The following is a 109,028-nucleotide window of genomic DNA, read 5'->3' as shown; positions in this document are numbered from 1 at the left end:
CTTTGCTACGCGCTTCTTTCAGACCCCGCCTCACGACGACGCCCTTGCGCTTCGCTAATCCTTCACCACCATCAGGCTGGATAGGGGACTTTCACCCCCGAGCTGTTGAGCATGCTCGGCACACAACGAAAAAGCCCGTCGATGACGGGCTTTTTCATTCATTTCGTAGATTGCTCGATTGAAGGCCGGGCAGGCGGGCCGATCAGAGTCCCGAATAAGCTGGAACTCGTCCATCCGGCCCGTACAGATTCGTCTTGCGCGGCACGTTGACTTGCAGCGCCTTTAGCGCGCGCTCGTTGTAGTCCATCCGCACGCGGATCAGCTCGCCGTTGTTGGTGTTGACGCGCCGCGCGCGATCCGCGGCTTTCTGCAGCAGCTTCCACTGCGTCGCGACGCGCGCGTCGGTGCTGGCCGCGAGCTCCATGCCGGACCAGCCGGTCGGAAAGCCGAGTTCGGCCAGATGCGAGTCGCGCGCGGCTTCGAGCCTCGCGAGCACGCCGATCAGCTCGGTTTTTTTCTCGACGATCGCCGGCAACTGCTCCAGCGGCGAGACCGCCGTCAGCGCTTTGGTTTCGAGAGTGAGGATCGAGGCGAATGCCTCGACGGTCGAATATTCTTCGATCAGGGTAGCAACGAGGACGTCTTTCATATCAACAACTCGCTACGCACACTGGCTCGCGAACGGCGCGCGAACCGGGTTGGTCGGACGCCGCCCGGCAGATCACCGCGCGGCGAAATGCCGATCAGTTGCCGGTCGACGAGGTTTTGTTCTGCAACAGGTCGCGCGCCGTCTGCAGCACGCCGTCGGCGATCTTGCCGGAGTCGATCTGCAGCTTGCCGTCCTTGATCGCCTGTTTGATCGACTCGACGTGCGCGGTGTCGATGTCGGCCGAGCCGGAGGCCGCGAGGCTGCGCAGATGCTGCGACAGACCCGACAGGCTCACGCTCGTTTCGCCCGACGCGCTGCTCGCGGCCGGCGCGGCGGTGCTCGTCGCGCCCTGGGTGGTGCTGGCTGCCGGCGTGGCTTCGTCGCCCTGCTGCGAACGGGACAAAGCGTCTTTCAACGACGGCAGATTTGAAGAGGTGGTGGGATCGACTTTCACGATTGGCTTCCCTAACGATTTGATCCTGATAACGGCAACCGCTGATCAAAACTTTAGCGCAATCGCTCCACACCCGGCTCGCCGCCAGGTGGCCATCTACCCCATTCAATCCCCGTCCGTCTGCCCTGGCCACCGGGGCGCCGACCGTTTCGACGGTGCTCGTTGCCGCCAGCCCGCTCACATCTGGATCTCCACCGTGCCGCCGTCCTTGACGATGCCGGAGATGATCTGGCCGTTGGCGGTCTTCACGCGCACCTGCTGGCCCGGCGACGCGTTGTTCATCGCGCTGCCCTCGGACGAGATCGAGAAACCGTCGCCGGCCGCGATGACCCGCACGGTCTGGCCGAACACCACCGCCGACGCGCTCTTGAGCATGTCGCGGCGCAGCGGCATGCCGCCCGCGATCCGCACGAGCGAGACCGAGCCGACCGCCTGCGACGGGTCGGTGACGATCGCCTGCGGCAGGCCGGTCAGGTCGCCTTCGCGCGCGACGAGGTCGGCGGCCGTGAGCACTTCGCCCGGCGCCATCGCGCGGGCGGCGAGGTAGTAGGTCGCATGCAGCGAGATGCGCGCCTGCAGATAGATGGTCCACGGCCGCTCGCCCGCGCAGCGCACGCCGACCGTCAGCCGGCCCCACAGGCGCGCGCCGGTCGGCATGAACGGTTCGAGCGACGTGCACGCGGCGAGGCCGCGCGGAAACGCGGACGCGACAGTGATGTCGGCCTTGCCGGGCAGGCCGACGGCCTGCTGTTGCAGGAACGCGAGCGCGCTCGCGTGAATCGCTTCCGGGTCCTGCTGGCCTGGCAGCGGCGCGGCTTGCGCAGCCGTCGCGGCGGTAGCGGTCTGCGGCGTTCTCTGTGCAATGACGGCCGCCGCTTGGCGCGAGCCAGGCGGCGTCGCGGGTGTTCTCGCGATCCCGGGATGCGCCGGCTGCGCCGCAGCGGCCGCGATCGGCTTGCCATTCGCGCCGAACTCGGGTGGCTCGCCGCGCGCGGCGAGACTGTCGAAACCGTCGCCTTGCGGCGCATTGGCCGCGACCACGCGCTGATTCGCGACGCCGGCGGCCGGGCCCGCTTCGACATTGACGCGCGCGACGCCCGACGCCCCAGTGCTGGCCGCCGGCGGAATCGTCACGACGCCGTTGGCGTCCGGTTTGAAGTTGGTGCGGATGATGGCCGGCGCGGCGGCAGCGGGCTCGCCCGCGCCCGGAATGACGATCGCGCCGCTTGCGCTCGCGGCGCGCCCGAACGTATCGGTGTCGCGCGACCCGCTCGCGCGGCCGAGCGACTGTGCGGTCGCCGCCGCGAGCGACGCCGCCGACGCGCTGCGCTGCGCCGGCGTCTGAATCCGTTGCGCGAGATCGTTCAGCGCGGCGGGATTTTTCTCGGCGGGCCCGGCAATCACGATCGGGCCGCCCGCATCCTGCGCCTGGGTCGTAGCCGGCAGCAACACGATGCCGCCCGCAACCCATACCGCGACGTTGACGGCCGCCCGCGTCAGGCAATGCGCAAGGCAACGCGAGAAAGAGCGCGGCACCGGCTGGGCGAGCGCGCCCTCCGAACCATCGCCCCGTTCATCGACCCGGCCACCCCACACGCGACGCATCGTCGTGCCGCTCGCCGGCTGCGGCAAGGTGTTGGTGGGCTGGTCCATCGCGGGTCTCCATCGAATGCATCGGTACGCCTTGCATTCTAGTGAGCCCCGCTTTCGCGCAAACGTTGAATAGAAGCCCCCTTTCCCGGTTATTCGTCCGATTGCCGCTTGCGCGCGGCCCATAAGATGCATCACATGCAAAAAGGCCTTCGCGCCCGCCGCGTGTCACTCACGATGCGCACACGGGACGGCCTTGGAAACGTTCTCGGGAGATTCCGATGCTGGACAAGCTCGATGCCGAATTCGCATTCGGCCGGCAGGCGATGGATGTGCGCGCATACCGGCAGGAACTGCTGTCGTCGAATATCGCGAACGCCGACACGCCCGGCTACAAGGCGCGCGATATCGACTTCGCGTCGTCGCTCGCCGGCGCGCTGAAGAAGACGGGCGGCAGCACCGCCGGCCAAGGCGCATCGAACAGCTCCACGCTCGCGATGACGCAACCCGCGGGCGTGACGAGCGGCATGTCGATGAACACGACCGAGGCCGGCCACATGAGCGGCAAGGCCACGCTGACGGCGACGGGCGGCAGCCCCGACGATTACGGCAACCTGCAATACCGGATTCCGCTGCAGCCGGCGCTCGACGGCAACACGGTCGACGTCGACACCGAGCGCGTGCAGTTCGCCGACAACACGGTGCACTTCGAGTCGGGTATGACGGTGGTGTCGAACCAGATCAAGACGATGCTGTCGGCGATCACGTCGGGCTCGTCGTAAGCCGGGCAAGAGCACGGCACCCAGGCAGGGCGCATAGCAGCTGAACACAGGCAGCATGCACGCACGAACAGAAACGCTACGGGACTTAACGTAAAGCCGGTGCGAACCGGCAGGAGAGGTCAGGAAACATGCCATCCCTGATGAACATTTTTGGTGTCGCGGGTTCCGCGATGTCGGCGCAGTCGGAGCGGCTCAACGTGACGGCGTCGAACCTGGCCAACGCGGACAGCACGACGGGCCCCGACGGTCAGCCGTACAAGGCCAAGCAGGTCGTGTTCGCGGTGAGCCCGCTCGGCGGCGCGCGCACACGCTCCGGCCAGCAGGTCGGCGGCGTGCAGGTGACGGGCGTGGTCGACGATCCGTCGCCGATGAAGACCGCGTACGAGCCCGGCAATCCGGCCGCCGACGCGAACGGCTACGTGACGCTGCCCAACGTCGACCCGGTGCAGGAGATGGTCAACATGATCTCGGCCTCGCGCTCGTACCAGGCCAACGTCGAAACACTGAACACCGCCAAAACCCTGATGCTGAAAACGCTCACGATCGGAACCTGAGGAGAGAGCCTTGACCACCAACACCACGATCGGCGGCAGCGGCACGACCGTTTCGCCGACGCTGCTCGACACGATGAACGGCACGAGCAGCAGCTCGAGCGCGACCAGCTCGACGAGCAGCACGTCGAGCAGCACGTCGGGCACGTCGGCGGCGGACCTGCAGACCACCTTTCTGCAGCTGCTCGTCGCGCAAATGCAGAACCAGGACCCGACCAATCCGATGGACAGCTCGCAGATGACCTCGCAGCTCGCCCAGATCAGCACGGTGCAGGGCATCAGCCAGCTCAATACGTCGCTCTCCTCGCTGTCGACGCAGCTGTCGGCGGGCCAGCAGTCGCAGGCCGCGTTGCTGATCGGTTCGACCGTGCTCGCACCGGGCAACTCGATCACCGTGTCGAGCGGCCAGACGAACGAGTTCGGCGTCACGCTCGCGAACTCCGTCAGCGACCTGCAGATCGTCGTGAAGAACTCGGCCGGCACGATCGTCAACACGCTCGATCTCGGCAAGCAGTCGGCCGGCACGATTCCGGTTGGCTGGACGCCGACCGATTCGGCGGGCAACACGCTCGCCGACGGCACCTACACGATCACCGCGACAGGCACGATCAACGGCCAGCAGGCGACGGCTACCACGCTCACCGGCGCGACGGTGGAAAGCGTCGTCCAGCAGAGCAGCGGCACGCCGGGCCTCGTGCTGTCGAACGGCTCGACGGTCGACCTGACCGGCGTCGCAGCGATCCTGTAGTCCGGATCCATTCAGTTACGACTTTACAGATACGGAGTACGTCATGAGTTACCAAACAGGTTTGAGCGGTCTGTCGGCGTCGTCGAGCGATCTCGACGTGATCGGCAACAACATCGCCAACGCCAACACCGTCGGCTTCAAGAGCGGCACCGCGGAATTCGCCGACATGTACGCCAATTCGGTCGCGACCGCGACGAGCCAGCAGATCGGTATCGGTACGCAACTCTCCGAAGTGCAGCAGCAATTCTCGCAAGGCACGCTCACGACGACGAACCAGGCGCTGAACGTCGCGATCAACGGCAACGGCTTCTTCCAGATGTCGAACAACGGCACGCTGACCTATTCGCGCAACGGCGTGTTTCAGCTCGACAAGAACGGCTTCATCACGAACGCGCAGGGCCTCGATCTGATGGGCTACGCGGCCAATAGCTCGGGCATCGTCAACACCGCGCAGACCGTGCCGCTGACGGTGCCGACCGCAAACATCGCGCCGCAGGCGACCACCTCGATCACCGCGGGCCTGAACCTGAACGCGCAGGACAACATCATGCTCGGCGCACCGACCGCGACGCCGGGCGGCACCAACGCCGGCACGCTGAACACGACCGGCGCGACGATCACCAACGCGGCAGCGGGCACCAACACCGACCAGTACACGATCAACTTCACGAGCCCGACCACCTACACGGTCACGGACAACACGCTCGGCACGACCACGGCGTCGCAGCCCTACACGGCCGGCACCGCGATCACGCTCGGCAACGGCGAGAGCATCACGTTCAGCGGCACGCCGGTGGCCAACGACAGCTACACGATCACGCAGAACCCGACCACGTTCAACCAGAGCAGCTCGTCGACCTACAACTACTCGACGAGCACGACCGTCTACGACACGCTCGGCGGCTCGCAGACCGTCAATATGTACTTCGCGAAGACGGGCTCGGGCACGTGGAACGTGTACGCGGGCCCGTCGACCGGCACCGCTTCCCTGATCGGCACGGCGAACTTCAATTCATCGGGCACGCTGGTCAGCACGACCGACGCGACGACCGGCCTCGCGACCGCGACGCTCGGCGCGTTCACGATGTCGATCCCGACCACCGACGGTTCGGGCACGCCGCAGAACGTCACGCTGAACATGGCCGGCACCACGCAGTACGGCGGCAAGGACGGCGTGAACAGCCTGTCGACCGACGGCTACGCGGCGGGCCAGCTGACGAGCTTCACGGTCGGCTCCGACGGCACCCTGACGGGCAACTACTCGAACGGGCAGACCGCGGCGCTCGGCCAGATCGTGCTCGCGAACTTCTCGAACCAGAACGGCCTCGTCGACCTCGGCAACAACGAGTACGGCCAGACGGCTGCCTCGGGCGTCGCGCAGATCTCGACGCCGGGCTCGACCAATCACGGCGTGCTGCAAGGCGGCGCGGTCGAGAACTCGAACGTCGATCTGACGAGCGAGCTGGTCAACCTGATCACCGCGCAACGCAACTATCAGGCGAACGCGCAGACGATCAAGACCCAGCAGGCCGTCGACCAGACCCTGATCAACCTGTAAGCGAACGGGACCTCTTCATGGATCGGCTGATCTACACCGCGATGTCGGGCAGCGCGCAGGCGCTCGAACAGCAGGCGATCGTCGCGAACAACCTCGCGAACGCGTCGACCACGGGCTTTCGCGCGCAGCTCGAAACCTACCGCGCCGTGCCGATGTCGTTCGGCGACGGCAGCGCGATCAACGACGACACGACCCGTACCTTCGTGCTGTCGTCGACACCGGGCGCCGACTACACGCCGGGGCCGATCCAGCAGACGGGCAATCCGCTCGACGTCGCGATTCAGGGGCCGGGCTGGCTGTCGGTGCAGACCGCCGACGGCAACGAGGCCTACACGCGCGCGGGCAATCTGCACATCGACGAAAACGGCCAGCTCGTGAACGCGACCAATCAGGTCGTGCTCGGCAACGGCGGGCCGGTATCGGTGCCGCCGGGCGCGCAGATCACGATCGGCAAGGACGGCACGGTGTCGGCATTGACGCCGGGCGATCCGCCCACCGCTGTGGTCACCGTCGATCAGCTGAAGCTGGTCAATCCCGATCCGCAGTCGCTCACGCGCGGCGATGACGGTCTGTTTCGCACCGCCGACGGCAATCCCGCCGACGCCGATCCGACCGTGACGCTCGCGCCGGCGTCGCTCGAAGGCAGCAACGTGAATCCGGTCAGCGCGATGGTCTCGATGATCACCAACGCGCGCCAGTTCCAGATGCAGACGCAGTTGTTGGAAAACGCCGACAAGAACGATCAGTCCGCCAACCAGCTGCTCAGCTTCAGCTAACGGATTGCCGCGGGGCGCCCTACGAGGCGCGCTCCGAGACCGCTTTGCATGGGCCCGGAGCAAGCGCTAAAGCGCCAACTCCGCCCGACATTGGAGAACCATAAGTGAACCGCTCACTGTATATCGCCGCCACCGGCATGAATGCGCAGCAGGCGCAGATGGACGTGATCTCGAACAACCTCGCGAACGTCAGCACCAACGGCTTCAAGGGCTCGCGCGCGGTGTTCGAGGATCTGCTGTACCAGACCATCCGCCAGCCGGGCGCGAACTCGACGCAGCAAACCGAACTGCCGTCCGGCATCCAGCTCGGCACCGGCGTGCAACAGGTCGCGACCGAGCGTCTGTACACGCAGGGCAACCTGCAGCAGACCGGCAACTCGAAGGACGTCGCGATCAACGGCGGGGGCTTCTTCCAGGTGCAGATGCCCGACGGCACGACCGCCTACACGCGCGACGGCTCGTTCCAGACCAACGCGCAGGGTCAGCTCGTCACGTCGAGCGGCTACCAGGTGATTCCGGCGATCACGATCCCGACCAATGCCACCTCGCTGACGATCGGCAGCGACGGCGCGGTGTCGATCACCGTGGCCAACTCGAGCAATACGCAGCAGCTCGGCACGATGCAGCTCGCGACCTTCATCAACCCGGCCGGCCTCGACGCCAAGGGCGAGAACCTGTTCTCGGAGACGGCGTCGTCGGGTGCGCCGAACGTGTCGCAGCCGGGTCTGAACGGCGCGGGCACGCTCAACCAGGGTTACGTGGAAGCGTCGAACGTGAACGTCGTGCAGGAACTGGTGAACATGATCCAGACGCAGCGCGCGTACGAAATCAACAGCAAGGCCGTGACGACCTCCGACCAGATGCTGCAGACCTTGAGCCAGATGCAGGTTTGAGGACTGGAAATTTAAGGCGGTAAACGATGATGTCGCACTCCACTCGCACTCCGGTTCATTCGCGCACGGCCGAGGCGCTCGTGCAGCTCGCGCTGCTCGCCGCGCTCGGCGGCTGCGCCCAACTGCCGAGGGAACCTATCACCCAGCAGCCGATGAACGCGGTGCCGCCGCTGCCGCCGCAGGCGCAGGCGCCGGGCTCGATCTACAACCCGGGCTACGCGGGTCGGCCGCTGTTCGAAGACCAGCGGCCACGCAACGTAGGCGACATCATCACGATCGTGATCGCCGAGAACATCAACGCGACGAAGAACTCGGGCGCGAATGCGAGCCGCAACGGCAGCACGAACTTCAGCGTGCCGACCGCGGGCTTTCTCGGCGGCCTGTTCGCCAAGACCAACCTGAACGCGACCGGCGCCAACGGCTTTGCCGGCACCGGCGGCGCGAACGCGTCGAATACGTTCAACGGCACGATCACCGTGACCGTGACCGGCGTGCAGGCGAACGGCAACCTGATCGTGAGCGGTGAGAAACAGATGCTGATCAATCAGGGCAATGAATTCGTGCGCTTTTCCGGTGTCGTGAATCCCAACACGATTTCGAGTCTGAACGCCGTGTACTCAACCCAGGTCGCCGACGCGAAAATCGAATACTCCGCGAAGGGTTACATCAACGAAGCGGAGAGCATGGGCTGGCTGCAGCGGTTCTTCCTCAACGTGGCGCCGTGGTGATCATGGGTACCGTCTTCAACACGCTGTCGCGCGCGGGCCGCGCACTGATGTTCGTCGCGCTCGCCTGCGCGGCGCTGCCGGCCGCGACGCCGGCGCACGCGGAGCGCCTGAAGGACCTCGTGCAGATCCAGGGCGTGCGCGACAACCCGCTGATCGGCTACGGCCTCGTGGTCGGCCTCGACGGCACCGGCGACCAGACCACGCAGACACCGTTCACGACGCAGACGCTCGCGAACATGCTCGCGAACCTCGGCATCTCGATCAACAACCAGGCGGCGGGCTCCAGCAACTCGCAGTCGTCGCTGTCGAACATCCAGTTGAAGAACGTCGCCGCGGTGATGGTGACCGCGGTGCTGCCGCCGTTCGCGCGGCCGGGCGAAGCGATCGACATCACGGTGTCGTCGCTCGGCAATGCGAAAAGCCTGCGCGGCGGCACGCTGCTGCTCACGCCGCTGAAGGGCGCCGACGGCCAGGTGTATGCGCTCGGCCAGGGCAACGTCGCCGTGGGCGGCGCGGGCGCGAGCGCGAACGGCAGCAGGGTGCAGGTCAACCAGCTCGCCGCAGGGCGCATCACCAGCGGCGCGATCGTCGAGCGCTCGGTGCCGACGGCGGTGTCGCAGGCGGGCACCATGCAGCTCGACCTGAACGACATGGACTACGACACCACGCAGCGCGTCGTCGCGGCGATCGACAACGCGTTCGGCAGCGGCACCGCGACCGCGCTCGACGGCCGCACGATCCAGCTGCGCGCGCCGGCCGATCCGCAGCAGCAGGTCTCGTTCATGGCGCAATTGCAGAACCTCGAAGTGCGGCCCGGGCAGGCCGCCGCGAAGGTCATCCTGAACGCCCGCACCGGCTCGATCGTGATGAACCAGATGGTCACGCTGCAGAACTGCGCGGTCGCGCACGGCAATCTGTCGGTCGTGATCAATACGCAGCCGGTGGTGAGTCAGCCGGGCGCGTTCTCGAACGGCCGCACGGTGGTCGCGCAGCAGTCGCAGATCCAGATGAAGCAGGACAACGGCTCGCTGAAACTCGTGAACGCCGGTGCGAACCTCGCCGAAGTGGTGAAGGCGCTCAACGCGCTCGGCGCGACGCCCGCGGATCTGATGTCGATCCTGCAGGCCATGAAAGCAGCCGGCGCATTGCGCGCCGACCTTGAAATCATCTAAGGAGCACGCGAGATGAATTCCGATACGACCAATAGCGCCAACTCCGCCAACGATCTGACCAGCCGGTTCGCGCTCGACGTGCAGGGCTTCGGCGCACTCAGCGCGCAGGCGAAGGCCTCGCCGCAAGCCGGCATGAAGATGGCCGCGCAGCAGTTCGACGCCGTGTTCACGCAGATGATGTTGAAGAGCATGCGCGATGCAACGCCGCAGGACGGTCCGTTCGATTCGCACGACACGGCGACGTTCACGTCGATGATGGATCAGCAGATGGCGCAGCAGCTGTCGAAGAAGGGCATCGGCGTCGCCGACGCGATGCTCAAGCAGCTGATGCGCAACCAGGGCATGCAGGTGGGTGGCGCGAACGGCGCGGGCGCGGCGGGTGGTCTCGCCGGCATGGCCAACGCGCTCGGCGGCGGTAGCGGCGGCGGTAGCGACGGCGATGAAGGCCAGAGCGCGGCGCTCAACGCGCTCGCGCGTGCCTACGGCAACGCCCAGGCCAACGGTCAGCTCGGGCTCGGCCGCGCCTACTCGGCCAATAGCGCGCTGACGCCGCCGGTGCGCGGCGACGGCAGCTCGTCGAAGGTCGACGCCTTCGTCGACAAGCTCGCCACGCCGGCGCAGGCCGCGAGCGCGGCGACCGGCATTCCGGCGCGCTTCATCATCGGTCAGGCCGCGCTCGAATCGGGCTGGGGCAAGAGCGAGATCAAGAAGGCCGACGGCTCGACGAGCCACAACGTGTTCGGCATCAAGGCGGGCAACGACTGGACCGGCAAGACCGTGTCGACGGTCACGACCGAGTACGTGAACGGCAAGCCGCAGCGCACGGTCGAGAAATTCCGCGCGTACGACTCGTACCAGGAGGCGATGGCCGATTACGCGGGCATGTTGAAGAGCAATCCGCGTTACGCGCAGGTGATCAATTCGTCGCGCGACGTGAACGGTTTTGCGAACGGCATGCAGCGCGCCGGTTATGCAACCGATCCGCATTACGCGAAAAAGCTGCTGTCGATCATGCAGAAAATGGGCTGATTAAAAATAACGCACGCGACGGGCATTAAAGCGGTTTTAAAGGTGTCGGTAAAAGCGGCGATAAAGGCAGCAGCAAAACCGGCATCGGTAAAAAGCTCCGCAGGGTCCGGGGCGAGCAAGGTCGCGGAAAATAGGGCAGATACGCTTTTAACGTTTGCGCGAAATTTTCCGGCGAATATTTAAATTGAGCCCCTAAATTTTGGCTCGATGCTGCCGCTAACGAGTTAGACCCGATACCGGAATAGCGCTGTAAGGTCCGGTCGAACGCGTGTGTTGCGGCTTTGCATGAAGACCCTCAGAGTCCATGGCTAGGCCCTGGCACGTGCCCGCAAGAACATGCTTACCGGCAAGCCCATGGATATGAACCAGTCGAACGGCCTGACTGACACGAACGGTCAGCCGCACGTCCCGCAAAACGAGAGCGCTTCCGATTTCGGCCGCCGCAATCCGCTGGAAATCGGCGTGCAGCTGCGCAACATCGTCAATCGCGGCGATTTCCTCACCGTCGAATATGCGGGCGGGCAGATCGTCACGCGCCTGCTCGACGTCGACGTGCGCGAGCGCACCTTCACCTTCGATTGGGGCGCGCTTGCCGATCAGAACAAGGGGCTGCTCAACGCACCGCGCTGCCAGTTCCACGCGTCGCCCGACGGCGTGCGCGTCGAGTTCACGACCCCGACGCCACGCGAGACGCGCTTCGAGGGAATGCCGGCGTTCGAGGCCGACTTCCCCGAGGTGCTGTTCTACGTGCAGCGCCGCGAGTACTTCCGCGTCGCCGCGCCGATTCTCGACCCGTTCATGTGTACGGGCCGCCTGCCCGAGGGCGACACGTTCCGCTTCGAGGTGCACGACCTGTCGCTCGGCGGCGTCGGGATGCGCACGACCGACCTGCGCGTCGCCGCGCTGCCGATGGGCGCGCGCCTGATGGACTGCGAGCTCACGCTCGGCGCGCTCGGCCGTCTGTCGCTCGATCTGCAGCTCGTGTCGCATCGCTCGCTCGCGCTGCCGAACGGCACACAGCGCTATCAGCTCGGCTTCCGTTTCCTGTCGCTGCCGGGCAGCGCGGAAAACACGCTGCAGCGGCTGATCACGCAGCTCGAAATGAAGCGCCGCTCGCTGGCGCGCTGAGCGGCGAGCCAACGCGCGGTGCCGTGCGCGCGACGCCCGGCACCGCGCGAACGTTTTGGCCGACGAAGCAAACGCTGCACTCGCGTCGGAGGCAACAGCGCGGCAACGTCGCGCAAACATCGCGGCGAGCGCAAACGAAGTGGAATGGCCCTCAATTTTTCGCACGTCGGGCCGTTAAAGAGGATGTTCCACTAACGCGGTGGCATGTCTGCGATGCCGCCCTTCAGGATGACGCATGTCCAGCAATCTGTTGAATATCGGCCTTAGCGGACTCAACGCGGCCCAATGGGGTTTGACGACGACTGGTGAGAACATCAGCAACGCGTCGACACCCGGCTATACGATGGAAACCCCGGTGTATTCGGAGACGGGCGGCACGTATACCGGCTCCGGCTACCTGCCGATGGGCGTCTCCACCGACACCGTGACGCGCGCGTACAGCCAGTACCTGACGACCCAGCTGAACAACGCGCAGTCGTCGAGCAGCGCGCTCACCGCGTACAACACGATGATCACCCAGCTCAACAACCTCGTCGGCAGTCCGACCGCCGGGATTGCGAGCGCGATCAGCGGTTACTTCACGGGGCTGCAGAACGTCGCCAACAACGCGTCGAGCGTGTCGGCGCGGCAGACCGCGGTCAGCGACGCGCAGACGCTCGCGAACCAGATCAACGCGGCGGGCCAGCAGTACGACCAGTTGCGCTCGAGCGTCAACACGCAGCTGAGCAACTCTGTTGCGCAGATCAACACCTACACCGCGCAGATCGCGTCGCTGAATACGCAGATCACGCAGGCGAGCAACCAGGGCCAGCCGCCGAACCAGCTGCTCGACGAACGCGACCAGGCGGTGTCGAACCTGTCCCAGCTGATCGGCGTGTCGGTCGTGCAGGACAACGGCAGCTATAGCCTGTTCATGTCGAGCGGACAGCCGCTCGTGCTGGCCGGCAACAGCTTCAATCTCGGCACGGCGACTTCGTCGGGTGATCCGAGCGAGCTGTCGGTCCAGTATCTCGGCCAGGCCGGGGCAAAGCCGACACCGACGCCGCAGACGCTGTCCGACACGAGCGTGTCCGGCGGCACGCTGGGCGGACTGCTGCAATTCCGCTCGCAAACGCTCGATCCGGCCGAGGCGCAACTCGGCGCGATCGCGACCAGCTTCGCCGCGCAGGTCAATGCGCAGAACGAACTCGGCCTGACGCTGAACGGCACCGCGGGCGGCGCGCTGTTCACGGTCGGCTCGCCGACCGTGTACGCGAACTCGCAGAACACCGGCAACGCTACGCTCGGTGTCTCGTTCGCCGACGCGACCCAGCCGACCACGGGCGACTACACGCTGTCGTACGACGGCAGCACCTACACGCTGACCGACAACCAGACCGGCAGCATAGTCGGTTCGGCGGCGAACCTGACCAACCCGATCGGCGGCCTGCAGTTCTCGGTCGCGAGCGGCACGATGAAGGCCGGCGACTCGTTCTCGGTCGAACCGACCCGCGGCGCGCTCGACGGCTTCGCGCTGACCACCACGTCGGCGTCGGCAATCGCGGCCGCGGCGCCGGTGCTCGCGTCGGCGTCGACGTCGAACACCGGCACCGGGACGATCACGCAAGGCACGGTATCTGCCGGCTACAGCGCGCCGACCAGCACCTCGACGATCACTTACACCGCGGGCACCGGCCTGACCGGCTTCCCGGTCGGCACGGTGGTGACAGTCGCCGGCTCGCCGTCCACGCAGTACACGATCAGCTCGGCGACGACCGCGGTGCCATACTCGCCGAGCTCGGGCGCGACGCTGACGATCACCAACCCGAGCAATTCGGCGAGCGCGGGCGTGATGAACAACGTGACGGTCACGATCAGCGGCACGCCCGCCAACGGCGACTCGTTCACGATCGGACCGAACACCGGCGCGACCAACGACGGCCGCAACGCGCAACTGCTGTCGAACCTGACTTCGGCGCAGGCGCTCGACGGCGGCACCTCGACGCTGACGGGCGCGTACGCGAGCTACGTCAACAACATCGGCAACCAGACCACGCAGATCCAGACCTCGGCGACCGCGCAAAGCACGCTCGTCACGCAGATCACGTCGGCGCAGCAGTCGGTGTCGGGCGTCAATATCAATGAGGAAGCGGCCAACCTGCTTCAGTACCAGCAGCTCTATCAGGCCAACAGCAAGGTCATCCAGACGGCGCAGACGCTGTTCCAGACTTTGCTTGGCATCTTCTCGTAAGGCGGAACCATGCGAATTTCGACCCAGCAGTACTTCAGCATGAACGTCGCGAACATGAGCAATCAGCAGGCTCAGTTGTCGCAGATCTATCAGGAAATCTCGAGCGGCCAGAGCCTGACCACGCCCGCCGACAATCCGCTCGGCGCCGCGCAGGCCGTGCAGCTCAGCTCGACGGCGTCCGCGCTGTCGCAGTACGCGACGAACCAGAACGCGGCGCTCACGTCGTTGCAGGCCGAGGACTCGACGCTCTCCACCGTCATCACGACGTTGCAAAGCGCGAACACGTTAGGCCTGCGCGCCGGCGACGGCAGTTTGAACGACGCCGACCGCACGGCGATCGCCGCGCAGCTGACCGCCCTGCGCGACCAGCTCGTCACCTCCGCGAATGCGAGCGACAGCTCGGGCAATGCGCTGTTCGCCGGTTTCCAGAATTCGACCCAGGCCTTCACGACCGATGCGGCCGGCAACGTCACCTATACGGGCGACACGGGCACGCGCACCGTGCAGGTCACCGGCAGCAACGCGGTCTCGACCGGTGACAATGGGCTGTCGGTGTTCATGAGCGTCGGCGCGACCAACGCGCAGCCGATCGCCTCGGGCGACCCGGCCAATACCGGCAGCGGCGTGATCGGCGCGGTGTCGGTCAAGGATCCGACCAACGCGGGGAACGCGGACTCGTACCAGATCCAGTTCAGCGGCAGCGGCAGCTCGCTCACCTACACGGTCACTGACACGACGACCGGCGTCGCGGGCACGGCGCAGCCGTACACGGCGGGCTCGGACATCACGATCGCGGGCCAGACCGTCGAAATCACAGGCACGCCGGCGGCCAACGACAAATTCACGGTGCAGCCGGCCAACCAGGCGGGCACCAACGTGTTCGCGAACCTGAACGCGATGATCGCCGCGCTCCAGCAGCCGGTGAGCGGCAACCCCGCGGCCTCGGCGAACCTGCAGAACGCGTTGAATACGGGCCTGTCGCAGCTTGGCAACACGCTGAACAACGTCACCGCGGTGCAGGCATCGGTCGGCGGCCGCGAGCAGGAAGTCAAGGCGCTGCAAACGGTTACGGAGACCAACTCACTGCAAACGCAAAGCGATCTCGCGGACCTGACCCAGACCGACATGGTCTCGACGATCAGCAAGTACTCGATGGAGCAGGCGGCCTTGCAGGCTTCGCAGCAAGCGTTCGTGCAGATCCAGAACATGTCGCTGTTCCAGTACATCAACAGCTGATGCCGCTCCCGGCGGCGCAATAAAGAAACCGGCGCGAGCCGGTTTTTTTATGTCCGCGATTTTCGGCGTTATCCCAGCGCCGCCGCGACCCGTCCCATCTCATCGATGCCGTTATCGAACAAGCGCACGAAGAACGGGATCATGTTCGGCAGCATCAGCTGCACGAGCAGCAGGCCGACCAGCATCGTCAGCGGAAAGCCGATCTGGAACACGCCGATCTGCGGCGCCGCGCGATTGAGAATGCCGAGCGCGAGGTTCGCGATCAGCAGTGCGACGACGACCGGCAACGCGAGCAGCAGCCCCGCCGAGAAGATCGAGCCGCCCCAGTTCGCGAGCGTTTGCCAACCGTGCGGCGCGAGCAGGTTAGCCGACACCGGCACCGACTGGAACGTCGTCACGAGCGCGGCGATCATCTGCAGATGACCGTCGACGGCGAGAAACACCAGCGTCGCGATCGTCGTCATGTAGCGTGAGATCACGACGCCCGAGCCGGTCGCCTGCTGGTCGAAGAAGGTCGCGAAGCCAAGGCCCATGCCGAGGCCGATGAAGTAGCCGGTCGCGTCGATCGCCTGGAACACGACCTGCATCGTCACGCCGAGCGCGATGCCGATCAGGAACTGGTTGACGAGAATCCACACGCCCGCCGCGGAAAACACGGTGACCTGCGGCAGCGCGCCGATCGTCGGGGCGACGATGATCGTCGCGAACGCGGCGAGACCGATTTTCACGCGCGAGGGCAGCGACATGTTGCCGAGCACCGGCGCGGTCGCGATCAGCGCGGCGATGCGCGCGAACGGCCACAGGAACGCGGTCAGCCAGACGTTCAGTTGCGCGTAGGTGACCGTGAACATGGAGTGGGGAGGGCAGGCGTGCCAGCGGCGCTCAGTTGACGAGCGTCGGAATGCTGGTGATCGTGTGGCGCAGATAGTCGAGCATCGTGGTCAGCATCCATGGTCCGGCGATCACCAGCGTGAGCGCGATCGCGAGCAGCTTCGGGATGAACGACAGCGTGCTTTCGTTGATCTGCGTGGCCGCCTGGAACAGGCTCACGACCAGACCGACGACGAGCGCGACGAGCAGCAGCGGGGCGGCCAGCACGAGGCCGACGTACATGGCCTGGTGGGCCAGCGTCATGACTGCTTCGGGTGTCATCGTGAGTGCCTGAGGAACAAGGAGTCAAAAAATATCAGACGAAGCTCTGCGCGAGCGAGCCGAGCAGCAACTGCCAGCCGTCGACGAGCACGAACAGCATCAGTTTGAACGGCAGCGAAATCGTCGCCGGCGACACCATCATCATGCCCATCGACATCAGCACGCTCGCGACCACCATGTCGATGATCAGGAACGGAATGAAGATCGTGAAGCCGATCGTGAAGCCGGTCTTCAACTCGCTCGTCACGAACGACGGCACCAGCAGCGACAGCGGCACGTCTTCGGGCCCCTGCATCGGCGCCGCGTGCGAGATGCGCGCGAACAGCGCAAGGTCGCTTTCGCGGGTCTGACGCAGCATGAAGGTCTTGAACGGCGCGACGCCGCGCGCCACCGCCTGATCCATCGACATCGTGCCTTCGGAGAACGGCTTGTAACCTTCGTTATAGGCTTTATCGAGCACCGGCGACATCACGAACAGCGTCAGAAACAGCGCGAGACCGACGACCACCTGGTTCGGCGGCGTCGTGGTCGTGCCGAGCGCCTGGCGCAGCAGCGACAACACGATCACGATGCGCGTGAAGCTCGTCATCATCAGCACCATCGCGGGCAGGAACGACAGCATCGTGAGCAGCAGCATCGTCTGCACGCTCAGCGAGTAGGTGGTGCCGCCGTTGGGGCCGGGGCTCGTCGTGAACGCCGGCAGGCCGGCGGTTTGCGCGAAAGACAGCGTCGGCAGCGCGAACAGCAGTGCCGGCAGCGCGAGTTGAAGCGCTGCGGGGAGCGCCCGCCCCGCACGGCGCGTAAGCGCGAAGAACCAGGCTGACTGCCTGAAACTGACCTGCATTACCGATCCCCGCCGCGGTGCGCGTTGAAACGTTTGCCCACTTCGCCCTTCAGGGCGTCGCGAAAGCGTTGACCAAAAGTGCCGGAAAGCGGTGCTGGCGAAGCGGCAACCGTATCGGCCGCGACGGAACCCGCCGGCATCGTATGCAGCAGCCGCACGTTGCCGGGCGCGGCGCCGAGCACGAGCCACGTATCGCCGATCTCGACGACCGCGACGCGTTCCTTGCCACCGAGCGAAGCGCCGCCGACCGTCTTCACAAGACCGCCGCGCTGGCCCGGTTGCAGGCCGAAGCGTCGGGCGAGCCATGCGCAGCCGAACACGAGGCCGATCACGACCGCGAGCCCGACGAAGGTTTGCAGGACCGCGCCGACGCCGAGCGCCGGCACCGCGCTACCCGCGCCGACACCGGAGGCGATCTTCGCGGCGTTGTTGACCGCGTTCATGTCGGCGGCGTGCGCGACGGTGGACGCGACGGTGGACGCGAAAAGCGACGCGAGCAGCACGCCGCGACCTGCCAAACGTTTCATCGATTGAGTTTCCGGATGCGTTCGGACGGCGTGATGATGTCGGTCAGCCGGATACCGAACTTGTCGTTGACGACCACCACCTCGCCCTGCGCGATCAGGCAGCCGTTGACGAGCACGTCCATCGGCTCGCCGGCCATGCCGTCGAGTTCGACGACCGAGCCCTGCGCGAGCTGCAGCAGATTACGGATCGCGATCTTGGTGCGGCCGAGTTCGACCGTCATCTGGACGGGAATGTCCAGGATCATGTCGATATCGTTGTGCGTCGAGGTCGGCGCGGCCTTCGACAGCGGCTGGAACACGGCGCCCGCGGCCGGGTTGATTTCGTCGTTGCCGTTCTGCTCGGCGAGCGCGCTTGCCCAGTCGGCCATCGCCGCGTCGTCTTCCACGGCGGACAGCTCGCCGGCGGCGAGTTGCTCGGCTGCCGCGAGATCGGTCTCGGGCTTTGCGTTCAGGTCACTCATATCCACCTTCCTTCATCGTGTCGGCTGCGCTGATCATCTTCTGGACCCGCAACGCGTACTGACCATTGAAAATTCCGTAGCCGCATTCCATCACCGGCACGCCGTCTACTTTCGCGGTGATGTGCTCGGGGATGTTGATCGGCAGAACATCGCCTTTGCGCATGTTCAGGATCTGTTCGAACGTGACCGGCACCTGCGCGAGATCGGCGCTCAGTTGCACTTCGGCGGCCTGCACCTGCTGCGACAGCACGCGTACCCAGCGTCGGTCGACGTCCACCGCCTCGCCCTGGATCGGCGACGAGAGAATGTCGCGGATCGGCTCGATCATCGAGTAGGGCATGCAGATGTGCAGCGTGCCGCCCGTCGAGCCGAACTCGATCGAGAACTGCGTGACGATGACGATTTCGTTCGGCGTCGCGACGTTGGCGAACTGCGTGTGCATTTCCGAGCGCACGTATTCGAACTGCAGCGGACGCACGCTCTTCCACGACGCCGCGTAGTGCTCGAACGTCAGATTGAGCAGCTTCGTGATGATGCGCTGCTCGGTCTGCGTGAAATCGCGTCCTTCGACGCGCGTATGGAAACGGCCGTCGCCGCCGAACAGGTTGTCGACCACGAAGAACACGAGGTTCGGATCGAACACGAACAGCGACGTGCCGCGCAGCGGCTTCACGTGGACCAGGTTCAGGTTGGTCGGGATCGGCAGGTTGCGCGTGAACTCGCTGTACTTCTGCACCTTCACCGGGCCGACGGAAATTTCCGCCGAGCGCCGCATGAAGTTGAAAATGCCGACGCGCAACAGGCGCGCGAAGCGGTCGTTGATGATTTCGAGGCCCGGCATCCGGCCACGGACGATACGTTCCTGCGTCGCGATGTTGTACGGCCGCACGCCCGTGCGGTCGTTTTGCTCGGATTCCGTGTCGGATTCGCCGGTGACGCCCTTCAGAAGGGCATCGACCTCCTCCTGGGACATGAACTCTTCGTGGCCCATTGCTTATTCCTCGTGCGTCCCTTGGCGATTGATGATGGCAGCGCTTGACAACGTCACGTCACTGCACGACGAATTCGGTGAACAGCACGTCCTGCACGCGGATCGGTGCGGCGCCCTTGTCAATCGGCTCGGTGATCAGCGTCTTCAGCTCTTCGGCGAGCGCGCGCTTGCCTTCGAGCGGCGCGAGTTCTTCGGGGTGCTTGTTCGACAGGGCGAGCAGGATGCGGCTGCGCACTTCCGGCATGTGATCGGTGAGCGCCTGCTGGGTGGCGGCATCGCCGAGCTTGAGCGTGAGGCCGATGCGCAGGAAGTGTTGCTGGCCGTCGTCCGATTGCAGGTTGACGGTCATCGATTCGAGCGGGAAGAACAGCGGCACGGCGGATTGCGCCGGCGCGGCTTCGGCCGATACGGCGACGGGTGCGCGCTTCGACATGAAGAACCACACGCCGGCACCGGCAGCGCCCGCGGCGATCAGCGCAATGAGGACGATCAGGATGATGCGCTTCATGGGGCCCGGCGAGGCGGGCGCGGCTTGTTGCGGGGCGGTCGTGGTTGCCATTTGGTTTGCCAGCTTGTTGCTGGCCTAGTAAGGGTTAGGGTGATTGTTGTTGATTTGCCTGCGGCGCTATGGGTCGAAAAGAAGGGCTATTTCTGGCTATTTCTGGCTGTTTCTGGTTTTTGGGGTTTTTTTTGTCGTTGTTCTGGCTTTGTTGGCCTTTCCTTGCTGACTTATCGGTCTATTAGCGTTGCCCCTGTGCGGGGCGGCACCTACTTTCTTTGCTGCTGCAAAGAAAGTAGGCAAAGAAGACAGCTAAAACCGCCAACTCTTAAGCGGGTTCCTCGGTCCGCGTGAGGTAGTGGTGCATCTGGAATCCGTGCTCCCGCACATTCCGCGCTAGTGACAAGGCAGTCATTCTTCCGGCGGCGCTACGCGCGCCGAAACCCCGCTCAAAAACCACTGGTTGTTTCGGCGCGTCGCCGAGGCGCAGCCGACGGCCCCCGCTGCGCGGGCCAAACCATTGGTTTCCCTGGCAGACCCGTCCGCGACGCACGCAGTGCGGAGTGGGAGGGATGATGGCTTTGTCACGAACGGGGGAATGTGCGGGGGCCCGGATTCCAGATGCACCACTACCCCCTCCAAGCCAGGGGACCCGCTTAAGAGTTTGCGGTTTTAGCTGTCTTCTTTGCCTACTTTCTTTGCAGCAGCAAAGAAAGTAGGTGCCGCCCCGCACAGGGGCAACGCTAATAGACCGATAAGTCAGCAAGGAAAGGCCAACAAAGCCAGAACAACGACAAAAAAGCGCCCCGCCTCGCTTCAGGCAAACGTATCGACCAATCCAACCTGCTGCCGCACGGCAACATTCCCGATGGCATCGCTGGAACTGTCCCCTGCAAGGGCGCCCCCACCACCACTGCCCCTCTTCCCATTCCCCCCACCCGCGCCAGCGCTCTGCTGTTGTTGCCCGCTCTGCCGCGCAAACCCATCACTCACACTCGCGCTGCCGAGCCCAATCCCATTCGACTCCATCGCCTCGCGAAGCTTCGGCAACGCCGCCTCGACCGCCTCCCGCACCGACTGGTGCTGCGAAACGAACAGCGCATGCGCATGGTTATCCGCCACCTGCAACACGACCTGCAACGGCCCCAGATCCTTCGGATTGAGCGTCAGCTCAGCACTCTGCGAATGCGCATTCGACAAAAACACCACCTTCTGGCTCAGCGCGTCTTCCCAGTCGCTCGTGCCGACCTGCGGCGTCAACGCATTCGCGGCGGCGGCCGCGCTCGCATTGCCCGTACTCTGCGCTGCCGCCGTCGTGCTCGCGGCGTTCGCTGCCGCCTGCGTCGCGGCCAGCGCGGCGTTCGCCGCCTCGGACGCGCTGCGCGCCGATGCGAGGTTGTCCGCCTGGCCGCTCGTCGCGGCCGCGGCGCTCAACGCGTCGGCGGCCGACTTCGCTGCCGGCGGATCGGCCAGCGCGGTCGCGGCGGCCGTCGCCGTCGACGTCGTGTGGGTCGTCGAGGCGCCCTTGCCGTTGCCGAACAGGCCGCCCGCGAGCGTCTTGTCGTCCGACGTGCCGTTCAGGCCGTTTTTCGTGCTGCCCAAGCCGCCCGCCGCGCTCGACACGCTCGCGGCTTTTGCGGCCGCGCCGGCAGCGAGCGCGGCCGCGGGCACCGCGCCCTGGCCGCTCGACAGCGCGGACAGCGCACGCTGCAACGCATCCTGCAGCGACTTCGGATCGACCGCGCCTTTCCTGCTTGCCGCGGTGGCCGCGAGCGCGCTCGTGGCCGTGCCGGCCAGCGCGCTCGCCGCATCGGCGGCGGAGCTCGCGGCATCGGTCGTGGTGGTGGCGTTCGAGTCGGCGTTGTTGGCGACGACCTGTGCCTGCGCTTGCGCCTGAGCCTGGGCGGCAGCCGCAGCGGCGGCGAGCGCGCCAGCGTCGGTTTGCGCCTTGGTGTCTTTCTGCCTGGCTTGCGTCGCGGTCGTCTGGCTGTTCGATGCCTGCTGCGTCGGTGTCGTCGACGGCGTGGACGACGGCGATGACGCGCTGCTGCTCGCTGTGCCGTTGCCGTTCTGGCTGCCGCTCGCGCTCTGCTGCGAGGAAGCGGGAGCGGACGTGGAAGCGGAAGCGGGCGGCGGCGCACTGGGCGCGCTCGGCGCCGAGGCTTGCGACGCCGTCGCTGAACTGGTCTGCTGTTGATTCGCGCTGTTCTGCTGGTCGATGCTTTGCTGCAAGGTCTGCGCGAACGGGCTCGAGCCCGCGGCGTTCGCGGACGCGCTGCTCGACCCATTGCCGCTCGTGTCGAGCAGCGTGCTCAGTTGGGAGCCGATCTGTGAAAGAAGCGACATAAAGAATCCTGTGAATCGGTCGAACGGGTGTGCCGTAGGGCGTTAGCCGCGAGGCAAGGCCTCATGCGCCGTCGGCTCGCATGCGCAGACTCCGCGCCGCAAATTCGTCGGCGTCGCGCTGTTCGCGCCGCGCCGTAACCTTCGCCTCGGCCGCCTCGCCGCGCGCCTGCAGCACTTCGTACGAGCCGAGCTTCTGCTTGTGGCGCTGCCAGTCGGGCTTCGCCGCCTCGAGGCGCGCGCTCGCCGCCGCCAGCAGGCTGCGCTGCTGCTCGATCGCGGCATCGAGCGTGTCGATGAACGCCTGGAAGTTGCGCATGTTGCCGGCCGGCATGCCCGACTGCGCGCTCTCCATGAAGCGTGCGTAGTATTCGTCGCGGTACTGCACGAGCGCATCGAGTTGCGCCTGTACGTCGTTGCGCTCGCGCTGCGCGCGGCCGAGCCGCTGCGCGGCGGTGTCCACGTCGTCCTGCGCGAGACCGATCAGCGTCTTGATCGGAAAATGTTTCGACATCGTCAGCCTCCTCGGCCCTAGGCAAACAGCGCGTTCAGCATGTCGATGCTCGGCTGGAAGTTCGCGCACTCGCGAAAGCCTTGCTGCAGGAACGCTTCCATCCGCGGATACAGCGCGATCGAGCGATCGAGCACCGCGTCGCGCCCGCTCGAATACGCGCCGACGTTGATCAGATCGCGGTTGCGCTGATAGCGCGACAGCATCTGCTTGAACATACGCGTTTTATTCAGATGGTTATCGTCGATCAGCGCGGTCATTGCCCGGCTAATCGACGCTTCGATATCGATCGCAGGGTAGTGGCCGGCTTCGGCGAGCGAGCGCGACAGCACGATGTGGCCGTCGAGAATCGCGCGCGCCGAGTCGGCGATCGGGTCCTGCTGGTCGTCGCCTTCGGTGAGCACCGTGTAGAACGCGGTGATCGAGCCGCCGCCCGCCGGTCCGTTGCCGGTGCGCTCGACGAGCGCCGGCAGCTTCGCGAACACCGACGGCGGATACCCCTTGGTCGCGGGCGGCTCGCCGATCGCGAGCGCGATCTCGCGCTGCGCCATCGCGTAACGGGTCAGCGAATCCATTAGCAGCAGCACGTGCTTGCCCTGGTCGCGGAAGTATTCGGCGAGCGAGGTCGAGTACGCGGCGGCCTGCATCCGCAACAGCGGCGACACGTCGGCCGGCGCGGCGATCACGACCGAGCGCGCCAACCCTTCCTCGCCGAGAATCTGTTCGATGAACTCCTTCACTTCGCGGCCACGTTCGCCGATCAGGCCGATCACGATCACCTCGGCGCTGGTGTAGCGCGCCATCGTGCCGAGCAGCACCGATTTACCGACGCCCGAACCCGCGAACAGCCCCATCCGTTGACCACGACCGACGGTCAACAGCGAGTTGATCGCGCGCACGCCGACGTCGAGCACCTTGTGAATCGGCTCGCGATTGAGCGGATTGATGACCGGCGCGGACAGCGGCGCGTCCCTTTGCGTGCCGAGCGGTCCGAGCCCGTCGAGCGGACGGCCGGATGCGTCGAGCACGCGGCCGAGCAATTCCCAGCCGACCGGTAGACGCTTCGCGCCCGCGAGCGGGTCGGCGATCGGCGCGCTTTCGAGCGGAAAGACCCGCGCGCCGGGCAACAGGCCGATCACTTCGGTGGTCGGCATCAGGAACAGCTTGTCGCCGGAGAAGCCGACCACTTCGGCTTCGGCCATCGGCAGCGAACTGCCGGGCGGCAACTCGATCATCACTTCGGCGCCGACCGACAGACGCAGGCCGACCGCTTCGAGCACGAGACCGGCCGCGCGTGTGAGACGCCCGCACGCGCGCAGCGGCTTCGCGATGGCGTTGCGCGCGCGCAGCGCGTCGAGCTGGCCGCGCCATGCCTGCATGTGGGGATTGATGTCGAGCGCGGGATCGTAGGACGGCGCGTGCGCAGCGTGAGCGGCGCAAGCACTGCGCGCGACGTGGTCCGTCGCGGCGGACTCGCGGCTCGCCGCCGCGCCTGTCGCCGGATGTGCGCTCGCAGGAGCGTGCCATGCCGCATCCGGGGGCTCCGGAATACCGGCCGACTCGACATCGGCCAGCGCCTCGGCGCCGAACGACGCCAACGCGAGCTCGCGTTCGAGCGGCGTCAGATCGCTCGCGCGGATCTCGTCGAGCGTCGGCTTCACCACGTGCTCACCTTGCCGAGCGCGGCTGCGACGCGCTGCCAGCGCGTGTCGATGCCCGCGTCGACCTCGCCGGTGCCGGCCTGCGCGCGGCAACCGCCACGCTCCACCGATGCATCGGTGCGCACGGTCCAGCCGCGCGTTTGCAATTCATCGAGCAGATACGCCTCGACGACCGGCAGATCGGCGGGACTCACGATCAGCGCCGGTGCGCCGGCAAGCGCGGGCTCGGCCGCGAGGACCTCGCGCGCGGCCGCGATCAGTGCGGTCGGGTCGTGCTGCACGTGCTGGCGCACGACCTGCTGCGCGATGTCGAGCGCGAGTGCGATCAGCGTTTCGGAGATCGCGTGCTGCGCGCCATCGAGCGCGCTCTTGAAGGTTTCGGCGAGCGCGGCGAGCCGCATCGCTTCCTCGCGCGCCTCGGTCTGGCCTTGCGCGAAACCCTGCGCGTGCCCCTGGTCATAGCCCGCCTGATAGCCGAGCGCCTGGCCGGCCACATGACCGGACGCGACGCCCTGTGCATGCGCGGCTTCGCGGCGGTGCTCGAGTTCGGCTTCGAACGCGCGCTCGTCGAACTCGGGTTCGGCCGGCGGCGGCGCCGGCGGAGCCGGGTCGAACGACGCCATCTCCCAGCGCTGGTAGGCCGAGAGGCTTTCCTTTGCCGGGGCGTTCGGATCAGACATAGGCATCTTCCGCCTTGCCGCCTAGAACGATCTGCCCGCTCTCGGCCAGGTTGCGCACGATCTGCAGGATGCGGCGCTGCTGCGTCTCGACTTCGGACACGCGTACCGGGCCGCGCGCGTCGAGGTCTTCGGCGAGCAACTCGGCCGCGCGCTGCGACATGTTCGACAGGAACTTCTGACGCAGCGCGGGCGCCGCGCCCTTCAGCGAGATGATCAGCGCTTCGGATTCGACTTCCTTCAGCAGCAGCTGGATCGCGCGGTCTTCGAGCTCGAGCAGGTTCTCGAACACGAACATCTGGTCGATGATCTTCTGCGCGAGCTCGGCGTCGTACTGGCGCACGTTTTCGATGACGCCTTCCTCGTGGTTGCTCGACATGAAGTTCAGAATCTCGGCGGCCGTGCGGATACCGCCCATCGGGCTGCGCTTCAGGTTGTCGCTGCCGGACAAGAGGCCGGTCAGCACGTCGTCGAGCTCGCGCAGCGCGGCCGGCTGGATGCCGTCGAGCGTCGCGATCCGCAGCAGCACGTCGTTGCGCAGCCGGTCCGTGAAACAGCCGACGATCTCCGAAGCCTGATCGCGGTCCAGATGCACGAGGATCGTCGCAATGATCTGCGGATGCTCGTTCTTGATCAGTTCCGCGACCGCCGCCGAGTCCATCCACTTCAGGCCTTCGATGCCGCTCGTGTCGCTGCCCTGCAGGATCCGGTCGATGATCGCGCCGGCCTTGTCGTCGCCGAGCGCCTTGGTCAGCACCGAGCGGATGTAATCGCTCGAATCGAGCGACATGCCCGTGTGCTGCTCGGCCTCGCGCACGAACTCCTGCAGCACCTCGTCGACCTGTTCGCGGGTGACGTTCTTCAGCGCCGCCATCGCGACGCCGATTTTCTGAACCTCACGGGGGCCCAGAAACTTGAACACCTGCGCCGCCTCTTCCTCGCCGATCGACATCAGCAGCAGCGCGCTCTTCACTACGCCTTCAGCGCTCATCGGACACCCAGTTCTTGACGACGGTTGCTACGATCTTCGGATCCTGACGCGCGATGCTGCGCGCGAACTCCAGGTTCCGCTCGTATTTGTGCTTCGCGTTTTCGAGCGCGAGCTGCTCGCTATCCGCTTCGATTTCGACCACCGCGCCATCGCGCTCCTCGGCCGGGATGCCGTCGAGCAGCACCGGTTCGTCGGGCGCCATCAGCGCGGCAACCGGCTCGGGCGGCGGCGGGAAGGCGCGGCGCAGCGCCGGCTTCACCATCACGAAGTAGAGGAACAGGGCCACCGCGCCGATGCCGAGGTACGTCGCGATCTGCTTGTACAGCGCGAGCATGTCGGGCGTGCGCCACCACGGCAGGTCGGCGTTCGGGTCGAGCTCGGTGGTAAACGCGCTGTTGACCACGTTGACCGAGTCGCCGCGCGACGCGTCGAAGCCCATCGCGTCCTTCACGAGCTGGGTGATCTGCGCGAGCTTGTCGGCGCTGACCGGCTGCATCGTCACGTGACCCTTCGGATCGACGACCCGCAGATAATTGACGACCACCGCGACCGACAGCCGGCGGATGCCGCCCATCGGCTGGTCGACGTGGCGCACGGTCTTGTCGAGCTCGTAGTTGGTGGTCGAATCCTTGCGGTCGCTGACCGGCGTCGTGGTGACCGAGCTCGCGCCGTTGCCGGCCACGATCGGCGCGGAGGCCGGTTGCGGCGGCTGGTTCGACAGCGCGCCCGGCACGCCCGAGGCGCCGCCCTGCGACATTTCGGTGGCGCTGCTCTGCTGCCGGCTGCGGATCGCGGCCTGCTGCGGATTGCCGTTCGGGCCGTAGTTCTCGGAGGTCTGCTCGCTGTGCGAGAAGTCGATGTCGGCGCTGACCTGCGAGCGCGCGTTGCCGGCGCCGAACAGCGGCGCGAGGATCGTGTCGATGCGCTGCTGGGTGTTGCGCTCGATCTGCTGGCGGAACTTCAGCTGGGTCGCGTCGAGTCCGCTGCCATTGGTGGGCTGCGTGAGCAGGTTGCCGTCCTGGTCGAGGATCGTCACGCCGCGCACCGGCATTTCCGGCACCGCCGAGGCCACCATGTGCGTAATCGCGACGACCTGCCCTTCGTCGAGCACGCGGCCCGGGTACAGGTTCACGAGCACCGCCGCCGACGGCGCTTCCTTGTCGCGCACGAACACGCTCGGCTTCGGAATCGCGAGATGCACGCGCGCCGATTTGACGCTCGAGATCGCTTCGATCGTGCGTTCGAGTTCGCCTTCGAGCGCGCGCTGATAGTTGATCTGCTCGTCGAACTGGCTGATGCCGAATTTCTGGTTGTCCATCAGCTCGAAGCCGACCGAGCCACTCTTCGGCAGCCCCTGCGATGCGAGGCGCAGGCGCATCTCGTGGACCTGCTCGGCCGGCACGAGGATCGCGCTGCCGCTTTCGGACAGCTTGTACGGAATATTGGCCTGCTGCAGCGCGGTGATGATCGAGCCGCCGTCGCGGTCGGACAGATTGCTGTAGAGCACCTTGTAGCTGGGCGCGCGCGACCACAGGAACAGGCCGGCGACGACCGCCACCAGCAGCGCGACCGCGAACACGAGCGGCGCGCGCGGGTTGCCGCGCATCTGCGCGAGTCCGGACAGACGCTGGCCGAAATTGCCGCCGATACCTCCCAGGCCGCCGAGGCCACCGAGGTCGGCCATGCCGCCGGCCTGGCCGCTACCGGCCTGACCGGCAGCGGGCTGCGCGCCGGCGAGCCCCATACGGGCGTCGGGGTTGATCAACGAGTTGGCTGACGAATCCATGCGTCGGGTTTCTCCGGGAAATGCCTTGGCGTTCTGCCGTGATGCCGCGCCGGGGCTCGGCGGACGGACAGAGACTTTCACCTTTGAAATTATCCGCAGCGCCGCTCAACCCGATTGCTTGAATAGAGCCGGGTTTCCCCTCTAGTTTCGGGACTTTCCGCGAGGAGCCGCTGCTATGCTTTCGTCCAGATCGGTACACCGTCCGGCGGTCCGATCGCACATCCAACGGAGAAAACATGACCATGCCCGTGAACGCGCTATCGTCGGCGCTGCAACAGATGCAGGCGATGGCGGCGCAGGCGGCCGGCGACGCGACCCCGGCGGCGGAGCAATCCGGCGCGGCGACGCCCACCAACTTCGCGGCGGCGCTGAAGGCTTCGCTCGACAAGATCAGCGGCGACCAGCAGAAGGCGGTCGGCGAGTCGCAGGCGTTCGAGCTCAGTGCGTCGAACGTCTCGCTGAACGACGTGATGGTGGACATGCAGAAGGCCAACATCGGCTTCCAGTTCGGCCTGCAGGTGCGCAACAAGCTGGTCGCCGCGTACAACGACATCGCGCAGATGTCGATCTGAGCGGGATCGCGCGTGTCTGCCTGAAGGTCCACACGAGTCCCGTCCGACGATCCGGCACGCCGCTGCCGGCGCTTGCGCCGGCGGCTTCGTGCCGTGTTTCCCGGGCCCGCCCAGCGGCGCTTTCGATCCTCCTTACACCGGACTAAAGCTTTGTCGTCGCGCATCCGATAACCCAATTACAGGTCAGCGACCGGCGCGTCGACGCGCCGCGCGGCCACGCCACGACTTAACCGCAGCCAGTATCAGAGGAGGAGCGCCGATGTTTTCCCAAGGGCACGCTGGAGCCAACGCGTATGCGCGTGTCGGTATCGAGACATCCGTGATGGGCGCAAGTCCGCATCGTCTGATCGTGTTGCTGTACCAGGGCGCACGCCAGGCGATCGCGCAAAGCCGCATGCATTTGCAGCAGGGCAACGTGGCCGAGCGTGGCATGGCGATCAGCAAGGCGATCCGGATCATCGAAAGCGGGCTGCAGCAGTCGCTCAACCTCGAGGTGGGCGGCGAAATCGCCGAACGGCTCAATGCCTTGTACGACTATATGGCGCGTCGACTGTTGCAAGCCAATATCAATCAGAGCGAGGCGATGCTCGTGGAGGTGGACCGTCTGCTCGCGACGCTCGAAGAGGCATGGATCGGGATAGCCCCGGAGATCGCGCGGATGGCAGCACAGCCAGCCGCGGAAAGCCTGAGATGACATCGAACGCAGAATATTTTGCCCGCTACGAGGCGATCGCGGCGCTGTCCTGCCGCATGCTGATGGCGGCCCGTCGTGCACTGTGGAACGACCTGGTGCACTTGCAGGAAGAGTATCGGCAGCTGGTCGAAGCGCTGCGCGAAGCCGACGTGGGCGTCAAGCTCGACGAGGCCGAACGCCTGCGCAAGTACGCGCTGATCCGCCAGATCCTCGCCGACGACGCCGCGATCCGCGACCTCGCGAATCCGCGCATGGCGCATCTGTCGGCGCTGTTCGCCGGCCGGTCGACGCGCGTGCTGAAGGAGTTGTACGGGGCGCGCTGAGCGCGAGCGGGCGCGCGCGTGAGCTGGCGCTACGCCGCACGCGTCTGAAGGATCGGAGCAATCAGAGCATCGCGCGCGTTGCCGCCGATGCGACCAAGGAACCGGCATGAACGGAATCGATTCGGCCCTCGCTTCGGTGCTGTCGAGCCGGATCGACAGCCTGCTCAGCATCGCGCCGGGAACCGCGACCACCTCGCAGACCGGCGCGGCCGGCGTCGATACCGCGGTTCCCGCGGCGCCTGCGAACGTGACGCCCGCGCCCCAGCCGTCCGCGCAAACCGCGCTGTCGGCCGTCGCGCTGACGCTGAATGCGATTGCGCACTCAGGCGGCGAGGCCACACCGGCGGTGCTCGGCCGCGCGCCGATCTGGGCGGCCGCGCCGGCGCTCGACGTCGCCATCGAAAGCTTGCCGCTGACCGATGCGGCGGGCGCCGCGACAGTCAATTTCGCTGCCGGCGATTCCGCCGCTGCTGCCAGCACCAATACCAATCCCAACGCTGCCGCCAGCGCAACCGCGACCGCCACCGCGAGCGTGGCGGCGACCGAAGTGCCGGTCGCGGCGCTCGCGGCCGCGCTGCAACAGACGGTCGCCGACAGCGGCCTGTTCTACGAGGCGCATCTCGCGGCGTGGCTGGTCGGCCAGCGTTCGCCGGCCCAACTGGCGAACGAGGCGCAGAACCAGCTCGTCGCAGATTCTCAATTGCCTCCCGACTGGAGCGCCGACGCTGGCGACGCGAGCGCGCGGTCCGCTGCGGCGAACGGAGCCCCCGAGGCAACGCCACGCGGCACGCCGAACGTTGCCGAGAACAACCCTGCCATGCACGCGATGCCGTCGATCCTGACCGCGCAGGCCGCGCGACTCGTCGCGGGCGAGCTGCTGGCCAGCTCGGTGTCCGACCTGAATGGCCAGTCCACACACGCGGGGCTGCACAGCGCGGTGTCCCAGGCGGCCGATGCCGGCTCGTCGCAGAGCGCGCAGGCGATGGCGGCGGCGGTGCATCCGGCGACGGTGCCGCTCGTGCGCCAGCAGCTCGATCTGCTTGCGACCGGGCAGTTCCGCTGGACCGGCGAGGCGTGGCCCGGCGCGCGTCTGGACTGGACGATCGAGCAGGATGGCGACGAATGGGACCGCAGCGGCGGCGGCCTCGCGAGCGAGGACGACCAGCCGTGGCGCACGCGCCTGACGCTATCGCTGCCGACGCTCGGCACCGTCGATGCCGAACTGACGCTGACCGGCACGCGGCTGACCGCGCGCGTGCAGGCGAGCCCGCGGGGCGCCGCGCGGCTCGCGATGCAGGGGGACGGTTTCCGTCAGCGGCTCGCGGCGACGGGGCTCGAGCTGCAGGGATTGACGATTCGTGAGATCGGCGGCGGTGTGCCTGGTACTACCGCGGCGGGCACCTCGGCGGCGGGTGCGCAGGCCGCGGGCGCGTATGCACGGTCGGCGTCGGCGGCTGTGGCCACGTCGACGGCGTCGGCGTCGGGCGCCGCATCGCGCGACGACCTCGATTGGGATATCTGATGAGCCGCACCCAACGTCGCAGCGCGGCTGCGCTTGTTTATGACGCTCATGGCGGCGAGCCCGCCCCGCGTCTGGTCGCCAAGGGGTATGGGCTGCTCGCTGAGATGATCGTGCAGCGCGCGAAGGAGGCAGGGCTGTATGTGCATGAGGCGCCCGAGATGGTGTCGCTGCTGATGCAGGTCGATCTGGATGCGCGGATTCCACCGCAGCTTTATCAGGCTGTCGCCGAGTTGCTGGCCTGGTTGCATCGGCTCGAGAGTGGGGCTGATGCTGAGACGGGCAATGGCGCTGGCGCGCCGGATGTGGTTGATGTTGTTGCTACTGATGTGCCTGGCGGTGCTAGTACTGCGGATCACTGAAGGTGTGTGTTTGCCCTTTGGCAGGGCGGGGCGCTTTTTTGTCGTTGTTCTGGTGGTGTTGGCCTTTCCTTGCTTTGTTATCGGTCTATTAGCGTTGCCCCTGTGCGGGGCGGCACCTACTTTCTTTGCTGCTGCAAAGAAAGTAGGCAAAGAAGACAGCTCAAACCGCAAGCTCATAAGCGGGTCCCCTGGCTTGGAAGGGGTAGTGGTGCATCTGGAATCCGGGCCCCCGCACATTCCCCGTTCGTGACAAAGCCATCATCCCTCCCACTCCGCACTACGTGCGTCGCGGACGGGTCTGCCAGGGAAACCAATGGTTTGGCCCGCGCAGCGGGGGCCGTCGGCTGCGCCTCGGCGATGCGCCGAAACCACCAGTGGGTTTTGAACGGGGTTTCGGCGCGCGCAGCGCCGCCGGAAGAATGACAGCCTTGTCACTAGCGCGGAATGTGCGAGGGCACGGATTCCAGATGCACCACTACCTTATGCAGACCGAGGGACCCGCTTAAGAGTTGGCGGTTTTAGCTGTCTTCTTTGCCTACTTTCTTTGCAGCAGCAAAGAAAGTAGGTGCCGCCCCGCACAGGGGCAACGCTAATAGACCGACAAGAAAGCAAGGAAAGGCCAACACCGCAAAGAACAAAGACAAAAAAAGGCCTCACCCCGCCCAGGGGCAAAATCAAAACCTCATCATCAACTTCAACACCGCGTTCACGCGTCTCCCGTATGGCGGCGAAATCAACCCGCGCGCATTCAAGCGCGCCTGCACGAGCACGGGCTTCATCTTGGAAAAAGTAACGAACCCCTCGTACCCGTGGTACGCCCCCATCCCACTCGCCCCGACCCCGCCGAACGGCAAACTCTCACATGCCAGATGCATCAGCGTCTCGTTAACGGCCATGCCGCCGGCGATCGTTTCATGCGTGACACGCTCAACCGTCCGCGCATCGTCGGCATAGAGATAAAGCGCCAGCGGCCGCGGCCGCGCATTGATCCATGCGATCGCGTCGTCGAGCGTGTCGTACGGCACGAGCGGCAACAGCGGCCCGAAAATCTCCTCCTGCATCAGCGCGCATTCGTCCGGCGCGCCAGTCACGGCGATCAGCGGAAAGCGCCGGCTCCCGGCATCGGGCGTCGCGTTGGTCAGCGCATGCAATTGCGCGCCCGCAGCCCGCGCTTCGTCGGCGAGACGTTCGAGCCGCTCGAAGTGCCGCGAAGAAATGATCGACGTGTAATCCGGGTTCTGCGCGAAGTCCGGATACATCCTCGCCATCCGCACGCGCGCCCGTTCGATGAACGCCTCCTCCCTGCCGCGCGGCACCAGCACGTAATCGGGCGCCACACAGGTCTGCCCCGCGTTCAGCGTCTTGCCGGCGATCAGATTGTCGACCGCGTTGTCGAAACGCGCATGCGCGCCGATCAGCGCCGGCGACTTGCCGCCGAGTTCGAGTGTGACCGGCGTCAGATGCTCGGCCGCCGCGCGCATCACTTCGTGACCGACCTTCGTCGAGCCGGTGAACAGCAGATGATCGAACGGCAGCGCGCTGAACGCGGCCGCGAGCGCCGCATCGCCGTTGACGACCGCGACGTGAGTGCGCGCGAACGTCTGACCGATCAGCAGCTCGAATAGCGCCGAGGTGCGCGGCGTCAGCTCGGACATCTTGATGATCGCGCGATTGCCCGCCGTCAGCGCGCTGATCAACGGGCCGACCGCGAGCAGCACCGGATAATTCCACGGCACGATGATGCCGACCACGCCGAGCGGCTGCGGCACCACCTTCGCGCGCGCCGGCAGCAGCCACTTGTTGGTGCGGCGGCGCTGCGCTTTCATCCAGCGCTTGCCGTGACGCAGCGCGGCGTCGATCTCTTCCTTCACGAGCAGGAATTCGGCGAGCAGCACTTCTTCCTTCGCGCGATTGCCGAAGTCCGCGTGCATCGCGTCGGCGAGCGCGTCGCGATTGTCGAGCATCAGCTTGCGCAGCGCACGCAGATGCGTCGCGCGCGTGTCCCACGACGGATAGGGCGCGCGCAGATACGCATGACGTTGATCGCGCAACAGTGCTTCGAGCGCGGCGACCTCCGGCACATCGTTCTTCATGTGAGTCCACTCCCAGATGGATGACCGTGCGCATCGAGCGCGCTTATCTTGGTTTGAGGTTGAGTCGGAGTTGCGAGCGGTGCGCTCGGGGTTTGCGCGCCCGCCGCGTTTACGCGGGAAAGGCGCGCTCGACGATCGCCGCGTGATCGAACGTGGCCGGCAGCGTGCCGTACACGCGGCCGCTTTCGCCGCAGCCGTCGGCGAGACGCGTCGCGATGAACGCGTCGGCGACCCCGGCGGGCGCGTGCTGCGCGAGCAGCGTCGCCTGCGCGATCAGCACGATCTGCTGCGCGATACGTCGTGCCGACGCCTCGCGCGGTTCGGCCGGTCCGTTCAGCGTCGCGGCGAGACGCGCGAGCGCCGCGCCCAACGCCGGATGCGCGCGCGCGACGTCCTGCCAGGCGGCGAACAGCGCTTGCGCGGCCTGCGGCTCGCGCTCCATCGCGCGCAGCACGTCGAGGCACATCACGTTGCCCGAGCCTTCCCAGATCGAGTTGACCGGCGCCTCGCGATAGAAGCGCGCCATCGGCCCGGTTTCGACGTAGCCGTTGCCGCCCCAGACTTCCATCGCCTCGCCGGTGAATTCGAGCGCGCGCTTGCAGACCCAGTACTTCGCGGCAGGCGTAACGATGCGCCGCCAGGCGCGTTCGGCCGATGAAGCCGACGACGCGTCGGCGGATTCCTCGAACGCGCGCGCGAGACGCATGAACAGCACCGTAGCCGCTTCGGATTCGAGCGCGAGATCGGCGAGCACGTTGCGCATCAGCGGCTGCTCGGCAAGGTGCCGGCCGAACGCGCTGCGATGCCGCGCATGATGGACCGCCTGCACGAGCGCGGCACGCATCAGCGCGGCGCTGCCGATCACGCAGTCGAGCCGCGTGTAGCTCGCCATTTCGATGATGGTCGGCACGCCGCGTCCTTCGTCGCCGATCATCACACCGTACGCGTCGAGAAATTCGACTTCACTGCTTGCGTTGGAGCGATTGCCGAGCTTGTCCTTCAGACGCTGGATCTGCACCGCGTTCTTGCTGCCGTCCGGCGCGAAGCGCGGCACGAAAAAGCACGACAGCCCCTCGTGCGTGTCGGTGCGCGCGAGCACCAGATGCGCGTCGCACTGCGGCGCCGAGAAGAACCATTTATGACCGACAAGCCGGTAGGCGCCGCCGCGTCCGCCGGCACCGTCGAACGCATGGGCGCGCGTCCGGTTGCTGCGCACGTCGGAGCCGCCCTGTTTCTCGGTCATGCCCATGCCGATCATCGCCGAGCGCTTTTGCGTGAGCGGCACGTCGCGCGGATCGTGCTCGCGTGTGTACAACTGGTCGCGCAGCGTATCGAACAACGTGGATTCGCGCTGCAACACCGGAATGCTCGCGAATGTCATCGTCAGTGGGCACAGCGAGCCGGATTCGATCTGCGCATGCATGAAGTAGCCGGCGCAGCGCGCGGCCATCGCGCCGCTTCGCGGCTCGGCGAACGGCAGCGCGTGTAGCCCTTCGCGACGCAGCAGCGCGAGCAGTTCATGCCACGCGGGATGGAACTCGAGCGCGTCGATGCGCTCGCCGCGCGGACTATGCGTGACCAGCTCCGGCGTATGGCGGTTGGCGAGCTCCGCGAGCGCGAGCGTGTCGGGCGTCGTCAGCGTCGCGCCGTGTCGCAGCAGCGCCTCGCGATGCCAGCTCGCGCCGTCGCGATCGACGGCCGCGCTCAAAGCGGCGTCGCTCGCGAACAGGTTGTAGTCCGCGAGCGGCGGTGCCTGATTCGTCACCTCGTGAGTCTGGCCGAAGCCGTGCCGTTCCATCTGCTGTCTCCGTGCTTTCGCTATTGTGCGCCGCTTCGCCGACGGCATCCGCGATGCGCTTTGTCGCATCTGTTCGAGCGCCGCGCGTGATGCCGCATGCCGGAAGGAGGGCGCGCGTCGCGCCATGTTTGGAAGCCGCGTGCGGGCCGTACGCGCCTTTCATCATAGGGGCGCGTTGCCGCCGGCGTTTAGAGGAATCGTTCTGTCAGGGAGCCGCCGCAGCCCCAATACGCTCCCTACAATGCGCAGAAAACACACGTAGACAAGTGTGCACGAGACAGGGTCCGCGAGCAACGCGGCCCATCAGGAGGAGCGCATGCAATACGACTACATCATCGTCGGTGCGGGCTCGGGCGGCTGCACGCTCGCGAGCCGTCTCGCGGATAGCTGTCCCGACGCGACCATCGCGCTGATCGAGGCCGGTCCGCATACCGGGCGCAATCTGTTGGTGAACATGCCGGTCGGCGTCGCGGCCGTGGTGCCGAACAGACTGAAGACCAACTACGGCTACCTGACCACGCCGCAGCCGGGGCTCGCCGGTCGCGAGAGCTATCAGCCGCGCGGACGCGGTTTCGGCGGATCGAGCGCGATCAACGCGATGATCTACACGCGCGGCCATCCGCTCGATTACGACGAGTGGGCGCGGCTCGGCTGCGACGGCTGGTCGTGGGCCGAGGTGCTGCCGTATTTTCGCCGCGCCGAAGACAACGAGCGCGGCGCCGATGCGTGGCATGGCGAGGCCGGTCCGCTGACCGTGTCCGATCTGCGCTTCAGGAATCCGTTTTCCAGGCGCTTCGTGCAGGCCGCGCTCGAAGCGGGCTACAAAGCGAACGACGACTTCAACGGCGCGGACCAGGAAGGCATCGGCTTCTATCAGGTCACGCAACGTGACGGGCGCCGTTGCAGCGTCGCGCGCGCGTACATCTACGACCGGCCGCGCGCGAATCTGCACACGATGGCCGACGCGACCGTGCTGCGCGTCGTGTTCGACGGCAAGCGCGCGAGCGGCGTCGAAATCGTGCGCGGCGGCCGCACCGAAACGCTCGCGGCGCGCGCCGAGGTCGTGCTCGCCGCTGGGGCGTTCAACTCGCCGCAACTGTTGATGTGCTCGGGCATCGGGCCGGCCGCGCATCTGCGCTCGCTCGGCATCGACGTGCTTCACGATGCGCCCGAGGTCGGCCAGAACCTGATCGATCACATCGATTTCACGATCAACAAACGCGTGAGGTCGATCGAGCCCACCGGTTTCTCGGTGCGCGGCATCGCGCGGATGCTGCCGCAATTCGTGACCTTCATGCGCCACGGGCGCGGCATGCTGTCGAGCAACGTCGCCGAGGCGGGCGGTTTTCTGAAGAGCCGGCCGACGCTCGCGCGGCCCGATCTGCAACTGCATTTCTGCGCGGCGATCGTCGACGATCACAACCGCCATATGCACTGGGGCCACGGCTATTCGCTGCATGTATGCGTGCTGCGTCCGCATAGCCGCGGCACCGTGACGCTCGCAAGCGCCGATGCGCGTGTCGAGCCGCTGATCGATCCGCGCTTTCTGAGCGATGCGCGCGATCTCGATCTGCTCGTCGAGGGCGCGAAGATGGCGCGGCGCATTCTCGGCGCGCCGTCGCTCGCGCTGCACGGCGGCGAGGAGTTGTACACGCGGCCGGGGCAATCGGATGCGCAACTGCGCCAGACGATCGCCGAGCGCGCGGACACGATCTATCACCCGGTCGCGACCTGCCGGATGGGCGGCGACGCGCGCTCGGTCGTCGATCCGCAATTGCGCGTGCGCGGCGTGACGGGGTTGAGGATCGTCGATGCGTCGGTCATGCCGACCCTGATCGGCGGCAACACCAATTCGCCGACGGTGATGATCGGCGAACGGGCGGCGGAGTTGATCGCGACGAGCCGGCGAGAGGGAGCGGGGAGGTCGGCGACGGTGACGCCCCCGAACCCAGGTGACACGCCGGCGCAGGCGGTTTGATCGCCGTTTGCAAGGAGGTCGGCAAACGCGAGCGGCGAAACGCGGCCGGCGGCCGGACGCCGCCCGTCACTCGCCTGAGGGTGGCAGAGCTCCCTGCGGCGCTGTGATTCCGTTAAAGCCGATCCCCGGTCCGAGTATGAAATCGTCGCTGGCGTGTGTCGGCAGCGTTTCGCGCGCGACGTCGAGCCACGCGCGCGCCGCGTGCGACAGATAGCCGTTGCGGCGCCAGCCGATCGCCATCTCCCAAGGGATCTCCGGTTCGACGACCGGGCGGCAGGTGAACTGCGCGGGATCGAGCCGCCGGCAATAGGGCGCGGGCAGCAGTGCGATGCCGACGCCGGCCAGCACCAGCGCCGCCATGAAGTCCCAATGCGCGCTGCGCCCGACGATCGCGGGCGCAAACCCCGCCGCGCGGCACGCGTTCAACACGACGTCGTTCAGCGCGAGGCTTTCGCCGTAAAACACGAACGGCTCATCGGCGAGTTGCGCGAGCGGCACCTCGTTCAACGCATCCCAGCGCGAGCCGGCGCGCGCGACGAGCCACAACAGCTCGCGCGACATCGGCAGCACGTCGATGTTGTCGGGGTCGACCGGCTGCAGCACACCGCCCAGTTCCAGTTCACCGTTGATCAGCGCGGCTTCGATCGCGCGCGAGCCCTGCTCGAACAGCTTCAGCTCGATCTTCGGATAGCGCTGGCGGAACGCGGCGATTGCGGGGGTGAAGAGCGCACCGCCCATCGGCGGAATGCCGATTGCCAGTTCACCGCGCCCGAGCGTGTCGAGATCGTTCAGCTCGGCCTGCAGTTGCGCGTGCGCGGCGAGCACGTCCTGGCCGCGCTGATAGACGATCCGGCCCACGTCGGTGAGAACCATCTGGCGGCCGTCGCGCAGCAGCAGCGGCGAGCCGATTTCGTCTTCCAGCGACTTGACCATCTTGCTGATGGTCGGCTGCGTGACGAACATCTGCTCAGCGGCGACGGTGAAGCTTTGCTGACGGACCACTTCGACGAAATAGCGCAGCGCGCGGAGTTCCATGAGCGGGGTCTCCAGAATTCCAGTTTGGAATGGTTTCGATGATTGTAAGTCATTTTATTTATGGGGCGGCCGGCCCCATACTAAGTGCCTTCCGACGCCAGCCAGGGGATGTCATGTCCGCGCCAGTTTTCACCCGTTCCGCCCGTCCCGCCGGTGGCGGCTCAAGTGGAGACGCGGGTGGCTTCGGCCGTGTCGCACGCATCGCCGTGCAAAGCGCCGCGATCGCGGCGCTCTGGATTGGCGCCGATTTCATCGTGCGGCGGCTGCATCTGTCGGTGCCGGGCGGCGTGGTCGGCCTCGTCGTGCTGCTCGCGCTGCTGTTCTGTGGCGGTATCGCGCCGCGCTGGGTCAAGGCCGGCGCGGACTGGCTGCTGTCCGACATGCTGCTGTTCTTCATTCCGGCGGCGGTCGCCGCCGTGCAATACGGCGGCCTGTTCCGCGCGGACGGCTGGCGCCTCGCGCTGGTGGTGATCGCCGGCACCCTGATGGTGATGGTCGCGGTGGCGTTCGCTGTCGATCAGGCCGCGCGCGTCGAACGGCGTTTCGCGCTGCGCCGCGTGCGGGTTGCGCGTAAGGCAGGCAGTCTGTCGCGCGAGCGCCGATGAACCCGCTCCCGTTCGCTTCGCTGTTGGCCGACGACGCCTCGCGCCTGATCGCGGCCGGCTGCCTCGTGCTGACGATCGCGCTGTACTTCGCGTCGAAGGCGCTGTATGCGCGCGTGCGCTCGCCGTGGCTCACGCCGATGCTGACGGTGCCGGCCGCGCTCGTCGCGATCGTCGTACTCGCGCACATTCCGTATTCGCTTTACTTCGAGGACACGCGCTGGCTGATGTGGCTGCTCGGCCCCGCGACGGTCGCGTTTGCCCTGCCGATCTACGAGTACCGCGCACTGTTGAAGCGCCACTGGATCTCGCTGTCCGTCGGCGTGACGGTGGGCATTCTGGTCGGCGTCGGCGGCTCGCTGATGCTCGCGAAGCTGCTGCACCTGTCGCCGGACTTGCAGCGCAGCCTGATGACGCGTTCGGTGTCGACGCCATTCGCGCTCGCCGTGTCCGACAGGATTCACGCGCCGAAGGACCTGACCGCGCTGTTCGTGATCGCGACCGGCGTCTGCGGCATGCTGTTCGGCGAAATCGTGCTCGCGTTCGTGCCGCTGCGCACGCGGCTCGCGCGCGGCGCGCTGTTCGGTGCGGCCGCGCACGGCGTCGGCACCGCGAAGGCACGCGAGCTCGGCAGCGAGGAGGGCGTAGTGTCCAGCCTGACGATGATGATCGCCGGTGTCGCCATGGTGCTGCTCGCGCCGATGCTGGGGCTGCTGCCGATCTGAACCAGCGCGCTGCCGCACCATCCGGCGCGCGCCGAAGTCATCTCGATTTGCTACAATCGCCGTTCGTCTTCGAGGAGCGTTGCGACGGGTACCGCGAATCCGCATTCGCCGGCCGCCCGCCAGGCTCGAAGGCTTCAATTGGCAGCATGGAATGCGCATCGCGCGAATCCGAACGCTGCCTCAAACCGCGCTCACGTCACATTTCTAGTCAATTTCTTAGAAAGGAGGGCGTGATGAACGCCGCAGTCATCGATTCCCAGAAGCTGGATTACGTTGTCGCCGACATGTCGCTCGCCGCTTGGGGCCGCAAGGAACTCACGATCGCCGAGACCGAAATGCCCGGCCTCATGCAGACCCGTGATGAGTACAAGGCGCAGCAGCCGCTGAAGGGCGCGCGCGTCGCCGGTTCGCTGCACATGACGATCCAGACCGGCGTGCTGATCGAGACGCTGACCGCGCTCGGCGCGGACGTACGCTGGGCCTCGTGCAACATCTTCTCGACTCAGGACCATGCCGCCGCCGCGATCGCGCAGGCCGGCACGCCGGTGTTCGCGTTCAAGGGCGAATCGCTCGATGAATACTGGGAGTTCTCGCACCGCATTTTCGAATGGCCGAACGGCGAGTTCGCCAACATGATCCTCGACGACGGCGGCGACGCGACGCTGCTGCTGATCCTCGGTTCGAAGGCCGAAAAAGACCGCTCGGTGATCGCCAGGCCGACCAACGAAGAAGAAGTCGCGCTGTACAAGTCGATCGCCGCGCACCTCGAGATCGACCCGACGTGGTACTCGAAGCGCCTCGCGGCAATCAAGGGCGTCACCGAAGAAACCACCACCGGCGTGCACCGTCTGTACCAGATGGAAAAGGAAGGCCGCCTGCCGTTCCCGGCCATCAATGTCAACGACTCGGTCACGAAGTCGAAGTTCGACAACCTGTATGGCTGCCGCGAGTCGCTCGTCGACGGCATCAAGCGCGCGACCGACGTGATGATCGCGGGCAAGATCGCGGTCGTGGCCGGTTACGGCGACGTGGGCAAAGGCTGCGCGCAATCGCTGCGCGGTCTGGGCGCGACCGTGTGGGTCACCGAAATCGATCCGATCTGCGCGCTGCAAGCGGCGATGGAAGGCTACCGCGTCGTGACGATGGAATACGCGGCCGACAAGGCCGACATCTTCGTGACCGCGACCGGCAACTACCACGTGATCAACCACGATCACATGAAGGCGATGCGTCATAACGCGATCGTCTGCAACATCGGCCACTTCGACTCGGAAATCGACGTCGCGTCGACCCGTCAGTACCAGTGGGAAAACATCAAGCCGCAAGTCGACCACATCATTTTCCCGGACGGCAAGCGCGTGATCCTGCTGGCCGAAGGCCGCCTCGTGAACCTCGGCTGCGCGACGGGCCACCCGTCGTTCGTGATGTCGAACTCGTTCACGAACCAGACGCTCGCGCAGATCGAACTGTTCACGCAGGGCGCGAAGTACGAAAACAAGGTGTACGTGCTGCCGAAGCATCTCGACGAGAAGGTCGCGCGTCTGCATCTGGCGCGCATCGGCGCGAACCTGACCGTGCTGTCCGACGCGCAGGCCGGCTACATCGGCGTCGACAGGAACGGTCCGTTCAAGCCGAACCACTACCGCTATTAAGCACGCGGCCGTCCGCGGCTCGATGCGCGCGTTCGCGCGCCCGGCCACGCGGGCGGCGGTAAAAGCTTGACGGTCCGATCCCGGGGCGGCGCGCAATGCGCCGCTTTGTTCGCCAGCGCGGCTTTTCGTTTGCTGGACATCTTCTCCGCACAGGTGCTTACAAGGAGTTCTACATGACCGTGCTGCTGACCTGGCTCATCAACGCGCTCGCGCTGCTGATCATCACCTACATCGTTCCGTCGATCCATATCCGCAGTTTTGGTACCGCGCTGATCGTCGCGATCGTGCTCGGCCTCATCAATACGCTGCTGCGGCCGCTGCTGATCCTGCTGACGCTGCCCGTCACGATCCTCACGCTCGGACTCTTCATTCTGGTCGTCAATGCCCTGTGCTTCTGGCTGTGCGCGTCGCTGCTGAAGGGCTTCGAGGTGTCGGGCTTCTGGTCGGCGTTCTTCGGCTCGATCCTGTACAGCATCGTGTCGTGGCTACTGTCCGCGCTCATTTTCGGCAACCGCAGTCTCGGTTGACCTTTTTGACTATGAATCCGATCGAACTCTCATTCGAATTCTTCCCGCCGAAAACGCAGGAAGGCATCGACAAACTGCGCGCGACGCGCGCGGAACTCGTGTCGCTCAAACCGAAGTTCGTGTCCGTCACGTTCGGCGCCGGCGGCTCGACCCAGCAAGGCACGCTCGATACCGTCGTCGACATGGCCAAGGAAGGGCTCGAGGCGGCGCCGCATCTGTCGTGCATCGGCTCGTCGAAGGACAGCCTGCGCGCGATCCTCAACGAGTACCGCGCGTACGGCATCCGCCATATCGTCGCGCTGCGCGGCGATCTGCCCTCGGGCATGGGCGCGGTCGGCGAGCTGCGCTATGCGTCGGAGCTCGTCAGCTTCATCCGTGCCGAGTTCGGCGACTGGTTCTGGATCGAGGTGGCGGGCTATCCGGAATACCATCCGCAGTCGCGCTCGCCGCGTCACGATCTCGAAAACTTCGCGCGCAAGGTGAAAGCCGGCGCGAATTCGGCGATCACGCAGTACTTCTTCAACGCGGACGCGTACTTCCGTTTCGTCGACGATGCGCGCCAGCTCGGCGTCGACGTGCCGATCGTGCCCGGCATCATGCCGATCACGAACTTCTCGCAGCTGATGCGCTTCTCCGAAATGTGCGGCGCCGAAGTGCCGCGCTGGATCGCGCGCCGGCTAGAGAGCTTCGGCGACGACCGCGAGTCGATCCGCGCGTTCGGGCTCGACGTGGTGACGGCTCTGTGTCAACGGCTCGTCGATGCGAAGGTGCCGGGCCTGCACTTCTATACGCTGAACGCGGCCGCGTCGACCAAGGCGATCTGCGAACGGCTCGCCGTGTAATTGCGATGCCCGCGCGGCTGCAACGGCCGCGCGGTCCCCGCGAGTCTGGCATGGGTCGCAAATTTGTCCCAAATAGCGTGGTAAGTCCCTGTTGAAGCTCATTTTTGGGCTGTCTATCATCGAAACGCAGCTAACCCGGCTGCTGTGCGGAGGACGATATGACAGTGACAAGAAAGACTGCGACACACCGGCTGTTCGCGCTTCACCAGTTCTGCCTGCCGGCTCTCGCCGCGCTCGCGGTCGCCACGAGCGGCCTCGCGCCCGCCGCGTCGCAGGCGGCCACGCTGCCCGACAAGACGCTGGTGTTCTGCTCCGAAGGCAGCCCGGCGGGCTTCGATACCGCGCAATACACGACCAGCGTCGAATTCAGCGCCGGCTCGTACACGGTCTATAACCGGCTCGTCGAATTTGCGCACGGCAGCACGGACATCGAGCCAGGACTCGCCGAAAAGTGGGACGTGTCGCCCGACGGCCTCACCTATACGTTCCATCTGCGCCACGGCGTCAAATTCCAGACCACGTCGTACTTCAAGCCGACCCGCGAATTCAACGCGGACGACGTCGTGTTCACCTACGAACGCATGCTCGATCCCGAGAACCCGTTCCGCAAGGCGTATCCGGTCAATTTCCCGTATTTCAACGACCTCGGTCTCGCGAAGAACATCGCCAAAATCGAGAAGGTCGATCCGTACACGGTGCGCTTCACGCTGAAGGAAGTCGACGCGCCGTTCCTGCAGCAGATCGCGATGCCGTTCGCGTCGATCCTGTCGGCTGAATACACCGATCAGCTGCTGAAGGCGGGCAAGGCGTCCGACATCAACCAGTACCCGGTCGGCACCGGTCCGTTCATCTTCCGCAGCTATACGAAGGACGACACGATCCGCTTTGACGGCAATCCCGACTACTGGAAGCCGGGCGTCGCGAAGCTCGGCAAGCTGATCTTCGCGATCACGGTCGATCCGGCCGTGCGCCTGCAAAAGTTGAAGCGCGGCGAATGCCAGGTGATGTCCTATCCGCGCCCGGCCGACATCCCCACCGTGAAGGCCGATGCGTCGCTCGCAATGCCAAGCGAAGTGGGCTTCAACCTCGGCTATATCGCGTACAACACGACCAAAAAGCCGCTCGACAACGTGCTCGTGCGCCGCGCGCTCGACATGTCGGTCAACAAGAAGGCGATCATCGAAGCGGTCTACCAGGGCGCGGGCCAGCTCGCGACGAACCCGATGCCGCCGACGCAATGGGGTTACGACAAGAACCTGAAGGACGCGCCCTACGACGTCGACAAAGCGAAAGCGCTGCTGAAGCAGGCGGGCTACCCCGACGGCTTCGAGCTGACGCTGTGGGCGATGCCGGTACAGCGCCCGTATAACCCGAACGCGCGCCTGATGGCCGAAATGCTGCAGGCGGACTGGGCGAAGATCGGCGTCAAGGTGAATATCGTCACGTACGAATGGGGCGAGTACATTCGCCGCGCGCACGCCGGCGAGCATCAGGCGATGCTGATCGGCTGGACGGGTGACTACGGCGACCCTGACAACTGGCTCGGCGTGTTGCTCGGCTGCGACGCGGTCAACGGCAGCAACTTCTCGAAGTGGTGCTACAAGCCTTACGACGATCTGATCAAGCAGGGCCGCAGCACCACCAACATGGCCGATCGCACCAAGGCCTATACGCAGGCGCAGGAGATCTTCAAGGACCAGGTGCCGTTCACGCCGATCGCGCATTCGACCGTCTATCAGCCGATCAGCAAGAACGTGACGGGCTTCAAGATCGATCCGTTCGGGCCGACGCAATTCCTGGGGGTTGGGGTGAAATAAGCGGGCGCGGCGCGCTTTTTTGCGCCGCATTCGTCGCCGGGCGGCTCGAATGAGCCCGCCCGGCCCGTGACAAAACCGTGGCAAAACGTTTGCACGAAGTGTTTCCTGTCGTCAACAGAGGGATTTTGCTCCGCTTGGTAGCCGGCCCAAGCTCAAGTAATATCCCGCTACGCCGGCGCAAGCCGGCCCCGAACCTGGAGGAAACATGAAGCAAAACAATCTGTTGCGCGTCGCGCGTAGGTCCACGCTCGTCGCTGCCGCAGCGGCATCCCTGCTTGGCGTCACGAGCGCGCAGGCCGCTGGGATCCCGAACAAAACCCTCGTTTACTGCTCGGAAGGCAGTCCCGCGGGTTTCGATCCGGCCCAATACACGACGGGCGTCGACTTCACGGCCAACACGTTCACCGTCTATAACCGCCTCGTCGAGTTCGAACGCGGCGGCACCAAGGTCGAGCCCGGCCTCGCGGAGAAGTGGGACGTGTCGCCCGATGGCAAGACCTACACGTTCCATCTGCGTCATGGCGTGAAGTTCCAGACCACCTCGTTCTTCAAGCCGACGCGCGAATTCAACGCGGACGACGTGGTCTTCTCGTTCCAGCGCATGCTCGACCCGAACCAGCCGTTCCGCAAGGCGTATCCGGTGCAGTTCCCGTACTTCACCGACATGGGCCTCGACAAGCTGATCACGAGCGTCGAGAAAGTCGACCCGTACACGGTCAAGTTCACGCTGAAGGAAGTCAACGCGCCGTTCATCCAGAATCTGGCGATGGAATACGCGTCGATCCTGTCGGCTGAATATGCGGATCAGCTGCTCAAGGCAGGCAAGGCCGCCGACATCAATCAGTACCCGGTCGGCACCGGTCCGTTCATCTTCCGCAGCTACACGAAGGACGCGACGATCCGCTTCGACGGCAATCCCGACTACTGGAAGCCGGGCGCGGTGAAGATCTCGAAGCTGATCTTCTCGATCACGCCGGATGCCGGCGTGCGCGTGCAGAAGATCAAGCGCGACGAATGCCAGGTAATGAGCTATCCGCGCCCGGCCGACATCGCGCCGCTGAAGGCCGAGCCGAACATCGACATGCCGTCGCAACCGGGCTTCAACCTCGGCTATCTCGCGTACAACGTGACGCACAAGCCGGTCGACAAGCTCGAAGTGCGTCAGGCGCTCGACATGGCGATCAACAAGAAGGCGATCATCGAGTCGGTCTACCAGGGCGCGGGCCAGTTGGCCACGAACCCGATGCCGCCGACGCAATGGTCGTTCGTCAAGAACTTGCCGGCCGCCTCGTACGATCCGGCCAAGGCGAAGGATCTGCTGACGAAGGCGGGCTACCCGAACGGCTTCGACCTCACGCTGTGGGCGATGCCGGTGCAGCGCGCGTACAACCCGAACGCGCGTCTGATGGCGGAAATGATCCAGGCGGACTGGGCGAAGATCGGCGTGAAGGCGAAGATCGTCACGTACGAATGGGGTGAGTACATCAAGCGCGCGCACGCGGGCGAAGACGACACGATGCTGATCGGCTGGACCGGCGACAACGGCGATCCGGACAACTGGCTCGGCACGCTGCTCGGCTGCGAGGCGATCAACGGCAACAACTTCTCGAAGTGGTGCTACAAGCCGTTCGACGATCTGATCCAGAAGGGCCGCACGACTTCGGACGTGGCGACGCGCACGAAGATCTACGGCGAAGCGCAATATATTTTCGCGCAGCAACTGCCGTTCTCGCCGATCGCGCACTCGACCGTCTATCAGCCGGTCAGCAAGAAGGTGGTCGACATGCGCATCGAACCGCTCGGCTACGCGCGCTTCGACGGCGTCAGCGTCAAGTAATCGTAAAGTTCGCGCAGTAGGCCGCAATACAGTACGCCGCAACACAGTACACTTTTCGCACGGTTAGAAAACTGGTCGAAATGGTCCGGCGACCGGGGTCACGAGCCCTCGTCGCCGGTTGCGTTTTTTCATCACCAGTACCATGGGAGCGAACCATGTTCCGCTTCGTTTTGCGCCGCATCGGCATGGTGATACCGACGTTCATCGGCATCACGATCCTCGCGTTCGCGCTGATTCACCTGATCCCGGGCGACCCCATCGAAGTGATGATGGGCGAGCGCGGCGTCGATCCGGCCATGCATGCGGCCGCGATGCACCGCCTCGGGCTCGACGAGCCCTTGCCAATGCAGTACTTCCACTACATCGTGCGCGCCGTGCACGGCGACCTCGGCACTTCGATCATCACCAACACGAGCGTGATGGGCGAATTCCTCGCGCGCTTTCCCGCCACCGTCGAACTGTCGTTCTGCGCGATGCTGTTCGCGCTGATCGTCGGCCTGCCGGCGGGCGTGTTCGCGGCGCTGAGGCGCGGCACGGTGGTCGATCACGGCGTGATGGGCACCGCCCTGACCGGCTACTCGATGCCGATCTTCTGGTGGGGCTTGATCCTCATCATGGTGTTCTCGGTCAAGCTCGGCTTGACGCCGGTGTCGGGCCGCATCGCGGTCGAATACGACATTCCGCACGTGACCGGCTTCATGCTGATCGACTCGCTGATGTCCACCGACGAAGGCGCGTTCAAATCCGCACTCAGCCACCTGATCCTGCCCGCGATCGTGCTCGGCACGATTCCGCTCGCGGTCGTCGCGCGCATGACGCGCTCGTCGATGCTCGAAGTGCTGCGCGAGGACTACATCCGCACCGCGCGCGCGAAGGGGCTGTCGCCGGGACGCGTGATCGTCGTGCATGCGCTGCGCAATGCGCTGATTCCGGTCGTCACCGTGATCGGCCTGCAGGTCGGCACACTGCTTGCGGGCGCGGTGCTGACCGAAACGCTGTTTTCATGGCCGGGCATCGGCAAGTGGCTGATCGACGCGATCGGCCGGCGCGATTATCCGGTCGTGCAGGGCGGTATCCTGTTGATCGCCACGCTGGTGATCGTCGTGAACCTCGTCGTCGATCTGCTGTACGGCGTGCTCAACCCGCGCATTCGCCATACGAGGTAAATCACGATGGCTGACATTCAAAACACCGTCCCCCAAGCGGTTACCCCGCCGAGCGGCCGCGGCATCGCGGCACGCGAATTCTGGGCGAACTTCTCGCGCAACCGCGGTGCGGTCGGCGCGGGCATCATCGTGCTGGTGCTGGTCTTCATCGCGATCTTCGCGCCGCTGATCGCGCCGCACAGCCCGATCGAGCAATACCGCGACTCCGTGAAGATCCCGCCGGCGTGGCTCGACGGCGGCAACTGGAAGTTCATTCTCGGCACCGACGAAGCGGGCCGCGACATCCTTTCGCGTCTGATGTACGGCGCGCGGCTGTCGTTCTGGATCGGCTTCGTCTCGGTGGTCCTCGCGCTGATTCCGGGCGTCGTGCTCGGCCTCGTCGCCGCGTTCTTCGAGAAATGGGCCGACACGCCGATCATGCGCATCATGGACGTGCTGCTCGCGCTGCCGTCGCTGCTGCTCGCGGTCGCGGTGGTCGCGATCATCGGTCCGGGTCTCGTCAACACGATGCTCGCGATCGCGATCGTCGCGCTGCCGGGCTATGTGCGTCTGACGCGCGCGTCCGCCCAGGGCGAGTTGCAGAAGGAGTATGTGACCGCTTCACGCGTCGCGGGTGCGAGCACGTTGCGGCTGATGTTCTCGCAGGTGCTGCCGAACTGCACCGCGCCGCTGATCGTGCAGGCAACCCTTGGCTTTTCGTCGGCGATTCTCGATGCCGCCGCGCTCGGCTTCCTCGGCCTCGGCGTGCAGCCGCCGTCGGCGGAGTGGGGCGCGATGCTCGCGTCGGCGCGCGATTACATCGACAGCGCATGGTGGATCGTCACGATGCCCGGCCTGTCCATCCTGATCTCGGTGCTTGCGATCAACCTGCTCGGCGACGGGCTGCGTGACGCGCTCGACCCCAAACTGAAACGGATGGCCTGATCATGAGCAATCTACTGACCATCCGCAATCTCGCGGTCAACTTCGGCGGCCTGCCGGCGGTCGACCGCATCAATCTCGACGTCGCGCCGGGCGAAGTGGTCGGCGTGGTCGGCGAATCGGGCTCGGGCAAGAGCGTGACGATGATGGCGCTGATGGGCCTGATCGACGCGCCCGGCAAGGTCTCCGCCGACGAAATCACGTTCGACGGCAAGAACCTGCTGAAGGCCTCCGCGAGGGAACGCCGCAAGATCATCGGCAAGGACATCGCGATGGTGTTCCAGGACGCGCTGACGAGCCTGAACCCGAGCTACACGGTCGGCTATCAGATCAAGGAAGTGCTGAAGCTGCACGAGGGCCTGCGCGGCAGCGCGCTGGACAAACGCGCGCTCGAACTGCTCGATCAGGTCGGCATTCCGGACGCGAAGAACCGTATCGGCTCGTTTCCGCATCAGATGTCGGGCGGCATGAACCAGCGCGTGATGATCGCGATGGCGATCGCCTGCAACCCGAAGCTGCTGATCGCCGATGAGCCGACCACCGCGCTCGACGTGACGATCCAGGCGCAGATCATGGAATTGCTGATGCGCCTGCAGAAGGAACGCGGCATGGCGCTCGTGCTGATTTCGCACGATCTGGCCGTGGTGTCCGAGGTCGCGCAGCGCGTCGCCGTGATGTATGCGGGCGAGGTGATCGAGACGAACAAGGTGCCGGAGATCTTCGCCGCGCCTCATCATCCGTACACGGAAGCGCTGTTGGCCGCGATTCCCGAGCACAACGTCGGCGCGGTGCGGCTCGCGGCGCTGCCGGGCATGGTGCCGGGCCGCGACGACCGGCCCAAGGGGTGCCTGTTCGCGCCGCGCTGCAAGTACGTGGTCGACGACTGCATGAAGGCCCGCCCCGTGCTCGCGCCGCTGCCCGCGCACGCCGAGCTCACGCGCGTGCGCTGCATCAAACCGCTGAACCTCGAGAAGGACGCCAACGTTCACACGCAAGGAGGCGCCCGATGAGCGCAGTACCCGAAACCCGTCGCCAGTCGGATCGTACTGGCGATCACGTGCTCGTCGCCGACCAGCTCGCGCGCTACTACACGGTCAAGCGCGGCATGTTCGCGCACGGCACGGTGAAGGCGCTGAACGGCGTGTCGTTCGCGCTCGACCGCTGCAAGACGCTGGCGGTAGTCGGCGAGTCCGGCTGCGGCAAGTCGACGCTCGCGCGTCAGCTGACGATGATCGAAACGCCGAGCGCGGGCCGCCTGCTGATCGACGGCGAGGACGTGGCCGGCGCGAATCACGAGAAGATCGCGGCGCTCAGGCGCCGCGTGCAGATGGTGTTCCAGAACCCGTTTGCGTCGCTCAATCCGCGCAAGACCGTCGAGCAGACGCTCGGCGAACCGCTCGCGATCAACACGCAGATGAGCGCGACCGAGCGCGCCGAGCGCATCGCGCAGATGATGCGCACGGTCGGCCTGCGGCCCGAGCACGCGAAGCGCTATCCGCACATGTTCTCCGGCGGCCAGCGTCAACGTGTGGCGATCGCGCGCGCGATGATCCTCGATCCGCAGATCGTGGTCGCCGACGAACCGGTCTCGGCGCTCGACGTCTCGATCCAGGCGCAGATCCTGAACCTGTTCATGGACCTGCAGGACGAGTTCAAGACGAGCTACGTGTTCATCTCGCACAACCTGTCGGTGGTCGAGCATATCGCCGACGACGTGATGGTCATGTACTTCGGCGGCGTCGCTGAACTCGGCGACAAGCAGCGCATCTTCTCGAAACCGCGCCATCCGTACACGCGCGCGCTGATGTCGGCGACCCCGTCGATCTTCGAGGCCGACCGCACGATCAAGATCAAGCTGCAAGGCGAAATGCCGTCGCCGCTGAATCCGCCGTCGGGCTGCACGTTCCATCAGCGCTGCCCGTACGTGATCGACCGCTGCCGCAGCGAGGAGCCGAAGCTGCGAGAAGTGGATGGCCGCCTGGTCTCCTGTCACCGCGCTGAAGAGGTGGGGGACGTGGATGCCTGATGTGGTGGCGGCGCGTCGTCTTGCGCGCCGCTTGTGTGAGGGCGGCTGGATAGCCGCCTTCGCGCGGCGCCGCGGGGCGCGTGCGCTGGGAGGCGCCGCGCCCTGCGGCGCATTTGCTGGAAGGTTCGCCGGCAAGTTTTTTCGCACGTTTCTCTGCGCGTTTGTTCACGCGCTCGCGCGCGCCTTTTTCTCCGTATTTCTTCCCGCGTCGCTGTCCGCTTTATTTCGCGTAGGCTGCGCGCTGTCGGTCGGCGCGGCCGTACCCTGCATCGCTCACGCGGCCGGCGCGGCGGCCAAGGCGCCAGCCCAGGCGGCCCGTCCTGCCGTCACGGCGCCAAGCCCGCCACCGCCGTCAATTGCGCCGCCCCCGGTCCCCGGCACCACGGCGAGCGGCCCGGTGCGCCAGCAACCGGCGCGCATGCCGTTCTATGTCGCGACGCGCGGCAGTACGACGATCTACGTGCTCGGCACGCTGCACGTCGGCGATCCCGTCGACTATCCGGCGGGGCAGCCGTTCCGCGCGCCGATCCTCGCGGCGCTCGCCGCGTCGCCGACGCTCGCGCTCGAACTGTCGCCCGACGAGCTGCTGGTGTCGCAGGACGACGTGTCGAAGTACGGCGTGTGCAAGCGCGACTGCCTGCCGGGTCTGCTGCCCGAGCCGCTGTGGCACAAGCTCGCGTTGCGGCTGCGCGGCAACCCGGCCGCGCTCGATGCGATCAAAAAGATGCGGCCGTGGCTCGCGTCGCTGGTGGTCGAGACCTACGACTCGCTGTCCGCGGGGCTGCAAACGGAATACGGGACCGAAGCGCAATTGCAGAACGTCTATCTGAAGACGCGCGGCAAGATCGTCGGACTCGAAACGCTCGCGCAACAGATGCGCGCGTTCACCGGACTGTCGGCCGCGCAGCAGCGGGAGATGCTCGCGCAGGATCTGGTGCAGACGCCCGCGCAGAACGTCGAGGACGTGCGCACGCTGCACCGGCTGTGGCGGGTCGGCGATGCCGATGCGATCGCCGCGTGGCAGGCTGCCAAATCGGAGAAGCTCGCGCGCGACCTGCGCGTCTCCAATTCGATCGACAACCGGATCGTCTACGAGCGCAATCGCCGCTTCGTCGCGAGAATGTTGCAGATCGCCGCGCCGAACAAGCCGCTGTTCGTCGCGATCGGCGCATTGCATCTGGGCGGATCGAAGGGCGTGCTGCAGCTATTGCGGCAGCACGGCTTCGTGGTCGAGGCGGGTTGATCGGCGCAAGACCGTCTGCGTCTGCTCACATCCCGGTTGTCAAAACGACGCGCTTGTCAGCAGCCCTACAAAAACATCAAGAAATTCAACAGAAAGATATTGATCACCAGCAGCATCAACGCCGTCGGAATCTGCACCTTGATCACCGCATTCTTGTCGGGTAATTCGAGCAGCGCAGCCGGCACCATGTTGAAGTTCGCGGCCATCGGCGTCATCAGCGTGCCGCAGTAGCCGGAGAACATGCCGATCGCGGCCATCACGGCCGGGTTGCCGTGGAACACGCCGACGAGGATCGGCACGCCGACGCCGCCCGTCATCACCGGAAACGCGGCGAAGCCGTTGCCCATCACCATCGTGAACAGCGCCATGCCGATGCAGTACACGGCCACCGCGACGAAGCGGTACTCGAGGCTGATATACGACGTGGTCACGTGCGCGACCGCCTTGCCGACGCCCGCGTCCGAGAACACCAGACCGAGCATGCCGAGCATCTGCGGCAGCACCGCGGCCCACGAGAGCGCATCGACGAGGCGGCGCGCTTCCTTCATCGACTGGCCGACCGTGTCGCGCGTGATCACACAGGCGATCGCGAGCGCGATCACGCAGCCCAGACCGAAGCCGATCAGCGTGACGTTGGCCTTCTCGATCAACGGCACACCGCCGAACACGAGATGGCTTGCCGCGAGCGTGATGATCACGGTGACGACCGGAATCGTCAGCGCGGGCACGAACAGTTTGTTGCGCAGTCGCGCGGCGCTCGCCTGACGTGCTTCGAGCGACAGCGTCTTCGGCTTGCCCGCGGTGACGCCGCCGAAGCCCGCGATCAGCGCCATCGCGATTACCGCGCCGCCGACCACGGCCGGCGGCAGCCGGTCGCCGATCAGGAAGATCAGCGCGTAAAGAATCCAGAAGCCGCCCGCGGTGAGGCGGCGCGGATGCTCGCGGTCCGTGACGATCATGCCGCCGACGATCAGCAGCACGATGCCGAGCAACCAGAACAGATAGGTGATCGTGAAGGTCATGCTTCGTCTCCGGTAGCACGCGTGGCCGACGGCGGCGTCGATGCGGCGGTCGCGCTCGAACTGCCGCCCGGCGCCTTGCCGCGCAATTCACGCTCGAGCCGGCGGTCGAGCAGCCAGAGCCGGAAGCCATGCACGATGAACGCGCTGATCGCGGTCGGAATGCCCCACACGGCGACGTGAATCGGCTCGACGACGATGCCGGCTTCCTTCAGGAAAGTCGTCATCAGCACGATCGCGCCGAACGCGACGAAGATGTCCTCGCCGAAAAAGAGGCCGACGTTGTCGGTTGCGGCCGAGAATGCGCGCAGCCGGAAGCGCACCGCGTCGCCGATCTTGCCGAAGCGGTTCTCGGTCGCGCCCTCGGCCATCGGCGCGATCAGCGGACGCACCATCTGCGGATGGCCGCCGAGCCCGGTCAGGCCGACCGCGGCGGTCAGCTCGCGCACGAGCAGATAGACGATCAACAGACGTCCGGCGGTCGCCGCCTTGATGCTGCTGATCCACGCCTGCGCGCGCTCGCGCAGGCCGTGTCGTTCGAGCAGGCCGATCACCGCGAGCGGCAGCAGGATGATCAGCGGGATGTTGCGCGTCTTGATGAAGCCGGTGCCGATCAGCGCGAGGATTTTTTCCGGCGGGAAGTGCGCCGCGAAACCGGTGACGATCGCGGCGACGGCCACGATCAGCATCGGATTGAAGCGCAACAGAAAGCCAACGATGATGACGGCCACACCGATGAGCGGCCATAGACTGACAGTTGTCTGCATCAGGATCTCCAAAGAGGCTATTCAACTTCGCCGCGGGTGGCGGCTGACGTGAACCGGTGCATGCGGCCTCATGCGCCGGCCTGCTGCCGCGGCTCTGCGGCCGCGTCGAACTCTCTTTACCTGCCCCGTGAATGCGCGTCGGCATCCGTGGGTTTGCAGCGGGCATGGCGATTGATGCCGCGGCTGGCAATCGCCCCGCATGGGTGCGGGGCGCTGGATCGGTCACGCGCGCCGGATCGGAGCGACGCGCGCAGTGGCTAGGACGGTGATGCGAACGCTCAGACGCGCGCGGCGGCCGCCGCATGCACTTCGATGCCGGCGTCGGCGAGCGCGCCGCGAATGCGTCGCGCGAACGCCAGCGCATGCGGGCCGTCGCCGTGCAGGCAGATGGTCTGCGCGTTCAACGGCACCCACTGTCCGTCGACGGCCTTCACGCGTTGCTCGCGGATCATCACGAGCGTGCGCGCGAGCACTTCGTCCTCGTCGTCGAGCAGCGCGCCCGGCTCCTTGCGCGGCACGAGCGAGCCGTCGGCGCGATAGCCGCGGTCGGCGAACACTTCCTCGATCGCGGTCAGGCCCGCGTTGCGCGCGGCGCTCACGAGCCCGCTGTTGGCGAGCGCGAACACCGCCACGGACGGATCGAAATCGTGCACGGCGGAGACGATCGCGTCAGCGATCTTCGCCTCGCGTGCGGCCTGGTTGTACAGTGCGCCGTGCGGCTTCACGTGCGCGATGCGCCCGCCCTCGGCCTGCGCGATCGCCGACAGCGCGCCGAGCTGATACAGCACGCCCGCATAGATCTCGCCCGCCGGCAGATCCATTTCCTTGCGGCCGAAATTCTCGGGATCGTTGAAGCTCGGATGCGCGCCGATCGACACGCCTTTCTGCACGGCCCAGCGCACGCAGTCGCGCATCGCGTTGGGGCTGCCCGCATGCCAGCCGCATGCGATGTTGGCCGAGCTCACGAGGTCGAGCAGCGCCTCGTCGGAGCCGCAGCCTTCGCCGAGATCGGCGTTCAGATCGATTTCCATGGGGATTCCTTTACTTAGTGTCACAGCGCCGCGAGCGCCACCCGGCGCGCGCAACGCTCTTCATGCATCGCGATCGCGGCATCGATCTGCCGCAGATACGTGCGTTCTTCCAGCAAAGCCTGGCGCGCTTCGTAGGGCGTCGTCGGGATGAAACGGACAGCACCGTTCAGGCGCACCTGCGCGAGCTTCCACAGATCGGCCTGTATCACCGCGCCGATCTTCGGATAGCCGCCGGTGGTCTGCGCGTCGCTCATCAGCACGATCGGCTGACCGTTCGGGGGCACCTGGATCGTGCCGGGCAGCACCGCGTGCGACAGCAGGTCAGTCTTGTGCGTGCGCTTCAGCTCGGTGCCGGCAAGGCGATAGCCCATGCGGTTGCTGTTCGGCGTCACGAGCCACTCGTCGGACCAGAACGACTGCTGTGCATCCGCGGTGAAGCTGTCGTATTCGGGGCCGCGCAGCACGCGGATCGGGATGGCCCACGGCACGCCCGACGGATGACGACCGCGCCGCAGCGGCTCGTTGACCAGCACGAACTTGCACCAGGCGGGCGCCTTCACGCCGAACTCGGGCGCCTCGGGCGTGAAGCCGAGGTGGCCGCGCTGCTGCGGCGCGCCGACCGGCAGACGGTCGCCGTCGTTGAGCGCGCGGCCGCCGAGTCCGCCGAAATGGCCGGCAAGGTCGGTGCTGCGCGAGCCGAGCATCGGCAGCACGTCGATGCCGCCCGCCACGCAGACATAGCCGCGCATGCCGCGCTTCGCCGCGTGCAGCACGAGCTCCTGGCCGGCCTGCACGGGCAGACTCCAAAACGAATAGACGGGTTTGCCGTCGAGCGTCGCGCCGAACTCGGTGCCGGTGATCGCGACGCGCGTCGCGCGCAAAAAGCGCAGCGCGGTCGGGCCGAAGGTGATTTCGAGGCCGGCCGCGTCGGGGCGGTTGCCGACCAGCCGGTTGCCGACTTCGAGCGACAGCCGGTCGAGCGCCCCCCCCATCGCGACGCCGAGATGCCGATAGCCGGGGCGGCCGAGGTCCTGGATCGTGGTCTGGAGACCCGCGCGGATCACGTCGATCATGCGTGCATCCCCGCGATCGTGAAGCGCACCCGGTCGCCGGGCTGCAGCAGCGTGGGCGGACGGCGCGCCGGATCGAACAGCGGCACCTCGGTGCGGCCGATCAGCTGCCAGCCGCCCGGCGACACCGCCGGATAGATGCCAGTCTGCTCGCCGCCGATGCCGACCGAGCCCGCCGGCACCTCGAGCCGCGGCGACGCGCGGCGCGGCGTGTGCAGCGCGGTGTCGAGCCCACCCATATAGGCGAAGCCGGGCTGGAAGCCGAGAAAGAACACCACGTAGACGCCGCCCGCATGACGTTCGACGACCTCGCGCGCGCTCAAGCCCGTATGTTCGGCGACCGCCTGCAGATCGGGGCCGAATGCGCCGCCGTACTGCACTGCAATCTCGACGTCGCGCCCGGGCGCGACGGCTTCGGCCGCTGCGTTCCAGGCCGTCAGCAACTGCTCGCCGAGCGCGTCGGCGTCGGTCGAGAGCGGGTCGAACACGAGCGTCAGATTGTTCATGCCGGGCACGACTTCGAGCACCTGCGGCCAGTCGCGCGCGGCTTCGGCCGCAGCCCACACGCGCTGCTGGCACTCCAGCGTGGCGGGCGGCGGCGCTTCGCAGACGAGCGCGGCATCGCCGAGGGGAAAAATTCGTGGTTGGCTCATGACTGGGCGGCCCGGATCGAGTCGGAGGATGAGGCGGACAGCGCGGTGCGTTGGCGCATGCCCGGCACGGAGTCGGCGACGTTTGGAGCGTACATTATCAATAAAATATTGACGATTTACCAATAAGCGTTTTTGCCAGGCTCGTCGGCGGCGAGCATCGTCGTACACTTGCGACACTTTTCCAGCCCATTTTCGTCACGGGAACCTCGTATGACGCGTCATCCCACCAAGATCGTTTCGTCGGAACATCTCGTCTCCGAGAGCAGCGCGGAACTCTCGGAACTCGAATACGCGCTGATCATGGCAGGCAATGCGTTCAACCGCTGGATGGTGCGCTGCATGTCGGCGGCGGGCGACAAGGACATGACCGCGATCGAAGTGTCGCTGCTGCACCACGTGAGCCATCGCGAACGCCGCAAGAAGCTCGCGGACATCTGCTTCGTGCTGAACATCGAGGACACGCACGTCGCGACGTACGCGTTGAAAAAGCTCGTAGCTAGAGGGTACGTAAAAAGCGAAAAGACCGGCAAGGAAGTGTTCTTTTCCGCAACCGACGCGGGCCGCGAACTATGCCTGAAGTATCGCGAGGTGCGCGAAAACTGCCTGATTTCGACGCTCAAGGAAAGCGGCCTGACCAACCAGCAGATCGGCGAGGCCGCGCAGTTGATGCGCAATGCGTCGGGCCTGTACGACACGGCGGCGCGCGCGGCGGCTTCGCTGTAACGACGAAACGCCGCGCAAGCGCCGGCGCGTCACACGCCGCGCATCGCGCGTTCAGCCCGGCAGCGCCGGATGAAACCCCGCCTCCGTGACGATCAGATCGAGCGCAATGTCATGCGCCTCGCGTTCCAGCGTGTCGGTGCGGCACGCTTCGTAGGCGATGCCGACCGTGATCGGCTTGTGCGCCGCCGGCCAGCCGGCCAGCGTGCGGTCGTAATAGCCGCCGCCGTAGCCGAGGCGGTAGCCGTCCGAGTCGAAACCCACGCAGGGCACGAACAGCAGCTCGGGCAGCACCACGCGCCCCGAGGTGGGCTCGGCAATCTTGTGATGGCCGATTTTCATCGGCGTCGCGGGCGTCCAGGCATGGAATTCGAGCGCCATGCCACGTTCTTTAACGATTGGCAGACTGGCTTCGTGGTGCGAGTCCGCGGCAAGCCAGAGCGCAATCGCGCCGCGGGCGTCGAACTCGCCGGCAAGCGGCCAGTAGAATCCCGCGCTGCATACCGCGTAGTGCTTCAGCGCGTCGAGCATCCGACGCCCGAGCGCGGCATTCTTCGCCGGCTCGGAAGCCGCTTGCAGACGGCTTTCCAGCAACATCCGGCGCAGCGCCTTTTTCGTTGCCGGGACAGGGTTGCATGCTATGCTTGGGTCCAATTCGCGCTCCAGAAACAACGATGTCAAAACGCCTTTTTCGAGTATATCGCGCGGCCAGTATCGCGCTTGCCGCAGCGGCACTCGTGGCCTGCAGCACTGCCTCGGCCGTCAAGCCCCTTCCGATCTCGCAACTCACGAACGACGACCAGATTTTCGTCCAGCTTCGCGAAGCCTCGCGTACTAACGACGCGGCGCGCGCAGCCCAGCTCGCGAGCATGATCCCGAATTATCCGGCGCCCTCGTATCTGGAGTACTTCCAGATCAAGCCGCAGCTGTTCGATTCGACCGGCCATGCGCGCATCGACGCGCCGGACGCGCCCGTGCTCGCGTTCCTGCAGAAGTACGACGGCCAGGCGATCGCCGATCGCATGCGCAACGACTACCTGACGGTGCTCGGCACGCGTCACGACTGGCGCAACTTCGACCAGCAGTACGCGAAGTTCGTGCTCGACGACGACACTCAGGTCAAGTGCTACGCGCTCGAATCGCGCGCGTCGCGCGGCGAGAACGTCGCGGACGCGGCGCGCGCGCTGCTCGTCGAGCCGAAGTGGTACGGCGACGGCTGCGTCGATCTGATCACGGTGCTCGGCGTGAACCACCAGTTCAGCGCCGACGACATCTGGGCGCAAATTCGTCTCGCGTACGAACAGAACTACACGAGTACCGGCAGCAAGCTCGTCGACGCGCTCGGCGACCAGCCGCCCGACCCGGTGCTGTTCAGCCAGGCGACCAATGCGCCGCCGCTATTGCTCGCGCGCGGCGTCGGACCGGATGCGCAATCGCATCAACTGGCGCTGCTCGCCATCACGCGCATGGCGCGCAACGATCCGGCCATGGCCGCGGCCACGTTCGCGTCGGTCGCGCCGTCGCTGAATTCGCCGGAGCGCGCGATCGGCTGGGGCACGATCGGCTATCAGGGCGCGCTCAAGCAGATGCCTGGCGCGGTCGACTGGTTCCGGCTGTCGGCCAACGCGCCGCTGTCGAATCCCGCGTATGAATGGCGCACACGCAGCGCGCTACTCGCAGGCGACTGGAACATGGTGCGCTGGTCGATCGAGCAGATGCCCGAGTCGCTGCGCAAGCAACCGTCGTGGGTGTACTGGCACGCGCGCGCGCTGAAGCAGGCCGGCGACACGGCTACGGCCAGTCAGGAATTCCAGTCGATCGCGTCGAACTTCAACTTCTACGGCCAGCTCGCGCTCGAAGAGCTCGGCCAGAAGATCACCGTGCCGCCGAAAACCACCGTGACCGACGCCGAAGTGCAGCAAGCCGGCACCACGCCGGGCTTCGGTCTCGCGCAGCGCTTCTATGGGCTGAATCTGCGGCTCGAAGGCAATCGCGAATGGAACTGGCCGTTGCGCAACATGTCCGACCGGCAACTGCTCGCCGCCGCCGAGTACGCGCGCCGCATCGAGCTGTACGACCGCACCGTGAACACCGCGGACCGCACGAAGAGCGAGCACGATTTTTCGCTGCGCTATCTATCGCCGTTCCGCAACATCGTCGAGCAGGACGCGCAGTCGAGCGGGCTCGACGTCGAGTGGGCGTACGGGCTGATTCGCCAGGAGTCGCGCTTCATCATCAACGCGCGCTCTGAGGTCGGCGCGGGCGGACTGATGCAGCTGATGCCCGCCACCGCGCAACTGGTCGCGAAGAAGATCGGTCTGGGACCGGTGTCGCGCGAGCAGATGAACGACATCAACACCAACATCCTGCTCGGCACGAACTACCTGGCGATGATCTACAATCAGTTCGACGGGTCCGCCGTGCTGGCCACCGCTGGCTACAACGCAGGTCCGGGCCGTCCGCGCAACTGGCGGCAGTCGCTGCAGCGCCCGGTCGAAGGCGCGGTCTTCGCCGAGACGATTCCGTTTCAGGAAACTCGCGACTACGTGAAAAATGTGTTGTCCAACACGGTCTACTACGCGGCATTGTTCGAAGGCCGTCCGCAATCGCTGAAGGCGCGCCTGGGTTACATCGCACCGTAAGCGCCTTGGCGCCGCAATCTCGCTTCGAGGTTGCGGCGCGCTTCGCCAGCCGTTGCCGCGGCTTCCATCAGGGAGTCGAAAAATGCGACATCAAGCCATCGCGGTCATCGGCGGTTCAGGGTTTATCGGCAGCTACCTCGTCAACGCGCTCGTCGAGACGGGCAAGGACGTGCGCGTCGCCACACGGCGACGCTACAACGCGCGACATCTGACCATGCTGCCGATCGACGTGCTCGAAACCGACGTGTTCGATCCGGTGCAACTCGCGCGCTTCGTCGAGGGCGCGGATTGCGTAATCAATCTGGTCGGTATCCTGAACGGCAAACGCGGCAAGCCCTATGGGCGGGAGTTCGCGCATGCGCACGTCGAGCTGCCGACGCGCATTGTCGCCGCCTGCGAAGGCAAGGGCGTGCATCGGCTGATTCATCTGAGCGCGCTAGGCGCCAATCCGAACGGCCCGAGCATGTATTCGCGCTCGAAGGCCGACGGCGAGAAAGCCGTGCATGCGGCCAACGTCGCGTGGACGATCGTCCGGCCGTCCGTCGTGTTCGGACCCGAGGACGCGTTTCTGAACAAGTTCGCGTTCCTGCAGCGCGTGTTTCCGGCCATTCCGCTCGCGATGCCGGATGCGCAGTTCCAACCGGTCTATGTCGGCGACGTCGCGAAGGCGATCGTCAACGTGCTCGATCTCGATGGCGCGAGCGGCCGCACCTACGAGCTCGGCGGTCCGACCGTCTACACGCTCGAAGACCTGGTTTCGTACTGCGGCGACGTGATCGGCAAGCATGCGCGCATCATCCGTCTGCCCGAGCCGCTCGCGCGCCTGCAGGCGTTGAGCTTCGAAATGGCGCCGGGCGAACCGGTGATTTCGCGCGACAATCTCGATTCGATGAAGGTTGCCAACATTCTGAGCGGGCCGCTCGCGCCCGAGCTCGGACTCGAACCGGTCAGCATCGAAGCGATCGTGCCGACGTACCTGACCGGTGCTGCCTCGGGTTCGCGACTCGACACATTCCGCGCCAACGCCGGACGCTGAAGCCTTTCCCTCTACCTGATAACAAGTATGAAACTGCTGATTGGTGACAAGAACTATTCGTCGTGGTCGATGCGTCCGTGGCTGCTGCTCACGCACTTCGGCATTCCGTTCGACGAGGAACTGATCCTGCTGTACGAAGCGGACACGAATGCGAAGATCCGCGCTCAGGCGCCGCGCGGACCGGGCAAGGTGCCGTGCCTGATCGACGACGCCGGGCAGGCCGTGTGGGATTCGCTGGCGATCGCCGAAACGCTCGCCGAGCGCTTCCCGCAACACGCGCTGTGGCCGCGAGACGCGGCGGCGCGCGCGCATGCGCGCAGCGTCAGCGCCGAGATGCATTCGGGGTTCGGCGAGTTGCGCTCGAAGATGTGGATGAACATCCGTGCGTCGTTCCCGGGCAAGAACGCGACGCCGGGCGCGCTCGCCGATATCGCGCGGATCGAGACGATCTGGCGCGACTGCCTCGAGACCTACGGCGGTCCGTTCCTGTTCGGCGAATTCGGCATTGCCGACGCGATGTTCGCGCCGGTCGCGATGCGCTTCAACACATGGAAGCCGGCGTTGTCGGAGACCGCAGCCGCCTATGTCGAGCGGCTCACCGAGCTGCCCGCGGTCAATGCATGGATCGAAGCCTCGCGCCGCGAAACGCACGCGATCGCCTATCAAGACGAATGCCCATGAATATCTATGCAGTAGGTGGCGCGGTCCGCGACGAGCTGCTCGGCGTGCCGGTGCAGGACCGCGACTACGTGGTGGTGGGAGCGACACCCGAGCAGATGGTCGCGCAGGGCTATCGGCCGGTGGGCAAGGACTTTCCGGTATTCCTGCATCCGCAGACGCACGAGGAGTACGCGCTCGCGCGCACCGAGCGCAAGACGGCGGCCGGCTATCGCGGCTTCCAGTTTTTCTATGCGCCCGACGTGACGCTCGAAGAAGACCTCGCGCGCCGCGATCTGACGATCAACGCGATGGCGCGCGAGGTGCGCCCGGACGGCGAGCTGACCGGCCCCGTCATCGATCCGTTCAACGGCCAGGCTGACTTGCAGGCGCGGCTTTTTCGCCATGTCAGCGCCGCGTTCCTCGAAGATCCGGTGCGGATTCTGCGCATCGCGCGTTTCGCGGCGCGTTTCGTCGATTTCACGGTCGCGCCGGAAACGCTGGCGCTGATGCGCGAGATGGTCGCCGACGGCGAAGCCGATGCGCTGGTGGCCGAGCGCGTGTGGCAGGAGGTGTCGCGCGGGTTGATGGAGAAGAAGCCGTCGCGGATGTTCGGCGTGCTGCGCGACTGCGGCGCGCTCGCGCGGATTCTGCCGGAGATCGACGCGCTGTTCGGCGTGCCGCAGCGCGCCGACTATCACCCCGAGGTCGATACCGGTGTCCACGTGATGATGGTGCTGGACCATGCCGCGCAGCAGGGCTACGCGCTGCCGGTGCGCTTCGCGGCGCTGACGCACGACCTCGGCAAGGCGACCACGCCGGAGGAACTGCTGCCGCGGCACATCGGCCACGAGGGCCGCAGCGTCGATCTGCTGAAGCCGCTGTGCGAGCGGCTGCGCGTGCCGAACGAGTGCCGCGATCTGGCGGTGCTGGTCGCACGCGAGCACGGCAATATTCATCGCGTGATGGAGATGGGGGCGGCGGCTCTGGTGCGCCTGCTCGAGCGCAGCGACGCGATCAGGAAGCCGGCGCGCTTCGCCGAGGCGCTGCAGGCCTGCGAGTCGGATGCACGCGGGCGGCTCGGCCTCGAGATGAGCGAGTACCCGCAGGCCGAGCGGCTGAGGCTTGCACTGGTGGCCGCGCGAGGCGTGGATGCAGGGGCAGTGGCGCAGCGGCTCGCCGATGCGCCGGCCGGCATCAAGGACGCCGTGCATGAGGAGCGCGTGCGTGCGGTAGAGGCTGCGCTGGCTTGAAGTCGCGCGGGCGTAAAGTAGCGCGCGACGGCGCCTACAACACCCGCGCCAACAGCGACAACAGCATCGACAGCACCAGCGTCGACATGAACGGAAACGGATACTCGCGGCCGAACAGCCGCAAGGTCACGTCGCCGGGCATCCGGCCGATGCCGAGCTTCCTCAGCCACGGCCAGCACGACGACAGCACCGCGACGGCAACGAAGGTAGTCAAAAGCCAGCGAATCATCGCGAGTCCTCGAGCCAGAGCGGATTCACGATCACAGCGTATGCGAACGATCACCGCTCGAAAAGGCGCGCAGCGTATCGGTGAGTCCACGCGAAAACGCGATCACCTTGAAGAGCTCGCCCATCTCCGCCTCGGACAGCAGCTTCTGTACCGCGTTGGCGGCGGGAAGAAAGCGCGCGGCGTCGGCGGGATCGATTTCGCCGAGCACCTCGGTGACGCCCGCGTTCAGCAGGAAGCGTGCTTGCGATGTGAAGCCGAGCAGGTCCGCGCCGGTCTCGACGCCCGCCTCGGCGATGCCGGTGAATTCGACGTGCGCGGTGATGTCCTGCAGACCGGGGTACAGGAACGGGTCGCCGTGCGCGCGGTGCCGATAGTGGCACATCAGCGTGCCCTGCGCGCGCTGGTCGTGGTAGTACTCGTGGCGCGGAAAACCGTAGTCGATCAGCAAGATCGCGCCGCGCGCGAGCATCGTGCAGATGGTGCGCGTGAAGGCGCGCGCGGCTTCGTGCGTTTCTGTCACGTAGTCGTCGCCGGCCGGTTCGCGGGTCGCATCGATTTCGGTCAGCAGCGCGAGGTCCGCGGCGGCCGCGACGGGGCGGTCGTCGAACGCGAAGGCGCCGTCGCGCCACACCACGCCGCGCTCGCGCCAGACACCGCCGTTTTGCGCGAAGAGCCGCACCGGCATCGCATCGAGCACCTCGTTGCCGATCACCACGCCTTCGAAGCGCTGCGGCAACGCGTCGAGCCAGCGCACTTTCGCGAGCAGCGCGGGCGCGGCCGCCGCGATCGTTTCGCGCTGCCGCTCGCGCAGCTCACCCGATAGATCGATGATCGAATAGCTGTCGAACCCGGCGCCGAGCGTGTCGAGCGCATTGAGCAAGCCCGCGGCGAGCTTGCCGGTGCCGGCGCCGAACTCCATCACGTCGCGCGTGCCACTCGCCTCCAACGCTTCGGCGAGCGGGCGCGCGAGCGTCGCCGCGAACAGCGGCGACAATTCCGGCGCGGTGACGAAGTCGCTGCCGTCGTCGGCGCGCAGGCCGAATTTACGCGCACCGCCGCTGTAGTAGCCGAGACCCGGCGCGTACAACGCGCGCTCCATGTAGCGGTCGAACGGCAGCCAGCCGCCGGCCGCGTCGAGCTGCGCGCGGATCTCGGCGACGAGCGCGTCGGACTGCGCGAGCGCGCTCGGGCCGGGAGCAGGTAAACTATCGGGTTGGTGAGCTTTGGGATTCATCCCCGCATTGTAAATGACCGTTTCTCCGGACATCGCTGCCCGCGCGGCTGAACTGCCGCCCGAAACGCCCCGCGTCGTGCTGATTACGGGCGCCGCGCGCCGCATCGGGCGCGCGCTCGCCCTCGGCTTCGCCGCGCGCGGCTGGGACGTGGCCGTGCACTACGGTGCCTCGCGTGAGGACGCCGACGAAGTGGTCGCGCAGATCGTCGCGCTCGGCCGCCGCGCGGTCGCGCTGCACGCCGAGCTCGGCGACGAGGCGCAGGTCGCCCGGTTGCTGCCGGACTGCGCCGCTGCGCTCGGGCGGCCGTCGTGCATCGTCAATAACGCGTCGCGCTTCGAGGAAGACACGGCGCGCGACGTCGGCTACGAGCTGCTGCTGAAGCTGACCGCGACGAACGTCGGCGCGCCGCTCGTGCTCGCGCGCATGCTTTACGACGCGACGCCCGATGCGGCGTTGCGCGACGAAAGCCAGCGCGGCGTCGTCATCAATGTGCTGGATCAGAAGCTGTACAACATGAACCCGGACTATCTGTCGTACACGCTGTCGAAGGCGGCGCTGCAGACCGCGACGGTCGCGCTCGCTCAGGCGCTCGCGCCGAAGCTCCGGGTGGTCGGGCTCGCGCCCGGGCTGACCATGCAATCGGGCGACCAGACCCAGCACGGGTTCGAGGCCGCTCACCGTATGACGCCTCTTGGCCGTGCGTCGCGGCCCGAGGATATCGTCGCCGCCGCGCTGTATCTCGCGGATGCAGCCGGCGTGACCGGAACGACGCTGGTGGTCGACGGCGGGCAGCATCTCGTGCCGCTGCCGCGCGACGTGATGTTTTTGACGGGCGCCTGACACGCGCGCGTGGCCGGCCTTCGAGGCGGTCATCGCGTGTGGCGAAGCGCCCCTTTGCGTGCCCCGCACGCTTTTTTGGACTGGAACGAACATGTTTGCCGCTCTTTCGCACCCCCGGCTCGCCGATTGCCGCCGGCTTTTTCTGCGCAATTACGAAGTGCACATCAACATTGGCGTGCACGACTTCGAAAAGCGCGGCGAGCAGCGCGTCGTGATCAACGTCGAACTGTTCGTGCCGCTCGCGATGTCCACGCCGGTGCACGACAAGCTCACCGAAGTCGTCGACTACGACTTCATGCGCTCGACGATCGCGAGGCGCGTCTCGCAAGGCCATATTCATCTGCAGGAAACGCTGTGCGACGACCTCGTGCGCGCGATGCTCGAACATCCGCAGGTGCGCGGCGCGCGCGTGTCGACCGAAAAGCCGGACGTGTATCCGGACTGCGATGCGGTCGGCGTCGAAGTCTTCCGCATCAAGGAGGACTGAGCGATGAACGCACCGGAACTCCTGACCGCAGACAACGAAGCCGCTGACGCCACCGCGGCACCGAGCGCCGCCCGCGCCCCGAAATCGCCGCTCACGCGCCGCGAGCAGAAGGAAGCGTACGAGAACAACAAGCTCTTCAAGCGTCTCGCGCGCCAGGTCGGCCAGGCGATCGGCGACTACAACATGATCGAGGACGGCGACAAGGTGATGGTGTGCCTGTCGGGCGGCAAGGACAGTTACGCGATGCTCGAGATCCTGATGCGGCTGCGCGAGCGCGCGCCGATCAATTTCGACATCGTCGCGGTAAACCTCGACCAGAAGCAGCCGGGCTTCCCCGAGCACGTGCTGCCCGAGTATCTGACCCAGCTCGACATCCCGTTTCACATCGAGAATCAGGACACCTACAGCATCGTCAAGCGGCTCGTGCCGGAGGGCAAGACCACCTGTTCGCTGTGCTCGCGGCTGCGGCGCGGCATCCTGTATCGCGTCGCCGGCGAGCTCGGCGCGACCAAGATCGCGCTCGGCCATCATCGCGACGACATCCTGCAAACGCTGCTGCTGAACCTGTTCTATGGCGGCAAGTTGAAGGGCATGCCGCCCAAGCTGCAATCGGACGACGGCAAGAACATCGTGATCCGGCCGCTCGCCTACGTGAAGGAAACCGATCTGGAGAAGTACGCCGAGTTGCGTGAATTCCCGATCATTCCGTGCAATCTGTGCGGTAGCCAACCAAACCTTAAGCGCGCGGAAATGAAGGCGCTGGTCCGCGACTGGGAAAAGCGTTTCCCGGGCCGCATCGAGAACATGTTCAATGCGTTGTCGAACGTGGTGCCGTCGCATCTGATGGATCGCCAGCTGTTTGCGTTCGCGGGGCTGCGCGCGAGCGGCGAAGCCGACCCGCAAGGTGACATCGCGTTCGACGAAGAACCATGCTCGAGCGGCGACGAAGGCGCGCCGCTCACCAGTGCGAAGACCATTTCGCTGGTCCAGTTCGACGACCTGTAACGAGCGAAAAGTGCCTGTTCCGGCGGCATTCCGGCGCATTTCCGCTGGCTTGCAAGCCATGCCGAGGCCGCGTCTGCGGCCTTTTTTGCAGGTGCAGCATGATAGAATCGTCCGCTCCAAACTCGTCTATTTGCCGACGCCATGAACATCGTCATTTTGGCGGCAGGTACCGGCAAGCGCATGCGGTCCGCGCTTCCCAAGGTGCTCCATCCTCTGGCCGGCCGGCCGCTCCTCGCTCATGTCATCGACACCGCCCGCGCGCTGAAGCCCGCCCGCCTGATCGTCGTGATCGGCCACGGCGCCGAAGCCGTGCGCGAAGCCGTCGCGGCGCCCGATATCCAGTTCGCGGTGCAGGAGCAACAGCTCGGCACCGGCCACGCGGTGCAGCAGGCGCTGCCGCTGCTCGATCCTTCGTTGCCCACGCTGGTGCTTTATGGCGACGTGCCGCTCACGCGTGCGCAAACGCTGCGCGCACTGACCGGGCGTGCCGGCCAGGACGGCTACGGCGTGCTCACCGTCACGCTCGACGACCCGACCGGTTACGGCCGCATCGTGCGCGATCAGCACGGCAACGTGCAACGCATCGTCGAGCAGAAGGACGCGAGTCCCGAGCAGCTGAAGATCGCCGAAATCAACACCGGCATCATCGTCGCGCCGACCGCGCGCCTTGCCGGCTGGCTCGCGGCGCTCAAAAACGACAACGCGCAAGGCGAGTTCTATCTGACCGACGCGGTCGAAATGGCGATCGAAGCCGGCCTCGAAGTCGTCACCACGCAGCCCGACGACGAGTGGGAAACGCTCGGCGTCAACAGCAAGCAGCAGCTCGCCGAGCTCGAGCGGATTCATCAGCGCAATGTCGCCGACGCACTACTCGTCGCGGGCGTGACGCTCGCCGACCCGGCGCGCGTCGACGTGCGCGGCACGCTCGAATGCGGCCGCGACGTGTCGATCGACGTCAACTGCGTGTTCGAAGGCCGTGTGACGCTGGCCGACAACGTCAGCATCGGGCCGAACTGCGTGATTCGCAACGCGAGTATCGGCGCCGGTACGCGTGTCGATGCGTTCACGCACATCGAAGGCGCGCAAGTCGGCGCGAAGGCCGTTGTCGGTCCATATGCGCGCTTGCGCACAGGCGCGGCGCTGCAAGACGAGTCTCATGTAGGGAACTTCGTCGAGATCAAGAACGCGGTGCTCGGTCATGGCTCGAAGGCCAACCACCTCACCTACCTCGGCGATGCGGATGTCGGCGCGCGCGTGAATATCGGCGCGGGCACGATCACCTGCAACTACGACGGCGCCAACAAATTCCGCACCGTGATCGAGGACGACGTGTTCGTCGGCTCGGACACGCAACTGGTCGCACCGGTGCGCGTGCAGCGCGGCGCGACGATCGCGGCCGGCACCACGGTGTGGAAGGACGTCGCCGCCGACGCGCTGGTGTTGAACGATAAAACCCAGACGAGCAAGACGGGCTACGTGCGCCCTGTCAAAAAGAAAAGCTGATCGATACGGCGTGCCCACGAGGCGCGCTCACTGAATCCGGCACTGAAAAGGAATACACCATGTGCGGCATTGTCGGCGCGGTTGCGCAACGTAATATCGTTCCCGTCCTGATCGAAGGACTGCGACGCCTCGAATATCGCGGCTACGATTCGTGCGGCGTCGCCGTGCTCGGCGCTCGCGGGCCGAGCCGCGCGCGCAGCGTCGCGCGCGTGGCCGACCTCGAAGGCCAGGTGCGCGACGGTCGCCTCGAAGGCGTGACGGGCATCGCGCATACACGCTGGGCCACGCATGGCGCACCGGTCACCGACAACGCGCACCCGATCTTCTCGCGGGATGCGCTGGCGTTGGTACACAACGGCATCATCGAAAACTACGAGACCTTGCGCGAAATGCTGCGCGGCAAGGGTTACGAGTTCGTCTCGCAGACCGACACCGAGGTTATCGCGCACCTGGTCCATAGCCTGTATCGCGGCGACCTGTTCGCTGCGGTGCGCGAGGCGATCGCGCAACTGCACGGCGCGTATGCGATCGCGGTGCTGCACAAGGATCAGCCGCATACGGTGGTCGGCGCGCGTCAGGGCTCGCCGCTCGTGGTCGGGCTCGGGGACGGCGAAAACTTCCTCGCGTCGGACGCGCTCGCGCTCGCAGGCAGCACCGAGCGCTTCATCTTCCTCGAGGAAGGCGACGTCTGCGAACTGTCGCTCGATGGCGTGCGCATCGCCGATCGCCAGGGCGAGGCCGCGCAACGCGAGGTGCGCCAGGTCGCCGCCTATGGCGGCGCGGTCGAACTCGGCCCGTATCGCCACTTCATGCAGAAGGAAATCTTCGAGCAGCCGCGCGCGATCACCGACACGATTCCGCAGGCCGACGCGTTCGATGCGTCGATCTTCGGCGAGGGCGCGCGCCAGGTGTTCGCGGACATCGACAGCCTGCTGATTCTCGCGTGCGGCACCAGCTACTACTCGGGGCTCACCGCCAAGTACTGGCTCGAATCGCTCGCGAAGATTCCGACTCAGGTCGAGATCGCGAGCGAGTATCGCTATCGCGAGTCGGTGCCGAATCCGAAGTCGCTGGTGGTGGTGATTTCGCAGTCGGGCGAAACCGCCGACACGCTCGCGGCGCTCAAGCACGCGCAGGGGCTCGGCCACAAGCACACGCTCGCGATCTGCAACGTCGGCACGAGCGCGATGGTGCGGCAGACCGAGTTGTCGTTCCTCACGCACGCGGGCCGCGAGATCGGCGTCGCGTCGACCAAGGCATTCACGACGCAGCTGGTTGCGCTGTTCACGCTGGCGGCAACGCTCGCGAAGCTGCGCGGACGTTTGAACGACGAGCAGGAAGCGAGTTATCTGAAGCAGTTGCGCCACCTGCCGGCGGCGCTCAACAGCGTGCTCGCGCTGGAGCCGCAGATCATCGCGTGGTCGGAGGAGTTTTCGCGCAAGGAACATGCGTTGTTCCTCGGCCGCGGCATGCACTATCCGATCGCGCTCGAAGGCGCGCTGAAGCTCAAGGAGATTTCGTATATCCACGCCGAGGCGTATCCGGCTGGCGAGCTGAAGCACGGGCCGCTGGCGCTCGTGACCGAAGCGATGCCGGTGGTGACGGTCGCGCCGAACGACGCGCTGCTCGAAAAGCTGAAGTCGAACATCCAGGAAGTGCGCGCGCGCGGCGGCGAGCTTTATGTGTTCGCCGATGCCGATACGAAGATCGTCAACGGCGAAGGGCTGCATGTGATCCGGATGCCAGAGCACTATGGCTTGCTGTCGCCGATCCTGCACGTCGTGCCGCTGCAGTTGCTCGCGTATCACACCGCTTGTGCGCGTGGCACGGATGTGGATAAGCCGCGGAACCTGGCGAAGTCGGTGACGGTGGAGTGACGAAGACGTAGCGGCAAACCGGGCCGCAAGCTCACGCAATCAGCCGCGCCGCCATGCGGTCCGGCGGACGAAACACCGTCGGCATCTGTCTTGCAACGATGCCTCGACGTGACGACGCCACATCGACTACCCTCGGTCGACATCCCACGTGGCCTCGTCATCATGAAGACCTCATCTCCCAACACGCTAACCGAAAAGCTGAAGTCACGCGTCGTGCTGATCGCGCTGTTCGTCGGTTCGATGTGGGCGGTGTTCTTTCTGTCGGTTGCGTTGCCGTTCCTGCATCTGAACGAGCACGGCGTCGTGCCGCGTTCGCTCGACGGCTTGCAGGGCATCCTGTTCGCGCCGTGGCTGCATGCGAGCGTCGGACACATCGCCGCCAACACGAGCGGGCTCGTCGTACTCGGCTGGCTGTGTACGTGGCCGGATATCGCCGGCTTCTGGCGCGCGACCATCGGCGCGATGCTCGGCGCCGGTCTTTGCGCGTGGCTATTCGGCGCGCCGTATTCGGTGCATATCGGCGCGAGCGGGCTGGTGTTCGGCTATGCGGGTCACCTGGTTGCGCGTGGTTACTACACGCGCAATCTCGTGTCGATCCTCGTGGCCCTGGTCGTCGTCAGCAGCTACGGTCTGAGCCTGCTGTTCGGCGTACTGCCGATCTATCCGGATGTGTCGTGGCAGAGCCATGTCGGCGGCGTGCTCGGTGGTGTGCTCGCCGCGCGTGCGGGGGCCGGCGCGGCAAACCGGGTACGCGTGCGCTGACCCACCCGCATTTTTTCGCGTATCGGCAAATCGCCGGGTGATCGACGAATCCTACAACTCCGGCCGCGCCAGATCGCTCGCGACGATGTGTTCGCCATACACCTGCGCGGCCGCGAGCGCTTCGAGTCGGCTCGCGTGTGGGCCCAGTTCGGGCGCGCCATCGAATGGAAACAGCACGCGGCCGTCGGTCGTGCGCACCACCTTCAATACGCCGAAGAAGCGGCGGTAGCCGGCCATTTTCGCGCTCGCCGAAATCTCGAAGTCGTCCTCCGACGTGCCCGGGACGCTGGGAATAAACGCGGTCTTGCTCATAGCTGAAAACATCGGTTGTTCGTTGAGGCGGCGTGCAACGATGCGCGCGGCCGACGCGCATTGTCTCAAATCGGCGCGAAGCGCGAATCGAGTGGGCAACCCGCTGGTTCGCCAATGGTTTTATCGGTGAACTAATGTCAACTTTCACGGCAATGTCATAGGCGCTCCATAAAGTCTGCCCGCAAATAGAACCGCATTCCCGACAGGGCAACAAAAAGACAGCAACAGAGGGCCACGAACATGTCACACCGCATTGGGCTACGCGCATTCATCATGGCCGCTTGCGCGGCTTTAATCGCTTTGATCGTGGCCGCCTGCGGCTCGTCTTCTTCGTCCGGCGGGCTGCAACTGACCGGACAGCAGCAGATTCGCCACGTCTTCGTGATCACGCTCGAAAACGAAAACTACGCGACCACATTCGGCGCCAACACCAAAGCGCCGTATCTCGCGCAAACACTGGCATCGCAAGGCGCGCTCGTGCAGCAGTACTACGGCACGGGCCACGTGAGTCTCGACAACTACATCTCGATGATCAGCGGCCAGTCGCCGACCAACGAGACCGACAACGACTGCATGACCTATCAGGACTTCAAGCTGACCGGCATGACGTCCGATGGCCAGGCGATCGGCTCGGGCTGCGTGTATCCGGCGAGCGTGAAGACGTTGCCGGACCAGCTGAAGGCAGCGGGCTATACGTGGAAGGGCTATGAAGGCGACATGGGCAACGATCCGTCGCGCGAAGCGGCCACCTGCGGCCATCCGACGCTGAACACGACGGACCTCACGCAGTCGGCCCAAGCGCCGAGCGCGGCCGTGCCGCTCGGCGACCAGTATGCGACGCGCCACAATCCGTTCATGTACTTCCACTCGATCATCGATTCGCCGGACTGCGGACAGCACGTCGTCAATCTGAATAACCTGCAGAACGATCTGCAATCGGTCTCGACCACGGCGAACTTCAACCTGATCACGCCGAACCTGTGCGACGACGGCCACGACGCACCTTGCGTGAACGGCCAGCCGGGCGGCCTGACGAGCGCGAACACGTTCCTGCAGAAGTGGGTGCCGATCATTACCGCATCGCCGGCGTTCCAGAAGGATGGCCTGCTGATCATCAACTTCGACGAAAGCAGCTACGCGACGGTCACGCAGTCCGCGTCGGGCGAGGATCTGGTATTTGCGGGCACGACCTGCTGTAGCCAGCAACCCGGCCCGAACCTGCCGTCGTTCCCGGAGACTTCGTCGCTCGCCTATAACGGCATCACGATCAACCTGACCAAGTCGAGCTACGGCGGCGACCAGACCGGCGCTGTGATGATCTCGAAGTTCATCAAGCCGGGTACGGTGTCCACGGTGCCGTACAACCACTATTCGATGCTGAAGAGCATCGAGGACATCTTCCAGCTCGACCACCTTGGTTATGCGGGACAGGCCGGTCTGGTGGGGTTCGGCAGCGACATCTTCACGAACCTGTAAAAGACTCGATGCTGTCTTCTGTCATGCGATTCACGGCGCGCGCGAGCGCGCGTCGGATAGCGCTCGCCGCCCTGATGGGCGGCGCGTTACTGGGGGGCGCCGGTGCGGCGCCCGCTGTTGCGTCGAATGCGACACCGACATCCGCCGATGCGAAGCCCGTCTATAGCGACGCCGCCGCGCTCGGCAAACTGATGTTCTTCGATCCGGCGCTGTCGGCCTCGGGCAAGATGTCGTGCGCGAGCTGCCACAGTCCCGAGCACGCGTACGGGCCGCCCAACGGTCTCGCCGCGCAACTGGGCGGCACGGACTTGCATCAGCAGGGCACACGCGCGGTGCCGAGCCTGCGCTACGTGCTGAACCGTACGCCGATCTGGACGCATGCGCAGGCGGCGAGCCTGTCCGAGCGGCTCAGCGAAACGGACAACGCGCCGGTCGGCGGCTTCGGCTGGGACGGGCGCTTCAACTATCTGCACGATCAGGCGAACTTCCCGCTGTTCAATCCGAACGAGATGGCCAACAAGGATCCGGCCGCATTGCTCGCGAAGATGCAGCGCGCGCCATACGCTGCGCGCTTCAAGGAAGTATTCGGCCAGAACATTTTTGCCGATCCGACCAAGGCGTTCACCCAGGCGATGTACGCGATCGAGCGCTTCGAGCTCGAAGACCCGAGTTTTCATCCGTACACGAGCAAGTTCGACTACTACCTGGACGGGAAAGTGCAACTAACTGCACAAGAGCTGCGCGGCAAAAAACTGTTCGACGACCCCGCCGGCGGCAATTGCGCATCCTGTCATATCGACCAGTCGGGCGTGAACGGCGCTCATCCGCTTTTCACCGACTTCAACTTTCAGGCGCTTGGCGTGCCGCGCAACGCTGAACTGAAGGTCAACGCCGATCCGAAGTATTTCGACATGGGCCTGTGCGGACCATTGCGTACGGATCAGAGCGACAAGCTGAACTGCGGACTGTTCAAGTCGGTATCGCTGCGCAATACCGCGACGCGCCACGTGTTTTTTCACAACGGTCGCTTCCACACGCTGAAAGAGGCGTTGCGTTTCTACGTGCAACGCGATACGAACCCGGACAAGTGGTATCCGAGGGACGCGCACGGCAAAGTCGACAAATTCAACGATCTGCCGATCGCACTGCGCGTGAACGTCGATACGACCGACGAGCCGCTGACGCGCAAAACGGGCGAGCGTCCGGTCTGGTCCGAGCGTGATATCGACGACGTCGCCGCGTTCCTCGCGACGCTGAGCGACGGCTATGACCTGAAGTCAAAAGCGGTCAAATGAACGCATCGGAAAGCGGGACGAGATCCGCTCACCCTTGATTTAAAAGACAAAAATTGCCGACGAAAGGCGCCGCCCGACGCCGCGGCGCTATAATGCGCGGATCTTTGCTTCCTCCGACGTCCACTATGAGCCGGTTACTTTGCCTGATCGTGCTTTCGCTCGGCCTCACGCAAACCGCGGCGGCCGACGAAAACACCGACCGAATATCGGCGTACCTGACGCAGAAGTTCGGTGTGGGCAAAGAAAAGGCTCAAAAGATCTCCGACGCGGTGCAATCCGCCGCCAACAAATACTCCCTTCCTCCGGCGCTGCTGCTCGCCATCATCTCGATCGAATCCCGCTTCAAGGAAAAAGCCCGCGGCGCCAATGGCGCGACGGGGCTGATGCAGGTCGTGCCGCAGGCGCACCGCGGCCTGCTGCGCAACGTGAAGGATCTGACCGAGCCGGGTGCGAACATCGAAGCGGGCTCGGCGATTCTGTACGGCTACATGCGCTCGGCGAACGGCGATCTGAATACCGCGCTCAAGAGCTATGGCGGCTCGAAGGCCTATGCGCAGAAGGTGAATCTGCGCGTGGAGGATTTCGCGGCGGTTGCGACACCCGCTGACGGCGCTTCCGGGGCCGCTGGGCGGGCCGCGTCGTGCGAGGCGGATCGTTGCGCCAGCGCGAACCCGTGGGCCGACGCGTTCAGCGTGCCGGCGGCGCTCATTGCATCCGCGGCACCCGCCGCGAGCGGGGCAGCCGGGGCATCGGCGGCCGCGACCTCTGGGTCGACTTCGGCCGCGACGATTGGCTCGACGCGCACGACGTCGAACTAGGCACGCACGCGCGATTTCTTTCGCATTTTCGCCCGCATGCACTGCGAGGGCGCGGCAGCGTGCTTCAAGTTGACGTGGTGTTACCCGCTGCAATCGGGTCCGGGCTGTACCTTGCACGCTTTTTACGCACGTGACGCTGCCCGCTCTACAATGCATTTCCATTCGCGCTCACGAGGCGCTTCTCGCAACTGATCATGCAGAACCCCTTTTCCCGCACCACCGCCGCGGCCCTGTTCGGGCTGGTCGCGCTCACGGCATGCAGCAGCACGCCGCAACCCAAATTCACTCAGGAACTATTCGAAACCGGCGCAAGCCCGTACGCGCGCAATTTCAATTCGAGTACGGGCGATAGCTGCGAAGCCGCGCGCCGCGCATTGCTGAGCCAAGGCTATCTGACGACGATGTCGCGTCCCGATACCGTCGACGGCACGAAGAATTTTCAGCCGACCGGCGATTCGCACGTGGTCGTTGAATTTCACGTCGTGTGCACGCCCGGCGAAGAGGTGGCCGATACCAGCATCGTGTACGTGAACGCGGTGCAGAACGGCTTCGCATTGAAGAAGAGCGATACGTCGGCGAGCGTCGGGCTCAGCGTGCTCGGTTCGCTGTCGCTGCCGATTCGCTCCAATAGCGACGCGATGGTGAAGATCTCGAGCGAGACGATTCCGTCGGGCAAGTTCTATGACCGCTTTTTCGGTCTCGTCGATCATTACTTGCAGACGGTCGTGCGCACGCAGCCGGTGACGAGCAGCCCGATCGAGACGCGGATGCTGCCGATGCCGGTAGCAGCGCCGCTTCAACTGACGATCCCTGAGCCGGTGCCCGAGCCGGTAGCGGCGACCACCTCCGCTGCAGTCCGAGCGACGCCGACCGTGCCGGTTCAGACGACCTCACCAGCGCTCGCCCAACCGACGACCGACAAGCCTGTCGCCGTGACGCCACCAGCTGCGGCTCAGGCGGTCGAGTCAGCGCCCGCGCCAGTGCAGTTAACCGCACCCGCACCGGTTCCGTTGACGACACCGTCGACATCCTCGCCGGTCCAGCCCGCCGACCCAATTGGCCAGGCTGCAGCGATCGAACCCGCGAGCGGCACGGCGCCTCTGGTGCCGTGACAGCGGCGCAGCGGCTTTCGCATCGAGGCTGATCAAGGTCCGATCAGCCTCTGATTCAGGCGCGCAGCGATATTCACCTTATGGTGTTTACTTGATACGTATACATACGTAGTAGTAGTTAACAAGGGTCAACCGATTCTGTGGATAAGTCGCAAATGTCGCGCCGCTTCAACATCATGCGAAACCTATAACCCTGCGGAACACGTCGGTAGAAAAACTACATAACCGGGATAAGTTCGAACACCGTTAGCCGACCCTGATCCTTATCAAGATTTCGCGCACAGGCTGTTCGTCGCGCTATCCCGAAGTTATTCAGAGGTCGCTGTGGATAACAAGTCTCCGACCGACACTTCCCGTTGCTCCCGCATCGACGCTTCGCGCGACGCGAAGCGCTCGCCAACGCACAGATTTCCGCCCACCGAACGCGCACATTGATAACGCGGCACGAAGATTGCGCGCCTTCTTATTGCAAGCGCGACTGTTGCTATTTAGTCAAAATCATTTGCCCAACGAACAATCCGGCATAGAGTTAAAGTGCTTTGTGAGGTTTCTGGTGCAGTGCGGGGGATGTATGAGACGCAGATCAGCACGACAGCTAGTCCGTCTTCTGTCGGACCTTCGACATGCGGCCCATTGCAGCTCGTTGCGTGCGGTCGCGACGAGTCGGATGATGGCGCTGGCAGCCGCCGAGGCCGCCGAGAACGGCGACGCCGCTCGCGACGACGACAGTCCCGAGTCCGCGCGCGATGCGCAGCGCGACAAGCTGTTCCGGAGCAGATCATGAGAGCCGCGAGCGAACAGTCGTTGCGGTTTCTGGTCGAGAAGTGGCTTTCGCCATCGCCGGCCGAGCCGGTTCGCGTGACGGAGTTCAGCCGCACACGCGCGGGCGGGCGGCGCTATGTGCGGGTGGAGACGTCGCCGGAACAGGGCGGGCGGGGTCTGTTCTTCTTTCGCCACGACGACGGCTGCTGGTGCGTGTTTCCGCCAACCGCCGATACGCCGAGCCTATTCGCTCATCCGCGCGCGGCATAGTTGGGCGAAGGGGCAAGACGCCTGTCGGCGCGCATCCGCGCACCGAGCGTTGGCGTCGAATCGTTTTATAACGCTGTAAATCACATCACCTGCGGCGCACGCTGCCGGGCGCGTTTCCAGCCCGGCAGTATCTGACACACGATCAATCCCGCGAGCATCAGCGCAGAGCCGAACAACGCGCGAGTCGTCAGCGTTTCGCCGAGGACGAGCCAGCCCGCAAACGCCGCGAACACGCCTTCCATGCTGAAAATCACCGCCGCATGCGAGGGCGCCGCGTAGCGCTGCGCGACCACCTGGATCGTATACGCGACGCCCACCGATAACGCACCGCCGTACGCGATCGTCGGCGCGGCTCGCGCAATTACCGCGGCGCTAACGGGTTCAATGGCAAGGCCGATCGACAGGCACACGAGCCCACAGGTCACGAACTGCGCGAGTGCGAGCATCAGCGTGTCGTGGCGCGCCGCGAAGCGGCCGACCAGCATCATCTGCGCGGAAATCACCAGCGCCCCGGCGAGCTGATACCAGTCGCCGTATAGCATCGAAAAGTGCTCGTCGACGCTCAGGAAGTACATGCCAACGGCCGCCAGTAGCGCGCCAAGCCACGTATGGAGGCCAGTCCGGTGGCGAAACAGCACGCCGAGCAGCGGCACGATCACCACATACAGCGAACTGATGAAGCCCGCGTTCGCGATCTTCGTGTACTGCAGGCCGATCTGCTGCAGCGAGATCGACACGGCCAGCACGACGCCGAGCAGCCCGCCCGCGCCAAGCAGTTCGCGGGCTCCGCCGGGCGCGCGCTTCGTCAGCTCGGCGAGCGCCGCGCGGCGCACGCAGACGATCATCGTCAGCACGACGAGCGCGCCGAGCAGAAAGCGCAAGCCGGTAAACAGGAACGGGCCGATCGTATCGAGGCTCAGTCGCTGTGCGACGAACGCGGAGCCCCAGATCATCGCCGCGATCAGCATCAGCACGTTCGCGCGCAGGTGTTGGCGGGTATCGGGATTCAAGATTTCTTCTGATTTGTCTTGGGATCGCGCTGGGAAGCCGCGCAGGCGCGCCACGCGGTGCTCAGCCGGTAAGGAATCGCTCACATGATACGCGGGCGTCGCGCGCCGGGCAGGCAAACCCCGCGAGTCGCGCGATAATCGCGCAACGGCCGTGCGGTCGCCGGCCTGCGGATCGCGGTAATCAAGCGACTTGCGGACCGGACCGCGATCCCCCGCTCCTTCCACGAGCAAACGACATGGACGACAAGGACTGGATCGCGGGCGCCGCGAAGGCGCTCGCGATCATCGAAGCATTCGACGAAGAGCACGCGCGCATGACGCCAACGATGGTCGCCGTGCGCGCCGGCCTGTCGCGCACGGCTGCGCGCCGCTATTTGCTGACGCTGCGCGAGCTCGGCTACGTCGACACAGACGGCAAGCTGTTCTGGCTCGCGCCGCGCGTGCTGCGGCTCGGCCAGTCTTACCTCGATTCGGCGCGGCTGCCGCGCACGGTGCAACCGTTCCTGCAGCGGATCACCGCGACCGTGCAGGAAACCGCGCTGGTCGCGATCCTCGACGAACACGACGTCGTCTACGTCGCGCGCAACGGCGTGAATCGGGCGATGGCGGTCGGCTTCGTGACCGGCTCGCGCGCGCCGGCGCCGTTGTCGTCGGCGGGGCTCGTGCTGCTCGCGTTCCAGCCGCCCGACAGCATCGACCCGTGGCTCGCGTCGTATCCGATCAAGGTTTTCACGCCGTACACCTATTCGACCGTCGAACGGCTCAGAGAAGTGCTTGGCGAAATCCGCCGCAACGGCTACGTGGTCACCGACCAGCAGCTCGAGATCGGTGTGCGCGGCGTCGCGGTCCCGCTGCGCGACCGGCACGGTACGGTGGTCGCGGCGATCAGCGTCAGCATGCCGATCGGCGAGGAGTCGGCGAACGCCGCGCTGCACCGCGTTTTGCCGGCGCTGCAGGAGACCGCGAGCCTGCTGCGGAACCTGGTTTGAGCGCCGCGAAGCGGTCGGCGAGGCGCGCGGGCGGCGGCTTCACGGGGACCTGATAGGGTCCTTGGTGCGCCTTGCAGGTAGATGAAAGCAGGCTGAAAGCAGGCTGTCTCCCGGAAAATACATATCGAGTTTTGCGCATGACAAACCGCCTACGCCTGGGTAATACTCTCCCGCGGGGAGCACAAGGCACCTCGAAGTCCAGCCGCTCTACCGTGCAGCTGTATTCATTCACATTGACTCAGTCGTCTGGTTTGGGGATCAACACATGAAAAAAGTTATCGTCTCGCTCGCAGCCGCTTCGATCGCACTCGTTTCCGTTCAGGCTTTCGCGCAGGCATCGGATGCCGCTGCTATGGAAGCAGCAAGCGCACCGAAGAAGCACCACGTCAAGCAGTTGAAGACCCACGGCAAGAAGGCACACGTTTCCGCCGCAGCTTCGGCAGCAGGCACGAACGACAAGGGCGTGCAGAACTAAGCCAACGCGCGCTCGTTGGGCGCGACATAGCGCTGCGCCGCACCGGTTGCCGGTCGGTGCAGCCGGTGGCGGCAGATGCGTTGCCAGCAAAAAGGCCAGAGCTCGCGCTCTGGCCTTTTTGCTGTTGCGGCGGATTTTGCGCGCGGGAAGATCAGCCCGCGAGCCCGCGCCGGATCACTTCATCCAGCAGCCCGTTCAGGCCGTCCGGATGACTGGCGGCGCGCGTTTTCAGCTCCTCCACCAGCTCGCCGTTGAGCTTGCACGCAAACGGGACGAGGCCTTGCGCCTGATCGAGCTTGCGCTGCTCGCGCCGGTCGATCTTCGGCTCGGTCGCCGCGTTCTTGCCGCCGCGGTTAGCGGTTGCCTGTTTCATCGCGTTGCCCAGTTTCAGCGCCTTGTTCTTTTCAAGGTCGGTTTTTTTCATCATCGGAAAGGCCTCTGCCAAATAGATCAACCCGCATTGTACGCAAGCGCGGGGCGTCAGCCGACACGGTCCGGTGCGCCGGCGGAGACGCTGTCCATCAACGCGCGCATCCTCTGCCAATGCGTGCCTTCCCAGAACACGCGTCGGCATACATCGCAGGTCACGAAGCGGCTGTGCCGCTGCAGCACGCCGCGCGGCACGCGCAGGCCGGCTTCCTCGCGTGCGATGCGTCGCAGCGGCGCGTTGCATACGAGGCATAGCCGAAACGGTTGCGCGCTGCGCGCGAGGTCGAGCCGCTCGAACACTTCGCGCAACTGCTCGCGCGGCCGCAGCGCGCGCACGTAGCAGCCATGCGTGATATTGCGGCGTTTGAGCAGCTCGCGGTCGCGCGTCAGCACGATGCGCTGCTGCGCGGCGGCAAGCGCCTCGATATCGGCGTCGGGAAAGTGGTTGTCGTACAGCGTATCGAAGCCCGCAAGCCGCAGAAGCGGCGCGAGGCCGCCGAGATGCGCATCGGCGATGAAGCGCATCACGCGCAACGGACGCTCGCGCACGCGCAGCAGCGGCTGGATGTCGAGCGCCTCGAATTTCGGATAGACCGCGACGCGGTCGCCGTCGGCGAGCGGATGATCGAAACCAACCGAGTCGCCGTTCACCAGTATCAGTTCGACCTCGGTATGCGGCACACCGAGCACTTCGATCATGTGCTTGGTCGTTGCGCCGCGCGCGCAGACGCAGGTGAACGCGCGCCGGCGCAGCGGCCGGGCGATGAAGTCGTTCAGCTCCTCGTAGAAGCGGAATGTCGCGGTGACCATGCCTGCAGTATCGCACCGCTCGGATTGCGCGTTGTCCTGCGCTTGTCGCATGAGTGTGCTCTACTTCGGGTTCTTTAGAAGACGGAGCGATAGATGGACATCGGTTTTATTGGTCTCGGCGAGATGGGCGCCGCGATGGTTGCAAACATTCTGAAAGCCGGGCACCAGGTGCGCGTGTGGAACCGCTCACCGGAAAAGGCCCAGCCGCTGGCCGGGCTGGGCGCGCAAGTCGTCGCGACGCCGGCTGAAGCGTTTGCGGGCGACGCCGTGTTCTCGATGCTCGCCGACGATGCCGCGCTGCGCGAAGTCATCACCGCGTCGTTGCTCGAACATGCGCCGCGCGGGCTGATCCACGCGAATATGGCGACGATTTCCGTGGCGCTCGCCGAGGAGCTGGCGACCGCGCACGCGTCGCGCGGCGTGCATTACGTCGCCGCACCGGTGCTCGGGCGGCCCGACGTCGCGGCCGCGGGCAAGCTGACGATCGTCGCCGGCGGCCCGGCCGAATCGATCGACCGGATCCAGCCGATTTTCGACGCACTCGGCCAGAAGACCTGGCGCATCGGCTCGCTGCCGCAGCAGGCGAACGTGATGAAGCTGGCCGCGAACTTCATGCTCGGCGCGGCGATCGAGACGCTCGGCGAAGCGGCCGCGCTCGTGACGGGCCACGGCCTCGCGATGCAGGACTTTCTCGACGTGATCACGAGCGGCCTGTTTCCGGGACCGGTGTACTCGGGCTACGGCAAGCTGATCGCCGAGCAGCGCTTCGAGCCGGCGCTGTTCAAGGCGCGTCTGGGACTGAAGGACGTGCGCCTCGCACTCGCCGCCGCCGATGCGGTGACAACGCCGATGCCGGTCGCGAGCGTGGTTCGCGACAGCCTGATCGAGGCGATCGCGCACGGCGACGGCGAAAAGGATTTCGCGGTGCTGGGTCAGGTCGCGACGCGTCGGGCCGGCCGCTGACGGCACCGTCAATCGCCGGACGCGAGCGATCGACGCTACGTGGCCGCATGAGTCGCGCTGGGCGGCAAGGCATAATAGCCGCCCGATCCCCCGACACCCGATTTCGATGACTCTGCATACCTGGTGGCTGTTCGCCGCCACCGTTTTCGTCGTTTCCGCGATTCCCGGTCCCAACATGCTGCTCGTGATGACGCACGGCGCCCAGCACGGCCTGCGTCGCGCGAGCGCGACGATGGCCGGTTGTCTGTCGGCGCTGGTGCTGATGCTGGCGGTATCGGCGGCGGGGCTCGGCGTGTTTCTGGCGGCATGGCCGACCATGTTCAACGCACTGCGCATGATCGGCGCGGCCTACCTCGTGTATCTGGGCATCAAGGCATGGCGCGCGCCGGCCGACGAAACCGCCGCGCACAACGTCGACGACCTGACGGCCAGGCCCGCGCGCTCGCGCTTCGCGCTATTTCGCAACGGCTTTCTGGTCGCGAGCAGCAATCCGAAGGCGATCCTGTTCGCGGCCGCGCTGCTGCCGCAATTCATCGATGCAACCCAGCCGAAGTTGCCGCAGTTCGGCGTGCTGCTCGCGACGTTCGCGTCGATCGAGGTCAGCTGGTATCTGGTGTATGCGGGTTTTGGCACGCGCATCGGCGCCAGATTGAAGAGCCGCAGCGTCGCGCGGATGTTCAACCGGCTGACGGGCGGTGTGTTCGTCGGTTTCGGCGCGATGATGGCGCTGGTGAGGCACTAAGCACCGCGCGTGTCGGCAGACAAGGAAAAACTGAGCCGTACCCATATGACCGTTGTATGTCTGCAACATTGAGGGTCAACCCTAATTTGCATGTTGCAACGCACCAAGCGGTCTGCTATAGTTCGTCTTGTCTCCTCCATGTCTCCTCTGATATGGATTCAGCCCGCCAACTTAGGTGGGCTTTTTTTTTGCCCGGAATTCGCCGCGCGCCCAAAGCGGCGCCGCGATCGCGGAAAATCAAATTCAGAACTTATACGACACGGCCAGGAAGGAAGTGATCGGGTTCGCGCCCAGATCCGCCTTCGACACGCCAAGCTCCGTCCCATCGGCCGCCTTGATGATGACCGACGACGTCGTCTTCAGCGGGATATACGTGACCGACGCAACGAGCCCCCAGTGCACGGTGATGTTGTACGCAAGGCCCGCGTTGAACACCGGCGCCCACGACGACGACGCCTTCGCCCACGAAAATCCGCGCCGGCCGGCTCGCATCGAGGCTCGCGCCGTTCAGACGGAACGCGCACTGGTTCAGCTTGTTGGTCGGCAGCCGCGTTTCCTGGGTCAGGGAGCCGCTCGCGACCTGGCCCGCGCGCGTCGGGGCGACGGTGCCGGTGGTGGCGGGAATCGGCGACTGGATGTAGCTGATCTGCCACGTCATCTTCGTCGTATCGAGCTGCAGTTTGACGAGTTCACCGTCTCCGCCGCCACCGGTGAAGACCGTGCCGTAGTCGAGCGACGCAGGGCACAGCCGCGTTTCGGTCATCGGTCCGTCGCCGTTACTGCCGCCGCCGCCGCACGCGCCCAGCAACGGTGCGCACAGAGCGAGCACCGAAATGATTTTCGAATTCATACCGCCTCCCGAATGTTCTCGTTGTCCGTGGCCGGCTCCCATTCCGGCCACCGTCTGTTTCATGTGTCCCGCACTGAGCCGCGCGGGTCGACTGCGCGTTGCGCGCAGCGGGTGCCTGTTGCTTTTATTTGCTGATCTGCGCGCCGATGCCGAAGTACGGCGCGCTCGGCGTATCCGCATTCGCCGACGTCGACCTGATCCCGCCGTTTTCCTCGCCCTGAATCACCGTCGCGTACAGTCCGCCCGACGCGATCGCGAGATCGGTGTTGCCGGTGCCGTCCTGCACGTTGACGAGACCGGGGCTCGACGCGCCATAGCTCAAACCGACCGAGCTTTCCGCGGCCGACGTCGACGGATTGATGAATGTCGCGGCCGCGCCCTGGACCAGCGTCGCCGTGTACTTGAAGTTCGAATCCGCGCCGACGTAACCGCCATCGAAGCCGCCCGAGGTGAGCGGCGTCGCCGCGGCGAGCATTGCGATGCCGGATTCGTCGTCGACCTGCGGGGAGATCAGGTTGCTCGTGTCGACGAAGCCGGTGCGGACCACGAGCGGGACCGTCGCGCCGTTGAGCTGGCCGAGGATCATGTGCGCGGTGCCGTACTTGCCGGTGCGCAGCGGATTGCTGGCGGCGCCGGTGCCCGGCACGATCTGCGGCGGGTCGGCGCTGTCGAAATAGCCGTTGCTGTTCAGCGTCAACGGGTTGCCGGTGCTCAGACACCCGGCCGCGCTCGATGACGTGCAGTTGCCGCTCGCGTCGAAGGTTTCGACGGCGTTCGTGGCGACGGTTTCGTAGTTCGCGGTCGGCGACAGGTGGTACAGCAGCGCGTTGTAGGTGCCGGCAAGCTTCGTGATGTCGGTCGTCGTGCTCGCGAAGCCGAGGAACGGATAGAAGTCGAAGTGCCGCTTGTTGACCGCGCCAATGGCGGGAACGCCGGGCAGCAGCGTGATGCCTGCATACTGGATCGTCGCGCCTGGAATCCCGCCGCCCGCGACGCCCTTGCCGATCAGGATCATCGGCGGGTTCGGGTTGTCGACGAAGTCGGGCGTCGTGTAGGTCGTGCCGTCCGACGCGGTGCCGGTGCCCGCGCCGAGGATGAACGCGCAGCGTGTCTGCTCGGCGGTCGGCAGCATGCCGGTGGGCGGGTGAATCACCGCGCCCGTGATCTGCGTGCCCCTGCGTGTGACGGAGACGCTCGCGCTGGTGAGCGGAATCGGCGACTCGAGCCACTTCAGCGTGTAGGTCATCGCGGTCGCGTTGATATTCAGCTGAACGATTTCGCCGCTGCCGGCGCCGCCGAGGTAAGTGCTTTTGACGAGGTCCGCGGTGTCGGGGCACAGCGTCGCGGTGCTAGCGCTGGGCGTCGGCGCGCCTTGCGTACCGCAACTCGCGCCCGCGCATTGCGCCGGTGTGACGGAGCCCGGATTGTCGGCTTTGCCGCCGCCGCAAGCGATAAGAAAAGGTGCTGTGGCAATAGCCATGGTCAGGCCGCGAGTTATGCCGTGCGACATGCTGCTGGCGGAAAACAATGCAGTGCAATGCAATGAGCGGGCTTTAAAACAAAAAAAGCCGGTCTGCAAAGACCGGCTTTTTTCGTGGCACCGCGGATGCGGTCGACTCGCCTAGCGTTTCAAACCGGTGCCTTCTGCCGCGCCGATCGCGAGATTCATGCACTGGATCGCCGCACCCGACGCGCCCTTACCGAGATTGTCCAGCCGCGCGACGGTCACGAAGCGCTCTTCGTTGCCGAACACGAACAGGTCGACGCGGTTGGTGTCGTTGTTCGCCTGCACGTCGAAGAAGCCGTTGTCGAGACTCGCGTCGGCGTTGAACGGCGCGACGTGCACGAACGCTTCGCCCGCGTAGTATTCGGCGAACTGAGCCTGCACGTCCTGCGGCGTCGTCTTCTTCGCGAGCTGGCCCGGCGAGAAGTACGTGGTGACCGCGAGGCCCTTGTAGAAGTCGCCGACGATCGGCGTGAAGATCGGCGCCGACTTCAGGCCCGTATGCGTGGCCATTTCCGGCAGGTGCTTGTGCGTGAGGCCGAGCGCGTACGGGCGCGGGCTCTTGAGTCTGTCGTTGCCGCCGGCTTCGTAGTCGGCAATCATCTTCTTGCCGCCGCCGCTGTAGCCAGTGATCGAATAGGCGTGCGCGGCGAACTCGGGCGCGACGACGCCGCCTTCGACGAGCGGGCGCATCGCGAGCACGAACGCCGAGGCGTGGCAGCCCGGCACGGCGATGCGTTTGGCGGTGCGCAGGCGCTCGCGCTGCGAGCGAGCCAGCTCGGGCAGGCCGTAGGCCCAGTCGGGCGAGGTGCGGAACGCGGTGCTCGCGTCGATCAGCACCGTGCGGTCGTTCTCGACGAGCGAGGCCGACTCGCGCGAGGCGACATCGGGCAGACACAGGAACGTGACGTCCGACGCGTTGATGAGACGACGGCGCTCGTCCAGGTCCTTGCGCTTCGCTTCTTCGATACGCAGGATTTCGACGTCGGCGCGCTGCGACAGGTATTCAAAAATTTTCAGGCCGGTCGTGCCTTCCTGTCCGTCGACAAAAACTTTCGTGCTCATCTCGATCTCACTCGCTGGAAACGGGGCGCGACGCCGCGCCGGAACGTTATTTTAAGACGTCATCGCCGCGACCGTGCGGTGCAGCGCGAAAAAACGACGATGCGCGCACAACGTGACGTTGGCGTGACCCGTTGCGCGGCAAATGCGGGCTGATGACCGAAGATGAACCGCCGATGAGCCGCGACGTCGTTTCGGCGCCGTTCAGCCATTAGCCGCGCGCCGCTACCCGCGCGGCGCGATCCAGCGCGCGGTGACGCCCGCAATGCGCGCGCCGAACAGGCGCGCGGTTTCGAGATCGCCCGGCGGCGGCGCTTCGTCGGGCGACGCATCGGCCGCCGATTGCGTAAGCAGTCCGGTAAAGCCGCCGACGAAGTTCAGATCGTTGCGCGTCGCGGCCTTCGTGTTCGACGGCATCATGCCGGTGCCGGCCCAGATCATGCTGTGCTGCATCGCCAGCGTGACGAAGTACTGAATGGTCGAGAACTTGTCGCCGTTCATCGTCGCCGAGTTCGTGAAGCCGGCTGCGATCTTGTCTTTCCACGCCTGCGCGAACCACGGTTTCGAACTGGCGTCGGCGAACTTCTTGAAGTCGGCCGACGGGCCGCCCATGTAGGTCGGCGCGCCGAAGATCAGCGCGTCGGCGGCGGCGAGTTCGTCCCACGAGGCGTCGTCGAGGTCGCCGACCGGCATCATCTTCGCCTGCGCACCGGCTTCCAGCGCGCCCGCGAGCACGGCTTCGGCGACCTTCTTCGTGTGGCCGTAGCCACTGTGATAAACGATGACGATCTTCGACATGAAGTGCTCCAGCAAAGCGATCGGGAAGGCGAGCGGCGCAAGCCAGGCGATGCGGCGCGGCGGCGCCCCATCACGACCGCGACGGCCGCCACTAGCGCCCGTAATTGACCTCGAGCCGCGCGCTGCCGATCACGGCCGTGCCGATCTCGTGATCGAACATCAACGCGGGACGTCCTTGCGCGAGACGCAGATCGGCCGAGTTCAGCGCGTACACGGTGATGATATAGCGATGCGGTTTGCCGGGCGGCGGGCACGGACCGCCATAGCCGTCGGTATCGAAGTCGTTGCGCGCTTCGACCGCGCCGAGCTTGCGCAGGAAACCGGACGAGCTCGCATTCTCGGGCAGGCTGTCGACCGTGGCGGGGATGCCCGCGACCGCCCAGTGCCACCAGCCGCGCCCCGGCGCGTCCTCGTCGAACATCGTGATCGCGAAGCCGCGCGTACCGGCCGGCGCGTCGCGCCATGAGAGCTGCGGTGAACGGTTGCCGCCCTTGCAGTCGTTCCGGTCGAACACCTGCGCATTCTGCACGGTGCCGCCCGCGCGCACGCTCGCGCTCGTCAGCGTGAACGGCTCGTCGGCCCGCGCACCGGCACTATGCGCTGCGAATAGCGCGAGCATCGCGCCGACGGCGAGCGATCGATGCCGCCAAGATGAAGCCAGCGAAACAACCAGCCAACGCATGCGCATATGCCGGTTCTCCTGTAAGGGCGCGAGGCGCGGGTCCTCGCGACTGTCGTTGTCCTGAATTGTGCCCCAAGGTCGAATCAAGTCTAACATCAGCGCTGATTAGCTCTGCGACGCAATATGTTCGCGTGCCGCGGAATTCGCAGACAGGAAATCAGCTATAGTAAGGGGGTTGTCGCGCGACCCTTACTGCATTTGACTCGTTTAAATAGCGAGCGTCAAAAGCAGTGTTAGAAGTTGTGGAGACCGGTTTATCCGTCCAGAGGAGGACGATGCAAGTTTCACTCAGGGTCGTGGTGGCAGACGATCATCCGGTTATTCTGTTTGGCGCTGAAAATGCGCTGCTCAAATTTCCCGGTATGCAAGTCGTTGGGCGCGCAAGGCAGTCGACTGAACTTATCAAAATGTTGCAATCCACCGAATGCGACGTGCTCGTCACCGACCTGGCCATGCCGGGCGGTCAGTACGGCGACGGCTTGCAACTCATCGACTATTTGCGCCGCAATTTCCCGAATCTGCCGATCGTCGTGCTCACCATGCTCGAGAACGCCGCATTGCTCAAACGGCTCAAGGAACTTGGTGTGACGTCGGTCGTGAACAAATCGGACGATCTCAGCCATATTGCGCTTGCGGTACAACACGTGGGCCGTCGCATGACCTATATGAGTCCGTCGGTGAAGGCGGTGCTCGATGGGTTGCGGGTCAATTCAGCCGGCAAGCGCGACGACTCGAAGCTGTCGCGGCGCGAACTCGAAGTCGTGCGCCTGTTCGTATCGGGTATGACGATCAAGGAAATATCGGAGCGTTTGAATCGCAGCATCAAGACGATCAGCACACAAAAAAACGCGGCCATGCGCAAGCTCGGAATCGATCGCGACTCCCAACTATTCCAGTATGCGCAGAGCAATGGTTTGCTGAATCTTTCGTCGAACTCGAGTAAGAACATCGCGAACCAGTCCTGATATCGGCCTCGTTTCGTCCGCCGGGTAATCGGCGATAAACAATCGCGATAAAAAAAGCCGCCTGTTGCGAAACAGGCGGCTTTTTCATTCAATCAGCATAAAGCGGCTAGGTTTTATTGTCACAGCCTTACCGCGATGGCTTTATTGCGGCGTAGACGTCGCACCGCCATGTGCAGCGGACCACTCGGCCGGCGCGTGCAGGAATTTTTCCACTTCGTCGATCGTCTTCGTGTCGAAGTAGTTGTTCTGCTTCGCGACGCGCAGCACGTCCCACCACGTGGCGAGCGCGTGCAGATCGACGTCGATGTCTTTCAGCACCGACACGCTTTCCTTGAAGATGTTGTAGTGGAACAGCACGAAGCAGTGGTTCACCGTCGCGCCGGCGGTGCGCAGCGCGTTGATGAAGTTGATCTTGCTGCGGCTGTCGGTCGTCAGGTCTTCGACGAGCAACACGCGCTGGCCTTCGGTCAGCAGACCTTCGATCTGCGCGTTGCGGCCGAAACCCTTCGGCTTCTTGCGCACGTACTGCATCGGTACCATCAGGCGGTCGGACAGCCATGCCGCGAACGGGATGCCCGCGGTTTCGCCGCCAGCGACCGCGTCGATCTGCTCATAGCCGACGTCGCGCAGGATCGTCGCTTCGGCCATTTCCATCAGGCCGCGGCGCACACGCGGATACGAGATCAGCTTGCGGCAGTCGATATACACCGGGCTCGCCCAGCCGGACGTGAAAATATACGGTTTCTCCGCGTTGAAATGCACTGCTTGCACTTCGAGCAGCATCTTGGCGGTGGTGTCGGAGATCGTCTGGCGATCGAAGCCTGTCATGGGCGGATCCTTCGGAGTGAGCGGGGGAGAAGCGGGCGCTGGGCCCGGTGGCGCAGCAAGCGGGGTATGCCGCGCCATGCTGGGCGGGATACGCGGCCGGGGGAAGAGCACAGACCGGCTTTTGCTGCGCGCGTGGGCCGCTATTTTACCTGAAATGGGTCGCACCGAGGAGGCCGTCGTGCGCGGCGGCGCAGCCGGCGGGCGCTTTGGCGCGCGCATCGTCTTGTGACCGGGTGAGGCCGCCTTTACACTCACGCGACTTTCCCGGGACGCTTCCCACGCAGCCGCCTTCAGACCCACGGAATGCTTTCAATGAACGCCGCTCCACCCGCCTCCGCCTCCGCCACCGCCACCGAAACCCGCTCCGCCGTCCAACCGGGCTATGCGGGCCGCGCGCTGCTTGCGTCGGTGCTGGGCTATGCGATGGACGGCTTCGATCTGCTGATTCTCGGCTTCATGCTGCCGGTGATCGCCGCCGACCTGCATCTGAGTTCCTCGCAGGCCGGTGCGCTGGTCACATGGACGCTCATCGGTGCGGTGGCGGGCGGCGTGCTCTTCGGCGTGCTCAGCGATTATTTCGGCCGCGTGCGCATGCTGACGTGGACGATCCTGATCTTCGCGGTGTTCACCGGCCTGTGCGCGCTCGCGCAAGGCTACACGGACCTGCTGATCTATCGGACCGTCGCCGGGATCGGGCTGGGCGGCGAATTCGGCATCGGTATGACGCTGGTCGCCGAAGCGTGGCCGGCGTCGCAGCGGGCGCGGGTGTCGTCGTATGTCGGGCTCGGCTGGCAGCTTGGCGTGCTGGCGGCCGCGTTGCTGACGCCGCTGCTGCTGCCAGTGATCGGCTGGCGCGGCATGTTCGCGCTCGGGCTGCTGCCGGCGGTCGAGTCGTTCTTCGTGCGGCGCCGCGTCGAGGAGCCGGCGCTTTTCGACCAACGCGTCGCGCGCGGCATGCGCAAGTTGCCGCTGAAACTGCTGTTCGTCGATGGACGCACGACGCGCGCGAGCCTCGGCGTCACGATCCTGTGCTCGGTGCAGAACTTCGGCTATTACGGGCTGATGCTCTGGCTACCTAGCTATCTGTCGAAGACCTTCGGCTACTCGCTGACCAAATCGGGGCTGTGGACCGCCGCGACGATTCTCGGCATGGCGGCCGGCATCTGGCTATTCGGCATCGCCGCCGACCGCTTCGGCCGCAAGCCGACGTTCCTGTTCTACCAGGCGGGCGCCGTCGTCATGGTGTTCGTCTATGCGCAACTGACGACGCCGATGGCGTTGCTGATCGGCGGCGCGGCGATGGGAGTGTTCGTCAACGGCATGATTGGCGGCTACGGCGCGCTGATTTCGGAGCTCTATCCAACCGATGCGCGCGCCACCGCGCAAAACGTGCTGTTCAACGCGGGTCGCGCGGTGGGCGGCTTTGGGCCGGTCGTCGTGGGCGCGCTGGCGGCGCGCTACTCGTTCGGCGCGGCGCTCGCGCTACTGGCGTCGATTTACCTGCTGGACATCCTCGCGACCCTGTTTCTGATTCCTGAGCGACGCGGCGCCGAACTCGACTGACCGCGTCGACGAAGCGCGTCCTTCAATCGCTTCGAATACTGCGAATGCGTGGACCATGCGGCCCGCATGGCGCCCCGCCGCGTGGCGGAAAAGCACGGCCGGGTCGTGGCGACGCAGCGTCCTGAGCGCCTGTTTCGCTAATGGCGAGTCCTGTTAACCACGCAGTGCATCGACACGTCCGGGGTGTACACTAATCGACCCGCGAAGCACTCCACATCGTCCCGTGTTCGTCGAGGTAAGACGTCGCGCCTGACCGGGCGCGTGCGAAAACCGCCTCGGTCGGCTATCGGTCCGACAGATGAAAGCGCTGCAACGATGTGTGTCGCCGGGCCCAATCACTTACGTCTCGCAGGCCTAGAAATGGACGAACAACTCAAGCAAAGCGCTCTCGCATATCACCAGAATCCGAAACCTGGCAAGATTTCGGTGACGCCTACCAAGGCGCTGTCGAACCAGCTGGATTTGTCGCTCGCGTATTCGCCGGGTGTGGCGGCAGCCTGTATGGCAATTCACGAGGAACCGCTCGACGCGCAGAAGTACACGTCGCGCGGCAACCTCGTCGGCGTGATCACGAACGGCACCGCGGTGCTCGGCCTCGGCAACATCGGCCCGCTTGCCGCGAAGCCGGTGATGGAAGGCAAGGGGTGTCTGTTCAAGAAGTTCGCGGACATCGACGTGTTCGACATCGAGCTGAGCGAATCCGATCCGGACAAGCTCGTCGAGGCGATCGCGATGCTCGAGCCCACGCTAGGCGGCATCAACCTCGAGGACATCAAGGCGCCCGAGTGCTTCTACATCGAGAAGAAGCTGCGCGAACGTATGAAGATTCCGGTCTTCCACGACGATCAGCACGGCACCGCGATCATCGCGTCGGCGGCGATCCTGAACGGCCTCAAGGTGGTCGGCAAGAGGCTCGACGAAGTGAAGCTGGTCTGTTCGGGCGCGGGCGCGGCGGCCATTGCGTGTCTGGATCTGCTCGTCAATCTCGGTCTGTCGAAGCAGAACATTCTCGTCGCCGACTCGAAGGGCGTGATCTACGAAGGGCGCGGCAACCTCGATCCGTCGAAGGAGCGCTATGCCGCGCACACCGAAGCGCGCTCGCTCGCCGATGCAATCCGCGGCGCGGACGTGTTCCTCGGCTGCTCGAGCGCCGGCGTGCTGAAGCCGGAGATGGTCGCCGAAATGGGCTCGCAGCCGCTGATTCTCGCGCTCGCGAACCCCGAGCCGGAAATCCGTCCGGAAGAAGCGCGCAAGGTGCGCCCGGACTGCATCATCGCGACCGGCCGTTCGGACTATCCGAACCAGGTCAACAACGTGCTGTGTTTCCCGTTCATCTTCCGCGGCGCGCTCGACGTCGGCGCGACGACGATCACCGAAGAAATGAAGCTCGCGTGCGTGCGCGCGATTGCCGAACTGGCCGAGGAAACCGACCAGGGCGATGAAGTCGCGAAGGCCTACGAAGGCCACTCGCTCGAATTCGGTCCCGAATACCTGATTCCGAAGCCGTTCGATCCGCGCCTGATCATCAAGATCGCGCCGGCCGTCGCGCAGGCCGCAATGGATTCGGGCGTCGCGACCCGCCCGATCCAGGACATGGATGCGTACCGCGAACAGCTCGGCGCGACCGTCTATCGCTCGGGCATGGTGATGCGGCCGGTGTTCGCGGCGGCGAAGTCGGCACCGGCGCGCATCGTGTTCGCGGAAGGCGAAGACGAGCGCGTGCTGCGCGCCGCGCAGTTCGTGCTGCTCGAAAAGATCGCCAAGCCGATCCTGGTCGGCCGTCCGTCGGTGATCGAGATGCGTCTGAAGAAGATGGGCTCGAAGCTCAAGTGCGGCGAAGACGTCGAGATCGTCGATCCGGAAGACGATCCGCGCTATCACAAGTGCTGGCAGGCGTATCACGAACTCGGCGCGCGCGAAGGCGTGACGCCGGACGTCGCGAAGGCCGCGATGCGCAAGTTCAACACGCTGATCGGCGCGATCCTCGTGCGCCTTGGCGAAGCGGACGGCATGATCTGCGGCATGATCGGCCAGTTCCACACGCATCTGAACTTCATCGAGCAGGTGCTCGGCAAGGCCGACGACGTCGAGAACTTCGCCGCGATGAATCTGCTGATGCTGCCGGGCCGCAACATGTTCATCTGCGACACGTACGTCAACGAAGTGCCGACCGCCGAGCAGCTTGCCGACATGACGATGCTCGCCACGCGCGAAATCGAGAAGTTCGGCATCACGCCGAAGGTCGCGCTGCTGTCGAACTCGAACTTCGGCAGCGCGCCGTCGTCGTCGTCGCAGCGCATGGCCGCGGCGCGCAAGCTGATCACGCAACGCGCGCCGTCGCTCGAAATCGACGGTGAAATGCACGGCGACGCGGCGCTGTCGGAGACGGTCCGCAAGGCCGCGTTCCCGGGCACGACGCTCGCCGGCGAAGCGAATCTGCTGATCATGCCGAACGTCGAAGCGGCGAACATCGCGTACAACCTGCTGAAGGTCGTGGGCGGCGAGGGTGTGACGGTCGGGCCGTTCCTGCTGGGTGCGGAAAAGCCGGTGCATATCCTGACGCCGGCCGCGACCGTGCGCCGGATCATCAACATGACGGCGGTTGCCTCGGCGAACGCGAAGTAACGTGTATCACGTGAGGTTGGCGTGGGCGCAGCAGTAACGCGCGCGCGGCGGCCTGGGCAGAAGCGCTACGGAACCCCGGTTCCGTAGCGCTTTTTTGCGCCTGAAAAAAAGCGGCGGTCCGTGCAGACCGCCGCTTTTCGGTTCAGCTGGGAGAGTCGATCAAGCCGCGTGCTGCGTCTTGCCCGCATCCGGCGAACGCCAACGCGCGAGCAGCTCGTTCCACTTGATGCGCACGCCTTTCAGGTTGTTTTCCTTCACATGCCCATAGCCGCGGATGCCGTCGGGCAGATTCGCGAGCTCGACCGCGAGATCGCGTTTCTGAGAAGTCAGCCCGCTGATCAGCTCACGCACCAATGCCTCGTATTCGCCGATCAGCGCGCGCTCGGTGCGACGCTCCCCGGTGTTGCCGAACACGTCGAACGCGGTGCCGCGCAGGAACTTGAGCTTCGCGAGCACGTGCATCGCGCGGAACATCCACGGGCCGTACTTCTTCTTCACCAGATGGCCGTGCGCGTCCTTCTTCGATAGCGTAGGCGGCGCGAGATGCAGGTGCAGCTTCCAGTCGCCTTCGAACGTCGCGTTCAGTTTTTCGATGAACGCCGGGTCGCTGTACAGACGTGCGACTTCGTATTCGTCCTTGTACGCCATCAGCTTGTGCAGGTTCTTCGCGACCGCCTCGGTCAGCGGCATTTGGCCGTCGGCGGAATCGAGCGCTTCTTCCGCGGCTCGCACCTGCGACACCAGCGCGCGATAGCGCTCCGCGTACGCACGGTTCTGCCAGGCGGTCAGATAGTCGGCGCGCTTGTCGATCAGCGTGTCGAGCGCCTTCGGCGTATGCAGCGCGATGATCTTGCCGTCCGCGCTGTCGGCCGGATCGCCGCGTCCCTGCGTTTGCGCGAGCTTGCGTACCGCCGCCAGATCGTGCGCGGCACGCCGGCCCCATTCGAACGCCGCGCGGTTCTTGTCCACCTGCACGTTGTTCAGCTCGATCGCGCGAATCAGCGACTCGTGCGTGAGCGGCACCCAGCCGCGCTGCCACGCATAGCCGAGCACGAACGGGTTCGTGTAGATCGCGTCGCCGAGCAGCGCGACGGCGAAGTGATTCGCGTCGACGGTCGAGACGTTGTCATCGCCGGCCGCGGCGCGCACGTCGGCTTCGGTGCTGCTGCCGGGGAAGCGCCAGTTCGGGTTCTTGATCAGCTCGGCCGTCGGCGTGTGCGCGCTGTTCAGCACGACGCGCGTGCGATCCGCGTGCATCCGCGACACGCATTCGTCGCTGGCGGTGACGATCGCGTCGCAGCCGATCACGAGGCTCGCTTCGCCCATTGCGATGCGGGTCGCGTGGATGTCAGCGGGCTGCTTCGCGATCTGCACGTGGCTCATCACGGCGCCGCCTTTCTGCGCGAGGCCGGTGACGTCGAGCACCGTGACGCCCTTGTTCTCGAGATGCGCGGCCATGCCGAGCAGCGCGCCGATCGTGACGACGCCCGTGCCGCCGACGCCCGTCACCAGAACGCCGTACGGACGGTCGATGGACGGCAACTCGGGATCCGGCACCGGCGGCATTTCGGCGCCGGCGCCCGACGCCGCCTTCGGCTTGCGCAACTGGCCGCCTTCAACGGAGACGAAGCTCGGGCAGAAGCCGTTCACGCACGAGAAGTCCTTGTTGCAGGTCGACTGGTTGATCTGGCGCTTCGTGCCGTACTCAGTGTCGAGCGGTTCGACCGACAGGCAGTTCGACTTCACCGAGCAGTCGCCGCAGCCTTCGCACACCGCTTCGTTGATCACGACGCGCCGTGCCGGATCGGGATACGCGCCGCGTTTCCTGCGACGGCGCTTTTCGGTCGCGCAGGTCTGGTCGTAGATCAGGATCGTGGTGCCCGGAACCTCGCGTAGCTGACGCTGCACGTCGTCGAGCTGGTCGCGGTGGTGAATGTCGACGCCAGGCGCGAGGCCGACGTTTGCCGCGTACTTCTCCGGCTCATCGGTGACGATGACGATCTTCGCCGCGCCTTCGGCGGCGAGCTGATGCGTGATCTGCGGCACGCTCAGCACGCCGTCGACCGGCTGGCCGCCCGTCATCGCGACCGCGTCGTTGTACAGCAGCTTGTAGGTGATGTTCGCCTTCGACGCGATCGCCGCGCGAATCGCGAGCAGCCCCGAATGGAAGTAGGTGCCGTCGCCGAGATTGGCGAACACGTGCTTGTCGTTCGTGAACGGCGCCTGGCCGATCCACGCGACACCTTCGCCGCCCATCTGGCTGAACGTGCTGGTGCTGCGATCCATCCAGACCGTCATGTAATGACAGCCGATGCCGGCCATCGCGCGCGAGCCTTCCGGCACGTTGGTCGACGTGTTGTGCGGGCAGCCCGAGCAGAACCACGGCTTGCGCTCGACTTCGACGCGCGGCCGCGCGAGCGCCTTTTCCTTCGCCTCGATCACCGCGATGCGCGCGGCAATGCGGGCGCGCACATCCGATGGCAGATCGAACTTGTCGAGCCGCGTGGCGATCGCCTTCGCGATGATCGCGGGCGACAGCTCGTAGTGCGCCGGCAGCAGCCAGTTGCCCATCGGCACCGACCATTCGCCGCCCGCGCCGTCCTTCTCGTCGAACTTGCCGAATACGCGCGGGCGCTGCGCGTCGGGCCAGTTGTACAGCTCTTCCTTGATCGCGTATTCGAGGATCTGGCGCTTTTCCTCGACCACCAGAATTTCGTCGAGACCGCGGGCGAAGGCCTGCGCACCTTGCGCTTCGAGCGGCCACACGCAGCCGACCTTGTACAGCCGGATGCCGATGCGCGAGCAGGTTTCGTCGTCGAGACCGAGGTCGGTCAGCGCCTGGCGCACGTCGAGATAAGCTTTGCCGCCGGTCATGATGCCGAAGCGCGCATGCGGCGAATCGATTTCGACGCGGTCGAGTTTGTTCGCTCGCACGTAGGCGAGACCCGCGTACCACTTGTAGTCGAGCAGACGCGCTTCCTGCACGAGCGGCGGATCGGGCCAGCGGATGTTCAGCCCACCGTCGGGCATCACGAAGTCTTCCGGCAGGATGATGTTGGTGCGGTGCGGATCGATATCGACCGATGCGGACGATTCGACCACGTCGGTCACGCACTTCATCGCGACCCAGAGGCCGGAGTAGCGGCTCATCGCCCAGCCGTGCAGGCCGAAGTCCAGATATTCCTGCACGTTCGACGGAAACAGCACCGGCAGCCCGCATGCCTTGAAGATGTGTTCGGACTGATGCGCGAGTGTCGAGGATTTGGCGGCGTGATCGTCGCCGGCGAGCACGAGAACGCCGCCGTGCCGCGCCGAGCCGGCCGAGTTGCCGTGCTTGAAGACGTCACCGGACCGGTCGACGCCGGGGCCCTTGCCGTACCACATCGAAAACACGCCGTCGTATTTGGCGCTCGGGTACAGATTGACTTGCTGCGAACCCCATACGGCGGTGGCCGCGAGGTCTTCGTTGACGCCGGGCTGGAACACGACCTGATGCGCGGCCAGATGCTTTTTCGCTTTCCACAGCGACTGGTCGAGCCCGCCGAGCGGCGATCCGCGGTAGCCGGAGATGAAGCCGGCCGTGTTGAGGCCGGCGGCGCGGTCGCGTTCCTGCTGCAGCATCGGCAGACGCACCAGCGCCTGGATGCCGCTCATGTACGCGCGGCCGCGATCGAGAGTGTATTTGTCGTCGAGCGTGACGGAAGACAACGCGGCTTCGAGCGAGGCTCGCTGACCTGCGTCTAGCGGGGCATTCATTATGTGTACTCCTCCACTTCAGCTTGGGATCACCAAAACTTTTCTGGCCCCGGCATCTCGTGAATGCTGGGGCCGGGGTCGTCATATTGACGGGTTTTAAGCGATGGTAGCACTGGTGGAAACCCGCCGCAGCGGATCAAAAATCGCCCGCGCACGATCTGATTTCGGCCGGTTTCGCAACGAGTTGCCACGTGTTGTCAGCAGTTGTAGCGGATTTTCGCCGGAATGGAGCTGTATTGCGCCTGCGCGTGTAACAAGCTGTAAAACCTACAAATTTGCGGAACCGCAGTGAAAACGACTGTCTAACCCCGACCTGCGAGCGATGCCGAACGCCGCGCATTCTGTGCAGCTTCTGGACAGCAGGGCAGTTAGAAAAGGAGTACGCATGAACACAAGAAACATCCAGACCTTCCTGATGGTTTCCGCCGCTTTCTTCGCGATGAGCGCGCCGGTGCGCTCGAATCCGGGCAGCACGGGGGCCCTGTCGAACGCGATCATCCGCACGGCGCAGGTGGCGCCGGCGCGGGTCGACAGTGCGATCGGCAGCGATCGGTACAGGCAGAATTCATGACGCACCGCATCGCGCGCGTCTTATGACGACCGGCCGCCGTTCCGAAGAGAGCGGCGGCGTTGCAACGTAAAAGGGCGAGGATCCTGCGATCCTCGCCCTTTTTCTTGTGCGCGCCGATCAGGCGCGAGTCTCCATGGTCAGGCCTTGTCCTGCACGACGCCGCGGCGAATCTGATCGAGCTCGATCGATTCGAACAGCGCCTTGAAGTTGCCTTCGCCGAAGCCCTGGTTGCCCTTGCGCTGAATGATCTCGAAGAAGATCGGGCCGATCTGGTTTTCGGTGAAGATCTGCAGCAGCAGATCGTCCGGTGCGCCGTCGATCAGGATCTTGCGCTTGCGCAGTTCCTCGAGCGGCTCGCCATGATTCGGCACGCGTCGGTCGACGAGTTCGTAGTACGTGTCGATCGTGTCGAGCAGTGAAATGTCCGATGCGCGCAGGCCGTCGACGGTGCGGTAGATGTCGCTGGTGCCGAGCGCGATGTGCTGGATGCCTTCGCCGTGGTACGCGTCCAGGTATTCCTGGATCTGACCGGCGGTGTCCGAGCCTTCCTCGTTGATCGGAATGCGAATCTTGCCGCACGGCGAGGTCATCGCTTTCGACTTGACGCCCGTCACCTTGCCCTCGATGTCGAAGTAGCGGACCTCACGGAAGTTGAACAGGCGCTCGTAGAACTCCGCCCATTCCTGCATGCGGCCGCGATGCACGTTGTGCGTCAGGTGATCGATATAGGTCAGGCCGTGGCCGACCGGGTTCGGGTTCGCGCCCGGAATCGGCTCGAAGTCGACGTCGTAAATGTCGATGTCACCGATGCTGTTCGGCGTCGCGCCGTTCTTGCCGCGCCAGCGGTCGACGAAATAGATCAGCGAATCGCCAATGCCCTTGATCGCCGGGATGTTCAGCTCCATCGGGCCGGTCTTGTTGTCGAAACCCCATGCGCCTTTTTCGAGCGCTTGGGCGTAGGCCTTTGCGGCGTCCCGTACGCGAAACGCAATCGCGCAGATCGACGGACCATGCAAGCGCGCGAAGCGCTGCGCAAACGAATGCTTCTCCGCGTTGACGATGAAGTTGATGTCGCCCTGACGATACAGCGTCACGTCCTTATGACGATGCCGCGCGACGGCCGTGAAGCCCATCTGTTCGAACAGCTTGCCGAGCGCTTTCGGGTCCGGCGCCGTGTATTCGATGAATTCGAAGCCGTCAGTGCCGACAGGATTTTCCCAAGTTGAAACCTGCATCGTCAGTCTCCAATCCCATGCAAGAGGGTTGCCGAGGCGCGCTGGCGGTGAGCGCGCGGGACGGTCGGCTGAGCGCGACCGAATGGGGCAAGTGTAGAACCGCGATGAAGACAAAAACTTGCGAACTTAATCACGCGTCGCTACGCTTGAGCCAGTTTATGGCTCTATTCGAACGATACGTGGCAGAACATGGCTATTGGCGAGATAGACGCGATCGATCGACGCATTCTGGCGATCCTTCAGGAGAATGGCCGGCTGTCGAATCAGGAGATAGCGGAACGGATCAATCTGTCGCCGAGTCCGTGCCTGCGGCGGATTCGCCGGCTCGAGGAAAGCGGCGTGATTCGCGGCTATGTCGCGCTGCTCGACGCGCAACGTCTCGGGCTTGACCTGCTCGCGTATGTCAGCGTGCGGCTGGAGAAGGGTGGCGGTCGCGCGTTCAGTCCGCATGGCGAGGCCACGCACGCCGATCTGTTCGGCGCGGCCGTGCAGACGTGGCCCGAAGTTGTCGCATGTCACGCGATGACGGGTGAGATGGATTACCTGCTGCGCGTCCAGGTGGAGGACATGGCGCACTTTTCGCGCTTCGTGCAGGATCAATTGCTGCGGCATCCATCGGTGATCGATGTGAAATCGAGCTTTTCGCTAGAAAAGATCAAGGAAACGACAGCGCTGCCCATTTTGTAGGCTTCACGCGCACGGTCCTACGCGTGGCGTTGATTGGGTACAGATAGAAAAGAGGGCGACCTTTCGGCCGCCCCAATCTCATTTCCCCGTAGCGATTATTCAGGCGGCGACAGCCACCGGCATGAACGACTCGAACAGTCGCGATGCCTGGCGTGCGTGGCGCTTGAGCGCGTAATCGAACACGGCGGCCTGCTCCTGCAGCATTTCCGCGAGGATGCTCGACTGATCGGCCGGCGACAGCGTCAGATAGGCGTCGGCCTCGCCGTACGCGTACTCGATCTTCATGCCGGCCTTCCTGGCGATGTGCATCATGGTCGAATTGCGCGCCAGGCAGTGGATGTACAGCGTCGTCACATGCGTGTTGCGGCTGCGGATCGCGGCGCGCTCGAATAGCCTCGAGCCGATACCGATGCCGCGTGCGCTTTCGAGCACGGAGACGCCGAATTCGGCGGTGCGCTTGTTGCCTTCGGCCGGCAGGTAGGCCAGATGGCCGACGCCGCTCAGTTCCAGCTTGCTGTTGAACACGCCGAACACGGTGTCGCGCGTGAAGTCGACCGCGCGCACGTAGTTTTCGATCACATGGTTCGGCACGACCTGGCCGAAGCGCAGCAGACGGTCTTCTTCGTCGAGCGCGAGGAAATGAGCAAGCAGGCGTTCGCGATCGGCGGCGGTGAGTTCACGGACCAGAACGTGCGCGCGTTCAGCAGGCAGCGACGCGCGATCGTTCGGCGCGATCGGCTCGGTGTTGCGATGGGTCAGCATGTTCATGGTCGGGTTCTCCTTTTAATCAGGCGGCGTTGTGCACCGCAAAACCGATTTTAGCGGAAACCTAAGCCATTCACTAGGGAAAACCCGTATCAAAAGTCGAGGTGAATACCTGGAGCGCTGGAACCCTAAATTTAATTATTTGATTTTAAACAGAAGTTAAAAGTGATCGCACGTTCGTGACACGATGCCGCATGGATTCCTTGCGCTGATTTATTTGGTCTGCATGTTGTTGCTTTGCAACATCCAGTGCGCGGGTTCCGATCTGTTCAGACCATCGTCTACCTGGCCGGCGCGCTGCCGAGACCATGCTCGACCATGCCGACCACCTGCTCGGCGAACTCGCGATAGCCCATCCGGCCGTCCGGCTTGAGCCACGTGAAGGTCCAGTTGATCATGCCGAACACCATCATCGTCAGTGCGGTCTGGTTGTCGCGTGTCGCGCGTTCGGGATAGGCGCGCACGAGCTGCCGCGCGAAGGCGGCGACTACGTCGCGCTGACGGTTCAGGATGATCTCGCGCTGCGAATCGACCAGATACTTGACATCGTTCAGCAGCGCGACGTGCCGGCTGTGCGACGTCTCATACTCGGACAGGAACGCGCGGATCAGCTCCGCGAAGGTTTCTCGCTCGCTCAGTTCGCGCCGCTGGCTCGAGCCTTCCACCTCGGCGATGATCAGCATCAGGCGCTTCGTGTAGCGATCGAGCAGATCGAACAGGATTGCTTCCTTGCTCTCGTAATAGTGATAGAGGCGCGCTTTCGAGGTGCCGCTCGCCGCGGCAAGATCGGCCATCGACGTGCTTGGATAGCTGGTCTGCGCGAACTTCGCGGCGGCCAGTTCGAGAATCTGCTCGCGTTGGGTTTCGTGGTCGGGGGCTCGGGTGCGGGCCATATTCGTCTGTTCTTATCTTATTGGGGTGAGCAGGGGGCGGATGCCGCGCGCAGTTCGAGCGAGCGCCATTCGTTCGCATCGCCGCGCAGGCGGATGCGCCGCAGCGCCGCGAGTTCGCGCATGCGCCACAGCACGATGCTGTCGCTGACGAGGAACCCCAACCCGGCGGTCATCACGTAGGCGGCGACGCGCACGGCGGGCTGCCAGGCGTCGGTTGCGCGGTCGAGGATCAGCGCGTCGATTTCGGCAACGCTGCCGCTCGTGAAGGTGTTGTCACGCCAGCGCCGCGTCTCGCCGTTCGCCTGTTTGACCTCCTGCCATTCGAGCGCGAGCCGGCTGATGCGCAGCACGGAAATCGGCGCGGCGTCCGGCAGGTGTGTCTGCAATACGTCCGGCGCAAACATGCCGACCGATGTCGCGCGATCCTTGCGGGTATGCGCCCACGCTTGCGGATCGGTGAGGTCGGCGATCGACAGACGCACTTCGTTCAAACGCTGCGGGCTGTTGCGCACCAGGTAGCAGACGCGGCGCAGCATCAGTTGATCGGACGCGCTTTCGGCGTGCCACACCACGAGATTCGCGGTGCTGCTGGCGAGGCCGTCGAGCACCGCGGCCTGTTCGCGGAACTCGCGCACGAAGTCGCGTTGCGTGTCGGCGCTGACGCGTTCCCAGAAGTCGGCGCGCACGTGCGGAGCGTCGTCGACGCCGCGTAACGGGCCGACCGCCAGATCGTCCCGCAGCGGCTGCACGCGATCGTCGCGGCCCGCCTGGTCCAGCGCGGTACGCAGCGACTCGGCGGCGACATCGCCGTTGGTGAGGTGAATCGTGCTCATGGGCAAGGGCTTGCAGTGACGTCTGCAGCTGTAACAAAGAGAGGCCGCTCGCCGACTGGAACCCGATGTCCCGATCGATGAGCGGCCCCTAGTTTAAGCGGATCGCGAAACGGCCGAAAGCGGTGGCGGACGTCACGGGAGGGCAGTCCGTACATAGGCCACGAAAGCCCTCGACTCAACGTTCGTCGTAACTGACGACGACCTTGTCGCTAACCGGATGACACTGACACGTCAGCACGAACCCGTCGCGGACTTCGTGTTCTTCGAGCGTGTAGTTCTTTTCCATCTTCACTTCGCCCTCGAGCACCTTCGCGCGACAGGTGCAGCACACGCCGCCCTTGCACGCATACGGCAGCGCGAGACCGGCGCGCAGCCCGACGTCGAGCACGCTCGTGCCCTGATACGGCAGGCGCAGCTTGCGGCGCTTGCCGTCGAGCACGATTTCGAGCTCGGCCGCGGGGGTGTCCGCGGTGATCTCGACGGGCGGCACGCCCGCCTGCGGCAGCGGCGTGCCGAAGCGCTCGACGTGCACCTTCGCGGGCGGCACGCCGGCTGCCTTGAGCGCGGCCTCGGCCGCATCCATCATCGGCGCGGGGCCGCAGATGAACGCTTCGTCGATCGCGTCGGCCGGCAGCAGCTGCTCGATGAACGCCGCGCATTTTTCCTGGTCGAGCACGCCGTTAAACAGCTCGACGTCCTGCAGGTCGTCCGACAGCACGTGATACAGCACGAAGCGGTTCATGAAGCGGTTCTTCAGATCCTCGAGCTCCTCGGCGAACATGATCTGGTCGACGCTGCGGTTGCCGTAGACGAGCGTGAAGGTGCTGCGCGGCTCGACTTCGAGCGTCGTCTTGATGATCGCGAGCACCGGCGTGATGCCCGAGCCGCCCGAGAACGCGAGGTACTGCTGCCCCTGTTCCGCGTTCAGGTGCGTGAAGAAACGGCCGTCCGGCGTCATCACGTCGATCATGTGGCCCGGCTGCAGCGTGTCGAACGCGAAGTTCGAGAAACGCCCGCCGCGCACGCGCTTGATGCCGATGCGCAACTCGCCGTCGCGATCGTAGTCGGTGACGCCCACGCAGATCGAATACGAACGGCGCGTTTCCTCACCGTCGATATGTGTCTTCAGCGTGACGAACTGGCCCTGCGTGAAGCGATAGTGGTCGCGCAGTTCGGGCGGGACTTCGAAGGCGACCGAGACCGCATCGGCGGTTTCGGGGCGCACTTCGCGGATACGCAGCGGATGGAATTGCGGGGTGGCCATATCAGTACGGTTTGAAGTAGTCGAAGGGTTCGCGGCAGTCGAGGCAGCGATACAGGGCCTTGCAGGCGGTCGAGCCGAATTGCGCGAGCCGCTCGGTGTGCGCCGAGCCGCAGCGTGGGCAGCCTGGGGCCGGCAGCGCGCGCGGCACGAAGCGCATCACTTTCTCCTGCGGCGCTGACGTCGCGGCTGAACCGCAGTTGCCCGTCGGCGGCGCGATGCCGTAGACGCGCAGTTTTTCGCGGGCTTCGGCCGTGATCCAGTCGGTGGTCCACGCCGGCGCGAGCACGGTGGCGACGCGGTATGGCGTGAGCTGCGCGGCCTCGAGCGCACGGCCGATGTCTTCGGCAATCTGCGACATCGCCGGGCAGCCCGAGTAGGTCGGCGTGATCACGACTTCGAGCGCGCCGTCGGCGGCGCGTCGCACGTCGCGCAGGATGCCGAGCTCGCGGATCGACACCACCGGGATCTCCGGGTCGGGTACCGCTTCGAGCACGGTCCATGCGCGGGTGAGCGCGGCATCGGTCGTGGCAGCAGCGGCGTTCGCGGGCTGCGGAGCGGTCGAGGTCGTCATCGCGTGCTCACCAGCTGGCGCCCGGATGCTGGCGCGCGAGGCTCTGCATTTGCGCGAGCACGAAACCCATGTGCTCCGAATGCTCGCCGTGCTTGCCCGTGCTCACGTGCCGCAGCGCCGCGGGCAGCGTCAGCGTGGCCTGGTCGAGCGTGGCGCGCACGTCGTCGAGCCACGCGGCTTCCAGCGCCGAGGTGCGCGGGCCGATGCCGGCCGCGGCGACCGCGTCTTCCACCGCGTCCGCGCTGAAGAACTCGTACGTGTACGGCATCAGATAGTCGAGCGCGGCCTGCGCGCGACGGTGCGATTCGTCGGTGCCGTCGCCGAAACGGATCAGCCACTCGCTCGCATGATGCACGTGGTACTGCGTTTCCTTGATCGACTTCGCGGCGATCGCGGCGAGCTGCCCGTCGGTGGAGCCCGTCAGCGCACCCCACAGATGCATCATCAGCGTCGCGTACAGGAAGTTGCGCACGATCGTGACCGCGTAATCCTTCCCGGCCTGCGCGGTGCCGGCGAGCGGCCCGTAATGCGGCAGCTCGGCGAGCGTGTAGTTCGCGAATTCGCGCTCGGCGCGGAAGTACGCGTAGTCGTCTTCGTTGCGCTGACGGCCGGTGAGCGGCGCTTCGAGCGCGGCCGCGTGCGTGTACAGCAGGCGCGCCTGGCCGATCAGGTCGAGGCTCATGTTCGACAGCGCGATGTCCTCTTCGAGGATCGGGCCGTGGCCGCACCACTCGGTGTTGCGCTGACCGAGGATCAGCGCGGTATCCGCGAGGCGCAGCACGTACTGGAGATGTTCGGGCGTAATGGGCGTAGTGGACGTAGTGGACGTAGTGGTCATGGCCGCGCTTACATGTGGTTGACTTCATCGGGGAGCGTGTAGAACGTCGGGTGGCGATAGATCTTGTCGCCCGCCGGTTCGAACAGCTCGGCCTTCTCGTGCGGCGCCGAGGCCGTGATCGCCGAGGACGGCACCACCCAGATGCTCACGCCTTCCTGGCGGCGCGTGTAGACGTCGCGCGCCATGCGCAGCGCCATCGGCGCGTCGGCGGCATGCAGACTGCCGCAGTGTTTATGGTCGAGTCCCTGCTTGCTGCGCACGAACACTTCCCAAATCGGCCATTCCTTGTTCATTGCTGATCTCCTGATTCCTTTGATGTGCGGTGCCACTCAGGCGGCGTGCTGTTGCGCGCGCTGGCGCTGCTTTTCCGCGTGGGCGAGCGCGGCTTCGCGTACCCAGGCGCCGTCTTCATGGGCCTTCACGCGGGTCGCGAGGCGCTCGCGGTTGCACGGGCCGTCGCCATTGACGACGCGCCAGAACTCTTCCCAGTCGATGTCGCCGTAGTCGTAGTGGCCGCGCGCCTCGTTCCATTTGAGGTCCGCGTCGGGCAGCGTGACGCCGAGCACCTTCGCCTGCTCGACGGTCGCATCGACGAATTTCTGGCGCAGGTCGTCGTTGGTGATGCGCTTGATGCCCCATCTGGCCGACTGGTTGCTGTGGACCGAATCCTTGTCGCTCGGGCCGAACATCATCAGCACCGGCCACCACCAGCGGTTCACCGCCTGCTGGACCAGCTCGCGCTGCGCCTCGGTGCCGGCCATCATCGCGAGCAGCGCGTCGAAGCCCTGGCGCTGATGGAACGACTCTTCCTTGCAGATGCGGATCATCGCGCGGGCGTACGGGCCGTACGTGCAGCGGCACAGCGGGATCTGGTTCATGATCGCCGCGCCGTCGACGAGCCAGCCGATCACGCCGACGTCGGCCCAGGTGGGTGTCGGGTAGTTGAAGATGCTCGAATACTTGGCCTTGCCCGCGTGCAGCGCGTCGATCAGCTGCTCGCGCGAGACACCGAGCGTTTCGGCGGCGCTATACAGATAGAGGCCGTGGCCGGCTTCGTCCTGCACCTTGGCGATCAGGATCGCCTTGCGCTTGAGGCTCGGCGCGCGCGTGATCCAGTTGCCCTCGGGCAGCATGCCGACGATCTCCGAGTGCGCATGCTGCGAGATCTGCCGCACCAGCGTTTTGCGGTACGCGTCGGGCATCCAGTCCTGCGGCTCGATCTTGCCGTCGGCGCTCATGACCGCGTCGAAGCGAGCCTGTTGTTCGGGCGAATTCGCGTCCGCGTCCAGCGGAGCGACGTTGCCGGGGGTATCGAGGGATTGGGTGTACATGAGGGACGCTCTCTCTGGAGGAGTGGTCTGTGTCGGCGTAGTATAAACCAACCGACCGGTCGGTTAATAAATTTTTTGTGCAGAGACGTTGGGGCTGATAGCTCATCGAGGGCGTCGAAGCATGCATGCTGGTTTGCCCGGTTTCGACGGGGCCGGCGCTTCATGACCGGCCGTCACCCCGCGCCGACACTTACCGGTAAAATTGCGAATTGGCCGCGATTTGCGGCCCACTTGCATCTCCGGTACTCATGTTACGTCTAAGCGAAATCAAACTCCCGCTCGATCATCCCGAAAGCGCCCTCGAAGCCGCCATCCGTGCGCGCCTCACGGAACTCGGCGTGGCGCGGGACGGGCTCATCCGATACACCGTGTTTCGCCGCGCGCACGACGCGCGCAAGCGCGCCGACATCAAGCTCACCTACATCGTCGATGTCGAGGTCAAGGATGAAGGGGCCGCGTTGAAACGGCTCGCCGACGTGCCGCATTGCGGCGTGACGCCCGACATGAGCTACAAGTTCGTCGCCGAAGCGCCCGCCCAACTGAGCACGCCGCGTCCGGTCGTCATCGGCATGGGGCCGTGCGGACTGTTCGCGGGCCTGATCCTCGCGCAGATGGGCTTCCGGCCGATCATCCTCGAGCGCGGCAAGGCCGTACGTGAGCGCACCAAGGACACGTTTGGCCTGTGGCGCAAATCGGTGCTGAATCCCGAGTCGAACGTGCAGTTCGGCGAAGGTGGCGCGGGCACCTTTTCGGACGGCAAGCTCTACAGCCAGATCAAGGACCCGAAACACTACGGCCGCAAGGTGCTCGACGAATTCGTGCGGGCCGGTGCGCCGGAGGACATCCTGTACCTGAGCCGGCCGCATATCGGCACGTTTCGTCTCGTCAGCATGGTCGAGAAGATGCGCGCGAGCATCCACGAGTTGGGCGGCGAAGTGCGCTTCGAAACGCGTGTCGAGGACATCGACATCGACAACGGCCAGGTGCGCGGGCTGAAGCTGTCGACCGGCGAGACGTTGCGCTGCGACCACGTTGTGCTGGCGGTCGGCCATAGCGCACGCGATACCTTCCAGATGTTGTACGACCGCGGCGTTCACGTCGAGGCGAAGCCGTTTTCGCTCGGTTTTCGGATCGAGCATCCGCAAGGGATCATCGATCGGAGCCGTTTTGGGAAATTTGCCGGTCACAAACAGCTCGGCGCAGCCGACTACAAGGTGGTGCACCACTGCAGCAACGGGCGAGCGGTTTATAGCTTCTGCATGTGTCCCGGCGGCACCGTGGTGGCGGCCACGTCCGAGCTGGGGCGCGTCGTCACGAACGGCATGAGCCAGTACTCGCGCGCGGAGCGCAACGCGAATGCGGGCATCGTGGTCGGCATTACGCCAGACGACTACCCGGGCGGGCCGCTCGCCGGCATCGCGTTCCAGCGCAAGTGGGAGGAGCGGGCGTTCGAGCTCGGTGGCGGTAACTATATGGCTCCAGGGCAGTTGGTCGGCGACTTCATCGCGGGGCGGCCGTCCACTTCATTCGGCTCGGTCGTTCCGTCGTACAAGCCGGGCGTGCGGCCAACCGATCTCAGCACCGCGCTGCCCGACTACGCGATCGAAGCGATTCGCGAAGCCCTGCCACAGATGGAGAAGAAAATCGCAGGTTTCGCGATGCATGATGCGGTGCTGACCGGCGTTGAAACGCGAACTTCGTCGCCGGTACGCGTGCGTCGCGGCGACGACTACCAGAGTGTCAACGTCGACGGGCTGTATCCGGCGGGCGAGGGTGCGGGGTATGCGGGCGGGATCTACTCGGCGGCAATCGACGGAATCGAGGTCGCCGAAGCGGTCGCGCTAAAGATCATGAGTCGGCAAACGGCGTGAGACCGAACCGGCACAGCCGCCGGGCGCCGGGGTAAGCGGACCTGCCGGCGATTGCCGGCGCTTGCCGCGTCGTTCGGGCACAATGCGCGTTTCGCCTCGAACCGATCCTCCGAATGACCATTCGCACCTTGGCTGCCGCATGCGGCGCGGCGCTGCTTGCCCAATTTGCCCCGTTTGTCGTTTCCTCGAGTGCGTTCGCTGCCGAAGCGTCCGAGCATTGGGTCGCCGTTTGGGCGACCGCGCTGCAACCGATTCCACAGCGGGTCGAGTTGCCACCGCTGTATCGCGCGCCGGAAGTCGCCGGGCGCACCGTTCGGCAAATCATGTATCCGACGTTGTCGGGGAGGGTGGCGCGAATTCATCTGAGCAATGCGTATGGCAAGACGCCTCTCGTCATCGACGAACTGCGCATCGCGCGCTCCGCCGGTGGCGCGGCAGCAGTCGAGGGCGCCGGCAGTCGGGTGACGTTTGGCGGTAAGGGCGCGGTCAGCGTTCCGCCTGGCGGCGAGGTGGACAGCGATCCGGTCGCGATCGATGTCGTCGAGGGCGCGCCATATGCGATCAGTGCGTTCGTGGGACCGGAGCAGCGGATCGTCGCATGGCACCGAGTGTCGAATCAGGTGAATTATGTGTCCGGGCCCGGCAATCACACCACCGACGCGTCCGCCACGGCGTTTCTCGGCCGCTTCACGCAATATGTGTGGGTCACGGGTTTGTCGGTGGAGGCGGCGGCACCGTCGCTTGCCGTGGCCGCGATCGGCGACTCGATCACCGACGGCATGCGCTCCACCCTCAACCAGAACCGTCGCTGGCCGGATGCGCTGGCTCGGCGGCTGGCGGCGAGCGGCGCGCAGTCGACCGCGATCGTGAATCTCGGCATCAGCGGCAACCGGCTCCTGAGCGACTCGCCTTGCTATGGCGACGCGCTTGCGAGCCGCTTCGAGCGCGACGTTTTGCGACGTCCAGGCGTCAAAGCGGCGATCCTGCTGATTGGCATCAACGACATCAACTTTGCGGCAATGCCGCCTCATGGCGGGCTCGACTGCGATTTTCCTCATACGTCGGTCACGGCTGCCGATCTGATCGCCGGTTACCAGCGAGTGATCGCGGCCGCGCGGCGCAACGGTGTCAAGATGTTCGGCGCGACGCTGACGCCGGCGTCGCTGCCACCGGAGCGGGAAAACATCCGACTTGCGGTTAATCAGTGGATCCGAACTAGTCGTGCTTTCGATGGCGTCGTCGACTTCGACGCGGCGTTGCGCGATCGGGCGCAGCCGGAGCGTCTGCAGCGCGCTTTCGATAGCGGCGATCACATCCATCCAAGCGACGCGGGCTACGCGGCTATGGCCGCTGCAGTTCCTGTCGAGGTCGTGGTGGATGCGACCCGGAAGTGAGCGGCAACTTTTTTTAAGCGAAAGCAAAAACGGGTATTGACGAGACGCGAAAGAGTCCCCATAATCCCGCTTCTCTGCTGCAGACGCAGCGACGCAAACGAAGCAGTGCCGGGTAGTGGTGGTTCAGGCGCGGCGGGTTTGGCGGACCGATCTTTAAAAACTAACAGTCGATAAGTGTGGGCGCTTGATGCGGA

General features: G+C 65.3%; 103 protein-coding genes, 2 pseudogenes and 1 riboswitch. Of the genes and pseudogenes, 57 read left to right on the top strand and 48 right to left on the bottom strand.

From position 1 onward, the window contains the following. Positions 1-202: 202 nt before the first annotated feature. From F6X37_RS22095 to flgA, 3 genes are all read right to left on the bottom strand, one after another. On the bottom strand, positions 203-649 hold the full coding sequence (locus F6X37_RS22095; RefSeq protein WP_187612747.1) for a flagella synthesis protein FlgN: 447 nt from the start codon (positions 647-649) through the stop codon (positions 203-205). A 94-nt stretch (positions 650-743) separates the two neighbouring features. Further along, positions 744-1,103, bottom strand: coding sequence for a flagellar biosynthesis anti-sigma factor FlgM (gene flgM / locus F6X37_RS22090; RefSeq protein ID WP_187612746.1), 360 nt, complete (start codon positions 1,101-1,103; stop codon positions 744-746). A 177-nt stretch (positions 1,104-1,280) separates the two neighbouring features. Beyond that, on the bottom strand, positions 1,281-2,756 hold the full coding sequence (gene flgA / locus F6X37_RS22085; RefSeq protein WP_187612745.1) for a flagellar basal body P-ring formation chaperone FlgA: 1,476 nt from the start codon (positions 2,754-2,756) through the stop codon (positions 1,281-1,283). Positions 2,757-2,974: 218 nt separating this feature from the next. Between flgA and flgB the strand changes: the two genes are divergently transcribed. From flgB to flgL, 12 genes are all read left to right on the top strand, one after another. Then, the gene (gene flgB, locus F6X37_RS22080; protein ID WP_090802505.1) at positions 2,975-3,475 is read left to right on the top strand and encodes a flagellar basal body rod protein FlgB; all 501 of its coding nucleotides are present in this window, start codon (positions 2,975-2,977) and stop codon (positions 3,473-3,475) included. Between the two features lie 128 nt (positions 3,476-3,603). After that, positions 3,604-4,029, top strand: coding sequence for a flagellar basal body rod protein FlgC (flgC, locus tag F6X37_RS22075; RefSeq protein ID WP_026225509.1), 426 nt, complete (start codon positions 3,604-3,606; stop codon positions 4,027-4,029). Between the two features lie 10 nt (positions 4,030-4,039). After that, a complete protein-coding gene (locus tag F6X37_RS22070) occupies positions 4,040-4,774 on the top strand; it encodes a flagellar hook assembly protein FlgD (RefSeq protein WP_187612744.1) in 735 nt (244 codons plus the stop codon). Positions 4,775-4,817: 43 nt separating this feature from the next. Continuing rightward, entirely contained in the window at positions 4,818-6,332 is a 1,515-nt protein-coding gene (locus tag F6X37_RS22065) for a flagellar hook protein FlgE (protein ID WP_187612743.1), read from the top strand. 17 nt (positions 6,333-6,349) lie between these two features. Beyond that, complete coding sequence (flgF, locus tag F6X37_RS22060; RefSeq protein ID WP_090802512.1) at positions 6,350-7,108, top strand: flagellar basal-body rod protein FlgF; 759 nt, start codon at positions 6,350-6,352, stop codon at positions 7,106-7,108. 104 nt (positions 7,109-7,212) lie between these two features. Further along, complete coding sequence (gene flgG, locus F6X37_RS22055; protein ID WP_187612742.1) at positions 7,213-8,001, top strand: flagellar basal-body rod protein FlgG; 789 nt, start codon at positions 7,213-7,215, stop codon at positions 7,999-8,001. Between the two features lie 29 nt (positions 8,002-8,030). Next, positions 8,031-8,729, top strand: a complete 699-nt coding sequence (flgH, locus tag F6X37_RS22050; protein WP_187612752.1) for a flagellar basal body L-ring protein FlgH — start codon at positions 8,031-8,033, stop codon at positions 8,727-8,729. Positions 8,730-8,731: 2 nt separating this feature from the next. Then, the gene (locus tag F6X37_RS22045; RefSeq protein WP_026225507.1) at positions 8,732-9,901 is read left to right on the top strand and encodes a flagellar basal body P-ring protein FlgI; all 1,170 of its coding nucleotides are present in this window, start codon (positions 8,732-8,734) and stop codon (positions 9,899-9,901) included. Between the two features lie 12 nt (positions 9,902-9,913). Further along, a complete protein-coding gene (gene flgJ / locus F6X37_RS22040) occupies positions 9,914-10,930 on the top strand; it encodes a flagellar assembly peptidoglycan hydrolase FlgJ (RefSeq protein ID WP_187612741.1) in 1,017 nt (338 codons plus the stop codon). A 354-nt stretch (positions 10,931-11,284) separates the two neighbouring features. After that, positions 11,285-12,058, top strand: coding sequence for a flagellar brake protein (locus F6X37_RS22035; RefSeq protein WP_184065917.1), 774 nt, complete (start codon positions 11,285-11,287; stop codon positions 12,056-12,058). A 235-nt stretch (positions 12,059-12,293) separates the two neighbouring features. Then, positions 12,294-14,288, top strand: a complete 1,995-nt coding sequence (gene flgK / locus F6X37_RS22030; protein WP_187612740.1) for a flagellar hook-associated protein FlgK — start codon at positions 12,294-12,296, stop codon at positions 14,286-14,288. A gap of 9 nt (positions 14,289-14,297) precedes the next feature. Further along, on the top strand, positions 14,298-15,524 hold the full coding sequence (gene flgL / locus F6X37_RS22025; protein WP_187612739.1) for a flagellar hook-associated protein FlgL: 1,227 nt from the start codon (positions 14,298-14,300) through the stop codon (positions 15,522-15,524). Between the two features lie 68 nt (positions 15,525-15,592). On the opposite strand, the gene fliR is transcribed toward flgL, so the two are convergent. The 13 genes from fliR to fliF form a co-directional block, all read right to left on the bottom strand. Continuing rightward, positions 15,593-16,375, bottom strand: a complete 783-nt coding sequence (gene fliR / locus F6X37_RS22020) for a flagellar biosynthetic protein FliR (RefSeq protein WP_090802523.1) — start codon at positions 16,373-16,375, stop codon at positions 15,593-15,595. Positions 16,376-16,406: 31 nt separating this feature from the next. Continuing rightward, positions 16,407-16,676 carry a flagellar biosynthesis protein FliQ gene (fliQ, locus tag F6X37_RS22015; RefSeq protein WP_090802525.1) on the bottom strand — a complete coding sequence of 90 codons (270 nt, stop codon included), beginning with the start codon at positions 16,674-16,676 and terminating at the stop codon, positions 16,407-16,409. Positions 16,677-16,710: 34 nt separating this feature from the next. Continuing rightward, positions 16,711-17,520: a flagellar type III secretion system pore protein FliP gene (gene fliP / locus F6X37_RS22010; RefSeq protein WP_184065895.1), complete on the bottom strand. Its 810-nt coding sequence runs from the start codon at positions 17,518-17,520 to the stop codon at positions 16,711-16,713. Next, positions 17,520-18,047 carry a flagellar biosynthetic protein FliO gene (fliO, locus tag F6X37_RS22005; RefSeq protein WP_184069739.1) on the bottom strand — a complete coding sequence of 176 codons (528 nt, stop codon included), beginning with the start codon at positions 18,045-18,047 and terminating at the stop codon, positions 17,520-17,522. The genes fliP and fliO overlap by 1 nt, the downstream gene beginning before the upstream one ends. Next, entirely contained in the window at positions 18,044-18,508 is a 465-nt protein-coding gene (gene fliN, locus F6X37_RS22000) for a flagellar motor switch protein FliN (protein ID WP_090802529.1), read from the bottom strand. Before fliN ends, fliO begins: the two co-directional genes overlap by 4 nt. After that, a complete protein-coding gene (fliM, locus tag F6X37_RS21995; protein ID WP_018418751.1) occupies positions 18,501-19,499 on the bottom strand; it encodes a flagellar motor switch protein FliM in 999 nt (332 codons plus the stop codon). Before fliM ends, fliN begins: the two co-directional genes overlap by 8 nt. A 58-nt stretch (positions 19,500-19,557) precedes the next feature. Further along, positions 19,558-20,058 carry a flagellar basal body-associated protein FliL gene (gene fliL, locus F6X37_RS21990; RefSeq protein WP_090802533.1) on the bottom strand — a complete coding sequence of 167 codons (501 nt, stop codon included), beginning with the start codon at positions 20,056-20,058 and terminating at the stop codon, positions 19,558-19,560. A gap of 756 nt (positions 20,059-20,814) precedes the next feature. Continuing rightward, a complete protein-coding gene (locus F6X37_RS21985; RefSeq protein ID WP_187612738.1) occupies positions 20,815-22,344 on the bottom strand; it encodes a flagellar hook-length control protein FliK in 1,530 nt (509 codons plus the stop codon). 61 nt (positions 22,345-22,405) lie between these two features. Then, positions 22,406-22,855, bottom strand: coding sequence for a flagellar export protein FliJ (fliJ, locus tag F6X37_RS21980; protein WP_187612737.1), 450 nt, complete (start codon positions 22,853-22,855; stop codon positions 22,406-22,408). A 17-nt stretch (positions 22,856-22,872) separates the two neighbouring features. Then, positions 22,873-24,516 (bottom strand): flagellar protein export ATPase FliI, encoded by a 1,644-nt coding sequence (fliI, locus tag F6X37_RS21975; protein ID WP_187612736.1) that lies wholly within the window; start codon positions 24,514-24,516, stop codon positions 22,873-22,875. Then, positions 24,510-25,199, bottom strand: a complete 690-nt coding sequence (gene fliH, locus F6X37_RS21970) for a flagellar assembly protein FliH (protein ID WP_176078844.1) — start codon at positions 25,197-25,199, stop codon at positions 24,510-24,512. Before fliH ends, fliI begins: the two co-directional genes overlap by 7 nt. Next, complete coding sequence (gene fliG / locus F6X37_RS21965; RefSeq protein ID WP_187612735.1) at positions 25,186-26,181, bottom strand: flagellar motor switch protein FliG; 996 nt, start codon at positions 26,179-26,181, stop codon at positions 25,186-25,188. Before fliG ends, fliH begins: the two co-directional genes overlap by 14 nt. Further along, complete coding sequence (fliF, locus tag F6X37_RS21960) at positions 26,171-27,967, bottom strand: flagellar basal-body MS-ring/collar protein FliF (RefSeq protein ID WP_187612734.1); 1,797 nt, start codon at positions 27,965-27,967, stop codon at positions 26,171-26,173. Before fliF ends, fliG begins: the two co-directional genes overlap by 11 nt. A gap of 236 nt (positions 27,968-28,203) precedes the next feature. Between fliF and fliE the strand changes: the two genes are divergently transcribed. The 5 genes from fliE (at position 28,204) to F6X37_RS21935 (ending at position 31,437) form a co-directional block, all read left to right on the top strand. Then, positions 28,204-28,539: a flagellar hook-basal body complex protein FliE gene (gene fliE, locus F6X37_RS21955; protein ID WP_187612733.1), complete on the top strand. Its 336-nt coding sequence runs from the start codon at positions 28,204-28,206 to the stop codon at positions 28,537-28,539. Positions 28,540-28,798: 259 nt separating this feature from the next. After that, positions 28,799-29,233, top strand: a complete 435-nt coding sequence (gene fliS, locus F6X37_RS21950) for a flagellar export chaperone FliS (RefSeq protein ID WP_090802543.1) — start codon at positions 28,799-28,801, stop codon at positions 29,231-29,233. Next, positions 29,230-29,556 carry a flagellar protein FliT gene (locus tag F6X37_RS21945; RefSeq protein ID WP_090802544.1) on the top strand — a complete coding sequence of 109 codons (327 nt, stop codon included), beginning with the start codon at positions 29,230-29,232 and terminating at the stop codon, positions 29,554-29,556. Before fliS ends, F6X37_RS21945 begins: the two co-directional genes overlap by 4 nt. A gap of 106 nt (positions 29,557-29,662) precedes the next feature. Next, positions 29,663-31,078 carry a flagellar hook-length control protein FliK gene (locus F6X37_RS21940; protein ID WP_187612732.1) on the top strand — a complete coding sequence of 472 codons (1,416 nt, stop codon included), beginning with the start codon at positions 29,663-29,665 and terminating at the stop codon, positions 31,076-31,078. Beyond that, positions 31,078-31,437: an EscU/YscU/HrcU family type III secretion system export apparatus switch protein gene (locus F6X37_RS21935; protein ID WP_184065870.1), complete on the top strand. Its 360-nt coding sequence runs from the start codon at positions 31,078-31,080 to the stop codon at positions 31,435-31,437. Before F6X37_RS21940 ends, F6X37_RS21935 begins: the two co-directional genes overlap by 1 nt. Before the next feature lie 674 nt (positions 31,438-32,111). On the opposite strand, the gene F6X37_RS21930 is transcribed toward F6X37_RS21935, so the two are convergent. Together F6X37_RS21930 and F6X37_RS21925 are read right to left on the bottom strand one after the other, a co-directional pair. Then, positions 32,112-33,530, bottom strand: a complete 1,419-nt coding sequence (locus F6X37_RS21930) for a coniferyl aldehyde dehydrogenase (protein WP_187612731.1) — start codon at positions 33,528-33,530, stop codon at positions 32,112-32,114. Between the two features lie 109 nt (positions 33,531-33,639). Next, a complete protein-coding gene (locus F6X37_RS21925; RefSeq protein WP_187612730.1) occupies positions 33,640-35,328 on the bottom strand; it encodes an isovaleryl-CoA dehydrogenase in 1,689 nt (562 codons plus the stop codon). Positions 35,329-35,644: 316 nt separating this feature from the next. On the opposite strand from F6X37_RS21925, the gene F6X37_RS21920 reads away from it, so the two are divergent. Then, positions 35,645-37,306, top strand: coding sequence for a GMC family oxidoreductase (locus tag F6X37_RS21920; protein WP_187612729.1), 1,662 nt, complete (start codon positions 35,645-35,647; stop codon positions 37,304-37,306). Between the two features lie 66 nt (positions 37,307-37,372). Here the strand turns inward: F6X37_RS21920 and F6X37_RS21915 are convergent, their stop codons facing one another. Further along, positions 37,373-38,341 carry a LysR family transcriptional regulator gene (locus tag F6X37_RS21915; RefSeq protein WP_090802554.1) on the bottom strand — a complete coding sequence of 323 codons (969 nt, stop codon included), beginning with the start codon at positions 38,339-38,341 and terminating at the stop codon, positions 37,373-37,375. Between the two features lie 113 nt (positions 38,342-38,454). Here F6X37_RS21915 and F6X37_RS21910 point away from each other — a divergent pair, with 113 nt between their 5' ends. From F6X37_RS21910 to F6X37_RS21855, 12 genes are all read left to right on the top strand, one after another. Further along, positions 38,455-38,946, top strand: a complete 492-nt coding sequence (locus tag F6X37_RS21910) for a CidA/LrgA family protein (RefSeq protein ID WP_187612728.1) — start codon at positions 38,455-38,457, stop codon at positions 38,944-38,946. After that, positions 38,943-39,668: an LrgB family protein gene (locus tag F6X37_RS21905; protein ID WP_187612727.1), complete on the top strand. Its 726-nt coding sequence runs from the start codon at positions 38,943-38,945 to the stop codon at positions 39,666-39,668. The genes F6X37_RS21910 and F6X37_RS21905 overlap by 4 nt, the downstream gene beginning before the upstream one ends. Positions 39,669-39,733: 65 nt before the next feature. Further along, positions 39,734-39,868, top strand: a riboswitch (S-adenosyl-L-homocysteine riboswitch). Positions 39,869-39,901: 33 nt separating this feature from the next. Continuing rightward, positions 39,902-41,320, top strand: a complete 1,419-nt coding sequence (gene ahcY / locus F6X37_RS21900; RefSeq protein WP_184051865.1) for an adenosylhomocysteinase — start codon at positions 39,902-39,904, stop codon at positions 41,318-41,320. A gap of 173 nt (positions 41,321-41,493) precedes the next feature. Then, entirely contained in the window at positions 41,494-41,847 is a 354-nt protein-coding gene (locus tag F6X37_RS21895) for a phage holin family protein (protein ID WP_090805530.1), read from the top strand. A gap of 11 nt (positions 41,848-41,858) precedes the next feature. After that, positions 41,859-42,689 (top strand): methylenetetrahydrofolate reductase [NAD(P)H], encoded by an 831-nt coding sequence (gene metF / locus F6X37_RS21890; RefSeq protein WP_176078847.1) that lies wholly within the window; start codon positions 41,859-41,861, stop codon positions 42,687-42,689. Positions 42,690-42,847: 158 nt separating this feature from the next. After that, entirely contained in the window at positions 42,848-44,506 is a 1,659-nt protein-coding gene (locus F6X37_RS21885) for an ABC transporter substrate-binding protein (protein WP_260321399.1), read from the top strand. A gap of 205 nt (positions 44,507-44,711) precedes the next feature. Continuing rightward, positions 44,712-46,343, top strand: coding sequence for an ABC transporter substrate-binding protein (locus tag F6X37_RS21880; RefSeq protein WP_184065846.1), 1,632 nt, complete (start codon positions 44,712-44,714; stop codon positions 46,341-46,343). 155 nt (positions 46,344-46,498) lie between these two features. Then, entirely contained in the window at positions 46,499-47,509 is a 1,011-nt protein-coding gene (locus F6X37_RS21875) for an ABC transporter permease subunit (RefSeq protein WP_090802564.1), read from the top strand. 6 nt (positions 47,510-47,515) lie between these two features. Continuing rightward, positions 47,516-48,433 carry an ABC transporter permease subunit gene (locus F6X37_RS21870; protein ID WP_090802566.1) on the top strand — a complete coding sequence of 306 codons (918 nt, stop codon included), beginning with the start codon at positions 47,516-47,518 and terminating at the stop codon, positions 48,431-48,433. A 2-nt stretch (positions 48,434-48,435) separates the two neighbouring features. Next, entirely contained in the window at positions 48,436-49,440 is a 1,005-nt protein-coding gene (locus F6X37_RS21865) for an ABC transporter ATP-binding protein (RefSeq protein WP_187612726.1), read from the top strand. Next, positions 49,437-50,456, top strand: a complete 1,020-nt coding sequence (locus F6X37_RS21860) for a peptide ABC transporter ATP-binding protein (protein ID WP_187612725.1) — start codon at positions 49,437-49,439, stop codon at positions 50,454-50,456. Before F6X37_RS21865 ends, F6X37_RS21860 begins: the two co-directional genes overlap by 4 nt. Then, complete coding sequence (locus tag F6X37_RS21855) at positions 50,449-51,699, top strand: TraB/GumN family protein (RefSeq protein ID WP_187612751.1); 1,251 nt, start codon at positions 50,449-50,451, stop codon at positions 51,697-51,699. Before F6X37_RS21860 ends, F6X37_RS21855 begins: the two co-directional genes overlap by 8 nt. 65 nt (positions 51,700-51,764) lie before the next feature. On the opposite strand, the gene F6X37_RS21850 is transcribed toward F6X37_RS21855, so the two are convergent. From F6X37_RS21850 to pxpB, 5 genes are all read right to left on the bottom strand, one after another. Continuing rightward, positions 51,765-52,721 (bottom strand): DUF979 domain-containing protein, encoded by a 957-nt coding sequence (locus F6X37_RS21850; RefSeq protein ID WP_187612724.1) that lies wholly within the window; start codon positions 52,719-52,721, stop codon positions 51,765-51,767. Next, on the bottom strand, positions 52,718-53,485 hold the full coding sequence (locus tag F6X37_RS21845) for a DUF969 domain-containing protein (RefSeq protein ID WP_184065840.1): 768 nt from the start codon (positions 53,483-53,485) through the stop codon (positions 52,718-52,720). Before F6X37_RS21845 ends, F6X37_RS21850 begins: the two co-directional genes overlap by 4 nt. A 278-nt stretch (positions 53,486-53,763) precedes the next feature. Continuing rightward, positions 53,764-54,516: a 5-oxoprolinase subunit PxpA gene (gene pxpA / locus F6X37_RS21840; protein WP_187612723.1), complete on the bottom strand. Its 753-nt coding sequence runs from the start codon at positions 54,514-54,516 to the stop codon at positions 53,764-53,766. Between the two features lie 20 nt (positions 54,517-54,536). Further along, positions 54,537-55,589, bottom strand: coding sequence for a biotin-dependent carboxyltransferase family protein (locus F6X37_RS21835; protein ID WP_187612722.1), 1,053 nt, complete (start codon positions 55,587-55,589; stop codon positions 54,537-54,539). Continuing rightward, positions 55,586-56,239: a 5-oxoprolinase subunit PxpB gene (gene pxpB, locus F6X37_RS21830; protein WP_187612721.1), complete on the bottom strand. Its 654-nt coding sequence runs from the start codon at positions 56,237-56,239 to the stop codon at positions 55,586-55,588. The genes F6X37_RS21835 and pxpB overlap by 4 nt, the downstream gene beginning before the upstream one ends. Positions 56,240-56,449: 210 nt before the next feature. Between pxpB and F6X37_RS21825 the strand changes: the two genes are divergently transcribed. Then, entirely contained in the window at positions 56,450-56,962 is a 513-nt protein-coding gene (locus tag F6X37_RS21825; protein ID WP_018418717.1) for a winged helix DNA-binding protein, read from the top strand. Between the two features lie 51 nt (positions 56,963-57,013). Here F6X37_RS21825 and F6X37_RS21820 read toward each other — a convergent pair whose 3' ends face one another. After that, on the bottom strand, positions 57,014-57,556 hold the full coding sequence (locus tag F6X37_RS21820) for a 5-formyltetrahydrofolate cyclo-ligase (RefSeq protein ID WP_262419984.1): 543 nt from the start codon (positions 57,554-57,556) through the stop codon (positions 57,014-57,016). Between the two features lie 77 nt (positions 57,557-57,633). On the opposite strand from F6X37_RS21820, the gene F6X37_RS21815 reads away from it, so the two are divergent. From F6X37_RS21815 to F6X37_RS21800, 4 genes are all read left to right on the top strand, one after another. Further along, complete coding sequence (locus F6X37_RS21815; RefSeq protein WP_187612720.1) at positions 57,634-59,601, top strand: lytic transglycosylase domain-containing protein; 1,968 nt, start codon at positions 57,634-57,636, stop codon at positions 59,599-59,601. An 82-nt stretch (positions 59,602-59,683) separates the two neighbouring features. Continuing rightward, positions 59,684-60,637, top strand: a complete 954-nt coding sequence (locus F6X37_RS21810) for a complex I NDUFA9 subunit family protein (RefSeq protein ID WP_187612719.1) — start codon at positions 59,684-59,686, stop codon at positions 60,635-60,637. Positions 60,638-60,664: 27 nt separating this feature from the next. Further along, a complete protein-coding gene (locus F6X37_RS21805) occupies positions 60,665-61,318 on the top strand; it encodes a glutathione S-transferase family protein (RefSeq protein ID WP_187612718.1) in 654 nt (217 codons plus the stop codon). Beyond that, on the top strand, positions 61,315-62,547 hold the full coding sequence (locus F6X37_RS21800; RefSeq protein ID WP_187612717.1) for a multifunctional CCA addition/repair protein: 1,233 nt from the start codon (positions 61,315-61,317) through the stop codon (positions 62,545-62,547). Before F6X37_RS21805 ends, F6X37_RS21800 begins: the two co-directional genes overlap by 4 nt. 34 nt (positions 62,548-62,581) lie before the next feature. Here the strand turns inward: F6X37_RS21800 and F6X37_RS21795 are convergent, their stop codons facing one another. Both F6X37_RS21795 and F6X37_RS21790 read right to left on the bottom strand, forming a co-directional pair. Next, the gene (locus F6X37_RS21795; RefSeq protein ID WP_018418711.1) at positions 62,582-62,776 is read right to left on the bottom strand and encodes a DUF2905 domain-containing protein; all 195 of its coding nucleotides are present in this window, start codon (positions 62,774-62,776) and stop codon (positions 62,582-62,584) included. A gap of 31 nt (positions 62,777-62,807) precedes the next feature. After that, positions 62,808-64,010, bottom strand: a complete 1,203-nt coding sequence (locus F6X37_RS21790) for a class I SAM-dependent methyltransferase (protein ID WP_187612716.1) — start codon at positions 64,008-64,010, stop codon at positions 62,808-62,810. A gap of 13 nt (positions 64,011-64,023) precedes the next feature. Between F6X37_RS21790 and F6X37_RS21785 the strand changes: the two genes are divergently transcribed. The 6 genes from F6X37_RS21785 to F6X37_RS21760 all read left to right on the top strand — a co-directional run bounded on the left by F6X37_RS21785 (position 64,024) and on the right by F6X37_RS21760 (position 70,485). Continuing rightward, positions 64,024-64,851: an SDR family oxidoreductase gene (locus F6X37_RS21785; RefSeq protein WP_090802588.1), complete on the top strand. Its 828-nt coding sequence runs from the start codon at positions 64,024-64,026 to the stop codon at positions 64,849-64,851. A gap of 91 nt (positions 64,852-64,942) precedes the next feature. Beyond that, positions 64,943-65,338 carry a dihydroneopterin aldolase gene (locus F6X37_RS21780; RefSeq protein WP_090802589.1) on the top strand — a complete coding sequence of 132 codons (396 nt, stop codon included), beginning with the start codon at positions 64,943-64,945 and terminating at the stop codon, positions 65,336-65,338. Positions 65,339-65,341: 3 nt separating this feature from the next. Continuing rightward, positions 65,342-66,343, top strand: a complete 1,002-nt coding sequence (gene ttcA / locus F6X37_RS21775) for a tRNA 2-thiocytidine(32) synthetase TtcA (RefSeq protein WP_187612715.1) — start codon at positions 65,342-65,344, stop codon at positions 66,341-66,343. A 141-nt stretch (positions 66,344-66,484) separates the two neighbouring features. Further along, positions 66,485-67,846 (top strand): bifunctional UDP-N-acetylglucosamine diphosphorylase/glucosamine-1-phosphate N-acetyltransferase GlmU, encoded by a 1,362-nt coding sequence (gene glmU / locus F6X37_RS21770; protein WP_090802592.1) that lies wholly within the window; start codon positions 66,485-66,487, stop codon positions 67,844-67,846. 59 nt (positions 67,847-67,905) lie between these two features. Continuing rightward, positions 67,906-69,723, top strand: a complete 1,818-nt coding sequence (gene glmS, locus F6X37_RS21765; protein ID WP_187612714.1) for a glutamine--fructose-6-phosphate transaminase (isomerizing) — start codon at positions 67,906-67,908, stop codon at positions 69,721-69,723. 162 nt (positions 69,724-69,885) lie between these two features. After that, the gene (locus tag F6X37_RS21760) at positions 69,886-70,485 is read left to right on the top strand and encodes a rhomboid family intramembrane serine protease (protein ID WP_187612713.1); all 600 of its coding nucleotides are present in this window, start codon (positions 69,886-69,888) and stop codon (positions 70,483-70,485) included. 51 nt (positions 70,486-70,536) lie between these two features. On the opposite strand, the gene F6X37_RS21755 is transcribed toward F6X37_RS21760, so the two are convergent. After that, positions 70,537-70,797, bottom strand: coding sequence for a DUF6723 family protein (locus tag F6X37_RS21755; protein WP_090805534.1), 261 nt, complete (start codon positions 70,795-70,797; stop codon positions 70,537-70,539). A gap of 240 nt (positions 70,798-71,037) precedes the next feature. On the opposite strand from F6X37_RS21755, the gene F6X37_RS21750 reads away from it, so the two are divergent. From F6X37_RS21750 to F6X37_RS21730, 5 genes are all read left to right on the top strand, one after another. Next, a complete protein-coding gene (locus F6X37_RS21750; RefSeq protein WP_187612712.1) occupies positions 71,038-72,273 on the top strand; it encodes an alkaline phosphatase family protein in 1,236 nt (411 codons plus the stop codon). A gap of 8 nt (positions 72,274-72,281) precedes the next feature. After that, the gene (locus F6X37_RS21745) at positions 72,282-73,568 is read left to right on the top strand and encodes a cytochrome-c peroxidase (protein WP_262419982.1); all 1,287 of its coding nucleotides are present in this window, start codon (positions 72,282-72,284) and stop codon (positions 73,566-73,568) included. Positions 73,569-73,693: 125 nt separating this feature from the next. Then, positions 73,694-74,386 (top strand): lytic transglycosylase domain-containing protein, encoded by a 693-nt coding sequence (locus tag F6X37_RS21740; RefSeq protein ID WP_187612711.1) that lies wholly within the window; start codon positions 73,694-73,696, stop codon positions 74,384-74,386. A 194-nt stretch (positions 74,387-74,580) separates the two neighbouring features. Then, a complete protein-coding gene (locus tag F6X37_RS21735; protein ID WP_187612710.1) occupies positions 74,581-75,498 on the top strand; it encodes a DUF2242 domain-containing protein in 918 nt (305 codons plus the stop codon). A 780-nt stretch (positions 75,499-76,278) separates the two neighbouring features. Then, positions 76,279-76,530 (top strand): hypothetical protein, encoded by a 252-nt coding sequence (locus F6X37_RS21730; RefSeq protein WP_090802601.1) that lies wholly within the window; start codon positions 76,279-76,281, stop codon positions 76,528-76,530. 80 nt (positions 76,531-76,610) lie between these two features. Here the strand turns inward: F6X37_RS21730 and F6X37_RS21725 are convergent, their stop codons facing one another. After that, positions 76,611-77,540, bottom strand: a complete 930-nt coding sequence (locus F6X37_RS21725; protein ID WP_187612709.1) for a DMT family transporter — start codon at positions 77,538-77,540, stop codon at positions 76,611-76,613. 236 nt (positions 77,541-77,776) lie between these two features. On the opposite strand from F6X37_RS21725, the gene F6X37_RS21720 reads away from it, so the two are divergent. Continuing rightward, entirely contained in the window at positions 77,777-78,529 is a 753-nt protein-coding gene (locus F6X37_RS21720; RefSeq protein WP_187612708.1) for an IclR family transcriptional regulator C-terminal domain-containing protein, read from the top strand. Positions 78,530-78,794: 265 nt separating this feature from the next. After that, positions 78,795-79,004: a hypothetical protein gene (locus tag F6X37_RS21715; RefSeq protein ID WP_184056380.1), complete on the top strand. Its 210-nt coding sequence runs from the start codon at positions 78,795-78,797 to the stop codon at positions 79,002-79,004. Positions 79,005-79,155: 151 nt separating this feature from the next. On the opposite strand, the gene F6X37_RS21710 is transcribed toward F6X37_RS21715, so the two are convergent. Together F6X37_RS21710 and F6X37_RS21705 are read right to left on the bottom strand one after the other, a co-directional pair. After that, positions 79,156-79,431, bottom strand: coding sequence for a hypothetical protein (locus tag F6X37_RS21710; protein WP_018418694.1), 276 nt, complete (start codon positions 79,429-79,431; stop codon positions 79,156-79,158). A gap of 53 nt (positions 79,432-79,484) precedes the next feature. Continuing rightward, complete coding sequence (locus tag F6X37_RS21705) at positions 79,485-80,243, bottom strand: Mut7-C RNAse domain-containing protein (protein WP_187612748.1); 759 nt, start codon at positions 80,241-80,243, stop codon at positions 79,485-79,487. 93 nt (positions 80,244-80,336) lie between these two features. Here F6X37_RS21705 and F6X37_RS21700 point away from each other — a divergent pair, with 93 nt between their 5' ends. Continuing rightward, positions 80,337-81,206, top strand: coding sequence for an NAD(P)-dependent oxidoreductase (locus F6X37_RS21700; protein ID WP_184034705.1), 870 nt, complete (start codon positions 80,337-80,339; stop codon positions 81,204-81,206). 106 nt (positions 81,207-81,312) lie between these two features. Then, positions 81,313-81,948, top strand: coding sequence for a LysE family translocator (locus F6X37_RS21695; RefSeq protein ID WP_184034702.1), 636 nt, complete (start codon positions 81,313-81,315; stop codon positions 81,946-81,948). 243 nt (positions 81,949-82,191) lie between these two features. Here F6X37_RS21695 and F6X37_RS21690 read toward each other — a convergent pair. The 6 genes and pseudogenes from F6X37_RS21690 to F6X37_RS21665 form a co-directional block, all read right to left on the bottom strand. Beyond that, positions 82,192-82,410: pseudogene (locus F6X37_RS21690) on the bottom strand (OmpW family outer membrane protein); the annotation flags it as partial. After that, positions 82,370-82,798: pseudogene (locus F6X37_RS21685) on the bottom strand (DUF2957 domain-containing protein); the annotation flags it as partial. The pseudogenes F6X37_RS21690 and F6X37_RS21685, both read right to left, overlap by 41 nt. Before the next feature lie 124 nt (positions 82,799-82,922). Beyond that, positions 82,923-84,308 (bottom strand): DUF2957 domain-containing protein, encoded by a 1,386-nt coding sequence (locus tag F6X37_RS21680; protein WP_187612707.1) that lies wholly within the window; start codon positions 84,306-84,308, stop codon positions 82,923-82,925. A gap of 111 nt (positions 84,309-84,419) precedes the next feature. After that, entirely contained in the window at positions 84,420-85,367 is a 948-nt protein-coding gene (gene argC / locus F6X37_RS21675; RefSeq protein ID WP_184056376.1) for an N-acetyl-gamma-glutamyl-phosphate reductase, read from the bottom strand. Positions 85,368-85,589: 222 nt separating this feature from the next. Continuing rightward, positions 85,590-86,162: a flavodoxin family protein gene (locus tag F6X37_RS21670; protein ID WP_026225500.1), complete on the bottom strand. Its 573-nt coding sequence runs from the start codon at positions 86,160-86,162 to the stop codon at positions 85,590-85,592. A gap of 91 nt (positions 86,163-86,253) precedes the next feature. After that, complete coding sequence (locus F6X37_RS21665) at positions 86,254-86,850, bottom strand: YbhB/YbcL family Raf kinase inhibitor-like protein (RefSeq protein ID WP_187612706.1); 597 nt, start codon at positions 86,848-86,850, stop codon at positions 86,254-86,256. A gap of 269 nt (positions 86,851-87,119) precedes the next feature. On the opposite strand from F6X37_RS21665, the gene F6X37_RS21660 reads away from it, so the two are divergent. Further along, a complete protein-coding gene (locus F6X37_RS21660) occupies positions 87,120-87,809 on the top strand; it encodes a response regulator (protein ID WP_187612705.1) in 690 nt (229 codons plus the stop codon). Between the two features lie 141 nt (positions 87,810-87,950). On the opposite strand, the gene F6X37_RS21655 is transcribed toward F6X37_RS21660, so the two are convergent. Further along, on the bottom strand, positions 87,951-88,637 hold the full coding sequence (locus tag F6X37_RS21655; RefSeq protein WP_018418686.1) for an orotate phosphoribosyltransferase: 687 nt from the start codon (positions 88,635-88,637) through the stop codon (positions 87,951-87,953). Positions 88,638-88,949: 312 nt separating this feature from the next. Here F6X37_RS21655 and F6X37_RS21650 point away from each other — a divergent pair, with 312 nt between their 5' ends. Together F6X37_RS21650 and F6X37_RS21645 are read left to right on the top strand one after the other, a co-directional pair. Next, positions 88,950-90,200: an MFS transporter gene (locus tag F6X37_RS21650; protein ID WP_187612704.1), complete on the top strand. Its 1,251-nt coding sequence runs from the start codon at positions 88,950-88,952 to the stop codon at positions 90,198-90,200. A 360-nt stretch (positions 90,201-90,560) separates the two neighbouring features. Next, entirely contained in the window at positions 90,561-92,825 is a 2,265-nt protein-coding gene (locus tag F6X37_RS21645; RefSeq protein WP_187612703.1) for an NADP-dependent malic enzyme, read from the top strand. Between the two features lie 159 nt (positions 92,826-92,984). Here the strand turns inward: F6X37_RS21645 and F6X37_RS21640 are convergent, their stop codons facing one another. After that, positions 92,985-96,581 (bottom strand): indolepyruvate ferredoxin oxidoreductase family protein, encoded by a 3,597-nt coding sequence (locus tag F6X37_RS21640; RefSeq protein ID WP_187612702.1) that lies wholly within the window; start codon positions 96,579-96,581, stop codon positions 92,985-92,987. A gap of 385 nt (positions 96,582-96,966) precedes the next feature. Here F6X37_RS21640 and F6X37_RS21635 point away from each other — a divergent pair, with 385 nt between their 5' ends. Continuing rightward, positions 96,967-97,152 (top strand): hypothetical protein, encoded by a 186-nt coding sequence (locus F6X37_RS21635; protein WP_187612701.1) that lies wholly within the window; start codon positions 96,967-96,969, stop codon positions 97,150-97,152. 137 nt (positions 97,153-97,289) lie between these two features. Here F6X37_RS21635 and hppD read toward each other — a convergent pair whose 3' ends face one another. Further along, positions 97,290-98,387: a 4-hydroxyphenylpyruvate dioxygenase gene (hppD, locus tag F6X37_RS21630; protein WP_187612700.1), complete on the bottom strand. Its 1,098-nt coding sequence runs from the start codon at positions 98,385-98,387 to the stop codon at positions 97,290-97,292. A 189-nt stretch (positions 98,388-98,576) separates the two neighbouring features. Here hppD and F6X37_RS21625 point away from each other — a divergent pair, with 189 nt between their 5' ends. Then, positions 98,577-99,074, top strand: coding sequence for an Lrp/AsnC family transcriptional regulator (locus F6X37_RS21625; RefSeq protein ID WP_184034682.1), 498 nt, complete (start codon positions 98,577-98,579; stop codon positions 99,072-99,074). Positions 99,075-99,173: 99 nt separating this feature from the next. Here the strand turns inward: F6X37_RS21625 and F6X37_RS21620 are convergent, their stop codons facing one another. The 8 genes from F6X37_RS21620 to paaA form a co-directional block, all read right to left on the bottom strand. Continuing rightward, positions 99,174-99,842: a GNAT family N-acetyltransferase gene (locus F6X37_RS21620; protein WP_187612699.1), complete on the bottom strand. Its 669-nt coding sequence runs from the start codon at positions 99,840-99,842 to the stop codon at positions 99,174-99,176. A 278-nt stretch (positions 99,843-100,120) separates the two neighbouring features. Beyond that, complete coding sequence (locus tag F6X37_RS21615; protein ID WP_018418677.1) at positions 100,121-100,732, bottom strand: TetR/AcrR family transcriptional regulator; 612 nt, start codon at positions 100,730-100,732, stop codon at positions 100,121-100,123. Positions 100,733-100,749: 17 nt separating this feature from the next. Next, complete coding sequence (locus F6X37_RS21610; RefSeq protein ID WP_187612698.1) at positions 100,750-101,565, bottom strand: DUF1835 domain-containing protein; 816 nt, start codon at positions 101,563-101,565, stop codon at positions 100,750-100,752. A 175-nt stretch (positions 101,566-101,740) separates the two neighbouring features. After that, positions 101,741-102,829, bottom strand: a complete 1,089-nt coding sequence (paaE, locus tag F6X37_RS21605) for a 1,2-phenylacetyl-CoA epoxidase subunit PaaE (protein ID WP_187612697.1) — start codon at positions 102,827-102,829, stop codon at positions 101,741-101,743. 1 nt (position 102,830) lies between these two features. Then, complete coding sequence (paaD, locus tag F6X37_RS21600) at positions 102,831-103,400, bottom strand: 1,2-phenylacetyl-CoA epoxidase subunit PaaD (protein ID WP_187612696.1); 570 nt, start codon at positions 103,398-103,400, stop codon at positions 102,831-102,833. Positions 103,401-103,407: 7 nt separating this feature from the next. Next, positions 103,408-104,238, bottom strand: coding sequence for a 1,2-phenylacetyl-CoA epoxidase subunit PaaC (gene paaC, locus F6X37_RS21595; RefSeq protein WP_187612695.1), 831 nt, complete (start codon positions 104,236-104,238; stop codon positions 103,408-103,410). Positions 104,239-104,246: 8 nt separating this feature from the next. Further along, the gene (paaB, locus tag F6X37_RS21590; RefSeq protein ID WP_018418671.1) at positions 104,247-104,531 is read right to left on the bottom strand and encodes a 1,2-phenylacetyl-CoA epoxidase subunit PaaB; all 285 of its coding nucleotides are present in this window, start codon (positions 104,529-104,531) and stop codon (positions 104,247-104,249) included. A 36-nt stretch (positions 104,532-104,567) separates the two neighbouring features. Next, positions 104,568-105,569 carry a 1,2-phenylacetyl-CoA epoxidase subunit PaaA gene (gene paaA, locus F6X37_RS21585; RefSeq protein WP_187612694.1) on the bottom strand — a complete coding sequence of 334 codons (1,002 nt, stop codon included), beginning with the start codon at positions 105,567-105,569 and terminating at the stop codon, positions 104,568-104,570. Between the two features lie 248 nt (positions 105,570-105,817). On the opposite strand from paaA, the gene F6X37_RS21580 reads away from it, so the two are divergent. After that, the gene (locus tag F6X37_RS21580) at positions 105,818-107,440 is read left to right on the top strand and encodes an NAD(P)/FAD-dependent oxidoreductase (protein WP_187612693.1); all 1,623 of its coding nucleotides are present in this window, start codon (positions 105,818-105,820) and stop codon (positions 107,438-107,440) included. 113 nt (positions 107,441-107,553) lie between these two features. Further along, a complete protein-coding gene (locus F6X37_RS21575; RefSeq protein WP_187612692.1) occupies positions 107,554-108,834 on the top strand; it encodes an SGNH/GDSL hydrolase family protein in 1,281 nt (426 codons plus the stop codon). The last annotated feature ends 194 nt before the right edge of the window (positions 108,835-109,028 follow it).

This window comes from Paraburkholderia sp. 31.1 (assembly GCF_014397645.1).
Lineage (GTDB): Bacteria > Pseudomonadota > Gammaproteobacteria > Burkholderiales > Burkholderiaceae > Paraburkholderia > Paraburkholderia tuberum.
Note: the sequence above shows the minus strand (reverse complement) of the source record. Positions and strands in the feature narration are given on the sequence as shown.

What these genes read in the sequence shown, in the direction of transcription:
- F6X37_RS22095 (WP_187612747.1), bottom strand. Translation starts at nt 649, where the DNA reads ATGAAAGACGTCCTCGTTGCTACCCTGATCGAAGAATATTCGACCGTC.
- flgA (WP_187612745.1), bottom strand. Translation starts at nt 2,756, where the DNA reads ATGGACCAGCCCACCAACACCTTGCCGCAGCCGGCGAGCGGCACGACG.
- flgB (WP_090802505.1), top strand. Translation starts at nt 2,975, where the DNA reads ATGCTGGACAAGCTCGATGCCGAATTCGCATTCGGCCGGCAGGCGATG.
- flgC (WP_026225509.1), top strand. Translation starts at nt 3,604, where the DNA reads ATGCCATCCCTGATGAACATTTTTGGTGTCGCGGGTTCCGCGATGTCG.
- F6X37_RS22065 (WP_187612743.1), top strand. Translation starts at nt 4,818, where the DNA reads ATGAGTTACCAAACAGGTTTGAGCGGTCTGTCGGCGTCGTCGAGCGAT.
- flgF (WP_090802512.1), top strand. Translation starts at nt 6,350, where the DNA reads ATGGATCGGCTGATCTACACCGCGATGTCGGGCAGCGCGCAGGCGCTC.
- flgH (WP_187612752.1), top strand. Translation starts at nt 8,031, where the DNA reads ATGTCGCACTCCACTCGCACTCCGGTTCATTCGCGCACGGCCGAGGCG.
- F6X37_RS22045 (WP_026225507.1), top strand. Translation starts at nt 8,732, where the DNA reads ATGGGTACCGTCTTCAACACGCTGTCGCGCGCGGGCCGCGCACTGATG.
- flgJ (WP_187612741.1), top strand. Translation starts at nt 9,914, where the DNA reads ATGAATTCCGATACGACCAATAGCGCCAACTCCGCCAACGATCTGACC.
- F6X37_RS22035 (WP_184065917.1), top strand. Translation starts at nt 11,285, where the DNA reads ATGGATATGAACCAGTCGAACGGCCTGACTGACACGAACGGTCAGCCG.
- flgK (WP_187612740.1), top strand. Translation starts at nt 12,294, where the DNA reads ATGTCCAGCAATCTGTTGAATATCGGCCTTAGCGGACTCAACGCGGCC.
- flgL (WP_187612739.1), top strand. Translation starts at nt 14,298, where the DNA reads ATGCGAATTTCGACCCAGCAGTACTTCAGCATGAACGTCGCGAACATG.
- fliR (WP_090802523.1), bottom strand. Translation starts at nt 16,375, where the DNA reads ATGTTCACGGTCACCTACGCGCAACTGAACGTCTGGCTGACCGCGTTC.
- fliQ (WP_090802525.1), bottom strand. Translation starts at nt 16,676, where the DNA reads ATGACACCCGAAGCAGTCATGACGCTGGCCCACCAGGCCATGTACGTC.
- fliP (WP_184065895.1), bottom strand. Translation starts at nt 17,520, where the DNA reads ATGCAGGTCAGTTTCAGGCAGTCAGCCTGGTTCTTCGCGCTTACGCGC.
- fliO (WP_184069739.1), bottom strand. Translation starts at nt 18,047, where the DNA reads ATGAAACGTTTGGCAGGTCGCGGCGTGCTGCTCGCGTCGCTTTTCGCG.
- fliN (WP_090802529.1), bottom strand. Translation starts at nt 18,508, where the DNA reads ATGAGTGACCTGAACGCAAAGCCCGAGACCGATCTCGCGGCAGCCGAG.
- fliM (WP_018418751.1), bottom strand. Translation starts at nt 19,499, where the DNA reads ATGGGCCACGAAGAGTTCATGTCCCAGGAGGAGGTCGATGCCCTTCTG.
- fliL (WP_090802533.1), bottom strand. Translation starts at nt 20,058, where the DNA reads ATGGCAACCACGACCGCCCCGCAACAAGCCGCGCCCGCCTCGCCGGGC.
- F6X37_RS21985 (WP_187612738.1), bottom strand. Translation starts at nt 22,344, where the DNA reads ATGTCGCTTCTTTCACAGATCGGCTCCCAACTGAGCACGCTGCTCGAC.
- fliJ (WP_187612737.1), bottom strand. Translation starts at nt 22,855, where the DNA reads ATGTCGAAACATTTTCCGATCAAGACGCTGATCGGTCTCGCGCAGGAC.
- fliH (WP_176078844.1), bottom strand. Translation starts at nt 25,199, where the DNA reads ATGCCTATGTCTGATCCGAACGCCCCGGCAAAGGAAAGCCTCTCGGCC.
- fliG (WP_187612735.1), bottom strand. Translation starts at nt 26,181, where the DNA reads ATGAGCGCTGAAGGCGTAGTGAAGAGCGCGCTGCTGCTGATGTCGATC.
- fliF (WP_187612734.1), bottom strand. Translation starts at nt 27,967, where the DNA reads ATGGATTCGTCAGCCAACTCGTTGATCAACCCCGACGCCCGTATGGGG.
- fliE (WP_187612733.1), top strand. Translation starts at nt 28,204, where the DNA reads ATGACCATGCCCGTGAACGCGCTATCGTCGGCGCTGCAACAGATGCAG.
- fliS (WP_090802543.1), top strand. Translation starts at nt 28,799, where the DNA reads ATGTTTTCCCAAGGGCACGCTGGAGCCAACGCGTATGCGCGTGTCGGT.
- F6X37_RS21945 (WP_090802544.1), top strand. Translation starts at nt 29,230, where the DNA reads ATGACATCGAACGCAGAATATTTTGCCCGCTACGAGGCGATCGCGGCG.
- F6X37_RS21940 (WP_187612732.1), top strand. Translation starts at nt 29,663, where the DNA reads ATGAACGGAATCGATTCGGCCCTCGCTTCGGTGCTGTCGAGCCGGATC.
- F6X37_RS21935 (WP_184065870.1), top strand. Translation starts at nt 31,078, where the DNA reads ATGAGCCGCACCCAACGTCGCAGCGCGGCTGCGCTTGTTTATGACGCT.
- F6X37_RS21930 (WP_187612731.1), bottom strand. Translation starts at nt 33,530, where the DNA reads ATGAAGAACGATGTGCCGGAGGTCGCCGCGCTCGAAGCACTGTTGCGC.
- F6X37_RS21925 (WP_187612730.1), bottom strand. Translation starts at nt 35,328, where the DNA reads ATGGAACGGCACGGCTTCGGCCAGACTCACGAGGTGACGAATCAGGCA.
- F6X37_RS21920 (WP_187612729.1), top strand. Translation starts at nt 35,645, where the DNA reads ATGCAATACGACTACATCATCGTCGGTGCGGGCTCGGGCGGCTGCACG.
- F6X37_RS21915 (WP_090802554.1), bottom strand. Translation starts at nt 38,341, where the DNA reads ATGGAACTCCGCGCGCTGCGCTATTTCGTCGAAGTGGTCCGTCAGCAA.
- F6X37_RS21910 (WP_187612728.1), top strand. Translation starts at nt 38,455, where the DNA reads ATGTCCGCGCCAGTTTTCACCCGTTCCGCCCGTCCCGCCGGTGGCGGC.
- F6X37_RS21905 (WP_187612727.1), top strand. Translation starts at nt 38,943, where the DNA reads ATGAACCCGCTCCCGTTCGCTTCGCTGTTGGCCGACGACGCCTCGCGC.
- ahcY (WP_184051865.1), top strand. Translation starts at nt 39,902, where the DNA reads ATGAACGCCGCAGTCATCGATTCCCAGAAGCTGGATTACGTTGTCGCC.
- F6X37_RS21895 (WP_090805530.1), top strand. Translation starts at nt 41,494, where the DNA reads ATGACCGTGCTGCTGACCTGGCTCATCAACGCGCTCGCGCTGCTGATC.
- metF (WP_176078847.1), top strand. Translation starts at nt 41,859, where the DNA reads ATGAATCCGATCGAACTCTCATTCGAATTCTTCCCGCCGAAAACGCAG.
- F6X37_RS21885 (WP_260321399.1), top strand. Translation starts at nt 42,848, where the DNA reads ATGACAGTGACAAGAAAGACTGCGACACACCGGCTGTTCGCGCTTCAC.
- F6X37_RS21880 (WP_184065846.1), top strand. Translation starts at nt 44,712, where the DNA reads ATGAAGCAAAACAATCTGTTGCGCGTCGCGCGTAGGTCCACGCTCGTC.
- F6X37_RS21875 (WP_090802564.1), top strand. Translation starts at nt 46,499, where the DNA reads ATGTTCCGCTTCGTTTTGCGCCGCATCGGCATGGTGATACCGACGTTC.
- F6X37_RS21870 (WP_090802566.1), top strand. Translation starts at nt 47,516, where the DNA reads ATGGCTGACATTCAAAACACCGTCCCCCAAGCGGTTACCCCGCCGAGC.
- F6X37_RS21865 (WP_187612726.1), top strand. Translation starts at nt 48,436, where the DNA reads ATGAGCAATCTACTGACCATCCGCAATCTCGCGGTCAACTTCGGCGGC.
- F6X37_RS21860 (WP_187612725.1), top strand. Translation starts at nt 49,437, where the DNA reads ATGAGCGCAGTACCCGAAACCCGTCGCCAGTCGGATCGTACTGGCGAT.
- F6X37_RS21855 (WP_187612751.1), top strand. Translation starts at nt 50,449, where the DNA reads ATGCCTGATGTGGTGGCGGCGCGTCGTCTTGCGCGCCGCTTGTGTGAG.
- F6X37_RS21850 (WP_187612724.1), bottom strand. Translation starts at nt 52,721, where the DNA reads ATGACCTTCACGATCACCTATCTGTTCTGGTTGCTCGGCATCGTGCTG.
- F6X37_RS21845 (WP_184065840.1), bottom strand. Translation starts at nt 53,485, where the DNA reads ATGCAGACAACTGTCAGTCTATGGCCGCTCATCGGTGTGGCCGTCATC.
- pxpA (WP_187612723.1), bottom strand. Translation starts at nt 54,516, where the DNA reads ATGGAAATCGATCTGAACGCCGATCTCGGCGAAGGCTGCGGCTCCGAC.
- F6X37_RS21835 (WP_187612722.1), bottom strand. Translation starts at nt 55,589, where the DNA reads ATGATCGACGTGATCCGCGCGGGTCTCCAGACCACGATCCAGGACCTC.
- pxpB (WP_187612721.1), bottom strand. Translation starts at nt 56,239, where the DNA reads ATGAGCCAACCACGAATTTTTCCCCTCGGCGATGCCGCGCTCGTCTGC.
- F6X37_RS21825 (WP_018418717.1), top strand. Translation starts at nt 56,450, where the DNA reads ATGACGCGTCATCCCACCAAGATCGTTTCGTCGGAACATCTCGTCTCC.
- F6X37_RS21820 (WP_262419984.1), bottom strand. Translation starts at nt 57,556, where the DNA reads ATGTTGCTGGAAAGCCGTCTGCAAGCGGCTTCCGAGCCGGCGAAGAAT.
- F6X37_RS21815 (WP_187612720.1), top strand. Translation starts at nt 57,634, where the DNA reads ATGTCAAAACGCCTTTTTCGAGTATATCGCGCGGCCAGTATCGCGCTT.
- F6X37_RS21810 (WP_187612719.1), top strand. Translation starts at nt 59,684, where the DNA reads ATGCGACATCAAGCCATCGCGGTCATCGGCGGTTCAGGGTTTATCGGC.
- F6X37_RS21805 (WP_187612718.1), top strand. Translation starts at nt 60,665, where the DNA reads ATGAAACTGCTGATTGGTGACAAGAACTATTCGTCGTGGTCGATGCGT.
- F6X37_RS21800 (WP_187612717.1), top strand. Translation starts at nt 61,315, where the DNA reads ATGAATATCTATGCAGTAGGTGGCGCGGTCCGCGACGAGCTGCTCGGC.
- F6X37_RS21795 (WP_018418711.1), bottom strand. Translation starts at nt 62,776, where the DNA reads ATGATTCGCTGGCTTTTGACTACCTTCGTTGCCGTCGCGGTGCTGTCG.
- F6X37_RS21790 (WP_187612716.1), bottom strand. Translation starts at nt 64,010, where the DNA reads ATGAATCCCAAAGCTCACCAACCCGATAGTTTACCTGCTCCCGGCCCG.
- F6X37_RS21785 (WP_090802588.1), top strand. Translation starts at nt 64,024, where the DNA reads ATGACCGTTTCTCCGGACATCGCTGCCCGCGCGGCTGAACTGCCGCCC.
- F6X37_RS21780 (WP_090802589.1), top strand. Translation starts at nt 64,943, where the DNA reads ATGTTTGCCGCTCTTTCGCACCCCCGGCTCGCCGATTGCCGCCGGCTT.
- ttcA (WP_187612715.1), top strand. Translation starts at nt 65,342, where the DNA reads ATGAACGCACCGGAACTCCTGACCGCAGACAACGAAGCCGCTGACGCC.
- glmU (WP_090802592.1), top strand. Translation starts at nt 66,485, where the DNA reads ATGAACATCGTCATTTTGGCGGCAGGTACCGGCAAGCGCATGCGGTCC.
- glmS (WP_187612714.1), top strand. Translation starts at nt 67,906, where the DNA reads ATGTGCGGCATTGTCGGCGCGGTTGCGCAACGTAATATCGTTCCCGTC.
- F6X37_RS21760 (WP_187612713.1), top strand. Translation starts at nt 69,886, where the DNA reads ATGAAGACCTCATCTCCCAACACGCTAACCGAAAAGCTGAAGTCACGC.
- F6X37_RS21755 (WP_090805534.1), bottom strand. Translation starts at nt 70,797, where the DNA reads ATGAGCAAGACCGCGTTTATTCCCAGCGTCCCGGGCACGTCGGAGGAC.
- F6X37_RS21750 (WP_187612712.1), top strand. Translation starts at nt 71,038, where the DNA reads ATGTCACACCGCATTGGGCTACGCGCATTCATCATGGCCGCTTGCGCG.
- F6X37_RS21745 (WP_262419982.1), top strand. Translation starts at nt 72,282, where the DNA reads ATGCTGTCTTCTGTCATGCGATTCACGGCGCGCGCGAGCGCGCGTCGG.
- F6X37_RS21740 (WP_187612711.1), top strand. Translation starts at nt 73,694, where the DNA reads ATGAGCCGGTTACTTTGCCTGATCGTGCTTTCGCTCGGCCTCACGCAA.
- F6X37_RS21735 (WP_187612710.1), top strand. Translation starts at nt 74,581, where the DNA reads ATGCAGAACCCCTTTTCCCGCACCACCGCCGCGGCCCTGTTCGGGCTG.
- F6X37_RS21730 (WP_090802601.1), top strand. Translation starts at nt 76,279, where the DNA reads ATGAGAGCCGCGAGCGAACAGTCGTTGCGGTTTCTGGTCGAGAAGTGG.
- F6X37_RS21720 (WP_187612708.1), top strand. Translation starts at nt 77,777, where the DNA reads ATGGACGACAAGGACTGGATCGCGGGCGCCGCGAAGGCGCTCGCGATC.
- F6X37_RS21715 (WP_184056380.1), top strand. Translation starts at nt 78,795, where the DNA reads ATGAAAAAAGTTATCGTCTCGCTCGCAGCCGCTTCGATCGCACTCGTT.
- F6X37_RS21710 (WP_018418694.1), bottom strand. Translation starts at nt 79,431, where the DNA reads ATGATGAAAAAAACCGACCTTGAAAAGAACAAGGCGCTGAAACTGGGC.
- F6X37_RS21705 (WP_187612748.1), bottom strand. Translation starts at nt 80,243, where the DNA reads ATGGTCACCGCGACATTCCGCTTCTACGAGGAGCTGAACGACTTCATC.
- F6X37_RS21700 (WP_184034705.1), top strand. Translation starts at nt 80,337, where the DNA reads ATGGACATCGGTTTTATTGGTCTCGGCGAGATGGGCGCCGCGATGGTT.
- F6X37_RS21695 (WP_184034702.1), top strand. Translation starts at nt 81,313, where the DNA reads ATGACTCTGCATACCTGGTGGCTGTTCGCCGCCACCGTTTTCGTCGTT.
- F6X37_RS21680 (WP_187612707.1), bottom strand. Translation starts at nt 84,308, where the DNA reads ATGTCGCACGGCATAACTCGCGGCCTGACCATGGCTATTGCCACAGCA.
- argC (WP_184056376.1), bottom strand. Translation starts at nt 85,367, where the DNA reads ATGAGCACGAAAGTTTTTGTCGACGGACAGGAAGGCACGACCGGCCTG.
- F6X37_RS21670 (WP_026225500.1), bottom strand. Translation starts at nt 86,162, where the DNA reads ATGTCGAAGATCGTCATCGTTTATCACAGTGGCTACGGCCACACGAAG.
- F6X37_RS21665 (WP_187612706.1), bottom strand. Translation starts at nt 86,850, where the DNA reads ATGCGCATGCGTTGGCTGGTTGTTTCGCTGGCTTCATCTTGGCGGCAT.
- F6X37_RS21660 (WP_187612705.1), top strand. Translation starts at nt 87,120, where the DNA reads ATGCAAGTTTCACTCAGGGTCGTGGTGGCAGACGATCATCCGGTTATT.
- F6X37_RS21655 (WP_018418686.1), bottom strand. Translation starts at nt 88,637, where the DNA reads ATGACAGGCTTCGATCGCCAGACGATCTCCGACACCACCGCCAAGATG.
- F6X37_RS21650 (WP_187612704.1), top strand. Translation starts at nt 88,950, where the DNA reads ATGAACGCCGCTCCACCCGCCTCCGCCTCCGCCACCGCCACCGAAACC.
- F6X37_RS21645 (WP_187612703.1), top strand. Translation starts at nt 90,561, where the DNA reads ATGGACGAACAACTCAAGCAAAGCGCTCTCGCATATCACCAGAATCCG.
- F6X37_RS21640 (WP_187612702.1), bottom strand. Translation starts at nt 96,581, where the DNA reads ATGAATGCCCCGCTAGACGCAGGTCAGCGAGCCTCGCTCGAAGCCGCG.
- F6X37_RS21635 (WP_187612701.1), top strand. Translation starts at nt 96,967, where the DNA reads ATGAACACAAGAAACATCCAGACCTTCCTGATGGTTTCCGCCGCTTTC.
- hppD (WP_187612700.1), bottom strand. Translation starts at nt 98,387, where the DNA reads ATGCAGGTTTCAACTTGGGAAAATCCTGTCGGCACTGACGGCTTCGAA.
- F6X37_RS21625 (WP_184034682.1), top strand. Translation starts at nt 98,577, where the DNA reads ATGGCTATTGGCGAGATAGACGCGATCGATCGACGCATTCTGGCGATC.
- F6X37_RS21620 (WP_187612699.1), bottom strand. Translation starts at nt 99,842, where the DNA reads ATGAACATGCTGACCCATCGCAACACCGAGCCGATCGCGCCGAACGAT.
- F6X37_RS21615 (WP_018418677.1), bottom strand. Translation starts at nt 100,732, where the DNA reads ATGGCCCGCACCCGAGCCCCCGACCACGAAACCCAACGCGAGCAGATT.
- F6X37_RS21610 (WP_187612698.1), bottom strand. Translation starts at nt 101,565, where the DNA reads ATGAGCACGATTCACCTCACCAACGGCGATGTCGCCGCCGAGTCGCTG.
- paaE (WP_187612697.1), bottom strand. Translation starts at nt 102,829, where the DNA reads ATGGCCACCCCGCAATTCCATCCGCTGCGTATCCGCGAAGTGCGCCCC.
- paaD (WP_187612696.1), bottom strand. Translation starts at nt 103,400, where the DNA reads ATGACGACCTCGACCGCTCCGCAGCCCGCGAACGCCGCTGCTGCCACG.
- paaC (WP_187612695.1), bottom strand. Translation starts at nt 104,238, where the DNA reads ATGACCACTACGTCCACTACGTCCACTACGCCCATTACGCCCGAACAT.
- paaB (WP_018418671.1), bottom strand. Translation starts at nt 104,531, where the DNA reads ATGAACAAGGAATGGCCGATTTGGGAAGTGTTCGTGCGCAGCAAGCAG.
- paaA (WP_187612694.1), bottom strand. Translation starts at nt 105,569, where the DNA reads ATGTACACCCAATCCCTCGATACCCCCGGCAACGTCGCTCCGCTGGAC.
- F6X37_RS21580 (WP_187612693.1), top strand. Translation starts at nt 105,818, where the DNA reads ATGTTACGTCTAAGCGAAATCAAACTCCCGCTCGATCATCCCGAAAGC.
- F6X37_RS21575 (WP_187612692.1), top strand. Translation starts at nt 107,554, where the DNA reads ATGACCATTCGCACCTTGGCTGCCGCATGCGGCGCGGCGCTGCTTGCC.